We start from the raw sequence: 114123 nt of genomic DNA on the forward strand, positions 1-114123 counted from the left end.
ACGAAAGCCACCAGCTCGGCCCCGACATCGGCCACATCCCGGTCAGCAACCTCTACGAGGTGTTCGTGCTGTTCTGCTGGCTCACGGCCGCGTTCTACCTCTACTACGAGGAGCACTACCGCACGCGCGCCCTCGGCGCCTTCGTGATGCTGGTGGTCAGCGCGGCGGTCGGCTTCCTGCTCTGGTACACGCTGGTGCGCCAGGCGCACGAGATCCAGCCGCTGGTGCCCGCGTTGCAGAGCTGGTGGATGAAGCTGCACGTGCCCGCCAACTTCATCGGCTACGGCACTTTCTCGCTCGCGGCCATGGTGGCCTTCGCCTACCTGGTGAAGGAGCAGGCGGGCGAGACCCGCTGGTACAAGCTCACGCCGATCTGGCTGCTGGGCATGGCGCTGTGCTTCGTGCCGGTGGCGTTCCGCCAGCGCGTGCAGGAAGCCGGCGGCAGCTACTGGGTGGCCTATGCGGCGATCTCGGCGCTGATCGCGGCCGGCATCCTGCTGGGGCGCAAGCGCATCGCGGCGCGCCTGCCGGCCAACGAGGTGCTCGACGACGTCATGTACAAGTCGATCGCGGTCGGCTTCGCCTTCTTCACCATCGCCACCGTGCTGGGCGCGCTGTGGGCCGCCGATGCCTGGGGCGGCTACTGGAGCTGGGACCCGAAGGAGACCTGGGCGCTGATCGTCTGGCTCAACTACGCGGCCTGGCTGCACATGCGCCTGGTCAAGGGCCTGCGCGGCACCGTGGCGGCCTGGTGGGCGCTCGCGGGGCTGGCGGTCACGACCTTCGCCTTCCTCGGCGTCAACATGTTCCTGAGCGGCCTGCACAGCTACGGCACGCTGTAGACACGCGCGAACGGGCTTTCGCGAAGAATTGAAACCGCGCGCCCCGCGTGCGCGTAACCGAATCGGGGGTGGCCACGAACTACCTTCCGAACACAAAGATTCCAGCGAAAGGCCCGTCATGTCGTTCCATTCCCGTCCGTCGCGCCGCAACAGCGGCTTCATCCATCCGCGCTCCAGCGAGATCACGCCGCGCGCCCTCTACGAAGGGCGGCGCGACCTGCTCAAGCTGATGGCGGGCGGCGCGGCCGGTGCCGCGCTGGCCTCCTTCGCGGGCCGCGAGGCGCTGGCGCAGACGGCGCGGCCGAACAAGCTCGAGGCGCTGCCGGGCGCGAAATCCGCAGTGCCCGGTGCGCAGACGATGGAGAAGCTCACCGACTACAAGGACGCGACGAGCTACAACAACTTCTACGAGTTCGGCACCGACAAGGGCGACCCGGTCAAGAACGCCGGCACGCTCAAGACCCGGCCCTGGAGCGTCGAGGTCGAGGGGCTGGTGAAGAAGCCCGGCAAGTACACGATCGAGGACCTGCTCAAGCTCAGCGCGCAGGAAGAGCGCATCTACCGGCTGCGCTGCGTCGAGGGCTGGTCGATGGTGATCCCGTGGGTCGGCTATTCGCTGGCCGAACTCATCAAGAAGGTCGAGCCGCAGGGCAACGCCAGGTTCATCGAGTTCGTGACCCTGGCCGATCCCAAGACCATGCCCTTCGTCGGCTCGCGCGTGCTCGACTGGCCCTACACCGAGGGCCTGCGCATGGACGAGGCGATGCACCCGCTCACGCTGCTGGCCTTCGGCATGTACGGCGAGGTGCTGCCGAACCAGAACGGCGCGCCGGTGCGGCTCGTGGTGCCGTGGAAGTACGGCTTCAAGTCGGCCAAGTCGATCGTGAAGATCCGCTTCGTCGAGAAGGAGCCGAGCACGGCCTGGAACAAGGCGGCGGCGCAGGAGTACGGCTTCTATTCGAACGTGAACCCGAACGTCGACCATCCGCGCTGGAGTCAGGCGACCGAGCGCCGCATCGGCGACGGCGGCGGCCTGTTCGCCAAGCGCAACAAGACGCTGCTGTTCAACGGCTACGAAGCACAGGTCGGCCAGCTCTATGCGGGCATGGACCTGAAGAAGAACTACTGAGGCGGGCGCGCACCCCCGCAACCCGCGGGGGCGCGACCCGGACGCCATGAACAAGCTGCTGCTGCATCCCGCCGCCAAGCCCTTCGTCTTCGTGCTGTGCCTGCTGCCGTTCGCGTGGCTGGCCTACGGCGTGGTGGTCGACCAGCTGGGCCCCAATCCCCAGGAGTACCTGATCCGCGCGACCGGCGACTGGACCCTGCGCTTCCTGTGCATCGTGCTGGCGGTCACGCCGCTGCGCGTGACGACGAAGTGGAACGGCCTCGCGCGCTTCCGGCGCATGCTGGGTCTCTACGCCTACTTCTACGTCGTGCTGCACCTGCTGTGCTACGCGTGGTTCGACATGGGGTTCGACTGGGGCGAGATCGCGAAGGACATCGCCAAGCGGCCGTTCATCCTCGTGGGCTTCTCGGCCTTCGTGCTGCTGACGCCGCTGGCGCTGACCTCGTTCAACCGCGCGATCAAGGCCATGGGCGCGAAGCGCTGGCAGCTGCTGCACAAGCTGGTCTACCTGATCGCGGGGCTGGGCCTGCTGCACTTCTTCTGGATGCGCGCGGGCAAGAACAACTTCGCCGAGGTGTTCGTCTACGCGGCGATCATCGGCGTGCTGCTGGCGTGGCGTGCCTGGCGCTGGCTGCGCGGCCGCAAGGCCGGCGTGCCGGCGGCGCAAGCCGGCGCGCGGGCGCGGCCGTCGAACTAGCCGCGGCCCGGTTCAGCCCCTGGCAGCCTGCAGCTCGGCCTGCAGCTGGTCTTCCATCGTCTCGCGCCGGCGGATCAGCGTGGCCGCCGCGCCGCTCACGAGCACCTCGGCCGCGCGCGCGCGGGTGTTGTAGTTGCTCGCCATGCTCATGCAATAGGCGCCGGCCGAGAGCACGCCCAGCAGGTCGCCGGCCACCACGTTGAGCTCGCGGTCGCGGCCGATCCAGTCGCCGCTTTCGCAGACCGGGCCCACCACGTCGTAGGTGGCGCCTGCGCCGGCGCGCTCGCGCAGCGGCACGATGCGGTGGAAGGCCTGGTACATCGCGGGACGCGGCAGGTCGTTCATGGCCGCGTCGACGATGCAGAAGTTCTTGTCCTCGCCGGGCTTGGTGTAGAGCACCTCGGTCAGGCACACGCCGGCATTGCCGACCAGTGAGCGGCCCGGCTCGATCACCAGCTTGCGCTGGCCGAAGCCGCGCGCGTCGAGCCGTGCGAGCAGCTGCTGCCACAGCGCATCGGCCTGCGGCGGCGTGTCGCCGTTGTAGTCGATGCCCAGGCCGCCGCCGAAGTCCAGGTGATGGATGGGAATGCCCGCGGCCTCGATCGCCTCGACCAGGTCGAGCACGCGCTCGACGGCGTCGAAGTAGGGCGAGGCGTCGGTGATCTGCGAGCCGATGTGGCAGTCGATGCCGACCACCTCGAGACCCGGCAGGCTGGCCGCATGGCGATAGGCCTGCACCGCGCGGTCGTGCGCGATGCCGAACTTGTTGCCCTTGAGGCCGGTGGAGATGTAGGGATGGGTCTTGGGGTCGACGTTGGGATTGATGCGGATGCTGATCGGCGCGCGCGCCTTCTCGGCCAGCGCGACCTCGTTGAGCACGTCGAGCTCGGCTTCGCTCTCGACGTTGAAGCAGGCGATGCCGGCCGCGAGCGCCTGGCGCATCTCGGCGCGGGTCTTGCCGACGCCCGAGAAGATGATCTTCTCCGGATCGGCGCCGACCGCGAGCACGCGCGCGAGTTCGCCGCCCGAGACGATGTCGAAGCCGCAGCCGGCCTCGGCGAACACGCGCAGCACGCCGAGCGAGGAGTTGGCCTTCATCGCGTAGCAGACCAGCGCGTCGCGGCCCTCGAAGCCGCGCTGGTAGGCGGCCAGGGCGTCGAGCATCCACTGCTTCGAGTAGACGAACAAGGGCGTGCCATGCTCGCGCGCGAGCGCGTCGAGCGACACGCCTTCGACCTGGAGCGCGCCGTCGCGCTGCGCGATGTGGGGATGGCCGGGCAGGGGAAGGGTGCTCATCGGGCGGCTCCGCTGCTGGCGGTGGCGGGCTTCGGCGCGGCCTGGCCGGCGCCGGAAGACGGCGTGGCATTGCTGGTGCCGCCGGGCATGCTGGGCGTCAGCAGGTCGGGCAGCGTGGCGCGTTGCGAGGCGGCCGGATCGGTCGGCAGATAGAGGGCACCGCGCTGTCCGCAGGCGGCCAGGCCGAGGGTGGCGGCGGCGAGGCAGACCATGAGCGCAGTGCGGCCGCGGGCGCTCACTAGAATTTGGTGGACATTCAACATAACGAAATTGTAATGACGGACTCCGAATACATGGACCGCGCCGAAGCCGCGCTGGCAGCGATCGAGCAGGGCTGCGATCGCATCAACGACGCCACGGACGCCGACATCGACAACCAGCGCGTGGGCGGCATGATCACGATTTCGTTTCCCAACGGCAGCCAGCTGATCGTGAACCTGCAGAAGCCGCTGCAGGAGATCTGGCTCGCGGCGCGCTCGGGCGGCTACCACTACCGCTTCGACGGCCGGGCCTGGATCGACACCAAGAGCGGCGAGGAGTTCTTCGGCAACCTCTCGCGCGAGGCGACGCTGCAGGCGGGACAGTCGCTGAGCTTCGCCGCGGGCTGAGGCCCGCGGCTCGGACTCAGTTGCGGAACAGGTCGAGGATGCGGCTGCGCTCCTCGGGCGGTGCCGGCGGACTCACCGGCGCGCCGCTCAGCGATTCGGCCGGCGCCGCCGGTGCCGTATCGACCCCCAGGCTGGCCACGCCGCGGCCCGGCGCATAGTCGTCGTAGTACCACTCGCCGCCCACGTTCACCACGCCGGAAGGCGGCGCCGTCGAGAGGTCGGTGACCGGCGTGCCCTTGATGGCGGTTTCCATGAAGTTGATCCAGATCGGCAGGCTCAGGCCGCCGCCGGTCTCGCGGTCGCCGAGGTTGCGAGGCGTGTCGTAGCCGATCCACGAGATCGCGGTCATGGTCGGCTGGAAGCCCGCGAACCAGGCATCGAGCGAGTCGTTGGTGGTGCCGGTCTTGCCGTAGAGGTCGGGCCGCTTGAGCATCGCCTGGGCCTTGGCCGCGGTGCCGGCGCGCGCCACCGACTGCAGCAGGCTGTCCATGATGAAGGCGTTGCGCTGCGGGATGGCGCGCAGCGCCTCGTTGAGCAGCGGCGGCTGCTTGTCGACCAGCAGCTTGTCCTTGTGGTCGGTGATGCGCGTCACGAGGTAGGGATTGACGCGGTAGCCGCCGTTGGCGAACACCGAATAGCCCACCGCCATCTGCATCGGCGTGACCGAGCCCGCGCCGAGCGCCATCGGCAGGTAGGCCGGGTGCTTCTCGCGCTCGAAGCCGAAGTTGGTGATCCAGTCCTGCGCGTAGCGCGTGCCGATCGACTGCAGGATGCGGATCGAGACCAGGTTCTTCGACTTCATCAGCGCGGTGCGCATCGACATCGGGCCGTCGTAGCCGCCGCCGTAGTTCTTGGGCTCCCAGGGCTGGCCGCCGGTGGTGCCGGCATCGAAGAACAGCGGGCCGTCGTTGATCACGGTGGCGGGCGTGAAGCCCTTCTCGAGCGCGGCCGAGTAGATGAAGGGCTTGAAGCTCGAACCGGGCTGGCGCCAGGCCTGGGTGACGTGGTTGAACTTGTTCTTGCCGAAGTCGAAGCCGCCGACCAGCGCCTTGATCGCGCCGTCGCGCGGGTCCATGGCGACGAAGGCGCCCTCGACCTCGGGCAGCTGGGTGATCTCCCAGGTGTTCTTGGGCGTCTTCACCACGCGGATCACCGCGCCGCGGCGGATCTTGATGTTGGGCGGTGCCTTGTCGGAAAGGCCCGACTGCGCGGGCTTGAGGCCTTCGCCCGTGATCTGCACCGCGTCGCCGTTGCCGCGCACCGCGTCGATCTGCTTGGCCGTGGCCTTGAGCACCACGGCGGCCATCACGTCGCCGTTGTCGGGATGGTCGCTGAGCGCGTCGTCCACCGCTTCGTCGAGATCCTTGGCGTCGTTCGGCAGCTCGACGAACTTCTCGGGGCCGCGGTAGATCTGGCGGCGCTCGTAATCCATGATGCCCTTGCGCAGCGCCTTGTAGGCGGCGGCCTGGTCGGCCGCCACGAGCGAGGTGTAGACCTTGAGGCCGCGCGTGTAGGTGCTGTCGCCGTACTGCGCGTACATCAGTTGGCGCACCGTCTCGGCCACGTACTCGGCATGCAGCCGGTTCGGGTCGGCGGCATCGCGCAGGTGCAGTTCTTCCTTCTTGGCGGCCGCGGCCTGCTCGGCGGTGATGAAGCCTGCTTCCTGCATGCGGTCGATCACGTAGAACTGCCGGCCGCGCGCGCGCTGCGGGTTGTTCACCGGGTTGTTCGCGCCGGGTGCCTTGGGCAGGCCGGCCAGCATCGCGGCCTGGGCGATGGTGAGCTCGGACAGCGGCTTGCCGAAGTAGGCCTCGGAGGCGGCGGCGAAGCCGTAGGCGCGGTTGCCGAGGTAGATCTGGTTCAGGTAGATCTCGAAGATCTGGTCCTTGCTCAGCAGGTGCTCGAGCTTGAAGGTCAGCAACACCTCGTAGATCTTGCGCGTGAGCGTCTTCTCGGAGCTCAGGTAGACGTTGCGCGCCACCTGCATGGTGATGGTGGAGGCGCCCTGGCTCTTCACGCGGTTCATGTTCGCGAGGCCGGCGCGGATCATGCCCTTGTAGTCGACGCCGCCATGGTCGTAGAAGCGCGCGTCCTCGGCGGCCAGCACGGCGTCCTTCACCACCTTGGGAATGGCGGAGATCGGCGTCAGGTTGCGGCGCTCCTCGCCGAATTCGCCGATCTGGATGCCTTCGGCCGAGAACACGCGCAGCGGCAGCTTGGGCCGGTAGTCGGAGAGCTCGGAGATGTCGGGCAGGTTCGGATAGGCGACCGCCAGCGCCACCGCGACCACGCAGATCACCGACAGCACGCCGGCCGCGGCGATGCCCAGGCCCCAGAACACGAAGCGCAGCAGCCATTTGAGCCAGGCGGGCCGGGTGGAGGCGGGTGGGGTGTTGGCTGGGCGCTTGGAGTTTGGCGTTGGCCGTGTGTTTTCTTGCATGGAGGGCCCGAGAGTCACCGCGCATTATAAAAAGCCACCCCCTCGGCGGGCCCTCTTGTTTGCCAGGGTCCCAAGTCCTAATCCGAAAGTTACAAAGCGAGGCTTTAACGTCAGGTTTTGGCAACGATCGGACCTGCCGTCCCGATGCGCCCCTTGGATGGCGTCGGGCGTGCTGCTAGCATGCAACCGAATTCAATTTTTTCCATTGGTTACAAATGCAGGGGAAGAGGGACAGAACTTGGCTGCTCTTGGAACATTGTTTCGTCGTCAGAACGCCCCCCTGCTCGGGCTGGATGTCAGTTCGTCCAGCGTCAAGCTGGTCGAGCTCGGCCGTGAAGCCAGCGGCAAGCTGATCCTGGAACGCTGCGCCATCGAGCCGCTCGAGCGCGGCTGGATCACTGATGGCAACGTCGAGAAGTTCGACGAAGTCGCCGAGGCCGTGCGCCGCGTGGTGCGCAAGAGCGGCACCCGCACCCGCAATGTGGCGCTGGCGCTGCCGCCCTCGGCGGTGATCACCAAGAAGATCATTCTTCCGGGCGGCATGAGCGAGCAGGAGCTCGAGATCCAGGTCGAATCGGAAGCAAATCAATACATTCCTTTCTCGCTCGATGAAGTGAGTCTCGATTTCTGCGTGACCGGGCCGAGCCTGAGCTCGGCGGGCGACGTCGAAGTGCTGATCGCCGCCTCGCGCAAGGAAAAGGTGCAGGACCGCGAAGGCTTGGCCGAAGCGGCGGGCCTCAAGGCCATGATCCTGGACGTCGAGTCCTATGCCTCGCGCCTCGCCACCGCGCGCCTGATCGAGCAGTTGCCGGGCAAGGGCCAGGATGCGATCGTCGCCCTGTTCGAGGTCGGCGCCTTCACCACCAGCATGCAGGTGCTGCGCAACCAGGAAGTGCTGTACGACCGCGACCAGGCTTTCGGCGGCGCCCAGCTGACCCAGATGATCGTGCGCCAGTACGGCTTCTCGGCCGAGGAGGCCGAGGCCAAGAAGCGCAGCGGCGACCTGCCCGACGACTATGGCTCGGGCGTCCTCAAGCCCTTCGTCGAGAGCATCGCCCAGGAAATCGCGCGCGCGCTGCAGTTCTTCTTCACCAGCACGCCGCACAACCGCGTCGACTACGTGATGCTGGCCGGCGGCTCGGCCTCGCTGCCGGGCCTGAGCAACGCGGTGACGCGGCAGACCTCCTTCGCCTGCTCGCTCGTGAATCCCTTCGACGGCATGGAGCTCGGTTCGAACATCCGCGAGAAGAAGGTCCGGCGCGAAGCGCCTTCCTACCTGACCTCCTGCGGCCTGGCCATGCGGAGGTTCCTGCAGTGATCCTGATCAATCTGCTCCCTCACCGCGAGGCCGCGCGCAAGCGCCGGCGCGAGGCCTTCTTCGGCACCCTGGCCGGCGCCGCGCTGCTCGGCGGCCTGATCGCCTGCCTGGGCTACCTCTGGTTCGAGGCCCAGATCTCGGCCCAGCAGTCGAAGAACCGCTTCCTGCAGGGCGAGATCAAGAAGCTCGAGGTCGAGATCAAGGAGATCTCGACCCTGCAGGACGAGATCGCGGCGCTGCGCGCGCGCCAGCAGGCCGTCGAGGACCTGCAGGGCGATCGCAACCTGCCGGTGCATTTGCTCAACGAGTTGGTGCGGCAACTGCCCGACGGCGTCTACCTGTCGAACATGAAGCAGGACAACCAGACCGTCACGCTGCAGGGCATGGCGCAATCGAACGAGCGCGTGTCGGAGCTGCTGCGCAACCTCGGCAACAACAGCCCCTGGCTGGTGAAGCCGGAGCTGGTCGAAATCACTTCCGCCACCGTGAGCCTGAGCGCGAACCAGCGCGACCAGCGTCGGGTGGCGAACTTCACCATGCGCATCGGCCTCAAGCGGCCGACCGACGCGCAGAAGGCGGCGGCCGACAAGGCGCTGGCCGCCGCGGCGCAGTCCAAGGGCTAGGCGATCATGGCAAGCACCCGCTCCTCTCCCAAGGTCGATGTCGGCGCCGCGATGCGCCGCTTCGGCGACCAGTTCCGTGGCCTGAACACCAACGACCCCGCGAGCTGGCCTTCCGTGCCGCGCTATGCGCTGTGCCTGGGGCTGACCGTCGTCGTGGTGGTGGCCCTGTGGTTCGTCTGGCTCACGAATTCGAACGACGAGCTCGAATCGGAGCGCGGCAAGGAAGTCGCGCTCAAGGCCGACTACCAGAAGAAGGTGGCCCAGGCGGCCAACCTCGACCTGCTGAAGAAGCAGCGCGAGCAGGTGCAGCAGTACGTCACGCTGCTCGAGAAGCAGTTGCCGAGCAAGGCCGAGATGGATGCGCTGCTGTCGGACATCAACCAGGCCGGGCTCGGTCGCAGCCTGCAGTTCGAACTGTTCCGTCCGGGCCAGGTCGTGGTGAAGGACTACTACGCCGAATTGCCGATCGCTGTGCGCGTCACCGGCCGCTATCACGACATGGGTGCGTTCGCGGCCGATATCGCGAGCCTCTCGCGCATCGTCACGCTCAACAACCTGAGCGTGACGCCGCAGAAGGACAAGGATGTGCTGACGATGGATGCGACCGCGCGCACCTATCGCTATCTTGATGAAGAAGAGCGCCTGGCCCAGAAGCGTGCCGCGGCTCCGAAGGGCGCGAAGAAATGAAGGCGATAGTCAAGCTGTTGTGGCTGGCGGTGGCTGCCTTGGGATTGAACGCTTGCGGCGATTCCGACCAGGAAGATCTGCAGCGTTGGATGGTCGAGCAGCGCGCGCAGGTCAAGCCGAGGGTTCCGCCGATCGCGGAGCCGAAACGATTCACGCCGCAGGCCTACACGGAAGCCTCGTCGTTCGAGCCCTTCAACAAGCTCAAGCTCACGCAGGCGCTGCGTCGCGAGTCGAGCCAGCAAGGCAGTTCCGACCTGATCGCTCCCGAGCTGGCGCGCCGCAAGGAGGCCCTCGAGGCCTTCCCGCTCGATTCGATGGCGATGGTCGGCACCATGAACCGCAACGGGCAGCCCGTGGCCCTGCTGAAGGTCGACAAGCTGCTCTACAAGGTGCGCGTCGGCGAGTACCTCGGCCTCAATTACGGCCGCATCACCCGAATCAACGAAAGCGAAGTCGCCCTGCGTGAGATCGTGCAGGACGCGGCTGGCGAATGGATCGAACGCGCAGCATCGCTGCAGTTGCAAGAGAGTGCGAAATGAACCTAGAAAAATCGAAGATGGCGCGGCGGCTGCGAAGCGTCGCCCTGGGACTGCTGGCATGTGGCGCGTTCGCCGTGGCCCAGGCGCAGAACGCCATCGAGGCGGTGACCAGTTCGACGCAGTCGGGTGCGGAGGTGGTCCGCATCGATCTGGCGCAACCGCTGACCGCGGTGCCCAATGGGTTCGCAGTCCAGACGCCCGCGCGCATCGCGCTCGATTTTCCCGGTGTCACGAATGCCATCGGGCGCTCCGCGATCGAGATGAATCAGGGCAACCTGCGTTCGGTCAACGTGGTACAGGCCGGTGAGCGCAGCCGCGTGGTGCTCAACCTCAAGCAGGCCACCGCGTACAAGACCGAGATCCAGGGCAAGTCGCTGCTGGTGACGCTCGAGCCCGTGGCCGGCGTCGCGCTCGCGGCATCCGCCTCCGCGGCCTTCGCCGAGAACCGCAACCGCGACATGCTGCCGTTGCGCGACGTCGATTTCCGCCTGGGCCCCGACAACACGGGCCGCGTGATCATCGACCTGGCCAACAACCAGGTGGGCGTCGATCTGCGGCAGCAGGGCAAGACCCTGGTGGCGGAGTTCACCAAATCCACCTTGCCCGAGGGGCTGCGCCGTCGCCTCGACGTCGCCGACTTCAATACGCCGGTGCAATCGATCACGGCCCAGCAGGCCGGCGATCGCGTCCGCATGACGATCGAGGCCAAGGGCGACTGGGAGCACAGTGCCTACCAGAGCGACAACCAGTTCGTGGTGGAAGTCCGCGCACGCAAGGTGGACCCGACCAAGCTGACGCAGGGCGTGGGCTACACGGGCGAGAAACTGTCGCTGAATTTCCAGAACATCGAGATCCGCTCGCTGCTGCAGGTGATCGCCGACTTCACGAATTTCAATATCGTGACCTCCGACTCGGTGACCGGCGCGCTGACCCTGCGGCTCAAGGACGTGCCTTGGGACCAGGCGCTCGACATCATCATGCAGGCCAAGAACCTCGGCATGCGCAAGAACGGCAGCGTGCTGTGGATCGCGCCCAAGGACGAGATCAATGCCAAGGAAAAGCTCGAGTTCGAGGCCAAGGCCGCGATAGAGAACCTCGAGCCGCTGCGGACGCAGTCGTTCCAGTTGAACTACACCAAGGCCATCACGATCGCCCAGGGGTTGACGGGAACGGGAACCTCGGCCGGGGGCGGAGGCGGTTCCGGCTCGGCCACGCGCATCCTGAGCCCGCGCGGCAGCGTGATCGCGGAAGCGCGCACCAACCAGCTCTTCGTTTCGGACATTCCCTCCCGCCTTGCCCAGGTGTCGGAACTGATCCAGAAACTGGACGTGCCCGTGCGCCAGGTGCTGATCGAGGCCCGCATCGTCGAAGCGACCGATACCTTCGGCAAGTCGCTGGGCGCGCGCCTGGGGGGCGGTATTGCGGGCGAACGCGTGGCGTCGGCCAACGGCAATCGGGCATTCGGAAACATCGGTGTGATGCCGGTCGTGACCCAGGGCACCAACGGCAGCGGAAGCACGGCCACCACCACCTGGACCAACTCGAACTTCGTCAACATGCCGGCGTCGGACCCCACCGGCAACGGCGTCGCGGCGGGCACCTTCGCCATCTCGCTGTTCAACTCCAGCTTCTCCCGCATGCTGAACCTCGAGATCTCGGCGCTCGAAGCCGACGGCAAGGGCAAGCTGGTCTCCAGCCCCCGCGTCATCACGGCCGACCAGACGAAGGCCCTGATCGAGCAGGGCGAGGAAATCCCCTACCAGCAGGCGACCTCGAGCGGCGCCACCTCGATCTCGTTCCGCAAGGCCGTGCTCAAGCTCGAAGTCACGCCCCAGATCACGCCCGAGGGCAACATCATTCTGACGCTCGACGTGAGCAAGGATGCCCGGGGTATCAACACCACGGCCGGTCCGGCCATCAACACCAAGCACGTCCAGACCGAGGTGCTGGTCGAAAACGGCGGCACGGTCGTCATCGGTGGTATCTTCGAGCTCAACGAATCCAATGACGAGTCGCGCGTGCCGGTGCTGGGTGAAGTGCCCTATCTGGGGGCGCTGTTCCGCACACGCACTCGCATTGCGAACAAGACCGAAATGCTCGTCTTTATCACCCCGAAGATGATTACCGACCGCAACGCCGCGCGCTGACGCGCGGGCGTAGCAGCCACGGCGTGGCCGTCGCACTCGTCGGATTGCCCGGCGCCGGAAAGTCCGCGGTGGGCCGGCGGCTGGGGCAGCGTCTCGACCTTCCCTTCGTCGACACCGACCACGAGATCGAGCAGCGCATCGGCTGCTCGATCCGCGACTACTTCGAGCGCGAAGGCGAAGCCGCCTTCCGTGACCTCGAGCAGCAGGTGATCGCCGAGCTGGCTGCTGGCGCGCACGGCGTGCTGGCCACCGGGGGAGGCGCGGTGCTGCGCGAGGCCAACCGCCGGCAACTGCGCGGTCATTTCCACGTGATCTACCTGCGGTCCTCGCCCGAGGACCTGTTCCGGCGGCTGCGCCACGACGTCAAGCGCCCGCTGTTGCAGGTGGCCGATCCGCTGGGCCGGCTGCGCGAGCTGCACGACGCGCGCGATCCCTTCTACCGCGAGACGGCCCACGACGTGGTCGACACCGGCCGTCCCACGGTCGCGACGCTCGTGAATATCATCGTGATGCAGCTCGAGCTGGCGGGCATCGTGTCGCCCGGCGCGCATCCCGAGGGGCCCGAGCCGACCGTGTCTTCGGACTGAGCCCGCGCGACCCGAGGCGCATCGACCCTCGCGCGCCCGGGCGCTTGGCGCCGGCGTTCCGGCCCGTCGGCGCCGCACCGCCTAAACTCCCGCCATGCCATCGTCCGCCGCCTCCGTTTCCCCGCCCCCCCTCGAACGCGTCGACATCCCGCTCGGCGACCGCAGCTATCCCATCCTCATCGGCGCCGGCCTGTTCGACGATCCCCGGACCTACGGCGTCGTGCCGCAGGCGGCCAGCGCGCTGATCGTCAGCAACACCACGGTCGCGCCGCTCTACGCCCAGGCGCTTCGCGAGGCGCTGGCCGGCCGGTTCCGGCAGGTGCATCTGCTCGAGCTGCCCGATGGCGAGGCCTACAAGAACCTCGAAACGCTGAACCTGATCTTCGATGCGCTGCTCGGTCACGGCAGCGACCGCAAGACCGTGCTGTTCGCGCTCGGCGGCGGCGTGGTGGGCGACATGACCGGCTTCGCGGCCGCCAGCTACATGCGCGGCGTGCCCTTCGTCCAGGTGCCGACCACGCTGCTGGCGCAGGTCGATTCCTCGGTCGGCGGCAAGACGGCCATCAACCATCCGCTGGGCAAGAACATGATCGGCGCGTTCTACCAGCCGCAGCTGGTGGTCTGCGACCTCGGCACCCTGCAGACCTTGCCGCCGCGCGAGCTCAGCGCCGGCCTGGCCGAGGTCATCAAGTACGGACCGATCCACGACATGGCCTTCCTCGACTGGATCGAGTCGAACATCGAGGCCCTGGTGGCGCGCGATCCCGCCGCGCTCGCGCATGCGGTCAAGCGCAGCTGCGAGATCAAGGCGCTGGTGGTTGGCCAGGACGAGCGCGAGACCGGCCTGCGCGCGATCCTCAATTTCGGCCACACCTTCGGCCATGCGATCGAATCGGGCCTGGGCTACGGCGAGTGGCTGCACGGCGAGGCCGTGGGCTGCGGCATGGTGATGGCGGCGCGGCTGTCGCAGCGCCTCGGCGGCGTGGATGCGGCCTTCGTCGAGCGCCTGACCCGGCTGATCCAGCGCGCCGGCCTGCCCACGGTCGGCCCCGACCTCGGCGCCGACCGCTACCTGGAACTGATGCGCGTCGACAAGAAATCCGAGGGCGGCGAGATCCGCTTCGTCGTGATCGACAAGCCGGGTTCCGCGATCATGCGCGGCGCGCCCGACGCGCTGGTGCGCGAGGTGCTCGCGCAATCCTGCGCGGCGGCCTGAACCCCCTTCCGATGGCCGGCATCGCCCCCGCGGATCCATGAGCCTCGCGCCCTACGCCTCGCATCCCGCGCGTTCGCGCGGCCGACGCCATCCCGAGCCGCCCGCGCCCACGCGCGACGCCTTCCAGCGCGACCGCGACCGCATCGTGCATTCGACGGCGTTCCGGCGGCTGGTCTACAAGACCCAGGTGTTCCTCAATCACGAGGGCGACCTGTTCCGCACGCGGCTCACGCATTCGCTCGAGGTGGCGCAGCTCGGCCGTTCCATCGCGCGCGCGCTGCGGCTCAACGAGGACCTGGTGGAAGCCATCGCGCTGGCCCATGACCTGGGCCACACGCCCTTCGGCCATGCGGGGCAGGACGCGCTCAATGCCTGCATGGCCGAGCACGGCGGCTTCGAGCACAACCTGCAGAGCCTGCGCGTGGTCGATGCGCTCGAGCACCGCTATCCGCAGTACGACGGCCTCAACCTCGGCTTCGAGACGCGCGAGGGCATCCTCAAGCACTGCTCGCGCGCCAACGCCGAGAAGCTCGAGGCGGCCGAGCCCGGCGGCGTGGCGCGCCGCTTCATCGACCGCACCCAGCCCGGCCTCGAGGCGCAGCTGTGCAACCTGGCCGATGCGATCGCCTACAACGCCCACGACATCGACGACGGCGTGCGCTCCGGCCTGATCGCGGTCGAGCAACTGGCCGAGGTCGAGCTGTTCGAACGCTACCGGCGCGAGGCGCTGGCCGAATACCCGGCGCTCAGCGGCCGCCGCGTGCTCTACGAGACCATCCGCCGCATGCTCAGCGCCCAGGTCTACGACGTGATCGACGCCACCCGCGCCACGCTCGAGGCGCTCGCGCCCGGCGATGCCGATGCGGTGCGCCGCGCGCCGCCGGTGGTCGCGTTCAGCGAGGGCATGCGCGCGCAGTCGGAGACGCTGCAGCGCTTCCTGTTCCGCAACCTCTATCGCCATCCGCAGGTGGTGCAGACCACCGACCAGGCGCGCGAGGTGGTGCGCGAACTGTTCGATGCCTACCTCGAGCGCGGCGCCGAGATGCCCGAGTCCTTCGCCGAGCGCGCGGACCGCCCGCGTGCCGTGGCCGACTACATCGCGGGCATGACCGACCGCTTCGCGATGCGCGAGCACGAGCGGCTGACCGGCCGGCGCGGCATTGCGCGCGCCGACGGGCCGGCGGCATGACATCGCCCGGCGCGCGCCCGCGCATCCCCGCGGCCGCCTTCGCGGTCGTGGTCGCGGGCGTCAGCGCCGCGCTGCACCTGGGCAAGCTGCCGCCCGCGGTGCCGGCGCTGCAGGCTTCGCTGGGCATCGGCCTGGTCGAGGCCGGCTTCCTGCTGTCGCTGGTCCAGGTCGCGAGCATGACGCTGGGCCTGCTCGCGGGCCTGGCGGCCGACACCATCGGCCTGCGCCGCAGCATGCTGGGCGGACTGGCGGTGCTGACCCTGGCCAGCCTCGCGGGCGGTGCGGTCGGCAGCCATCTGCCGGCCGAGCAGGCCGTGCCCTGGCTGCTGGTGCTGCGCGCCGTCGAGGGCGTCGGCTTCCTGCTGGCGGTGATGCCGGGCCCGGGCCTGATCCGCGCCCTCACGCCCGCGGGCGCCGACAAGGCCGCACTGGGGCTCTGGGGCGCCTACATGCCGTTCGGCGTGGCGCTGGCCCTGTTGCTCGGCCCGGTATTGATCGGCTGGAACGGCTGGCCCGGCTGGTGGTGGGCGCTGTCGCTGGTGTCGGCGCTGGCGGCGGCCTGGCTGTTCGTCGCGGTGCCGGCCGACCGGCAACGCGCGCCGATCGCCGCCGCCGTGCCCGAGAGCGGCTGGTCGCGCCTGCGCACCACGGTCGGCGCGCGCGGCCCCTGGCTCACGGCGCTGAGCTTCGCCGTCTACTCGGCGCAGTGGATGGCAGTGATCGGCTTCCTGCCCGCGATCTATGCCGGCGCGGGCGTGCCGGCCGGCTGGAACGCGGTGCTCACGGCGCTGGCGGCCGCGATGAACATCGTCGGCAACATCATGGGCGGGCGCTGGCTGCAGCGCGGCATCGCGCCCGAGCGGCTGCTGCAGTGGGGCTTCCTGATCATGGCGCTGGGCGGCATCGCGGCCTTCGCGGAACTGCGCGGGCCGGGCGCCGATGCCATCGGGCTGCCCGCCTCGCTGCGCTTCGTGGCCGTCTGCGCCTTCTCGCTCGCGGGCGGCATGGTGCCGGCCACGCTGTTCCTGCTCGGCGTGCGCTTCGCGCCCGGGCCGGCCACCGTCTCGACCACCGTCGGACTGATGCAGCAGGCCTCGTCGCTGGGCCAGTTCCTGGCGCCGCCGACTGTTGCCTGGGTGGCGCACCGCGTTGGCGGATGGCACTGGACCTGGGTCGCGACGCTCGCCTGCTCGCTGACCGGCATCGCGATCGCGCGCCGGCTCGGCCGCGCGCGGCTGGCGCTGGAGGCGGCGACGCCATGAGCGGCGGTGCCTTCGTCACGGCCGAGCAGGCCATCGCCGACATGCGCCGCTGGCTCGAGCGCGCGGTGATCGGCCTCAACCTGTGCCCGTTCGCGAAGGCCGTGCACGTCAAGGGCCGGATCCACTACGCCACCTATCTGCCCGCCGAGCATGACGACCTGCTCGACGCATTGCTCGCCGAGGCCCGGCAACTCGTCGCGTTCGATGCCACCGAGCGCGACACCACATTGCTGATCGCGCCGAACACGCTTTCGGACTTCCTCGATTTCAACGACTTCACGGCGCGTGCCGAGCGCCGGCTCGCCAAGGCCGGCTTCGACGGCGCGCTGCAGCTCGCGAGCTTCCATCCGCAATTCCAGTTCGGCGGCACCGAGCCCGACGACATCGGCAACGCCACCAACCGCGCGCCCTATCCCACGCTGCACCTGCTGCGCGAAGAGAGCGTGGACCGCGCGGTCGAGGCCTTTCCCGACGCCGAGGAGATCTTCGGCCGCAACATCGACACCCTCGAGGCCCTCGGGCCCGAAGGCTGGGCCGCGCTCGATGTCGGCCCCGGGAGCACCCCCACATGAATGCCCACGCTTTGAAAAAGATCCGCGACGACCATTCCGCCAAGGGCGGCAAGACCGCCAGAATGGCGAAGGCCGATGCCGAGCTCGCCGAGGCCTTGCGCCCGGGCCAGTCGGTCGAGCTGCTCAAGGAGCTGCACATCCTCACGCGCGAGGGCCGGCTCAACCAGGACTCGCGCCGCAAGCTCAAGCAGGTCTACCACCTGTTCCAGTTCATCGAGCAGCTGCTGCGCGAGCTGCCCGAGGGCGGCGCCAACGCCACGCTGGCCGACCATGGCGCGGGCAAGTCGTACCTGGGCTTCATCGTCTACGACCTGTTCTTCCGCGCGGGGCAGGGCGGTCACGTCTACGGCATCGAGACGCGCGCCGAGCTGGTCAAGAAGTCGCGTGAACTCGCGCAGCGGCTGGGCTTCGACCGCATGTCCTTCCTCAACCTCACGGTGGCCGAATCGGCCACCGCGGGCGAGCTGCCGCCGCGGATCGACGTGGTGACCGCGCTGCATGCCTGCGACACCGCCACCGACGACGCGATCGCCTTCGGCCTCGCGAAGAAGGCGCGCTGCATGGTGCTGGTGCCGTGCTGCCAGGCGGAGGTGGCGGCCTGCCTGCGCGAGACCAAGGCACTGGCGCTCTCGCGCACGCCGCTGGCCGAGCTCTGGCGCCATCCGCTGCACACGCGCGAGATCGGCAGCCAGCTCACCAACGTGCTGCGCTGCCTGTACCTCGAGGCCAACGGCTACAGCGTCACCGTGACCGAGCTCGTGGGCTGGGAGCACAGCATGAAGAACGAGCTGATCCTCGCGCGCCACACCGGCCAGCGCAAGGCGAGCGCGGCGGCGCGGCTGCGCGAACTGCTGGCGCAGTTCGGGCTCGATGCGTTGGGCGATACGCGCTTTAGTCTCGACTGAGCCTGACGCCGCGCCGGCTCAGCGCGAGGCGAGCAGCGCAGGCAGCGCGTCGCGCGTGGGCCAGGCCAGCGTCTTCCACGGGCTGCGCTCGTCTTCCAGCAGCTGTTCGGTCACCGAAGCCAGCACCTTGCGGCCCATGAAGTTGCTGCCCGCGGCATCGCGCTCGCCCTCGAGGAAGCTGCGGCCGTAGCTCTCCCAGCCATCGAAGCGCTCGACCGCCAGCGCGATCGCCGGCTCGAGCGCGTCCAGCGCCTCGCGCGCTTCCAGGTAGCCGACCGCCGCCGAGCCGGTCGCGAGGTGCGCGAAGCGGGCGATCCACACGGCCAGTTCGCCATCCGTGCTCCGGGCCATCGCCTCGGCCGCGTCGTGGGTGTCGGCGATGGCTTCGCGTGCCTGTGCCTCGCCGTCCGCGTCGAAGTCGCGTGCCAGCAGCTTCTTCCACGGCCCGACTTCCTCGTCGGGGATCGGCACGCACAGCAGGTGCACCGCGCCGCGGTTCGCTTCCCTGGCGGCCTTGAGCTCGGGGGCGAAGGTCTCGCGGTAGATCGCGGCCAGCGCCACGGCCATGTTCTCGTAGCGCGACGAGGCAGCGAGCCGGGCCTCGAGCGCCGCGCCGTCCTGCTGCGCCTTGGCCTCGCGCTCGGCGGTTTCCTGCGCCAGCTCGGCGCGTCCCTCCGCCATGCCTTCCTTGACCGTATCGAGCATTTCCTTGAAGAACTTGAACATCGAATGGCTCCTCCCCCGCCAGGATGGGATGGTTCGGCGGGCGGCTTAGGATACAAGTCCCGCGCGTCAACCCCTTCCTGGCCCATGGCCCGCCTTCCCCGCCTCACACTTGCCGGCCTGCCGCACCATGCGATCCAGCGCGGCAACAACCGCCAGCCGATCTTCGTGGACCGTGCCGACCACGAGAAGCTGCTCGCCCTGCTGGCCGACAGCGCCACGCGCTTCGGCGTCGCGGTGCACGCCTACGTACTGATGGACAACCACTTCCACCTGCTGGCCACGCCCGACACCGCCACGGGGCTGCCGCAGCTCATGCAGTCGGTCGGGCGCAGCTACGTGCGCTACTTCAACGACCGCCATGGCCGCAGCGGCACCCTGTGGGAAGGGCGCTACAGGTCGACCCTGATCCAGACCGAGCGCTACCTGCTGACCTGCATGGCCTACATCGACCTCAACCCGGTGCGCGCGGGGCTGGTGATCGATCCGCGCGACTTCGCGTGGTCCAGCCATGCGCACTACGCGGGGTTGCGGCACGACCGGCTGCTCACGCCCCATCCGCTGTACTGGGAGCTCGGCAACACCCCGTTCGCGCGCGAGGCGGCGTATGTCGAACTGGTGCGCGCGGGGGTCCGGGCCGCCGACCAGTCGGCGCTGACCGAGGCCACGCTGCGTGGCTGGGCGGCCGGCGACGCCGATTTCCTGGAAGCGTTGCAGAAGAACACCGAGCGCCGAGTGCTGCCGGCCAAGGCCGGGCGGCCGCCTTCCGACATCAAGAGCTGAGCTGAAGAGGGCGGAAACCGCCGTCCAGTGGCTGTCTTTCGCTATCTAATTTGATGTGTCCCCAATTAAATTCTGACAAGAAAACTCAAGATTTAATCGGAATCTGACCCCTATTAAAGTGTTTGGCATTCTTTGTGCATCGCAATATGCTCCCAATCCCTGCGAAAACTGAAGGAGTGCGCCATGACGACGGCTGCCGAGATTCAACATCTCCAACAACACGGTCTGTATTCCGGTGCCGACGAGCACGATGCCTGCGGCGTCGGCTTCGTGGCCCACATCAAGGGCGAGAAGAGCCACGCCATCGTGCTGCAGGGCTTGAAGATCCTCGAGAACCTCGACCATCGCGGCGCGGTGGGCGCCGACAAGCTGATGGGCGACGGCGCCGGCATCCTGATCCAGCTGCCCGACCACCTGTACCGCGACGAGATGGCCAAGCAGGGCGTCACGCTGCCCCCGCCGGGCGAGTACGGCGTCGGCATGATCTTCCTGCCGAAGGAACACGCCTCGCGCCAGGCCTGCGAGCAGGAAATGGAACGCGCGATCAAGGCCGAAGGCCAGGTGCTGCTGGGCTGGCGCGACGTGCCGGTCAACCGCGACATGCCGATGTCGCCCACCGTGCGCGAAAAGGAACCGCTGCTGCGCCAGGTCTTCATCGGCCGCGGCAACGACGTGATCGTGCAGGACGCGCTGGAACGCAAGCTCTACGTGATCCGCAAGACAGCGAGCGCCAACATCCAGCGCCTGAAGCTCAAGCACAGCAAGGAATATTACGTTCCGAGCATGTCGAGCCGCACCGTGGTCTATAAGGGCCTGCTGCTCGCCGACCAGGTCGGCACCTACTACCTCGACCTGCAGGACAAGCGCTGCGTCTCGGCCCTGGGCCTGGTGCACCAGCGCTTCTCGACCAACACCTTCCCCGAGTGGCCGCTGGCCCACCCGTACCGCTACGTCGCGCACAACGGCGAGATCAACACGGTCAAGGGCAACTACAACTGGATGAAGGCGCGCGAGGGCGTGATGTCCTCGCCCGTGCTCGGCGCCGACCTGCAGAAGCTCTATCCGATCAGCTTCGCGGGCCAGTCCGACACCGCCACCTTCGACAACTGCCTCGAGCTGCTGACGATGGCCGGCTACCCGATCAGCCAGGCCGTGATGATGATGATTCCCGAGCCCTGGGAACAGCACAGCACCATGGACCCGCGCCGCCGCGCGTTCTATGAATACCACGCCGCCATGCTCGAGCCCTGGGACGGCCCGGCCTCGATCGTGTTCACCGACGGCCGCCAGATCGGCGCCACGCTCGACCGCAATGGCCTGCGTCCCTCGCGCTACTGCGTGACCGACGACGACCTCGTCATCATGGCTTCGGAGTCGGGCGTGCTGCCCGTGCCCGAGCAGAAGATCGTGCGCAAGTGGCGCCTGCAGCCCGGCAAGATGTTCCTGATCGACCTCGAGCAAGGGCGCATGATCGACGACGAGGAGGTCAAGGCCACCCTCGCCAACAGCAAGCCGTACAAGCAGTGGATCGAGAACCTGCGCATCAAGCTCGACAGCGTGCAGGCCGAGCCGGTCGCCGCGCCGATCTCGCAGGTCGCGCTGCTCGACCGCCAGCAGGCCTTCGGCTACACCCAGGAAGACATCAAGTTCCTGATGAGCCCGATGGCGCAGGCCGGCGAAGAGGGCATCGGCTCGATGGGCAACGACAGCCCGCTGGCCGTGCTCTCGAGCAAGAACAAGCCGCTGTACAACTACTTCAAGCAGCTGTTCGCCCAGGTCACGAACCCGCCGATCGACCCGATCCGCGAAGCCATCGTGATGTCGCTGGTGTCCTTCATCGGCCCCAAGCCCAACCTGCTCGACATCAACCAGGTCAACCCGCCGATGCGGCTCGAGGTGAGCCAGCCGATCCTCGACTTCGCCGACATGGCGAAGCTGCGCGACATCGGCAAGTACACGCAGGGCAAGTTCAAGAGCTACGTGCTCGACATCACCTACCCGCTCGCCTGGGGCGACGAAGGCGTCGAAGCCAAGCTGGCCTCGCTGTGCGCCGAAGCCGTCGATGCCATCAAGGGCGGCCACAACATCCTGATCGTGAGCGACCGCGGCGTCGGCCCGACGCAGGTCGCGATCCCCGCCGTGCTGGCGCTGTCGGCCGTGCACCAGTACCTGGTGCGCGAGGGCCTGCGCACCACGGCCGGCCTGGTGGTGGAGACCGGCTCGGCGCGCGAGGTGCACCACTTCGCCGTGCTCGCGGGCTACGGCGCCGAGGCGGTCCATCCCTACCTCGCGATGGACACCCTGGCCGGCATGCACGCCGACCTGCCGGGCGCGCTGAGCGCCGAGAAGGCGATCTACAACTACGTGAAGGCGATCGGCAAGGGTCTGTCGAAGATCATGTCGAAGATGGGCGTCAGCACCTACATGAGCTACTGCGGCGCCCAGCTGTTCGAGGCCATCGGCCTGAACAGCGAGACCGTCAGCAAGTACTTCACCGGCACCGCCAGCCGCGTGGAAGGCATCGGCGTGTTCGAGATCGCCGAGGAAGCCATCCGCATGCACAAGGCCGCCTTCGGCGACGATCCGGTGCTCGCCAGCATGCTCGACGCCGGCGGCGAATACGCCTGGCGCACGCGCGGCGAGGAGCACATGTGGACGCCCGACGCGATCGCCAAGCTGCAGCACAGCACGCGCGCCAACAACTGGAACACGTACAAGGAATACGCCCAGCTCATCAACGACCAGAACCGCCGCCACCTCACGCTGCGCGGCCTGTTCGAGTTCAAGATCGATCCGGCGAAGGCGATTCCGGTCGACGAGGTCGAGTCGGCCGCCGACATCGTCAAGCGCTTCGCCACCGGCGCGATGTCGCTGGGCTCGATCAGCACCGAGGCGCACTCGGTGCTGGCCGTGGCCATGAACCGCATCGGCGGCAAGAGCAACACCGGCGAGGGCGGCGAAGACCCCGCGCGCTACCGCAACGAGCTCAAGGGCATCCCGATCAAGCAGGGCGACACGCTGCGCAGCGTGATCGGCGCCGAGAACGTCGAGGTCGACCTGCCGCTGAAGGACGGCGACTCGCTGCGCTCGCGCATCAAGCAGGTGGCCTCGGGCCGCTTCGGCGTCACGGCCGAGTACCTGCATTCGGCCGACCAGATCCAGATCAAGATGGCCCAGGGCGCGAAGCCGGGCGAGGGCGGCCAGCTGCCGGGCGGCAAGGTCACCGAGTACATCGGCAAGCAGCGCTACGCGGTGCCGGGCGTGGGCCTGATCTCGCCGCCGCCGCACCACGACATCTACTCGATCGAGGACCTGGCCCAGCTGATCCACGACCTGAAGAACACCGCGCCGCACGCCAGCATCAGCGTGAAGCTGGTCAGCGAGATCGGCGTCGGCACCATCGCCGCGGGCGTGGCCAAGTGCAAGAGCGACCACGTCGTGATCGCCGGCCACGACGGCGGCACGGGCGCCTCGCCCTGGTCGTCGATCAAGCATGCGGGCAGCCCGTGGGAAATCGGCCTGGCCGAAACGCAGCAGACGCTGGTGCTCAACCGCCTGCGCAGCCGCATCCGCGTGCAGGCCGACGGCCAGATGAAGACCGGCCGCGACGTCGCCATCGGCGCGCTGCTGGGCGCCGACGAGTTCGGCTTCGCCACCGCGCCGCTGGTGGTCGAGGGCTGCATCATGATGCGCAAGTGCCACCTCAACACCTGCCCGGTGGGCGTGGCCACGCAGGACCCGGTGCTGCGCAAGAAGTTCTCGGGCAAGCCCGAGCACGTCGTCAACTACTTCTTCTTCGTCGCGGAGGAAGTGCGCCAGATCATGGCCCAGCTCGGCATCCGCAAGTTCGACGACATGATCGGCCGCGCCGACCTGCTCGACATGCGCAAGGGCATCGAGCACTGGAAGGCCTCGGGCCTCGACTTCAGCCGCCTGTTCGCGCTGCCGAACGTGCCGGCCGACGTCTCGCGCTTCCATGTCGAGAACCAGGACCACGGCCTCGACAAGGCGCTCGACGTCCGGCTGATCGAGAAGTCGCGTCCCGCGATCGACAAGGGCGAGAAGGTGCAGTTCATCGAGGTGGCGCGCAACGTCAACCGCTCGGTGGGCGCGATGCTCTCGGGCGCGCTGACCAAGGTGCATCCGCAGGGCCTGCCCGACGACTCGATCCGCATCCAGCTCGAGGGCACGGGCGGGCAGTCGTTCGGCGCCTTCCTGGCGCGCGGCATCACGCTGTACCTGATCGGCGACGCCAACGACTACACCGGCAAGGGCCTGTCGGGCGGCCGCGTGGTAGTGCGCCCCAGCCTCGACTTCCGCGGCGAGGCCGCGCGCAACACCATCGTCGGCAACACCGCGCTGTACGGTGCGACCACCGGCGAGGCCTACCTGTGCGGCGTGGCCGGCGAGCGCTTCGCGGTGCGCCTGTCGGGCGCCACGGCGGTCATCGAAGGCACGGGCGACCACGGCTGCGAGTACATGACCGGCGGCACGGTGGCCGTGCTCGGCAAGACCGGGCGCAACTTCGCGGCCGGCATGAGCGGCGGCGTGGCCTTCGTCTACGACGAGGACGGCCAGTTCGCCTCGCGCTGCAACATGGCGATGGTCTCGCTCGACAAGGTGCTGACCTCGGCCGAGCAGACCGCCAGCGTGCACCGCAAGATCTGGCACGGCGGCGAGACCGACGAGGCCCAGCTGAAGAAGCTGCTCGAGGACCACCACCGCTGGACCGGCAGCAAGCGCGCGCGCGAGCTGCTCGACACCTGGGCCGTGTCGCGCACCAAGTTCGTCAAGGTCTTCCCCAACGAGTACAAGCGCGCCCTGGCCGAGCTGCACGACCGCAAGGTCGAGCTCACCAGCACCGGCAACAACGCGCACGTCGGCCTCGAGCCGCATGCGATCGCCGCCGCGCCCAAGACGGTGCCGGCCGCCGCCTGAAGGCGCGGGTGAACGAAGACACAACGAAGGAACAGCACGATGGGAAAGATCACCGGTTTTCTGGAGCATGAGCGCATCGAGGAGGGCTATCGCCCGGTCGAGGAGCGGCTCAAGCACTACAAGGAATTCGTCGTCGGCCTGGACGCCGACCAGGCGAAGGTGCAGGGCGCGCGTTGCATGGACTGCGGCACGCCGTTCTGCAACAGCGGCTGCCCGGTCAACAACATCATTCCGGACTTCAACGACCTGGTGTACCGCAACGATTGGCGCAACGCCTTCGCGGTGCTCGACTCGACCAACAACTTCCCGGAGTTCACCGGCCGCATCTGCCCCGCGCCCTGCGAGGCCGCCTGCGTGCTCAACGTGAACGACGACGCGGTCGGCATCAAGTCGCTCGAGCACGCCATCATCGACCGCGCCTGGGACGAAGGCTGGGTCGCGCCGCGCGTGGCCAAGCACAAGACCGGCAAGAAGGTCGCCGTGGTGGGCGCGGGCCCGGCCGGCATGGCCGCCGCCCAGCAGCTCGCGCGCGCGGGCCACGATGTGACGCTGTTCGAGAAGAACGACCGCATCGGCGGCCTGTTGCGCTACGGCATCCCCGACTTCAAGATGGAGAAGTCGCACATCGATCGCCGCGTCGAGCAGATGAAGGCCGAGGGCGTGGTGTTCCGCACCGGCGTGGTCGTCGGTGCCGCCAAGGATCCGCTGGGCAAGGGCTCGAAGGTCACCAACCTGGCGAAGGAAAGCGTCACGCCCGAGCAGCTGCAGAAGGACTTCGACGCCGTGCTGCTGACCGGCGGCGCCGAGCAGTCGCGCGACCTGCCCGTGCCCGGCCGCGACCTCGACGGCATTCATTTCGCGATGGAGTTCCTGCCGCAGCAGAACCGCGTCAACGCGGGCGACAAGGTCAAGGGCCAGCTGCGCGCCGATGGCAAGCACGTGATCGTGATCGGCGGTGGCGACACCGGCTCCGACTGCGTGGGCACCAGCAACCGCCATGGCGCCGTGAGCGTCACGCAGTTCGAGCTGATGCCGCAGCCGCCCGAGGAAGAGAACCGTCCGCTGACCTGGCCCTACTGGCCGATCAAGCTGCGCACCAGCTCCAGCCACGACGAGGGCTGCGAGCGCGAGTTCGCGATCTCCACGAAGGAGTTCATCGGCGAGAAGGGAAAGATCACCGGCCTGAAGACCGTTCGCGTCGAATGGAAGGACGGCAAGATGCAGGAAGTGGCCGGCAGCGAGCAGGTGCTCAAGGCCGACCTCGTGCTGCTCGCGATGGGCTTCGTGAGCCCCGTGGCGACCGTGCTCGATGCCTTCGGCGTCGAGAAGGATGCGCGCGGGAATGCGAAGGCCAGCGTCGACTTCATCGGTGGCTATGCCACCAACGTGCCGAAGGTCTTTGCCGCCGGCGACATGCGCCGTGGCCAGTCGCTGGTGGTCTGGGCGATCCGCGAGGGTCGCCAGGCCGCGCGCTCGGTCGACGAGTTCCTGATGGGCTTCAGCGACCTGCCGCGCTGATTCCGGGCACCGCGCCCGCCGTCTCCAGGGCGGCGGGCTTCTCCTCCAAACGGAGCAGGCTGCCACGGCTGAAATTTGTTTCAATTCGGCGGGGCTTCTCGCGGCTCCTTTATCATCCGCGGAAACCGCATGCCGGGATGCCTCCTCAGGGCGCCCGGCTTTTTTATTGAGATGGACCCAGCCGCACAGCCACAGCCCTTCGTAGAGTTTCGCGACGTTCGCTTCGGTTATGGCGCGCGCGCGATCCTCGATGGCGTCTCGTTCTCGCTGCCGCGCGGCAAGGTCACGGCGCTCATGGGCGCCTCGGGCGGCGGCAAGACCACCGTGCTGCGCCTGATCGGCGGCCAGCAGCGCGCCCAGCGCGGCGAGGTGCTGTTCGACGGCCAGGACGTCGGCCGCATGGACCCCACCGCGCTCTATGCAGCGCGGCGCCGCATGGGCATGCTGTTCCAGTTCGGCGCGTTGTTCACCGACATGAGCGTGCTCGACAACGTGGCTTTTCCGCTGCGCGAACACACCGAACTGCCCGAGGCGCTGGTGCGCGACATCGTGCTGATGAAGCTCGACGCCGTCGGCCTGCGCGGCGCGCGCGACCTGCTGCCCAGCGAAGTCTCGGGCGGCATGGCGCGGCGCGTGGCGCTGGCGCGCGCGATCGCGCTCGACCCCGACTTCGTGATGTACGACGAACCCTTCGCCGGCCTCGACCCGATCTCGCTCGGCACCGCGGCGCGGCTGATCCGCCAGCTCAACGACACGCTGGGACTCACCAGCATCATCGTGTCGCACGACGTGGAAGAGACCTTCCGCATCGCCGACCAGGTGATCGTGCTCGCCAACGGCGGCATCGCCGCGCAGGGCACGCCCGACGAGGTGCGCAACAGCAGCGATCCGCTGGTGCACCAGTTCGTGCATGCGCTGCCCGACGGGCCGGTGCGCTTCCACTATCCGGGCGTCAGCATCGAGGACGATTTCGGTCCCGCGCATGGAGGCCATCCATGAGCTGGTGGAACCCGCGCGACGTCGGCTTCGCCGTGCGCAGCAAGCTGGCCGATCTCGGCCATGGTGCCAAGCTGTTCATGCGGCTGGCCTTCCAGGGCTCGCGCAGCCTGCGCCGCTTCGCGCTGGTGCGCGACCAGATCCATTTCCTCGGCAACTACTCGCTCGCGATCATCGCGGTGTCGGGTCTTTTCGTGGGCTTCGTGCTCGGGCTGCAGATGTACTACGCGCTGCAGCGCTACGGCTCCTCCGAGGCGCTCGGCCTGCTGGTCACGCTGAGCCTGGTGCGCGAGCTCGGGCCGGTGGTGGCGGCGCTGCTGTTCGCGGGCCGCGCCGGCACCTCGCTCACGGCCGAGATCGGCCTCATGAAGGCCGGCGAGCAGCTCAGCGCCATGGAGATGATGGCGGTCGACCCGGTGCAGCGCATCCTCGCGCCGCGCTTCTGGGCCGGCGTGATCACCATGCCGCTGCTGGCGGCCGTGTTCAGCGCGGTCGGCATCCTCGGCGGCTACGTGGTGGGCGTGCTGATGCTCGGCGTCGATCCCGGCGCGTTCTGGGGCCAGATGCAGGCGGGCGTCGATGTCTGGCGCGATGTCGGCAACGGCGTCATCAAGAGCATCGTGTTCGGCTTCACCGTGACTTTCATTGCGCTGCTGCAGGGCTACGAGGCGCAACCCACGCCCGAGGGCGTGTCGCGCGCCACCACCCGCACCGTGGTGGCGGCCTCGCTGTCGGTGCTGGGGCTCGATTTCCTGCTCACCGCCATGATGTTCAGTATCTGAAGGGGCTCGCCCCGATCGTTCTAGATAGAGAGTGCAACCATGCAACGTTCCAACAACGACATCTGGGTCGGCCTGTTCGTGCTGCTCGGGGCGGCCGGGCTGCTGTTCCTCGCGCTGCAGTCGGCCAATCTGCTGAGCCTGAACTTCCAGAAGACCTATACCGTCACCGCGCGCTTCGACAACATCGGCGGCCTCAAGCCGCAGACGGCCGTCAAGAGCGCCGGCGTGGTGATCGGCCGCGTGCAATCGATCTCGTTCAACGACAAGACATTTCAGGCCGACGTGACGCTGGCTTTGCAAAACCGTTACAGTTTTCCCAAGGACAGTTCGCTGAAGATCCTCACCAGTGGCTTGCTCGGCGAGCAGTACATCGGGATCGAGGCGGGTGTCGAGGAGAAGAACCTGCAGGCCGGCGACACGATCACCGCCACCCAATCGGCGGTGGTGCTCGAGAACCTGATCAGCCAGTTCCTCTACAGCAAGGCCGCCGAGGGGAGTTCCACGCCGGCCAACACCAACAAGAAATGAAAAACCGTCACCCCATGTCGAATGCTATGAAGAACATAGCGACCTATGCCCGCTGGATGGGCATTTCTGCTCTTCTGTCGGTGCTCGCCGCGTGCGCCACCGGCCCGCAGGCCAATCCGCTCGATCCGTTCGAGCCCTTCAACCGAGGCGTGACCCGCTTCAACGACACCGTCGACGAGAACGTGCTCGTGCCGGTGGCCACCACCTATACCCGCGTGCTGCCTTCGCTGGTGCGCACCGGTGTCACCAACTTCTTCAACAACGTGGGCGACGTCTGGAACCTCGCCAACAACGTCGCGCAGGGCAAGGTGCAGAACAGCGCCCAGACCTTCATGCGTTTGAACGTCAACACGATCTTCGGTCTCGGCGGCCTGCTCGACATCGCCACCGAGGCGGGCATCGACCGCCACGACGAGGATTTCGGCCAGACGCTCGGCTACTGGGGCGTGGGTTCGGGTCCGTACCTCGTGCTGCCGCTGCTCGGCCCTTCGACCGTGCGCGATGCCGCGGCGCTGCCGGTGGACCGCTGGGGCGATCCGATCTCGCACATGAACGACGTGGCGTGGCGCAATTCGCTCAACGTGCTGAACCTGGTCGACACCCGTGCCAAGTACCTGCGCGCCGGCCGCCTGCTCGACGATGCGGCGCTCGACAAGTACACCTTCACGCGCGACGCCTATCTGCAGCACCGCCGCAGCGACATCTACGACGGCAACCCGCCCGACGAGCGCGAGGACATCGACCCCAAGGACGGCGCCAAGGGCGGCGACGGCAAGTAGGCCTTTGCCGCTGCCCGGAGCGCGGCTTTTCGAGGTCAGGAGGCCACGGCCTTCGCTTGCATCCGGTTGCAGGCTTCATCCGACGTTCAGGAACCCGGTAGGCCGGTAGCCTGTCGAAACCGTTCCAGACTTGGCGCGGCTGCTCTCTTTTTCGAAGGGCCGCGCGGCAGATTCAACCAGAGGGACTCACGATCATGACAAAAACCCAGACCTTGATTCAACGACGCAGCCTCGGCCGCCTGGTGCTGGCCGGCGCGCTGCTGATCGGCGCCGGCGTCGCCTTCGTGCGCCCCGCGCAGGCCGCGGACGAAGCGCCCGACGCGCTGGTCAAGCGGCTGTCGACCGACGTGCTCGAGACCATCAAGGCCGACACCTCGATCAAGGCCGGCGACGTCAACAAGATCATGCTGCTGGTCGACAGCAAGATCATGCCGAACGTCAACTTCCAGCGCATGACCGCCTCGGCTGTCGGCCCGGCCTGGCGCCAGGCCACGCCCGAGCAGCAGAAGCGCCTGCAGGAAGAGTTCAAGACCCTGCTGGTGCGCACCTATGCCGGCGCGCTCGACCAGGTGAGCGACCAGACCGTCACGGTGCGCCCGTACCGCGGTTCGCCCGACGACAAGGAAGTGCTGGTGCGCACCGAGGTCCGCGGCCGCGGCGACCCGGTCCAGCTCGACTACCGCCTCGAGAAGACGCCCGGCCAGGGCGGCGGCTGGAAGGTCTACAACCTCAACGTGCTCGGCGTGTGGCTGGTCGATACCTACCGCACCCAGTTCTCGCAGGAGATCAACGCCCGCGGCATCGACGGCCTGATCACCGCGCTGGCGGCCCGCAACAAGGGCGGCGGCAAGGGCTGAGCCCGGCCGGGTCCATCGAGAAGGAGCCGAGGCCATGCTGGTCCTGCCGACGAAGCTCACGCACGACGAGGCGCCCGCCTGCATGCGCATGCTGCAGAAGGGCCTCGCCGGTCAGGGCGACGCCTCCGCCACCGTGGTCGACGCCAGCGCGCTGGTGCAGTTCGACTCGTCGGCGCTGGCGGTGCTGCTCGAATGCCGCCGCGAGGCCAGCGCGCTCGGGCGCGGCTTCGCGGTGAAGGGCCTGTCGCCGCGGCTGCGCGAGCTGGCGGCGCTCTACGGCATCGCCGGACTGCTGCCGGCCGCGCCCTGAGGGCGCTCCTCATCCTCAGGAGGCGGGAATCGCCTCCATCAGCAGCTTCAACGCATCGTTCAGCGGCCGGCCATAGGCCGGCGCGCCCTTCGAGTGCCCGATGCGCACCACCACCAGGTCGTGCGAGGGCACGATCAGCACCACCTGTCCGTCCGCGCCCAGCATGTAGTAGGCCGAGGTCGGCACCGGGAACGCTGTGGTGTTGTTCATCGTCCCGTTGAGCCAGAAGAAGCCGCCGTAGATCGGTCGCTTGTCGGCCGCCCAGCCTGGCGCCACGGTGCGCACGAAATTCACGAAACCCTCGGGCAGGATGCGCTCGCCGTTCCAGACGCCGTCCTGCAGGTACAGGTTGGCCAGCCGCGCCCAGTCGCGGCCCGACATGAAGTCGTAGCCCTGTGCCAGGAAGTTGCCGTAGGGATCGGTCTCCAGCACCATCGAGCGGATGCCGATCCGGTCGAACAGCTCGCGCTGCGGGAACGAGAGGTACTCCTCGCCGCGCTTCTCGACCGCGAGGCGCACCAGGTAGCTGGCCAGCACGGGATCGGTGTTGCGGTAGCGGCCCACGAGGTTGGGCTGCCATTGCTGCGGCCGCGTGGCGGCGTAGTTGAAGGCGTTGATGCGCCCCGTGTAGAAGTAGATGTGGTCGGGGTAGGTGCCGTTCGGGTCGAAGTCCGGATCGTCGGGCGCCTTGATGCGCAGCCCGCTCGACATGTGCAGCAGGTCCGAGATGCGGATCTTCTGGCGGCCGTCGCCTTCGCCCTGCCACTCGGGGATCGGTGCCGGCTGGTCGAGGGTGTAGACGCCCTGCCGGATCAGCACGCCCATCATGGTGGCCACCACGCTCTTGCCCATGGACCACGACTCCAGCGGCGTCGTCGGGCCGATGCCCGGCATGTAGCGCTCGGCGAGGATCCGCCCCTTGTGCGTGACCACGAAGGCCGAGGTGTAGGCCTCGGGCACGCCGAAGGCGGCGCTCACGGCCTGGTTCACCTTGGTCATGTTCACGTTGGCCGGGAACGGGGTGCTCGGCAGCACGTCGCCCATCGGCCAGGGCTGGGTGGACGGGTCGGGCAGCGCGCTCTTGACCTCCAGCGGGGTGAAGAAGACGTCGTCGCGCCCTGGCGGCAGCGTCACGCAGCCTTGCGAGCCGAACTGGCGCGCGGTCAGCGTGGGCCCGCCCGGGATGGCGATGCGCACTTCGCGCTTCGCGCGGTCGACCACCGGCTTGCCGACCTTCTTGCGCTCCGAATAGGGCCCGACGAAGTAGCCGACGGTCTCGGCGGCGACGTCCGGGTCGAGCCCGGTGATGAAGACCGCCGAGCACATCGCCTTGGCATAGCCCGAGGTGTTGTGCTCGAGCACGTTGCCGGGCGGCGGCACGTAGGGGGTGGCGAGTTCCAGCGACCGGGCGCGCGCGATCAGGGCTTCGCGCGAGGGCAGTTCGGCCGTGGTGTTGGTCGGCGGGTTGCCCCCGACGATGGGCAGGCCGCCGCCCCCACCACCGCCGCCTCCACCGCCGCAGGCGGACAGCAGGCTTGCAAGAACCAGGACTCCGGCGGCCAGCCAGGGCCGGGGAGGACGGTGCAACGATCGCATCACGAGGGCTCCTTGCGACGGCCGGCGGTGGCGGTGCCCCGCCCGGCGTCGGGCGCGATTCTGACCCCAACCGGCCTCGCGGTCCTTAAGGGTCCGCCGGGCTTGCATTCCCGCACGAACTGCGCTGGAGGACCCGCGCCCTTAAAATCCCGGCCTCCCATGCCCGCGATCTCATTCCAATCGGTCTCCAAGACCTATCCTCCCTCACGACAGCAGCGGGCCCAGGGCAAGACCGGGCTGCGGGCGGTCGACGAGGTCAGCTTCGACATCGAGCCCGGCGAGTTCTTCGGCCTGCTCGGTCCCAACGGGGCCGGCAAGACCACGCTGATCAGCATGCTCGCTGGCCTGTCGCGGCCCACCGCCGGGTCGATCCGCGTGCATGGCTTCGACGTGCAGCGCGACTACGCCCAGGCCCGCCGCCAGCTCGGCATCGTGCCGCAGGAGCTGGTGTTCGACCCCTTCTTCAACGTGCGCGAGTCGCTGCGCATCCAGTCGGGCTACTTCGGCATCACCAACAACGAGGCCTGGATCGACGAGCTGCTGCAGAGCCTGGGCCTGGCCGACAAGGCCACCGCCAACATGCGCCAGCTCTCGGGCGGCATGAAGCGCCGCGTGCTGGTGGCGCAGGCGCTGGTGCACAAGCCGCCGGTGATCGTGCTCGACGAGCCCACCGCGGGCGTCGACGTCGAGCTGCGCCAGACGCTGTGGCAGTTCGTCGCGCGGCTCAACAAGCAGGGCAGCACGGTGTTGCTGACCACCCATTACCTCGAGGAAGCCGAGGCGCTGTGCAGCCGCATCGCGATGCTCAAGCTCGGGCGCGTGATCGCGCTGGACCGCACCAGCGAGCTGCTGAAGTCGGCCGCGAGCAACGTGCTGCGCTTCAAGACCGATGCGATGCTGCCCTGGGAAATCGCCCAGCATGCGCGCATCACGGGCCGCATCGTGCAGCTGCCGGCGCAGAACGCGCACGAGGTCGAACAACTGCTGGCCGCCATCCGGCAGGCCGGCGTGGCGGTGGAAGACGTGGAAATGCGCAAGGCCGACCTGGAAGACGTGTTCATCGACCTGATGGCGGGCGAGCAGACGCCGCTGGAGGTCGCGCGATGATGGCTGTCACGGGTTGGCGCGCGCTGCTCTACAAGGAGACGCTGCGCTTCTGGAAGGTCGGCTTCCAGACCGTCGGCGCGCCGGTGCTCACCGCGCTGCTCTATCTGATGGTGTTCGGCCATGTGCTCGAGGACCACGTGAAGGTCTACGGCACCGTCGGCTACACCGCCTTCCTGATCCCGGGCCTGGTGATGATGAGCGTGCTGCAGAACGCGTTCGCCAACAGCTCGTCCTCGATCATCCAGAGCAAGATCATGGGCAACCTCGTGTTCGTGCTGCTCACGCCGCTGTCGCACTGGGGCTGGTTCCTGGCCTACGTGGGCTCCTCGGTGATCCGCGGGCTGGCGGTGGGGCTCGGCGTGTTCCTGGTCACGATCTTCTTCGCCATGCCGGATTTCGCGGCGCCGGTCTGGATCCTGGTGTTCGCGCTGCTCGGCTCGGCCATGCTCGGCACGCTGGGCCTGATCGCCGGGCTCTGGGCCGAGAAGTTCGACCAGATGGCCGTGTTCCAGAATTTCCTGATCATGCCCATGACCTTCCTGTCGGGCGTGTTCTATTCGATCGGCTCGCTGCCGCCGTTCTGGCAGTCGGTGAGCCACCTGAACCCCTTCTTCTACATGATCGACGGCTTCCGCTACGGCTTCTTCGGCGTCAGCGACGCCTCGCCGTGGCTGAGCTTCGGGATCGTCGGCAGCGCCTGGCTCGTGGTCAGCGCGATCGCGGTCCACCTGCTGAAGATCGGCTACAAAATCCGAGGCTGAACGGCCCACCCCACACTCCATGACCGCAGACCAACTCAAGGCCATCATCCAGTCCCACCTGCCGTGCGAGCACATCGCGCTCGAGGGGGACGGCCGACATTGGTACGCCACCATCGTCTCGGCCGAATTCGAGGGCAAGCGCTCGATCCAGCGCCATCAGCGGGTCTACGCCACCCTCGGTGCGAAAATGCACACCGACGAGGTGCATGCGCTCTCGATGAAGACCTACACGCCGTCCGAATGGGCGGCGGCTGAAAAATAACTCTCCGGGCCTGCGGGCCCTTTGCGAGCCACTCGCTGGACCTTCGATGGACAAACTCCTGATTCGCGGCGGGCGCCAGCTCCGCGGCGAAGTACTCATTTCCGGCGCCAAGAACGCCGCGCTGCCCGAGCTGTGCGCGGCCCTGCTGACCGACCAGCCCGTGGTGCTGCACAACGTGCCGCGCCTGCAGGACGTGTCGACCATGCTCAAGCTGGTGCGCAACATGGGCGTGTCGGCCGAGCGCGACGACAACGGCACGGTGCGCCTGAACGCCGGCGACCTGACCCGCCCCGAGGCCCCGTACGAACTCGTGAAGACGATGCGCGCCTCGGTGCTGGCGCTGGGCCCGCTGCTGGCGCGCTTCGGCCACGCCAAGGTGTCGCTGCCGGGCGGCTGCGCCATCGGCTCGCGGCCGGTCGACCAGCACATCAAGGGCCTGCAGGCCATGGGCGCCGAGATCGTGGTCGAGCACGGCTACATGGTCGCGCGCCTGCCCGCGGGCCGCACGCGCCTGAAGGGCGCGCGCATCCTGACCGACATGGTCACGGTCACCGGCACCGAGAACTTCCTGATGGCCGCCGCGCTGGCCGAGGGCGAGACGCTGCTCGAGAACGCCGCGCAGGAGCCCGAGATCGTCGATCTGGCCGAGATGCTGATCCGCATGGGCGCGAAGATCGAGGGCCACGGCACCAGCCACATCCGCATCCAGGGCGTGGAGAAGCTGCACGGTTGCGAGCACGCCGTGGTGGCCGATCGCATCGAGGCCGGCACCTTCCTGTGCGCCGTGGCGGTCGCGGGCGGCGAGGCCCTGCTGCGCCATGCGCGCGGCGACCACCTCGACGCGGTGATCGACAAGCTGCGCGACGCCGGCTGCGAAGTGGGCTGCGAGCAGGACGGCATCCGCATCGCCTCGAAGGGGGCCGAACAGCTCGAGGCCCAGAGCTTCAGCACCACCGAATACCCGGGCTTCCCGACCGACATGCAGGCGCAGTTTATGGCGCTCAACGTGATCGCGCACGGCGCCTCGATGGTCACCGAGACCATCTTCGAGAACCGCTTCATGCATGTGAACGAGATGGTGCGCCTGGGCGCGCGCATCCACGTCGAGGGCAAGGTGGCGATGGTCGAGGGCGTGCAGCAGCTCTCGGGCGCCACCGTGATGGCGACCGACCTGCGCGCCTCGGCCAGCCTGGTCATCGCCGGCCTGGTGGCCGAGGGCGAGACCCTGGTCGACCGCATCTACCACCTGGACCGCGGCTACGACCGCATGGAAGCCAAGCTGCGCGGCCTGGGTGCCGACATCGAACGCGTGACCGGAGCCATCGCATGATCACCCTGGCGCTTTCCAAAGGCCGCATCTTCGAAGAGACCATGCCGCTGCTGGCCGCCGCCGGCATCGAGGTCACGGAAGACCCCGAGAAGTCGCGCAAGCTGATTCTCGGCACCACCCGCCCCGACGTGCGCGTGGTGCTGGTGCGTGCCTCCGACGTGCCGACCTACGTGCAGTACGGCGGCGCCGACCTCGGCGTGACCGGCCTGGACGTGCTGCTCGAGCACGGCAACCAGGGCCTGTACCAGCCGCTCGACCTGCGCATCGCCGCCTGCCGCCTCAGCGTGGCCGTGCGCGCCGACTACGACTACGCCTCGGCCGTGCGCCAGGGTTCGCGCCTCAAGGTCGCGACCAAGTACGTGGGCCTGGCGCGCGACTTCTTCGCCAGCAAGGGCGTGCACGTCGACCTGATCAAGCTCTACGGCAGCATGGAGCTCGCGCCGCTGACCGGCCTGGCCGACGCCATCGTCGACCTGGTCTCGACCGGCAACACGCTCAAGGCCAACCAGCTGGTCGAGGTCGAGCGCATCATGGACATCAGCGCGCGACTGGTCGTCAACCAGGCCGCGCTCAAGCTCAAGCGCGAACCCATCCGCCGCATCATCGACGCCTTCGCGTCGGCCATTCCCTCCGCCTGATCCCTCGAACCGCACTTCGCCAAATGACCCTGCAAGCAGCCCCCGCCCGACTGTCCACGACTTCAGCCAGCTTCGATGCTGAATTCAAGGCGCGGCTGCATTGGTCCGCGGATGCCGATGCCGCGATCGAGAAGACGGTGGCCGACATCCTGGCCGACGTGCAGGCGCGCGGCGACGCGGCCGTGCTCGAGTACACGCGCCGCTTCGATGGCCTGGGTGCCACCGCCGTGAGCGAACTCGAACTGACGCAAGCCGACTTCAAGCAGGCCTTCGACTCGCTGCCCGCCGTGCAGCGCGAGGCACTGCAGGCCGCGGCCGACCGCGTGCGCAGCTACCACGAGGCGCAGAAGAAGGCCTCGGGCGAGAGCTGGAGCTACCGCGACGCCGACGGCACGCTGCTGGGCCAGAAGGTCACGCCGCTCGATCGCGTCGGCATCTACGTGCCCGGCGGCAAGGCGGCCTATCCGTCGAGCCTGCTGATGAACGCGATTCCGGCCCACGTGGCCGGCGTGGGCGAGATCATCATGGTCGTGCCGACTCCAGTGAAGGGCAGCGTCGCCACCGGCGGCGCCGGCGGCGAATCGTCCGGCAAGGGCGAGCGCAACGTGCTGGTGCTGGCGGCCGCCTACGTGGCCGGCGTCACGCGCGCCTTCACCATCGGCGGCGCGCAGGCCGTGGCCGCGCTGGCCTACGGCACCGCGACCATTCCCGCGGTCGACAAGATCACCGGTCCCGGCAATGCCTACGTGGCCGCCGCCAAGCGCCGCGTGTTCGGCACCGTGGGCATCGACATGATCGCGGGCCCGAGCGAGATCCTGGTGCTGGCCGACGGCAGCACGCCGCCCAACTGGGTGGCGATGGACCTGTTCAGCCAGGCCGAGCACGACGAGCTCGCGCAGAGCATCCTGCTGTGCCCCGACGCCGCCTACATCGACCGCGTGCAGGCCGAGATCGACCGCCTGCTGCCGGCCATGCCGCGCGCGGCGATCATCGCCGCCTCGCTCAACGGCCGCGGCGCGCTGATCCACACGAAGAGCATGGAAGAGGCCTGCGAGATCAGCAACCGCATCGCGCCCGAACACCTCGAGGTCAGCAGCAGCGAGCCGCAGCGCTGGGAGCCGCTCTTGCGCCACGCCGGCGCGATCTTCCTCGGCGCCTTCACCAGCGAGAGCCTCGGCGACTACTGCGCCGGCCCGAACCACGTGCTGCCCACCAGCGGCACCGCGCGTTTCTCGAGCCCGCTGGGCGTGTACGACTTCCAGAAGCGCTCGAGCCTGATCGAGGTCAGCGAGGCCGGGGCCCAGGTGCTCGGGCCGATCGCCGTCACGCTGGCCGAGGGCGAGGGCCTGCAGGGCCACGCCGAGGCCGCGCGCATGCGGCTGCGCAAGCTTTGAGGGGCGCGCCCGCGCGTCCGGTCCGGATTCCGTTTCCGTCCACAACCCGCTCGGGAGGAGCAAGCCTGATGATGAATCAACGTCTGCGTCGTTCGCGCCTGTTCAAGTTCGCCCTCGGCCTGCTGGCCGGTGCCGCGCTGCTCGTGGCCTGCACCCCGATGCCGCGCACCCAGACCCAGAGCCAGGCCGAGGCGGTGCCGAGCACGGCCGCCGCCGCCGCACCGGCGCCGCGCCTCGGCACCCAGTGGGGCGAGGGCCGTGAATCGAACACGCGCAGCGTGCAGGTCCAGCGCTACACGCCCGACCAGCCCGACGAGGTCGCCTCCATCGGCTACAACGACGCCGCCAGCGTGCGCCGCGGCGTCGGCGCCAACCCCGAGCGCCGGCTCAACCTGCAGCTGGCGCAGGGCGACGTCGAATGGTCGGTGATCGACGAATCGGGCCGCGCGATCCCGCTGCAGCGCGCGCGCCGCGGCAGCGGTGGCGACGAGAACTTCCGCCTCGCGGGCGCCGAGGGCGCGCGCTACACGCTGCGCTTTCGCAACCTCAGCGACCGCAGCTACGAGGTGATCGCCACGGTCGACGGCCTCGACGTGCTCAACGGCAAGCCCGGCAGCCTGCGCAACGGCGGCTACGTGCTGCGGCCGCTGCAGGTGATCGACATCGAGGGCTTCCGCAAGAGCCAGTCCGAGGTCGCGGCCTTCCGCTTCGCCACGCCGGGCCGCGCCTATGCCGCCAACACCGAGGCCGGCGACGCGCGCAACATCGGCATCCTCGGCGCCGCGCTGTTCGAGATCGCGCAGCCCGACGCCCCGCGCCGTCCGCGCCGTGGCCCCGATGCCGCGCAGCCCAATGCCTTCCCGGCCGACGGCGCGACCGGCTACGCGCCGCCGCCGCGCTACGCGAAGTGAGGTCCGCCATGCAGCGCATGCGTCTCCTGCTGCTGCCGCTCGCGCTGGCCGCGGCCAGCCTGGGCGCGCAGGCCATGAGCATCCGCGAGTTCCACACCCTCGAGGTGAAGGAGAAGAAGCAGGGCAAGGCCTACGCCAGCTACTACCTCGTGGGCGTGCTCGAGGGCCTGCGCGAGGCTGGCGATGCCGCGCGCCGCGCGGGCCAGAAGCCGCTGTTCTGCGTCGACGGCCGCCGGCTCGAGCCCTCGATGGCACGCTCGCTGTTCGAGGCCGAGCTCAAGCGCAATGCCGAGCTCTACGAGGCCGACATGCCGGTGCAGCTGGTGATGTCGACCGCGCTGCAGAACAGCTTCCGCTGCGCTTCCTGATTTTTTCCATCGACCGTTTTTTCTCCGAGCTCCCGATGTCCGACACCACCGCCCCCGTTCCCGCGCTCCAGCGCATCCGCGCCGACGTGCGCGCCATGCATGCCTATGCCGTGCAGGACGCGCGCGGCCTGGTCAAGCTCGATGCGATGGAGAACCCCTTCGGCCTGCCGCCCGCGCTGCAGGCCGAGCTCGGCGCGCGGCTCGGCGCGCTGGCGCTCAACCGCTACCCGGGCGAGCGCGGCGCCGACCTGCAGCGCGCGCTGGCCGCGCAGGCGCGCCTGCCCGAGGGCTTCTCGCTGGTGCTGGGCAACGGCTCGGACGAGTTGATCTCGCTGCTCGCGATCGCCTGCGACCTGCCGGGTGCCAGCGTGCTGGCACCGCTGCCGGGCTTCGTCATGTACGCCATGAGCGCCCAGCTCCAGGGCCTGCGCTTCGTGGGCGTGCCGCTCACGGCCGACTTCGAGCTCGACGAGGCCGCCATGCTCGCCGCGATCGCGCGCGAGAAGCCGGCCATCGTCTACCTGGCGTACCCGAACAACCCGACCGCCAACCTCTGGGACGACGCGGTGCTCGAGAAGATCGTCGAGGCCCAGGGCGCGCAGGGCGGCCTGGTGGTGATCGACGAGGCCTACCAGCCCTTCGCCGCGCGCAGCTACATCGACCGCCTCGCGAAGCACCGCCACGTGCTGCTGATGCGCACCCTCAGCAAGTTCGGCCTGGCCGGCATCCGGCTGGGCTACCTGATGGGCCCGGCCGCGCTGATCGCCGAGATCGACAAGGTGCGCCCGCCCTACAACGTCAGCGTGCTGAACTGCGAGTGCGCGCTGTTCGCGCTCGAGCATGCCGAGGTGTTCGAGGCCCAGGCGAAGCAGATCCGCGAGGAGCGCGAGCGGCTGATGATGGGGCTCGGCCGGCTGCCGGGCGTCAAGGTCTGGCCCAGCGACGCCAACATGATCCTGCTGCGCGTGCCCGATGCTTCCCGCACCTTCGACGGCATGAAGGCGCGCGGGGTGCTGGTGAAGAACGTTTCTAAAATGCACGAACTGCTCGCGAACTGCCTGCGCCTGACCGTCGGAACGGCCGACGAGAATGCCAGGATGCTCGCGGCGCTCGAAGCCTCACTATGACCACCCCCCAAGCCGCTCCCGCGGCCACCCCCGACGCCCTCGCCGCGCGCACCGCCACGGTCGCGCGCAATACCGCCGAGACGAAGATCACCGTCAGCGTCAACCTCGACGGCACCGGCCGCGCCAAGCTGGCCACCGGCATCGGCTTCTTCGACCACATGCTCGACCAGATCGCCCGCCACGGGCTGATCGACCTCGAGATCGACTGCCAGGGCGACCTGCACATCGACGGCCATCACACGGTGGAAGACGTGGGCATCACGCTGGGCCAGGCCGTGGCCAAGGCCGTGGGCGACAAGAAGGGCATCCGCCGCTACGGCCATGCCTACGTGCCGCTCGACGAGGCGCTCAGCCGCGTGGTCATCGACTTCTCGGGCCGGCCCGGCCTCGAGATGCACGTGCCCTTCACCAGCGGGATGATCGGCGCCTTCGACAGCCAGCTCACCTACGAGTTCTTCCAGGGCTTCGTGAACCACGCCTTCGTCACGCTGCACATCGACAACCTCAAGGGCGTCAACGCGCACCACCAGTGCGAGACCGTGTTCAAGGCCTTCGCCCGCGCCCTGCGCGCCGCGCTCGAGCTCGATCCGCGTTCGGCCGGCGTCATTCCCTCGACCAAGGGCTCGCTCTGATCCTGCAAGCGGAACAGCGTGCCATCGCACGCTCCGCCTGTCATTGAAGCTATGAAAACTGTAGCAAACAACGCCAACACCGTCGCCGTGGTGGACTACGGCATGGGCAATCTGCACTCCGTCGCGCAGGCGGTGCGCCATGCCGCCGACCAGGTCGGCGTCGAGGTGTTCGTGACTTCCGATCCCGAGGTGGTGCGCAAGGCCACGCGCGTGGTGCTGCCGGGGCAGGGCGCCATGCCCGACTGCATGCGCGAGCTGCGCGATTCGGGCCTGCTCGAATCGGTGCTCGAGGCCGCGGCGACGAAGCCGCTGTTCGGCGTCTGCGTGGGCATGCAGATGCTGCTGTCGCGCAGCGACGAGGGACCGACCGACGGGCTCGGCCTGATTCCGGGCGAGGTGGTCCGCTTCGAGCTCGAAGGTCGGTTGCAGCCCGACGGCAGCCGCTTCAAGGTGCCGCAGATGGGCTGGAACCAGGTGCGCCAGGCGCAGCCGCACGCGGTGTGGGCCGGGGTGCCCGACGGCAGCCACTTCTATTTCGTGCACAGCTTCTATGCGCGGCCGGTCGATGCGCGCCACAGCGTGGGCGAAGCCGAATACGGGGCATGCTTTACCGCCGCCATCGCACGCGATAACATTTTTGCCACCCAGTTCCACCCGGAGAAGAGTGCGGACCACGGGTTGCAGCTCTACCGAAACTTCCTCCACTGGAATCCCTGATCACCTCGTTCCCCTGACCGGGCGCCGCCGGCCGGCGCCCTTTCGTTGCACTCTCGCGTCACTTTCATGCTCCTCATCCCAGCGATCGACCTCAAAGACGGCCATTGCGTACGCCTGAAACAAGGCGACATGGAACAGTCCACCATCTTCAGCGAAGACCCCGCGGCCATGGCGCGCAAGTGGGTCGAGGCGGGCGCCCGGCGCCTGCACCTGGTCGACTTGAACGGGGCTTTCGCGGGCAAGCCGCAGAACCACGCGGCGATCAAGGCGATCCTGAAGGAGGTCGGCGACGACATCCCGGTGCAGCTCGGCGGCGGCATCCGCGACCTCGACACCATCGAGCGCTACATCGACGACGGCCTGCGCTACGTGATCATCGGCACCGCCGCCGTGAAGAACCCGGGCTTCCTCAAGGACGCCTGCAGCGCCTTCGGCGGCCACATCATCGTGGGCCTCGACGCCAAGGACGGCAAGGTCGCCACCGACGGCTGGAGCAAGCTCACGGGCCACGAGGTGGCCGACCTGGGCAAGAAGTTCGAGGACTACGGCGTCGAGTCGATCATCTACACCGACATCGGCCGCGACGGCATGCTGTCGGGCATCAACATCGACGCCACGGTCAAGCTCGCGCGCGCGCTGAGCATCCCCGTCATCGCCTCGGGCGGCCTGTCGAACATGGCCGACATCGACCAGCTCTGCGCGGTCGAGTCCGAAGGCGTCGAGGGCGTGATCTGCGGCCGCGCCATCTATTCGGGCGACCTCGACTTTGGACAGGCGCAGGCGCGCGCCGACGAACTGGCCGGCGCCTGAGGGGGCTTCGCGGCGCGTGCTGTCCGCGCTCGCCATCGCCAACTACCGCTCGCTGCGCCAGCTCACGGTGCCGCTCGCGCGGCTCACCGTGGTCACCGGGCCCAATGGCAGCGGCAAATCGAGCGTCTACCGCGCCATGCGCCTCTTGGCCGAGATCGCCAACGGCGGCGCGATCCGTTCGCTGGTGCGCGAGGGCGGGCTGTCCTCCACGCTGTGGGCCGGGCCCGAGCGCTTCTCGGCCGCCATGCTGCGCGGCGAGATGCCGGTGCAGGGCACCACGCGCAGCGAACCGGTCGCGCTGAAGCTGGGCTTCGCGGGCGCCAGCGCCGAAGACTTCGGCTACGCGATCGACATCGGCCTGCCGCCGCCGATTCCCTCGACCGCCTTCTCGCGCGACCCCGAGATCAAGCACGAGGCCATCTGGGCCGGTCCGCTGCTGCGGCCGTCCACGCAGCTGGTCGACCGCAAGGGCGCCTCGCTGCGGCTGCGCGACGGCCGAGGCTGGCAGCCGGTGGGCCGGCCGATCCCGTCCTTCGCGAGCATGATGACCGAGCATGCCGACCCGCGCGATGCGCCCGAGATGCTCACCTTGCGCGAGCAGATGCGCTCCTGGCGCTTCTACGACCACTTCCGCTCGGACGCCGAGGCGCCGGCGCGCCAGCCGCAGCTCGGCACCCGCACGCCGGTGCTGGCCAACGATGGTGCCGACCTCGCCGCCGCGCTGCAGACCATCCGCGAGATCGGCGACGGCGAGGCGCTCGATCGCGCCGTGGACGACGCCTTTCCGGGCGCGCGCATCGAGATCGACGCCGCGGGCGACCGCTTCCAGACTCTGATGCACCAGCACGGCCTGCTGCGCGCGCTGACCGCCGCCGAGCTGTCCGACGGCACCTTGCGCTACCTGCTGTGGATCGCGGCGCTGCTCACGCCGCGCCCGCCCGCGTTGCTGGTGCTCAACGAACCCGAGACCAGCCTGCATCCCGACCTGCTGCCCGCGCTCGGCCGGCTGATCGCGCATGCGGCGCGCGAGTCGCAGGTGATCGTGGTGTCGCATGCCTCGCGGCTGATCGCCGCGCTCGAGGAGGCGGCCGCGGGTGGCGTCGAGCTGCAGTCGGTGGTGCTCGAGAAGCGCCTGGGCGAGACCCGCATCGCGAACCTCGACATGAGCGAGATTCCGCGCTGGGAGTGGCCGGCGCGCTGAAAGCGGCCCCGGCTACTCGGCCTTCACCGACATCGTCTTGATGATCGTCTCGAGCTGCGCGCTCATCGGCAGGTCGAGGCTGGCGCCCGTGGGCAGCTTGCGCAGGAACCAGCGCTTGTACTGGCGCTCGATCTCGCCGTCCTCGGCCAGCACCTGGAAGCTGTCGTTGATCACCTTCGCGAGCTGCGGATCGCCCTTGCGGTACATGATCCCGTAGGGGTCGTAGGAGAGGAAGTCGCCGACCACGCGGTAGTCGGCCTGGGCGTTCTCCTGCGCGATCAGGCCGTAGAGCAGCACGTCGTCGGTCGCGAATGCATCGGCCTGGCCGCTCTTCACGAGCGCGAAGGACTCGGCATGGTCGCGTGCCACCTGCAGCTGGATGCCGAGCTTGAACTTCTCGGAGAGATCGCGCAGCGTCTTCTCGTTGGTGGTGCCGGCCGTCACAGCCACCTTGCGGCCCGCGAGGTCGCGGAACGAGGCGATCGGCGTGCCCCTCTTCACCAGCACCTTGGTGCCCGAGACGAAGATCGTCGGCGAGAAGCTCACGCGCTTCTGGCGTTCGAGGTTGCTGGTGGTCGAGCCGCATTCGAGGTCGACCTTGCCGCTCGTGACCGCGTCGAAGCGCGAGTCGGAGGTGACCGGTTCCCACCGGATCGCGAGCGTGCGGTCGACCGCGTTGCCGATCGCCGTGACCAGCTCGCGGCACAGTTCGATCGAATAGCCGACCGGTTCCTTGCGCGTGTTGAGGAAGGAGAAGGGCACCGAGGATTCGCGGTAGCCGATGGTGATGGCGCCGCTGGCGCGCGCCTTGGCGAGCGTGCCGGTGAGAAGCTCCTGGGCTTGCACCGCGCCGGCCGCGAGCAGCAGGGCCGCGCAGGCCAGGGCGGTCCTGCCAGGCATCGTTGTCATGCCGTGCATCGCCTCAGCCATGCGCCGGATGCGCGAGCGTCGCGGCCGCTTCCTCGTCGAGCCGGGCCGCGTTGAGCTCGGCCTCGCTCTCCGGCAGCAGCTCGCCTTCCCACTTGGCGACCACCGCGGTGGCGATCGAATTGCCCACCGCGTTGGTGGCCGAGCGGCCCATGTCGAGGAAGGTGTCCACGCCCAGGATCAGCAGCAGGCCGGCCTCGGGAATGTCGAAGTGGTTGAGCGTGGCGGCGATCACCACCAGCGAGGCGCGCGGCACGCCGGCCATGCCCTTGGAGGTGAGCATCAGGATCAGCAGCATCGTGATCTGCGTGCTGATCGGCATGTGGATGTTGTAGGCCTGCGCGATGAACAGCACGGCGAAGGTGCAGTACATCATCGAGCCGTCGAGGTTGAACGAGTAGCCCATCGGCATCACGAAGCTCGAGATCTTGCGCTTGACGCCGAAGCGGTCGAGCGCCTGCAGGATCTTCGGGTACGCGGCTTCCGAACTGGCGGTGGCGAACGAGAGCAGGAAGGCTTCCTTGATCAGCACCAAGAGCTTGAACACGCGCGGCCCGAGGAAGGTGAAGCCCGCGAGGATCAGCACGCCCCACAGCACGAACAGGCCGAGGTAGAAGTCGCGCATGAACACCGCGAACTTGATCAGGATGCCCAGCCCGTTGACCGCCACCGTGGCGGCCATGGCGGCCAGCACCGCGAGCGGCGCGAGCTTCATCACGTAGCCCGTGATCTTCAGCATCGCGTGCGAGAGCTCCTCGGTGGCGGCGACCAGCGTCTTCGCCTTGTCGCCGAGCGAGGCCAGCGCCACGCCGAAGAACATCGAGAACACCACGATCTGCAGGATCTCGTTGTTGGCCATGGCCTCGACGAAGGACTTCGGCACCGTGTGGCTCACGAAGTCCTTGAAGGTGAACTTGGAGGTCGCGAGGTTCGCCGAGGCGCCGATGTCGGGCAGCGGCAGGCCCAGGTTGGCGCCAGGCTCGAGCAGGTTGGCCATCACCAGGCCGATCACCAGCGAGATCAGCGAGGCGGTAAGGAACCAGCCGATGGCCTTGCCGAACACCCGGCCCACCGACTTGGCGTCGCCCATGTGCGCGATGCCGACCACGAGCGTGGAGAACACCAGCGGCCCGATCAGCATCTTGATCAGGCGCAGGAACACGTCCGAGACGATCGAGACGTAGCCCGCGATCTCCTTGGCGGTTCCCTTGTCCGGGAAGCTCGCGAAGATCATGTAGCCGAGGATGATGCCGAGCACCATGGCAATCAGGATCCACGCCGCCATCGGCAACTTCTTCTTCATTCGATTCCCCTTGTCCTTGGTTGTGTGAGCGTTTTTTTGGGCAGGCACAGGGTATCCAAGAAGGCCCCGGGCTTGCAATCGGGGCCTGACCATGCAGTCTTTAGGCCCCATGGCCGCGCCGCGCGAGGCGCCGATGTTGCGCGAAGCCGGAGCGATCGGAGCGCTGCCTACAATTCCTCACATGCACACCAGCTCGATCGAGTTCCGCGGCCAGCCCGCGCTGCGCGCCACCGGTGCCGACGGCAGCACCCTCACCGTGGCCCTGCACGGGGCCCATCTGCTCTCCTGGACCACGGCCGACGGCAGGGAAAGGCTCTACCTGAGCCCGCGCGCCGTGTTCGACGGCAAGACCGCGATCCGCGGCGGCGTGCCCATCTGCTGCCCGCAGTTCAACCAGCGCGGCATGCTCCCCAAACATGGCTTCATGCGCAATGTGCCTTGGGAGAACCAGGGCGTGGATGCCGAATCGGGCGCGCTGACCCTGCGGCTGCGCGACGACGATGCCACCCGGGCCCTGTGGCCGCATGCCTTCGAGGCGCGGGTCGCGTTCACGCTCGAAGCCGGGCAACTGCGCACCGCGCTGAGCCTGCGCAATCTCGGCGGCGGGCCCTTCGCATTCACGGCGGCACTGCACACCTACCTGGCGGTGGACGACATCGCCGAGGCCCGGCTCGAAGGCCTGCAGGGCGCCAACCGCTGGGATGCGGTGCGCGACGACCGCCATGTGGAAACCGCGCCGGCCCTGCGCTTCGAATCCGAGTTCGACAGCGTCTATGCCGCGCCGGCCCAGCCGCTGCGGCTGGTGCAGCCCGGCGGCACGCTCGAGATCGCCCAGGGCGCCACCTGCACCGAAACCGTGGTCTGGAACCCGGGTGCCGCGCTCGGTGCGAAACTCGCCGACATGCCCGAGGACGGCTTTCGCCACATGCTCTGCGTCGAGGCCGCGCGCATCGACGAGCCGGTGCAACTGGCGCCCGGCGCCGAATGGCAGGGCTGGCAGCAACTGCGCGTCCTCTGATTCCTTCTTTTCCCCGTTACCCCACCATGCTCGCGAAACGCATCATTCCCTGCCTCGACGTCACCGGCGGCCGTGTCGTCAAGGGCGTCAACTTCCTCGAACTGCGCGACGCGGGCGACCCGGTCGAGATCGCCGCGCGCTACAACGCGCAGGGCGCCGACGAGCTGACCTTCCTCGACATCACCGCCACCAGCGACGGCCGCGACCTGATCCTGCCGATCATCGAGTCGGTCGCCTCGCAGGTCTTCATTCCGCTGACCGTGGGCGGCGGCGTGCGCACCGTCGAGGACGTGCGCCGGCTGCTCAATGCCGGTGCCGACAAGACCAGCTTCAATTCGGCCGCCATCGCCAATCCGCAGGTGATCAGCGACGCCTCGGCCAAGTACGGCGCCCAGTGCATCGTGGTCGCCATCGACGCCAAGCGCCGCACGCCCGAGGAAGCGGCCAGCCGCGGCCCGGGCTGGGACGTCTACAGCCATGGCGGGCGCAAGAACACCGGCCTCGACGCCGTCGAATGGGCCACCGAGATGGCGCGCCGCGGCGCCGGCGAGATCCTGCTGACCAGCATGGACCGCGACGGCACCAAGAGCGGTTTCGACCTGGCACTGACCCGCGCGGTCAGCGACGCCGTCAGCGTGCCGGTGATCGCCTCGGGCGGCGTGGGCAACCTCGACGACCTGGCCGACGGCATCCAGAAGGGCGGGGCCGACGCCGTGCTGGCCGCGAGCATCTTCCACTACGGGCAGCACACGGTGGGCGAGGCCAAGGCGCGGATGGCCGAGCGCGGCATCCCCGTGCGGATCGAATGACCCTTCGGCGCCGGGTTTCGCCGGCCGATCGCCGACAATCCTGCCCATGATCTGGCTCGATGAAGTGAAATGGGACGCCAACGGCCTCGTGCCGGTGATCGCCCAGGAACAAGGCACCAACGACGTGCTGATGTTCGCGTGGATGAACCGGGAGGCGCTCGAGAAGACCGCCGAACTCGGCCGCGCGGTGTATTTCAGCCGCTCGCGCGGCAAGCTCTGGTTCAAGGGCGAGGAATCGGGCCACGTGCAGACCGTGCACGAGATCCGCCTCGACTGCGACAACGACGTGGTGCTGCTCAAGGTCACCCAGCTGGGCCACGAGCCCGGCATCGCCTGCCACACCGGCCGCCACAGCTGCTTCTTCAACAAGTACGAGAACGGCCAGTGGACCGTGACCGAGCCGGTCTTGAAAGACCCGGAATCGATCTACAAATGAGCGGCACCGTGAACACCAACGACGCCCTCGCACGCCTGGCCGCGGTCATCGAAAGCCGCCTGCCCGCCAATGGCGGCGATCCCGAGAAGAGCTACGTCGCGCGGCTGCTGCACAAGGGCCCCGACGCCTTCCTCAAGAAGATCGGCGAGGAAGCCACGGAAGTGGTGATGGCGGCCAAGGACGCCGACCACGGCGGCGACCGCACGAAGGTGGTCTACGAAGTGGCCGACCTCTGGTTCCACACCATGGTGGCGCTCGCGCACTACGGCCTGTCGCCCGCCGAGGTGGTGGCCGAGCTCGAGCGGCGCGAAGGCACCAGCGGCATCGAGGAAAAGGCGCTGCGCAAGGTGCAGGCCCGCGAAGCCGCCAGCGAGTGACCGCCTGAGCGCCGAGGGATGACTCTGACGACCGAAAGGACATCGCCATGCCCAACGACATCGTGAACGTTCAGCCCGACGACTCGCTCAAGACCTGGGGCTGGGTCAGCTACATCCTGCACCTGATCGTCGCCATCGGCGCCGTGGTGCCCGGTGCCCAGGCCTCGGTGCTGCTGCTGCTGGTGGCGCTGGTGATCGACTTCGTGAAGCGCGACGACGCGGCCGGCACCTGGCAGGCCTCGCACTTCAGCTGGCGCATCCGCTCGGTGCTCTGGGCCGGGCTGCTGTACATCGTCACCTCGTGGCTCTGGCTGCTGCTCTTCGTCCCGGGCTGGATCGCCTGGAGCCTGATTTCGCTGTGGTTCCTCTACCGGATCGTGAAAGGCATGATCCGGATGAACGACGGCCGTCCCATGGAACCCAACGATGTCATCTGATCCGAACTGCATCTTCTGCAAAATCGTCGAGGGCAAGATCCCGTCGCGCAAGGTCTACGAGGACGAGGACGTTTTCGCCTTCCACGACATCGCGCCCTGGGCGCCGGTGCATTTCATGCTGGTGCCCAAGAAGCACATCGCCTCGATGGCCCAGTTGACGCCCGACGACGCGGCGCTGATGGGCAAGATCATGACCCTGGCGCCCAGGCTGGCGCTGGAGCAAGGGTGCAACCCCTACCCGGAAGGCGGCTACCGGGTGGTGGTCAATACGGGGACCGAAGGGGGGCAGGAGGTGCATCATCTCCATGTCCATGTCATGGGCGGTCCGCGCCCCTGGCTTCGCGGCTGAGCCGTTAAGTAAATTTGTCACATTCGCCGCGACTAAAATCGGCACATTCTTAGGAGTCTTCCATGGGTTCTTTTTCCATCTGGCACTGGCTGATCGTGCTGCTCGTCGTCGTCATGATCTTCGGTACCAAGAAGCTTCGGAACATGGGTTCCGACCTCGGCGGTGCCGTCAAGGGCTTCAAGGACGGCATGAAGGACGGCGCTTCTTCCGACGCACCGACCGCCACCGACCCGGCCGCCCAGGTCACGAGCCAGTCGGCCGCCACCGACAAGCCGACGATCGACGTCGAAGCACGCCACAAGTCCTGATCCGGGCGACACGTGCTGGACCTCGGCATTGAGAAGATGGCGCTGATCGGCGTCGTCGCGCTGATCGTCATCGGACCCGAAAAGCTGCCGCGCGTGGCGCGCACCGTCGGCACGCTGCTCGGCAAGGCGCAACGCTACGTCAACGACGTCAAGGCAGAGGTCAACCGCTCGATGGAGCTCGACGAGCTCCGCAAGATGAAGAGCACCGTCGAGGACGCGGCGCGCGACGTGGAGCAGAACATCCACTCGGGCGTGAGCGACCTCGAGAAGCAGTTCTCCACCCCCGCGGGCGAAACCCTCTCGGCGCTGGCCGAACCGGAACCGGTGATGCCGGTCTACAAGCATCCGCGCAAGAACTGGCGCCTCAAGCAGGGCGCCACGCCGCAGTGGTACAAGTCCCGCAACGGCGTGCGCACCAAGGCACTGTCGGGCGCGGCGCGCGTCGCGCGCTACCGGCCGCACAAGGTCAGCTAGCAGCGGCGCGGCGCGTTTTCCCCTCCACCCAGCGTTCCCACGCGCGCCGCCCGTCGGCAGCCCACGCTTTCCATCTCCTCAATGGCTGATTCCGACTCAAAGAACAAAGAAGACGAGCTCGCCGGCACCGAGCAGCCTTTCGTCGCGCACCTGATGGAGCTGCGCGACCGGCTGCTCTATTGCGTCTACGGCATGGCGATCGCCGGCATCCTGCTGGCGATCTGGCCCGGCCCGGGGGGGCTGATCGACATCATCGCGATGCCGATCCGTGCCCACATGCCGCCCGACGCCAAGCTGATCGCCGTGGGCGTGTTCTCGCCCTTCTTCGTGCCGCTCAAGGTACTGATGATGGCCGCCGTGCTGCTCGCGCTGCCGTGGCTCATGTACCAGGCCTGGATGTTCGTGGCGCCCGGCCTCTACACCCACGAGAAGCGCTTCGCGCTGCCGCTGATCATCTTCGGCAGCCTGCTGGCCTATGCGGGCATCGCCTTCGTGCAGCTGTTCGTGCTCGACAAGATGTTCGGCTTCATCCAGAAGTTCACGCCGGCCGCGGTCGCGGCCACGCCCGACATCTCCTCGTACGTCGAGGCCATCCTGTCGCTGTACCTCGCCTTCGGCGTCGCCTTCCAGGTGCCGATCGTCGTGATGCTGCTGGTGCGTTTCGAGATGGTGACCATCGAGAAGCTGCGCTCCTTCCGCGGCTACTTCATCGTCGTGGCCTTCATCGTGGCCGCCGTGCTGACGCCGCCGGACGTGGTGTCGCAGCTCGCGCTGGCGATCCCGATGTGCGTGCTGTACGAGGTGGGGATCATCGGGGCCAAGTACTTCTCGCGCGTCTCGAAGGCGCCGGAGGACGAGGAAGCGGATTCCTCGTCGACCACGCCGCCCTGAGCGGCTGGGATCTTCCGGATCCGGCAAAGAAAAAGCGGCCTGTCGGCCGCTTTTTTCATGGCGCCGCGGACCCCGGGCCCGCGCGTCTCGTTCGTCACTCCTGCTGGTTCGGCACCTGCCGCACCGGGCTCTTCGGCCGCAGGCCCGGCATCACGTCCAGTTCCATCTTGTCGCTGCCGCGCTGCAGCGCGAAGCGCGCGGTGCTGCCGGGCTTGAGGCCGGCCACGGCGGTCAGCAGCGCCTGCACGCTGTCGGTCTTCTTGTCGCCCACCGCGGTGATCACGTCGCCGGGGCGGATGCCGGCCTTGGCGGCCGGGCCGTTCTGCAGCACGCCGGTGATGATCACGCCCGCGTCGGCCTTCACGCCGAAGGTCTCGGCCAGTTCGGGCGACAGCTCGTTCGGCTCGACGCCGATCCAGCCGCGACGCACCTGGCCTTCCTTCACGATGCCCTCGAGCACGATCTTGGCCATCGACACGGGAATGGCGAAGCCGATGCCCATGCTGCCGCCCGAGCGCGAGTAGATCGCGGTGTTGATGCCCAGCAGGTTGCCGTTGACGTCGATCAGCGCGCCGCCCGAGTTGCCGGGGTTGATGGCCGCGTCGGTCTGGATGAAGTTCTCGAAGTTGTTGATGCCGAGCTGGTTGCGGCCCAGCGCCGAGACGATGCCGCTGGTCACGGTCTGGCCGACGCCGAAGGGATTGCCGATGGCCAGCACCTGGTCGCCCACCTGCAGTTCGTCGGAGCTGCCCAGCACGATCACCGGCAGCTTGTCGAGCTCGATCTTGAGCACGGCCAGGTCGGTGTCGGGATCGGTGCCGATCACCTTGCCGCGCGCATGGCGGCTGTCGTTGAGCGTGACCTCGATCTCGTCGGCGCCCTCGACCACGTGGTTGTTGGTGAGGATGTAGCCGTCGGTGCTCACGATCACGCCGCTGCCCAGGCCCACCTGGGGCTGGTCGTCCTGGTCGCCGAAGAAGAAACGGAACCAGGGGTCGTTGCTGCGCGGATGGCGCTGTGCCGCCTTGCTGGTGTTGATGCTCACCACCGCCGGCGAGGCCTTCTTGGCTGCGGCGCTCAGGCTGCCGGGCGCGGGCACGCCGGGCGTCGAGCTCGCGGGCGCCTCGATGATCGATACCACGCCGCCCAGCGAGGTCGTGCGCCGGTTGATCCATTCGGGCTTGAGCGTGGCGACCACGAAATAGGCCGCCAGCAGGACGGTCACGGCTTGGGCGAAGAGCAGCCAGGTGCGTTTCATGAAAACTTGGTGAAAAGGCGCGAAGGCGAAGGCGCTGAGGGGGAAAAGGCCGCGGAGCGCGGCATCGTCGACGATTGTCTCTCAACGGCAGGGGGCGAAGACCGCGCCGGCCGGTCGAGATTCACTGAAGGTCGAGGCGCCAATAAGGGATAACCCCTAGCATCGTGGCCCCGGGCCTACCGGCCCGGCTCTCCTTCGCCCCCGCCCCGCCCATCCGGTGGACGCGGCCGGGCATTTCGTCGGCGCACCGCTTTCGCTTCCCATCCGGCCCCGCGGCCCCGGTGCGCGGCCACGACTTTCCGCCCGCCATGACTTCACACGCAACCACCCCGGACGGCGCAGCGCCGGCCCCGGCCCGCGCGCTCGATGCCCGCGACTACAAGACGCTCGCCCTCTCCGCCCTCGGCGGCACGCTCGAGTTCTACGACTTCGTCATCTACGTCTTCTTCGCCACCGTGCTGGGCGCGCTCTTCTTCCCGGCCGACATGCCCGACTGGCTGCGCCAACTGCAGACCTTCGGCATCTTCGCGGCCGGCTACCTGGCCCGCCCGGTCGGCGGCATCGTGATCGCGCATTTCGGCGACCTGCTCGGCCGCAAGCGCATGTTCACGCTGTCGATCTTCCTGATGGCCGCGCCCACGCTGGTGATCGGCCTGCTGCCCACCTACGCCAGCATCGGCGTGGCCGCGCCCCTGCTGCTGCTGGCCATGCGCGTGCTGCAGGGCGCGGCCATCGGCGGCGAGATGCCCGGTGCCTGGGTGTTCGTCGGCGAACACGTGCCCGCGCAGCGCTACGGCTTCGGCATCGGCACGCTGACCTCGGGCATCACCGGCGGCATCCTGCTGGGCTCGCTGGTGGCCGTGGCCATCAACCGGCACTACGCGCCCGAGCAGGTGCACGACTTCGCCTGGCGCATCCCCTTCATCCTCGGCGGCGTGTTCGGACTGGTGTCGGTGTACCTGCGCCGCTTCCTGCACGAGACCCCCGTGTTCCGCGAGCTGGCCGACCGCCGCAGCGTGGCGCGCGAGCTGCCGCTGCGCACCGTGCTGCGCGAGCACCGCGGCGCCAGCGTGTTCGTCGCGCTGCAGACCTGGGTGCTGTCGGCCGCGATCGTGGTGGTGGTGCTCTACACGCCCACCTACCTGCAGAAGGTGCACCACATCCCGGCCGCGCTGGCGCTCGAGGCCAATGCGCTCGCCACCCTCACGCTGACCATCGGCTGCGTGATCGTCGGCTGGGCCAGCGACCGCATCGGCACGCGTGCCGTCATGCTGATCGGTTGGGGCGGCCTGTTCGCGACCGCCTATCTCTTCTACACCGGCCTGCCCGGCACGCCGGCCACGCTGTTCTGGCACTACGGATTGGTGGGGCTGTTCGTGGGCACCATCGCCACCGTGCCGATCGCCGGCGTGCGCGCCTTTCCGGCGCCGGTGCGCTTCACGGGGCTTTCGTTCGCCTACAACATGTCGTATGCCGTCTTCGGCGGGCTCACGCCGGTAATCCTCACGCTCTGGCTGCAGCACGACCCCATGGCGCCCGCGCACTACGTGGCGGTGCTGGCCGCGCTGGGCTTCGTGCTCGCGCTCTGGCCCCTGGCCGCCCGTGGCCACCCCATGCGGGCTGGCGTCGCGTCGGGCGGGGGCGCGACAATGTCGCGATGAGCACCACCCGCCACGAACTGCTTCACGCATTCGACCTGCTGCTCGCTCCCGAGCGCTTCAAGGACTACGGACCGAACGGCCTGCAGGTCGAGGGCCGCACCACCGTGCGCAAGATCGTCTCGGGCGTGACCGCGAGCCGCGCGCTGATCGAGGCCGCGATCCGCGCCGAGGCCGATGCCATCTTCGTCCATCACGGCCTCTTCTGGCGCGGCCAGGACGGCCGCGTCACCGGCTGGATGAAGCAGCGGCTGGCGCTGCTGCTGAACCGCGACATCAACCTCTTCGCCTACCACCTGCCGCTCGACGCGCATCCCGAGCTCGGCAACAACGCGCAACTCGGCCTGCAGCTCGGCCTGCTGGCCCATCCCGGATCGGCCGGGCGCTTCGGCGAGCAGGAGCTGGGTTTTCTCGGCGGCCTTGAGGACGGCGAGACCCTGGCCAATGCGAAGGCGCTTGCCGTCCATGTCGAGAAGGTGCTCAAGCGGCCTGTGACGCTGGTCGACACCGCCCATCGTCCGATCAAGACCATCGCCTGGTGCACCGGCGGCGCGCAGGGCTACTTCGAGGCTGCCATCGCGGCCGGCGCCGATGCCTTCATCACCGGCGAGATCTCGGAACCGCAGGCGCACTACGCGCGCGAGATGGGCGTGGCCTTCCTGGCCTGCGGCCATCACGCCACCGAGCGCTACGGCGCGCCCGCTGTGGCCGAGCACGTGGCCGCGCAGCTCGGGCTGCAGCACGAGTTCATCGACATCGACAACCCGGCATGACGGGCGAGGCATCCGTGGGCGGAAGGCCCGTCGCCATCACGCTCGGCGATCCCGCGGGCATCGGGCCCGAGATCATCGGCAAGGCGTTTCGCGATGCGCCCGAGGCCGCGCGGGGCGCCTTCGTGGCGGGTGATGTGGGGACGATGCGGGAGGCGTTGCAGGTCCTGTCGGCGCCTGGACAGCCGACGTGGCCCGTGGTCGAGATTGCTTCGCCAGCCGAGGCGCTGGAGATCCCGCCGGGTTGCGTGCCCGTGCTGCAGACGATCGCGCCGCCCGTGGGGGTGGTGCATGGCCGCATCAGCGCCGAGGCGGGGCGCGCGGCGGGCGACGCGGTGGTCTGGGCGGTGCGGGCCGCGCTGCGGGGCGAGATCGCCGCCATCGTCACCGCGCCCTTGCACAAGGAGGCGCTGTCCGCCGCGGGATTCCCTTTTCCGGGCCACACCGAACTGCTGCAGGCCGAAGCCGCTGCGCATCTGGGCCGCGACGTGGCCGAGGTGCCCGTGCGCATGATGCTGGCCAACGACGAGTTGCGCACAGTGCTCGTCAGCATCCACATGTCGCTGCGCCAGGCGATCGAGGCCGTCACCTTCGACGGCGTGCTCGAGACCTTGCGCATCACCCATCACGCACTCTCGCGCACCCTGGGCCGCGCGCCGCGCATCGGTGTCGCGGGGCTCAATCCGCATGCCGGGGAGGGCGGACTCTTCGGCTCGGAGGAGCAGGAGATCATCGTGCCCGCCATCGCCGCGGCGCGCGCCGAAGGCATCGCCGCCGATGGCCCGCATGCGCCCGACACCGTGTTCATGCGCGCGCGCGCGAAGCAGCCGGGCGTGGCCGACAGCGGCGAGTTCGACGTGGTGGTGGCGATGTACCACGACCAGGGACTGATCCCGGTGAAGTACCTGGGGGTGGAGAAGGGCGTGAACGTGACGCTAGGGCTGCCGCTGGTGCGGACCAGTCCCGATCACGGGACGGCGTTCGATATCGCGGGCACCGGTCGCGCGGATGCATCGAGCCTGATCGAGGCGCTGCGCATGGCGCGCGCGCTGGCCGGTATCTGAGGAGTGATGCGCGGCCCGCAACGGGCCGCGCTGCGCATCAGGAGCGCTTGAGGCTGTCGCGGATCTCGCGCAGCAGCACGATGTCCTCGGGCGGCGCGGCGGGGGCGGCCGGCGCGGCTTCTTCCGTGCGGCGCAGGCGATTGATCTGCTTGACCATCATGAAGATGATGAAGGCGAGGATCACGAAGTTGACCACGATGGTGATGAAGTTGCCGTACGCCAGCACCGGCACGCCGGCCTTCTTCAGCTCCGCCAGCGTGTTGGCGACACCTGCCGGCACCGTGCCCAGGACCACATAGAGGTTCGAGAAGTCCAGCTTGCCGAACACCAGGCCGATGACCGGCATGATGATGTCGGCCACCAGCGAGTCGACGATCTTGCCGAAGGCCGCGCCGATGATCACGCCGACCGCCAGGTCGACGACGTTGCCCTTGACGGCAAACTCCTTGAATTCGCTGAGGATGGTCATGGTTGGGAGGGTGCTGGAGCACTGGGGTTGAGAGAGGCGCCAGTATGCACGGGGAGGCTGGGGTCTTCGGCGCGGCGTGGTGCTTGAGTCCCATGAAGTCCTTCACAAAGCTGAGCCGAATCTGGATCGCTGCCGGCGCGATGGATTGGCCGTGATCCGAAGCGGGTCGGGTCCAATTTGTTTCTGGTTGTTTCTAATTTTGTCCAGTCGGAGCGAGCCCTCACGACCTGTGCTCCCTCAAGCGGGGGATGCACGAACTTTTTCGCAACTTTACATTCGCGCGGAGGGCTTCTTTCGCAGCTTTTTCGTGGGTGTTCAGCAACGTGCCCTACGGAAAACGGTGCTAACACAGGGATCGCTAACACTTTGGCAATGCTACAAAGGTTATAAAAAAGTCTTCTTCTTCGAGTAGATTGGTTTGCTGGGCAGGGAGTGTTGAACGAGAGAAGCCAGGGGGGACTCGCCTATGATCGGCCTGCTGAGCAAGGTTGGACACAATCTTTTGCAACTTACAAGCCGGGATAGCAGTCGTCACGTGCAGCGACAATGCCGGGTTGGCCTGGGGAGGGAAATCCCGCAGGTCTCTTGACCAACAGCCAAACAGGGAGGCTGCTGACCACCGCGTCAGATGCCAGGCGTAGATGCGCCTGGGGGTCTGGGTTGTTCAACAATCAATCAGTCGTGCGATGAGGATCGTTTTGAGAAGACGCTATGTGCACCCCATTGGGCCAGCCAATCTTTTGGTTCGGGTTTTGTTGAGGTAGGGCTTGTCCCGAATTCGAAATTGACGATGGCGAAAATTGACTTTCCGTGGGGGTTGAATTGAAAAAAGAAGCGAATTTTCTGAGGTGGGCTCTGCTGGCGTCCGTGGTGGTGTTGCAGGCGTGCGCCATTGCACCGGGCATGGGGAACGTCGAGCCTTACGACGCGGCCGGTCCGTTGCCGAACGACTTCCGTTATCTGCCGGATGGTGCGCCTGAGGGGGAGATCACGCCTATTTCTCTTGCGCTGGTTCGTACCTTGGCGGAGGCTGCGCCGAAGGGTGTGCCGCCGGAGGTGCAGGCGCTGTTTGGCAAGGGCGCGCGGTACACCATTGGGTCGGGCGACGTGGTGGGTGTGATCGTGTATGACCATCCGGAATTGCTGCCGAATGCCGGGGCCGTGATCTCGCAGTCTGTGGATCCGACCGGTGTGCAGGTTGCGCCAGGATTCATCGTCGATGCTGATGGTGAGATTGCATTCCCTTATATCGGCCGAGTGCGCGTGGCAGGATTGAGCGAAGGTGATGCTTCGGATCTGCTGGTCAAACTGCTCAGGCCGCATATTCGCGATCCGCAGGTCACGGTGCGAATTCAATCCTTCAGAAGTCGTCGCGCCTACGTGGAAGGCGAAGTTCGCAATCCCGGCTCGCAGATCTTCACGGACGTGCCGATGACACTGAACGAAGCCATTAATAGAGCTGGTGGCATCACCGCGGCGGGCAATCGATCTGCCGTGACGCTTGTTAGGAATGGCCAATCCATTGCCATCGATTTGGTCAAGCTGAGAGAGGCCGGTTATGACGGTAACAGCATTCCTCTGAAAAGCGAAGACACCGTCCGAATCGCGAACAGGGAGGATTCCAAGGTCTTTCTCATGGGAGAGGTTTTGGCCCCACTGGCACTGCCCATGCGTAGCAATGGGCGCCTCAGCTTGAGCGAGGCCTTGGGCGAGGCGGGTGGCCCGCTGAATGCCACGGCAAGCGCCGGCCAGATCTATGTCATTCGCCAAGGCGCAACTGGGGCACCCGCAATTTTTAATCTCAACGCCAAGAATCCGGCCGCACTTGCTATCGCGAGCCAATTCCGGTTGCAGTCCCAAGACGTGGTCTATATCGATCCCGTTCCCTTGGTCAAATGGAACCGCGTGATCAACTTGATTCTGCCATCTGCGTCGATAGCGAATACAGCGAGCGAAATCTACGTTCGGCACAACAACTGACATATAGAGCCTCATTCATTGCCTGAACGGCGAATGCAGTGACTGGGGCTGTCAAAAAACCGTTCAGGCACTAAGGCGACGTCTTCGATTGAAGGCGCGTCGACAGGTTTTTGACTTTGATGTTCTCGGTATGCAAATCCTCTCTCCCAAACAACCCGTTGCGATCATCGGCCTAGGCTATGTAGGACTGCCTCTTGCCGTGGAGTTCGGCAAAAAACGCCAAGTTATTGGCTTCGATATCAATGCTAAACGCATTACCGAACTGCAAGGTGGACAAGATCACACGCTTGAGACTACGCCTGAAGAGCTGAAGGCGGCAACGCAACTTGCTTTTACATCACACGTCGATGATTTGCGCGATTGCTCCGTCTTTATCGTGACCGTTCCCACGCCAATCGACAATGCCAATAGACCTGATCTGACTCCACTGATCAAGGCCAGCGAAACCATCGGCAAGATCATGAAGGATGGCGCGATAGTGATCTTCGAATCGACGGTGTATCCGGGTGCCACTGAAGAGGTCTGCGTTCCCGTACTGGAGAAGTTCAGCGGAAAGGAGTTCAACGTCGAGTTTTTCTGTGGATACAGTCCAGAGCGGATAAATCCTGGAGATAAGGTCAATACGCTCACCAAGATCAAGAAGATCACCAGCGGAAGCACCCCTGAAGTGGCTGACCTCGTGGATGGCCTCTATAACGAGATCATCGCCGCGGGGACACACAAAGCTGCCAGCATCAAAGTCGCCGAGGCCGCCAAGGTGATCGAGAACACGCAGCGTGATCTGAACATCGCGTTGGTCAACGAACTTTCCGTGATTTTCGAGCGTTTGGGTATCGACACACTCGACGTGCTTGAGGCGGCTGGAAGCAAATGGAACTTCCTGCCGTTCCGGCCGGGTCTCGTGGGTGGGCACTGCATCGGTGTGGATCCCTACTATCTCACGCACAAGGCTGAACAGGTTGGCTACCACCCACAGGTGATCTTGGCCGGACGTCGCATCAACGACAACATGGCGCGTTATGTGGCACGCAGCACCATCAAGCTCATGTTGAAGAATGGTATGGACGTGCCGCGTTGCCGCATTGGGGTGCTGGGCGTCACTTTCAAGGAAAACTGCCCCGACATCCGCAATAGCAAGATCGTGGACATGGTGCGGGAGTTCGAGGCGTGGGGGGCTTCCGTCGAGATCGTGGACCCTTGGGCGGATGCAGCAGAGGTGGCCCACGAGTACGGCCTTCGGCTTGGACAGGTCGATGTGGACCATCCGGTCGACGCGCTCGTCGTGGCTGTGGGCCATAACGAATACCGCCGCGCGAGCTTGGCCGATCTGCGTGCGCTCTGTCGGGGCGAGCAGCCCGTACTGGTTGACGTCAAGAGCCTATTCAACGCCCAGGATGCACGCGACAGCGGCTTTACCGTATTTCGTCTCTAAGTCACTTCCCGTCTTTTTCCTCGACATGAAAAACTTTGCTCTTATCGGTGCCGCCGGCTACATCGCTCCGCGCCACATGCGTGCCATCAAGGACACGGACAATCATCTTGCGGTCGCATACGACATCAACGATTCGGTTGGCATCATCGACAGCATCTCGCCGCAAAGCGAGTTCTTTACGGAGTTCGAACGATTTTCCGAGTATGCACAGCAACTCAAGCGCAACCCTGCGACTGCACTGGACTATGTGGCGATCTGCAGTCCCAATTACTTGCATCACCCCCACATTGCCGCAGGTCTGCGCTTGGGCTGCGACGTGATCTGCGAGAAGCCCTTAGTGCCCACGCCCGATCTGGTCGATGAACTGGAACGCGTGGAAAAGGAAACCGGCAAGCGCGTCTTCAACATTCTTCAGTTGCGTCACCACGATGCCATCCTGAAGCTGCGCGACAAGGTCGCTGCCGCGCCGACAGATACCAAGTTCGATGTCGAACTGACTTACATCACTTCGCGTGGCAAGTGGTATATGGAAAGCTGGAAGGGAGACAGCCGCAAGTCGTTTGGCGTGGCAACCAATATCGGCGTGCACTTCTATGACATGCTGCATTTCATCTTCGGCAAGCTGCAGCGCAATGTGGTGCATCACAGTAGCGCCGCGAAAGCGGCAGGCTATCTTGAATACGAGCGTGCGCGGGTGCGCTGGTTTCTGTCCATCGACGCCAATGATTTGCCAGCCGATGTCAAAGGAAATAAGACCACTTTCCGCAACATCGATATCAGCGGCGAAAAGCTCGAATTCTCCGAAGGTTTCACCGATTTGCACACTGTAAGCTACAAAGAAATTCTGGCCGGTCGTGGCTATGGGCTTGTGGACGCACGCCATTGCATCGAAACTGTTGACGTAATTCGCAGGGCGATGCCCGTTAAAGGCGAACAGGGCGAAGTGCATCCGTTCGTGCGCCATCTGACCTGACGGAAGCCGGCTTGCCATGACGTACAAGTCTCACCCCACCGCGATTGTCGACGAGGGGGCCCGGATTGGCGATGGCACTCGTATCTGGCATTGGGTACATGTCAGCGCGCAGGCGTCGATCGGCGATGGCTGTTCGCTCGGCCAGAACGTCTATATTGGCAACGACGTGAGCATCGGCCGCAATGTCAAGATCCAAAACAACGTCAGCGTATATGACGCGGTCACCTTGGAAGATGACGTGTTTTGCGGACCAAGCATGGTCTTTACCAATGTCTATAACCCGCGCTCGGCTGTCACCCGCAAGGACGAATACCGTCGAACTCTCGTAAAGCGTGGCGCGACGCTCGGCGCTAATTGCACCATCGTCTGTGGTAACACGGTAGGCGAATATGCCTTTGTCGGCGCTGGCGCCGTGGTCAACAAGAATGTGCCGGCCTATGCGCTCATGGTGGGTGTGCCAGCTCGGCAAATCGGCTGGATGAGCGAATTTGGCGAACAACTCGCGCTGCCGCTTGAAGGCGAAGCGGAAACCGTCTGCGTACACACCGGCGCGCGCTATGTACTCGACGGCAATGCCGTAACTAAGTTGGATACAAAAAAGCCATGATCGAATTCATCGACTTGAAGACCCAGCAGGCCAGAATCAAGAGCGAGATCGACGCGGCCATTCAACGCGTGCTTGCTCATGGGCAGTACATCCTCGGGCCCGAAGTTGCAGAGTTGGAAGAAAAACTCGCCGCCTATACGGGCGCCAAGCATTGCATCACCGTTGCAAATGGCACTGATGCATTGCAGATTGCGCAAATGGCACTTGGCATTGGCCCGGGAGATGAAGTTGTAATGCCGGGCTTCACATACATTGCAACTGCTGAAACCGTCGCGCTGCTGGGAGCTAAGCCCGTATACGTCGATATCGATCCTCGTACCTACAACTTAGATTCCGCATTGCTTGAGGCCGCTATCACCCCGCGGACCAAGGCGATCGTTCCGGTGAGCCTGTACGGTCAATGCGCAGACTTCGATGCGATCAATGCCGTCGCCGCCAAATACAGGATTCCGGTCATCGAAGATGCAGCGCAGAGCTTTGGTGCTACGTACAAAAGCCGCAAAAGCTGCAATCTTTCAACTATTGCGTGCACTAGCTTCTTTCCCAGCAAGCCCTTGGGGTGCTACGGAGACGGAGGCGCTATTTTTACCAATGATGATGGACTCGCCAAGGTAATGCGGCAGATAGCAAGGCATGGCCAAGATCGGCGGTATCACCATGTTCGCGTAGGTGTGAATAGCCGGATGGATACCCTTCAGGCCGCAATTCTATTACCAAAGCTTACGTTGCTTGAAGAAGAAATTCAGTGCCGTCAAAAAGTAGCCGACTGGTATGGAGAGTTATTTGGCCAGTTTGAGGTGGGAGGCATTCCGTTTATTGATTCCTGCAACAACAGTGCGTGGGCGCAGTACACGATGCGTTTCAGTTTTCGTGAGAAGGTGCAAGAAAAACTTCGGGTCGCCGAGATTCCTTGCTCGGTGCACTATCCTATCCCACTGAATAGACAACCTGCGGTTGCAGACTTGGACGTTCAATTGAAAAACGGCGATTTGATGGCGGCGCAGGTGTTGAGCTTGCCGATGCACCCATATCTATCAAAAACGCAAGTTGAAAGAGTTGTAAATTCCATTTGCGGCGAATAATGATTTTGCACCTGGCAACTCCCGCAGCCATCACTAAGAATTTTTTCCTATTCTTGGAGGAAAATTTAGATTGTTCTGGAAATTTTTTGCTCTCTGCTAGCAATCCTGCTGCGTGGCCGTCTCTGAAGATTGTGAAAAATGTTTCCAGCGAAAAGAGCATTTGGTGGTTTGTAAATTTTCTCAGCCATGCTAATAGAGCGGAAAAAATAATAATACATGGCCTTTGGGAGTCGCGCGTACTGTTGATGCTGGTGTTGAATCCCTGGCTGCTGAAGCGTTGCTATTGGGTCATCTGGGGCGCTGATCTTTATTCCTATAAGAGTAAAAAGAAGAGCATGCGCTCGAATTTCGTAGAAGCTCTTCGACGATTTGTTATTCGACGCATGGGTTTCATGGTGACCTTCGTCGAGGGAGATGTGAATCTGGCTCGCAAATGGTATGGGGCAACCGGGCGCTACTTGGAGTGCTTCATGTACACAAGCAACGTTTTCCGCCATCCAAATGACTCGGCGGAAAATGATTCCGCCGTGCATATTCAAGTTGGAAACTCGGCAGATCCTAGCAACAACCACTTGGAAATATTTGATCAATTGATGGAGTACCGCGATCAAAATATTTTCATATATGCCCCTTTGTCCTACGGCGATGCTAAAAATGCACAGGCTATTGAGGAGGAAGGTTTTAGGCGATTCGGCGAGAAATTCGTGGCGCTGAAAGAATTGATGCCGATCGAGGCGTATTTAAAATTCCTCGGAAAGATGGATGTTGCAATATTCAATCATAAGCGGCAACAGGGGATGGGAAATACCATTTCATTGCTCGGGATGGGCAAAAAGGTCTATTTGAATCCCGAAGTCACGCCATGGGATACATTCAAATCTATTGGAATAGAGATATTTGATTCGAGAGAGGTGTCGTTGGAGCCTATGACCTCGGATCAGAAAAAATCGAATCGTGAGGCTGTAGAAAGAAATTTCTCGGAAAAAAAGCTGATCAGTCAGCTGCGTGATGTTTTGAAAGGCTAGCTTGATGGCTTATTACACTGAACAACAATTGGGCGAGATGGGTTTCAAACGCGTCGGAAAGAATGTAAAAATCAGTAGCAGGGCTAGCATATACAATGCCGATCAAATAGAGATTGGCGATTATTCGCGGATTGACGATTTTTGCGTAATTTCTGGGCGAATAAATATTGGTCGATTCGTTCATGTGGCCCCGATGTGTCTGGTTGCGGGCGGGGAAAAAGGAATTAACCTGGAGGATTTTTCCGGTCTTGCTTACCACGTGCAAGTATTCACTCAGTCGGATGACTACAGTGGCGCCACATTAACAAATCCTACAGTAAGCACAAAATATAAGGCCGAAAAGAAAATTGAAGTCAGCGTGAGGCGCCACGTCATCATCGGCGCGGGATCGATCATATTTCCAGGTGTGGATATTGCTGAAGGGTGTTCGGTCGGAGCAATGTCTTTGGTACACAAGAGCACCGAGCCCTGGGGTATCTACTTGGGAAATCCGGCTCGAAGAATAAAAGAGAGAAAAAGAGATTTGCTGGAATTGGAAAAAAAGTTTCTCGAGGATTTTTCAAGTGATTAATTTTAACGTTCCTCCCCGTACCGGAAATGAGGATCAGCATGTTCTGGCAGCCATGCGAAATCCAAAAATGGCTGGCGACGGTGAATATAGTCGACGCTGCCAGGCATGGTTTGAGGATCAATTGGCCTGCAAAAAGGCGCTTTTGACGCCTTCCTGCACGCAGGCTTTGGAAATGGCTGCTATCTTGATCGACACAAAGCCTGGCGATGAAATCATCATGCCGAGCTATACGTTTGTCAGCACCGCCAACGCATTTGTGCTACGAGGTGCGAAGATCGTTTTTGTCGACATTCGCCCGGACACGATGAATATAGATGAGCAGCTAATAGAGGCTGCCATCACGCCAAAAACTAAAGCCATCGTCCCTGTGCACTACGCCGGCGTCAGTTGTGAGATGGATGCAATTATGGATATTGCTCGTCGTCACGAACTATATGTGATTGAAGATGCAGCCCAAGGCATGATGTCGACCTACAAAGGCAGGCGGCTTGGGAGCATCGGCCATATGGGGGCATTTAGTTTTCATGAAACAAAAAATTATACGAGTGGTGGAGAAGGCGGGCTGCTGATTATCAACGATGAACGCTTCGTGCACCGAGCAGAAATCATTCGCGAAAAGGGGACCAATCGGAGTCAATTTTTTCGCGGAATGGTCGACAAGTACTCGTGGGTAGATGTCGGAAGTAGCTATCTGCCGTCGGAGATTCAAGCTGCATATCTGTGGGGACAACTTGAGATGGCAGAGCAGATAAATGCGAACCGGCTTGCGACATTTACGGCATATACTGCTGCTTTGCGTTCCCTAGCCGAGGACGGATATATAGAGTTGCCCAACGTGCCCAATGGTTGCGTTCATAACGGGCACATGATTTACCTAAAAGTGCGTGATTTGGCTCAACGAGCCGCTTTTCTCGATCACATGCAGAAAAGAGGCGTGATGGCTATTTTCCATTACGTGCCATTGCATACCGCGGCCGCAGGATTACAGTTCAGCCGTTTTCACGGTCCAGACTCTTTCACCACACTGCATAGTGAGCGCCTCGTTCGTCTTCCCATGTGGTATGGGCTACCGCGAGTGAACCTCGATCACGTGGTGAAATCTGCTTCTGAGTTTTTCGCTTGAACCTCAAAACTGTTATAGGTTTTGCACTTGGTCCCTTGGCCAGTGCTGTGCTTGGGGTCGCGACGGTTCCCGTGATTGCTTGGGCATTTAGTCCTGACGATGTAGGTCGGTTAAATGTCCTCCAAGTTCTGCTTTCGTTCAGTTTGCTTCTACTGGTACTAGGCCTAGATCAGGCCTACGTGCGCGAATTTCATGAGTCCAATGATCGAACTCGCTTGTTGAAAGCGTGCTTCACTCCTGGTTTTTTGCTGCTTTGCATTGGAGCAGCGATCGCTATGGCTTTTGGTGGCTACGTTACGGTATGGCTTTTTGGGGAAACCAATACTTGGTATTTCCCATTAACGCTTATTTGCGTCGTTGCCACGTATATTTCGCGTTTTCTTTCGTTGATTTTGCGCATGCAAGAACGGGGACTGGCATTCTCGATGAGCCAGATAATTCCCAAGATCGTGCAGCTTGTGCTACTCTGCGGCGCAATTTTCTCAGGTTTTTCTCGTGGTTTTTCGACGTTGCTTTGGATTTCAACGACATCTACGCTCGTAGTCGTTGTCGTTTATGCTTGGAATACACGGCAGCAGTGGATGCTCGCCATTCCGGCTCAAGTGAAATTCGAGGAATACCGAGGGCTGCTTAAATTTGGATTTCCACTGGTTTTTTCGGGGTTGGCATATTGGGGATTGACGGCCAGCAGTATTGTTATTTTGCACAACCGCTCAACGCTCGCTGAAATCGGTATTTATTCAGTTGCCAGTAGCTTTGCCGCCAGCGCAGCCATTTTCCAATCAATTTTTACCGTCGTATGGGCTCCCGCGATATATAAATTGGCGGCGAGGGAGCTTGAGGCAAGCCGAGTAGAAGGAATTGCGCGCCAAGCATTGGCACTGGTATGCGCCATTTTTTCGATCGCGGGAATATTTTCATGGCTTGTTGATTACATGTTGCCTCGTCATTATGTGGGCGTCAAGTATCTTATTTTGTGTGCAATTACACCGCCAGTGTTTTATACCCTGTCTGAGATTACCGGAATCGGTATCGGAATTTCCCGTCGAACCGCCTTGACGATCTGGGTTACCCTTGCAGCGCTTGCCGCAAATCTACTGCTTGGCTTTTGGTTGATTCCAACGCAAGGTGCAGCCGGTGCTGTTCTGGCAAATGCTTTCTCATACTTGATTTTTTTCGTTGCACGTACCGAAGCTTCCGTATTTGTTTGGCAAAAATTTTCGAGAAAAAAACTTTATATTTTCACCGTTTTGATGACCACGCTAGCCATGTTTGGTGTCGTGCGAGGAGCGCAGCTGTCGATACCTATTGCATTTATTTGGTTGGCCATATTCCCATTCCTTTTTTGGTGTTTTAGAAGCGAATGGATTGAGATTTTTGCCTATTTTAAAAAAAGAGGAATTAAAAAAGCCTAGCTGCCAACTGGCCTTCAAGATGGACATCTTGAGGATCAAAACGCTCGGCGTATTGAAGATAACTAGACCCTTATGGGTCGTCGGCGGTAAAATCCAATTCTTTAGTCGGGTTGCATGATTTATACAACGATCATGAGCGTGTTTTTAACGCTCATCACCTTCGCTGCACTACGCAGCTATGGCATCAGATGGATCGTTGCCTCGCCCCCAATCTTGATGAACATGTTCATCATGGGGTACACGGTGATCGGGGTCCAGCTTTATTATCAGGGTGAATACTATTTTTTAGGTTCGGACTTTGAGCCATATCTGAATGATCTGTACCTCGTAATCAACATATTCAACTTGTTGTTTGTCTCGACATTTCTTTTAGGGGTAAAAACTTCGAAAATTCGACGCGTGAAGAGAGTAGACCGCAGGGTTACGAGCTCATTTTTGTTGCTTTATGCTGCACCGCTCTTTTTGTATGCTGCGCTGAGACTGTCTTTGCTTTCTGAGTCAGGCAACGCGCTGCTAAATTTACTGATGATTTTGTTCAATTCGCTGATTCCGATCATCGGATACGCTCTATTGAAGTCCGTCAGATTTTCAAAAATTTTTCTCCTTGGTTTTGTGCTCCTGGCCGTATTTTTTGGTTTCCGGTATCGAATAGTTTTACTGCTTCTTCCGATTGCGTTGTACTTTTTCGTTTTGCATTCCTACAGTCTGCGAAATAGAATCATTCTGGCTTCGTCCATTATCGGAGGGGTATTTTTAATTGCAGTGGTGGGCGTCACGCGCGAATATTCGACAGGGCTCACACTATCTAGGTTGGACAGTCTAAGTATCGGGGATGTATTGATTCACGGCGTGTTCAACGATACATCCACGGCCTTGGTGTCCGGCGCGGTAATTGATCAGATCCGAGTGAGCGGAAATTATGCGGGGCTTGCGCAATTTTATTATGTGTTGTCATATTTTGTGCCAAGCTCATTCTTTGAAAACAAAGAATATTCACCTATTTTCTCATTTGTCTCGCAGGTTACAGGGCAGTACTCAAATCAAAGCGGGGCCGCAGTTTTGGGATTTGTAGAGTATTACCATACGGCTGGTTATTTTGGCGTCGCTCTATTTGCTTTGGTCCTTTCGTTCACTCTTGCTCGACTATACAAATCAGCTGTATATGGAGGCAGTTACGAGGTTTTCTTTTATCTCGTGATTGTGTCTTGGTTTATTAATTCGTTGACAAGAGGGTATCTGCCGCAAAACTTTCAAGATTTGATCTCATTGTGTATTGGGCTGAGGTTGATAAAAATGAAGATTTCTTCTTCCTCGTTTCGTATATTCCCTGCTCGGACTATATGAAAAGCACTGTGTTGCTGGTTATGTGCGGTCGCCGTGTTGAAAAGCTGGGGGGGCAAGACCGTCGTTGGCTTAAAGTGGCCAAACTGATTTCGGAAGCATGCAGTGCGCGCATTCTCATTAACGAATCTTATGCGGCGCTCGCAAAAAAAACGGAAATCCCTTTGCCAAACGAAATGGACGTAGTTTCTGAAAAGAGAAACAAATATGTCGCTTATCTTTGGTTGAATCTAGTAATTTTCTTTCGAGCATTTCGATGCGAAAAGATCCACTATTGTGGAAACGCACTGGAAATGACACCCTCCGCTGTGCTTATTTGGATCTTGCTTCGAAAGAACATTACTTTTTCGTTTAATGGCGTTTCGATCGATTACCTCAAGGAAACGGGGCAAAAAAAAGCGGTAATGCTATTGCGAGTCATGAATTGCATCGCATATCGAATAGAAGTTCTCAACAAAACTGTCGTTTCTGAGAATTTCTTTAATCCGAAAAAAATTCGCTTGTCGAACGCCATGTATGCAGGGCCAGAGACTTTGGTGTCGGCCATTGAAGATTCAAAAAAAATTGTATTTGCCGGGCATCTATACGCCGCAAAAGGGGCTTATCTTTTGATGCGCATCGTAGAGACATGTCCCGACCTAAAATTCCGATTCGTCATCTACGGGGAGCGCCCTTCCGATGCCGATTTAAATGTCAACGAATGGATTGCCAAAATTTCTAGTTACGCGAATGTTTCATTTATGAATCACGCGAATGACATGTCTGAGGCTTATTCCGATGCTTCGGTAGTTTTAAGCCTGCAAACGATTTCAAATTATCCTTCTCAAGTCGTTATGGAAGGGCTTGTCCAAGGGGCTGCGGTGGTAATCGTGAAGAGCGGGGACAGCGAGAGATTTGGCGATGGGCCAGGGATTTTTTATGTGCCGGCAGAATTTGATTCTTATGCCTATTGGCAGGCAATATCCCTTGCTTCGGAATGTTCGGCATCGAAGAGAATCTTAATATCCAGTGCTGCGTTAGAAAATTTTGGAGCTGGCACCTACGTTAGAAACTTCATGAACAATATGGGAATTGCCGCTAATGCCAACGGTCTTTGTAACTAATATTCCCACTCCCTATCGAATCTCAACATTCAACGCTCTTAAGGCAGAAGCAGATGAGCTGGGGAGAGATTTTTCTGTTTTTTTCATGAGCAGAACTGAGTCGAATAGAAATTGGCTTATAGATGAAGAGTTCGCCTTCCCATATAAGCAGTGGGACATGCCGGCAGTTGCGCTTCGGGGTATATATTTTAGATTCAGCTTTTCATTTATCAGAGCTGCTATCACGAAGGCCGATCACCTGATTTTGGGTGGAAGCTGGAATGACTTGAACGTTGTCGTTATTGCGCTGTTGAAACGCATTCATTTGGTCAAGGCCAAAGTTTCGTTTTGGACGGAAGCCAATTATCTGACGGTAGGAGCTCAGAGGACTTCGAAGCTCAAGCATTTTGCGAGAAGGTTGATCTTGCGGAGTGCTGATGGAAATTATTTCATTCCAGGTAAAATGGCGTCACTGACTCTGGAAAGATGGGGAATTGGCCGAGAGGAAAAATACGTTTCATTGCCAAATTTACCAGATGTTCGGTTTGATAAAAATTTGGCGACATGGCACGATAAAAAAGGCGAGGAGCCTGTTTTTACAATCGTAGCGAGGCTCGATGAGAAAACTAAGGGGATAGAGAACTTTGTCAAAAATTTAGGGGCGGACCGCATCAGAAAAATCAGGTTGAATATTATTGGTTCGGGGCATGATCTTTCTCGATATCAAGATTTTGTGAAAAGCCAAAACCTGGAAAAACATGTTTTTCTGTTGGGCGAGCTCTCCGGGGACGAGGTGGTCCGCCACCTCCAGAGCTCCAGCGTATTTGTTCTGCCTTCGTTTTCTGATCCAAGTCCCTTATCTTTGATTGAGGCTTGCAAGATTGGTTTGCCGCTGCTGGTTTCAGATAGATGCGGCAATCACCATGAGTGCTTGGTTGTTGGGAAAAATGGATATTTATTTGATCCGACAGAGGCTGAACAAATTATTTTTGCCTTCGACCAAATTCTTTTCGATCGAAAGAGTTGGGCTAATTTTTCTGAGTTTTCTGTTGGGTTGGCGAAAGAGAAATTCAATTCGAAGGACGTGCTGAGGCGATTGGCATCGTATCTGTGATTGCCCGGGGAAATGAAAAAAATTCTTATAAACGCTTCCAATCTCCATCATGGTGGTGGCGTACAGGTGGCAGCCTCTTTCATTGCCGAGCTCGCGGAAATGTTGGAACGGCTTCCGCCGGGCGAGCTTGTTGTGTATGTTTCCAGTGCCGTTCATTCGGCGCTTTCCGCTCAGGGGTTTGACGCTGGCCTGATTCCTGGGTACACGGTCTTTAATGTCCACGGTACTGAAGCGTTCGCGCGGAAAGTCACAAATAAATTTCTGGGATATGATTTGATTTTCACGATATTTGGGCCATTGTATCTATCGCGAAAAATTCCAAATCATGTTGTTGGTTTTGCGCAGCTTTGGATTTTATGTCCGGATAATGAGATCAGCAGAAAATCCAGCGTATATAGCAGGCTGAGGGTTGCGTTGGCCTATAAGATAAAATGGATTTTCTTTAAATGGTCGAGCGCAAGATTGATTGTTGAGTTGCCTCATGTTAAGTCAAAGCTCGTGGCATATAAGGGTTACCCGGAGGAGAAAATCGATGTTGCATACAACTGTGTTGCCGCACTTTATTTCGATCGACCCTCTTGGTCGCCGGTAAAATTTTCTTTTTCAAAAAAAGCAGAGATAATTAAGATTGGTTATCCTGCGCGCGCGTATTCGCATAAAAACCTAGAAATCCTCCTTGCAGTTGCTCTTGAATTGAGGCGCGTGGCGGGCGATGTTTTTGAATTTTACGTTACTCTGCGTCCCGACGAGTGGAGTCATTTTTCGGATGAGTATAGGTCGGTAATAAAAAATGTCGGCGAGCTTAGTCCGGCTCAGTGCCCAAGCTTTTATGAAGCCATGAACGGCGTGCTATTTGTCAGCTTGCTGGAATGTTTTTCTGCCACCCCGCTGGAGGCCATAGCAATGCGGCGAGCGATTTTTGCATCTGACCGAGAGTTCGTGCGCGATTGCTGCGGGCCCCATGCGGTTTATGTAGATCCTCTTGATCCTGAAGACATTGCCGCGGCAATTCACCGCTGGTTCTTTTTGATTCCTGATGAAAGTAGAAAACACCATTTGGAGGAAGCGTATGCATATTTGCTTGACTTACCCAACAGTAAGAGCCGTGCCATCAAATACATAGAAGTGATGAAGAATCAGTTAAATTTTGGGGTGCTGCAATGACTTCTGTTTTTAAGGGCAAGGTTTTGCTCGTGACGGGCGGAACGGGTTCCTTTGGTAAAGCCTTGCTGCATCGTGTATTGCATTCTGAGATATCCGAGATTCGCATATTCAGCCGCGATGAAAAAAAACAAGACGATATGCGAAAAAATTATAACAATGCTAAGTTGAAGTTTTATATCGGCGACGTGCGCGACTCTCGCAGTGTTGAGCAAGCCATGCGGGGGGTGGATTATGTTTTTCATGCCGCAGCGCTCAAGCAGGTACCTTCGTGCGAATTTCACCCTATGCAGGCTGTGCGCACGAATGTTCTAGGGACGGAGAATGTTCTGCTAGCTGCAATTCGAGCGAACGTAAAACGCGTGGTTTGTCTCAGCACGGATAAGGCGGTGTATCCAATCAATGCCATGGGTATCAGCAAGGCAATGATGGAAAAGGTGATGGTGGCTGCAAGTCGCAATCTTGAGTCTACGGAAACAGTAATCTGTGGGACGCGCTATGGGAATGTAATGGCGTCACGGGGGTCGGTGATTCCGCTATTCGTAAAGCAGGTGCTGACTGATCAGCCGATCACGATTACCAATCCTGAAATGACGAGATTCATGATGACGTTGGACTCGGCCGTAGATCTGGTGTTCTACGCTTTTGAGCACGGCAACAATGGTGACATATTTGTGCAGAAGGCGCCTGCTGCGACAGTACAAGTGCTTGCTCGTGCTATTCTGGAATTGATGAGTCGACCTGGCCATGCAGTGCATAGCATTGGAACTCGGCATGGAGAGAAGCTCTATGAAGCCTTGTTGAGCCGCGAAGAATTGGTTTGCGCCGAAGATATGGGCGAATACTTCCGTGTCCCGCCGGATGGGCGAGATTTAAATTACGCCAAGTATGTGGAATTGGGGGAGGAGCGCCTCACGAGGATTGCGGAGAGCGAAGACTATAACTCTCACAATACGCAAAGACTGGATGTGGAAGGGATGAAAAGTCTGCTACTCAAACTTGACTTCATGCAAAGAATAATAGCGGGAGACGCGGCCGAGTTGGATGGGTCTTGATAGCCAATCATGAAGCTTATTGTTACCGGTGGCGCTGGCTATATTGGATCTCATGCGGTGGTGGCCTTGCTGCAGGCTGGCTATGAGGTCGTGGTCCTGGATAATCTTATTAATGGTTCGCTCGAAACTTTGGCTCGAGTCGCACATATTGCGGGGCGCGCGCCGACTTTCATACAAGCTGATGTTCGGGATTCGATTGCCATGCGCAAAGTGTTTGATCAGCACCGCGTCGATGCTGTCTTGCACTTTGCTGGGCTCAAGTCTGTTGGAGAAAGTGTGAATGACCCTATGCGTTATTACGACAATAACGTAACGGGTACTTTGACGCTGTGCCAGGCCATGGCTGAAGCTGAAGTATTTCAGTTGCTCTTCAGTTCGTCGGCAACCGTATATGGTGAACAGGCAGATATGCCGATCACGGAAGTGACGCCTACTGCACGTCCAACCAACCCTTATGGCAGGTCAAAGTTGATGGTGGAGGAAATGCTGGCGGACTTAGCCGGTTCCGATGTGCGGTGGAGTGTTGGGGTGCTGCGTTACTTCAATCCCGTCGGGGCGCACTCAAGTGGGTTGATTGGTGAGGATCCCAAAGGTATCCCGAACAATTTACTTCCCTATATCGCTCGAGTCGCAGCCGGTACGTTGGAAGAACTCTCGATTTTTGGTAATGACTACCCTACTTCCGATGGTACTGGTGTTCGTGATTACATCCACGTCGTAGATCTAGTTGAAGGTCACATCAGGGCGCTTGATGCGTTGAAGGTGCGTAGCGGTTGGCAGGTGTGGAATTTGGGAACTGGTCAAGGCTATAGCGTGCTAGAGGTTGTGCGGGCGTTTGAAGAGGCGTCAGGCCGTCGGGTGCCTTGTCGTATCGCCTCTCGCCGGGCGGGCGACGTAGCTCGTTGCTGGTGTGATCCAACTAAAGCTCAAAGAGAGTTGGATTGGGTGGCGCGACGCGGTTTGCCCGAAATGATGATCGATGCTTGGCGCTGGCAGTCGCGTGATTTGGAAAATCACGCTGCATTGATCGATTTGCGTTAAGCCGCAGCCCGTAAATAAAGGGTTTTAAAATGACTCGAAAAAAAGTATTGATTACTGGTGCAAACGGTTTCATCGGTAAAAATCTTCAATTGCGTTTGGACGAGCGCAAGGATATCGATGTCAGCTGCTTTGCTCGCGGCGATGATATCAGTCAATTGCGGCATTTGTTGCAAAAGGTGGATTTTGTTTTTCATTTGGCGGGGGTTAATCGCCCGCAAGATTCAAGTGAGTTTGCCGTTGGAAATGCTGATTTTACGAAGAGCTTGTCTCAGGCTCTTGGTGATGTTGCTGAAATAATGGGTAAAAGAGTGCCAATTGTCTACACTTCTTCTACTCAGGCAAAAAATAACAATCCTTATGGTGTCAGCAAACGCGAGGCGGAAGAAGCCCTGCAAAATGTAGCCCGTAGCCACAATATTCCTGTGCATATTTTTCGACTGCCTAACGTGTTTGGTAAATGGGCTCGACCAAACTACAACTCAGCCGTGGCTACGTTCTGCTACAACAGTACGCGTGGGTTGCCGATTCAAATTCGCGATCCGGCCGCGCCAATAGTGCTGGTATATGTAGATGATGTCGTCGAACACTTCGTTCAACTGATGGACGGTGCCGCCGCCGAAGTGGATGCGGAAGGTTTTGCGACTGTATCAACTCAATATGCGACCACTGTCGGTGAAGTGGCCCAACGAATTGAGTCTTTCAAGGATGGTCGCATCACGCTTTTGACTGATCGTGTTGGAACTGGACTGACTCGCGCGTTATATTCAACATATGTAAGCTATTTGCCGCCTGAGTCATTTTCTTATTTAGTGCCGCAACATGGAGACTCGCGCGGCGTGTTCGTTGAGATGCTAAAGACGCCTGATTCAGGGCAATTTTCATTCTTCACCGCACATCCGGGCATCACACGGGGCGGTCACTATCATCACAGTAAAACCGAGAAGTTCCTCGTCATCAAAGGGCATGCGCGCTTTAAGTTCCGGCACATGCAAACAGGTGAGACCCACGAACTACTGACTGCTGGCGACAAGTCGGAGATTGTCGAGACCGTTCCCGGATGGACGCACGACATCACGAACGTTGGTAACGAGGAAATGGTCGTGATGCTCTGGGCCAATGAAGTGTTCGATCGCGCTCGACCGGACACTTTCGCTTGCCCGCTATAGCTCTGAGACTTTGGATCTCCTGCAATGAAAAAACTCAAAGTCATGACCGTGGTCGGCACGCGACCCGAGATCATTCGCCTTTCGCGCGTGCTGGCCCGACTCGACGAGCATTGCGACCATGTACTGGTGCATACCGGCCAGAATTACGATTACGAACTTAACCAAGTTTTCTTCGACGACTTGGGCGTGCGCAAGCCCAACCATTTTTTGAACAGCGCAGCCAATGCCAGTAGCGCGGCACACACGATCGGTAACCTCATCATCGCGGTGGACCAAGTGCTGGGTGAAGTGCAACCCGAGGCCATGCTGGTGCTGGGCGACACCAACAGTTGTCTCTCGGTGATTCCGGCCAAGCGCCGCAAGATCCCGATCTTTCACATGGAAGCGGGAAACCGCTGCTTCGACCAGCGTGTTCCCGAGGAAACCAACCGTCGTATCGTCGACCACACGGCTGATGTCAACCTCACTTACAGCACCATCGCGCGCGACTACCTGCTGCGCGAGGGACTGCCACCCGACTTGGTCATCAAGACCGGGAGCCCGATGTTCGAGGTGCTGGCGCACTATCGTTCGCGCATCGACGCTTCCGACGTACTCAAGCGCTTAGGGTTGCAAGCCGGGCAGTATTTTGTGGTGAGCGCCCATCGTGAAGAGAACATCGAGTCCCCAGAGTCCTTTGCCAAGCTTGTAGCGGTGCTGAACGCTGTTGCAGAAGACAACGGCCTGGCGGTGATCGTCTCTACCCATCCGCGCACGCAAAAGCGCATCGACGCAACAGGTACGCAATTCCATAAGCGGGTGCGTCTGTTGAAGCCACTGGGATTCCATGACTACGTCAAGCTGCAACTGTCGGCACGCGCCACTCTGTCCGACAGCGGCACGATCAATGAAGAGTCATCGATCCTCAATTTTCCGGCGCTCAACCTGCGCGAAGCGCACGAGAGGCCCGAGGGAATGGAAGAGGCCGCTGTGATGATGGTTGGTCTCGAGGTAGACCGTGTGCGCCAGGGCCTGGCCATTCTGGAAACGCAATCGCGAGGTGAGGCACGTGACCTGCGCCAAGTCGCTGACTACGGTATGCCCAATGTGTCGGACAAGGTCCTGCGCATCATCCACAGCTATACCGACTACGTGAATCGCGTGGTTTGGAAGAAGTACTGACGCATGGCAACTCGCGTGTTGTTGCTGACGCAGTGGTTCGACCCCGAGCCAACCTTCAAGGGCATCGTGTTTGCCCGTGAATTGGTGCGCCAGGGTTTTGAAGTCGAAGTCTTGACGGGTTTCCCCAACTACCCGGGTGGCAAGGTGTACGCTGGCTACCGGATCAAGCTGCTGCAGCGCGAAGTAATAGATGGCGTTCAGGTGACTCGTGTCCCTCTCTATCCCAACCATGACCAGTCGGCGATCAAGCGGGTATTGAACTATGCGAGCTTCGCTGCCTCCTCGCTTTTCTATGGCTTGTTCATCGCGCGGCGGGCCGATGTGATCTATGCCTATCATCCGCCACTCACGGTAGGTATCACTGCCGGGCTGCTGCGGCTTTTTCGCCGCATCCCGGTGGTCTATGACATCCAGGATATGTGGCCCGACACTCTGCGTGCCACCGGCATGATCACCAATGCCCGGGCTCTGAGCGTAGTAGCCGGGGTATGCCAATGGGTGTATGGGCGCGTGGATCACATCGCAGTGCTTTCGCCGGGTTTCAAGCGTTTGCTGCAGCAGCGCGGCGTGCCTGAGACCAAGGTGGACGTGATCTACAACTGGGCCGATGAGGCCGCACTGACGTCGCCTCGGGGTCATCCACCTGCGAGCTTTCCTGGGCCGGACCGACTCCGCATCCTCTTTGCAGGAAACATGGGTAAGGCTCAGGCCCTGGATACCGTACTCGACGCGGCGGCTCTCTTGCAAGCCCGGGATGCTCGGGTGTGCTTCGTATTGCTGGGCGGCGGCGTCGAAGTGACTCGACTCAAGGAACGTGCCGCGGACCTGCAGTTGAGCAACGTGATCTTTCTGCCTCCCGTTCCTATGTCGGAAGTTGGTGCCCTGTTGAATGCAGCCGAGGTTCTGTTGGTTCACCTTCGCAAGGATTCTCTGTTCGAGATCACTATCCCGTCCAAGACACAGGCCTACATGGCTGTCGGCAAACCGCTTCTGATGGCGGTCGATGGTGACGCGGCAGGTTTGGTTTCGGAGTCCGGTGGTGGTGTGGTCGTTGAATCAGAGAACGCTCAGGGACTCGCCAATGCCGCAGAGGCGTTTGCAGCGATGCCACCCGACGCCTTGGCCGTCATGGGACGCCAAGCGCAGCGGTACTACCGTGAGCAGCTTGCCTTGAAAGTCGGCGTGTCCAAGTTCGGCGCGATATTCACGCGATTGACGGCAGGATGACATCGAAATGAAGCGTCTTTTCGACTTTGTGCTTGCCTGCCTGGCGTTGCTGCTCCTTGGTCTTCCGTTGCTGTTCTTGGCACTGCAAGTTCGTCGCAAGCTGGGTGACCCGGCATTCTTCCGCCAGACGCGGCCGGGCCTCGGCGGGCGGCCATTCAAAATGGTCAAGTTCCGCACGATGACCGACACTCGTGGTGCCGGTGGCGAACTGCTTCCCGACGCAGACCGTTTGACCCCGTTTGGGCGTTTTCTGCGTGCGAGCAGTCTTGACGAGTTGCCCGAACTCTGGAATGTGATCAAGGGAGACATGAGCTTGGTCGGCCCCCGCCCGCTGTTGATGGACTACCTTCCCTTTTACTCCGCGGAACAAGCCCGACGCCATGAAGTGCGTCCTGGCATCACGGGTTGGGCTCAGATCAATGGGCGAAATGCATTGAGCTGGGAAGAAAAGTTCAAGCTCGATGTCTGGTATGTGGACAATCGTTCACTCTGGCTCGACATCAAGATCCTATGGCTGACGGTGCGCAAGGTTCTGGTGCGCGATGGCATTAGCGCGGCGGGCGAGGCCACGATGCCGCGCTTCACTGGAGCGCGAGTGGAGCGCGAGCAATGAGATTGCCTCTTTTTGCGATATTCGGTGCCAGTGGCTGTGGTCGAGGCGTAATGCCGCTCGCTCGTGCACAACTGGCACGCGAAGGCATTTCGGCAGAGCAGTTGGTGTTCGTTGACGATCGGCCCGAAGTCCGGAGTGTCAATGGCCATCGCGTGCTGCGCTATGAAGAATTTCTGAGGATCAATGCAAGCACGAGGCAAGTCGTGATTGCCATCGCCGACGGCACGATTCGTGAAAAGCTGGCCAGCCGTTGTGCGGCCGATGGTGTGATGCCGTGGACAGTTCAAGCGGCCAATGCAGTGATCATGGATGATGTCTTGCTAGGTGAGGGCGCTGCGCTCAGCCCGTTCGTGACTCTCACGTCCAACATCCGCATTGGCAAGCATTTTCATGCCAATCTGTATAGCTATGTTGAACATGATTGCGTCATCGGTGACTTTGTTACCTTTGCGCCAGCGGTCAAGTGCAATGGCAATGTGCACATTGCGGATCACGCATACATCGGCGCTGGAGCCGTTATCAAACAAGGCATGCCGGGGCGCCCACTTGTGATCGGTCGGGGCGCCTTAGTCGGCATGGGGGCGGTAGTCACGCGCGACGTACCAGCCGGAGCTACCGTCGTCGGAAACCCTGCCAAGCCATTTCTGAAAAAAGGTTGAATTGTTGTGTTGAACACCCCCTTCTCCCCTTGGCCCAGCTTTACTTCTGAAGAGGTGGATGCCGTACAGCGCGTGCTGCTGTCTAACAAGGTCAACTATTGGACCGGCCAGGAATGTCGTATGTTTGAAAAGGAGTTCGCAGCATGGGCGGGCACAGCACATGCGCTGGCGTTGGCCAATGGAACGCTGGCATTGGACGTAATTCTCAAATGCATGGGAATCGGTCCTGGTGATGAAGTGATTGTTACTCCGCGGACGTTTATCGCAAGTGTTTCCTGTGTGGTAAATGCGGGAGCGACTCCGGTTTTTGCAGATGTAGATGCGGAAAGCGGAAACCTTTCGGCGAAAACTATTGAGCAGGTCGTCACATCCCGCACTAAGGCCGTAATTTGTGTACATCTCGCTGGTTGGCCCTGCGACATGGATCCCATTATGGATTTGGCCGACCGGCATGGCTTCAAGGTAATTGAGGACTGCGCACAGGCACATGGCTCGCGTTATAAGGGCCGCTCCGTTGGCTCCATCGGGCATGCGGGTGCGTGGTCATTTTGCCAAGACAAGATCATGACCACTGGAGGTGAAGGTGGCATGGTTACCACCAACGATGAGTCGTTGTGGCGCGCCATGTGGGAATACAAAGACCATGGCAAGAGTTATGAAGCTGTTTATGAACGCGAGCATGCCGCCGGCTTTCGTTGGCTTCACGAAAGTTTTGGCACAAATTGGAGAATGCTCGAGATCCAAGCTGCTATTGGTCGCATTCAATTGAGGCGTATGACGGATTGGACAAGGATTCGCGCACGCCATGCGGAAGCTCTGTGGGCGGCGGCGCGGCCGTACGCTGCAGTACGGGTTCCGGAGTTCACAAACAAGGGCGGTAGCGGGAGCGTACATGCTCACTACAAGTGCTATATGTATGTACGATCAGAGTGCTTGACTCCTGGCTGGACGCGTGATCGGATTATTGACACCGTACAGTCAAACGGGGTGCCCTGCTATCAGGGGTCATGTTCCGAGGTGTATCTAGAACGCGCCTTTGACGGCACAGGGTGGCGTCCGGCCCAATCGCTGCCTGTTGCGCGTGCTCTCGGTGAGACGAGCTTGATGTTTCTTGTTCATCCCACGCTGACTTCGACTGAGGTCGAACAGGCCTCGAAAGTCATCGAGCAAGTGCTTTCCGCGGCTTCAGGCGCAAGTCGCTCGGGCTGAAGATCGGCTGCCCATGACCGCCTCGCTCTGGATCAAGACCGTCATAATCGCATTCGTCTGCTGAATGCTGGTCGGTAAATAAAATAGCAAATAGGGAGAGCGTTTTTGTTGTGTTCGATTGTCAAACTGTCTGCGCGTGCCGCTGATCTGATGAGTTACTCTGTGTCATGAAGTCTGTGCTGGTTGTATGTATCGGAAATATCTGTCGTAGCCCAATGGGCGAGGCACTACTTAGTGCAGCTTTACCGCACTTGAGCGTGTCATCGGCAGGTGTGGGAGCGCTTGTAGGCCAGCCCGCTGATGCCTTTGCATGTGAGTTAATGGCTGAACGTGGATTAAACATTCAGTCTCACCGCGCTCGCCAGTTGACGACTCCTATATGTCAACAGGTCGATTTAATTTTAGCAATGGATAACGAGCAGTGCGCGCACATCAATCAGCTTCATCCTCTCGCGCGAGGGAAGGTCTTTCGCCTGGGGGCGGTGGCGGGTATTGACATTCCCGACCCTTATCGTCGAGGGCGTCCGGCCTTTGAACAAGCTTTGCAACTTATTGAAGCCGGCGCCAATGCGTGGGCCGAACGCATCAAGAAAATCTCATGAACGCCATTGCTAATCAATCTAATTCGCCGGTTCTCGCCGCAGCGCCTTTGCGGGACGATAACGATGATGTGATTCATTTATCCGAATATCTGGATATTTTGGTCGATCGTAAATGGTTGGTAGCAGTGATCACCTGCGTTGCCATCGCTATTGGCGTTGTCTATGCATCACTCTCGACCCCGATCTATCAGTCGAATCTTCTTGTTCAGGTCGAAGATTCATCGCCAGATTCAAAGAATTTTCTTGGAGACACAGCAAATCTGTTCGACGTAAAGACGCCGGCTTCTGGGGAAATTCAAATCATTCGATCTCGGATGGTGATGGGCGGGGCGGTGGAGGCTACTCGTCTATATATCAGTGCGAGGCCTCGTTACGTGCCTATTGTCGGAGAGTGGCTGGCGCGCCGATCGAAGACGCTATCAGAGCCTGGCTTTTTTGGCATGGAGGGATACGTAGCGGGCAGAGAGGCAATTGAAGTTGAAAGGCTCGATGTTCCCTTGTCATTTGAGGATCAAAGCCCTTTTAATATCGCGGCTCTCGGAGGTGGAAGATATGTCCTTTCGCACCCTGATCTGCCTGAACCGTTGACTGGTTCGGTAGGAGAGTTGCTAAGTGAGAAAGTACCTGGCGGTGATATCGAGTTAATTGTCTCGCGACTCGATGGCAAGCCAGGAGCGCAATTTGTCGTTGCCCGTGCGTCTCTTCTTGCGACGACTGAAAGTCTTCAGCGGCGAGTGCAGCTGACCGAGCAAGGCAAGCAATCGAATGTGATTAGCGTGGCGCTTGAAGACAGCGATCGTGGCCGACTGCGGCGAATTCTTGACGCAATTGGTGCGCAATACGTTCGGCAAAACGTTGAGCGCAAATCCGCCGAAGCAGAAAAAACACTCGAATTCCTGGATAAGCAGTTGCCTGTCTTTAAGGGTCAGCTTGAAAGCTCCGAGGACGTTTATGCAAGTTTTCGTAATAAAAACGGAACGATCGCTTTTGATGAGGAGGCCAAGGTAATCCTTACGCAGGCCGTACAGCTTCAAACTAAACTCCTCGAATCCGAGCAACTGCGCCGAGACTTGCTGTCGCGCTTTACCGAAACTAATCCCAAGGTAAAAGTCATTGATGGGCAAATTGCGGCATTTCGGCACGAACTCGATGGTGTTGACCAACGAGTAAGTGCAATGCCTGTACTGCAACGCGACGCGTTACGACTCGAGCGAGATGTCCGCGTTAATGGTGAATTGTACAAATCACTTTTGAACAGTTCGCTGCAGTTGCGTCTCGTTAAAGAGGGAAAGGTCGGAAATGTTCGGGTACTGGACAAAGCCACTGAGCCTAAAAGCCCTGTAAAGCCTCAGCAATCACTGATTGTTGCGGTGGCACTTGGATTGGGTTTGTTGGCAGGTGTCGCGTTGGCAATTATTCGCAGCAAAATGTCTAGCGGTATCCACAATCCTCAGGAGATTGAAGATCGATTGGGGTTGAACGTTTTTTCCGTGGTGCCACAAGCGGCAGAGCAGGATGCGCTTATTCAACTAATCGCGACGGGAGCCGCCGGAGCTCAGGTTCTTGCGGTTACAGCTCCTGAAAGCCTTGCTATCGAGAGTTTGCGGAATTTGCGCATTTCCCTTCAGTTGACATTGCTGGAGTCGGGCAGTAATCGAGTACTGGTAACTGGCGCCACGCCGGGCGTTGGTAAGACTTTCGTATCGAGCAACTACGCAGTCATCATGGCTCAAGCCGGCAAGCGTGTGCTACTGATCGATGCGGACTTGCGCAAAGGTCATATCAACAAGTCCTTTGGACTTCCGCGACAGAGAGGTCTTGCAGATGTCTTGGCCGGTGATATGACCTGTGAACAGGCCATACATTCTCAGGTGCTTCCTAATTTGGACGTTCTCACGACGGGGAATTACCCATTTAATCCAGCCAACATGATGTTGTCCTCTGCATTGGCCGACGTTTTGGATGGGGTGTCGCAGCGATATGATTTGATCGTGATCGATAGTCCGCCGGTATTGGTGGCGGCTGACGCCGCAGCAGTCTCTGCTCATGTGGGCGCCGTTTTGTTGGTCGCCCGCGATGGGCTGACACAGATTGGTGAATTGGGAGAAAGCGTCAAGCGGCTGGCTCAAGCCAATCGGCGTGTTAGTGGCGTCGTTTTTAATGGGATGGATCTTTCGCGCAGGCATTACGGAAGCTATGGTTACAAGTATGGCGGCTATCGCTATACAGAGTACAAGTACAAGCAAGCGAATTGACAAGGTGCGGGTAATGCTCGCTAACAGGGTATTTGCTTTTTCATGGGTGGGTTAGGCGAACTTCTTATGTCTTTCGGAGGGTGCTTACAAACGCGATAGTTTGTACACTTCCTGACAATCGAGTGTTTTCAAGGCGAGAGTGACCTGCGGCATGGCGGTCACAATGGTTCGCAAGTCCGAGCGTGATCTCGGGTAGGAGTTTCTGTGTGATCAATCGTCTGGCAGAGCAGTTGCTCGCGTTGCCTAGACCTGCCAAACGGTTACTGGCGTTGTGCGTGGACGCGCTCGTGTGCGTCCTATGCGTCTGCTTTGCGTTGAGCTTGCGCTTCGAACAATGGATGCTCCCTCGTGGGTCGCAATGGTGGGCAGGCGCGATGGCGGTGCTGATTGCGCTTCCACTGTTTACTGTATTTGGTCTTTACCGCGCGATATTTCGTTATGCAGGTGCGCCAGCGGTCTTGGCCATTTTGCGGGCGTGTGCATTGTTCGGGCTTGCCTACGCCGCGCTATTCACGGTCTTCGGCGTTAGCGCGGTACCGCGCACGGTCGGGTTGGTGGTCCCCCTGTTACTTTTCATGTGCATCGGCGGATTGCGCATGCTGGCGCGCTACTGGCTCGGCGGGATGTACATGAGCGCAGTCCAGCGCAAGTCGCTGCCGCAGGTGGTCATCTATGGCGCTGGCGGCGCTGGGCTGCAACTCGCGGCAGCGCTCGCGCAGAGTCGCGACATGCTGGTGCGAGCCTTCATTGATGATGCAAAGCATCTTCATGGCAGCACTCTCAACGGCATCAGGATTCAGCCGCCAAGCTGGTTGCGAGAGAACGCCGCGATGCTCGGGATTTCGGATGTCTTGCTAGCGATGCCCTCTACCAGCAGGGCACGGCGAGCCGAGATCCTGCATGATTTGCTTCCGCTCCATCTGCATGTACGTACGCTGCCCGCGCTCGCCGATCTGGCCAACGGCCGCGTTCAAGTTCATGACTTGGTCGAGGTCGATATCGAGGATCTGCTGGGCCGTGACCCCGTTGCGCCGGTCGACGATCTGCTGCACAAGCACATACGGCACCAGGTGGTGTTGGTCACGGGCGCTGGCGGCTCGATCGGCAGTGAGCTCTGCCGGCAGATCGTCAAACTTTCGCCGTCGAAGCTGCTGTTGGTGGAGCTGACGGAGTTTGCGCTTTACGCCATCCACCAAGAACTGGAGGCGATGAGTCCGGAGGTCCAGATCATCCCGCTCCTGGCTTCGGTGCGCGACCCCGCACGCCTGCGCGAAATCATGCGGACCTGGCGGCCCGATACCGTCTACCACGCAGCCGCCTACAAGCATGTGCCGCTCGTGGAGCACAACCCTGTCGAAGGCGTTCGGAACAACTCGCTGGGTACGCTTCTGGCGGCGCAGATCGCAATGGAATGCCAGGTTCGCCGATTCGTGCTGGTGAGTACCGACAAGGCGGTGCGGCCGACCAACATCATGGGAGCAAGCAAGCGCTTGGCCGAACTCGCCTTGCAAGGTTTGGCGCAGCAGCCATCCGGCACCTGCTTTTCGATGGTGCGCTTCGGCAATGTGCTGGGCTCCAGTGGATCAGTGGTTCCGTTGTTCCGTCGACAGATCGAGGCTGGTGGCCCAATTACCCTGACGCACGCCGATATCACCCGTTACTTCATGACGATCCCGGAGGCGGCGCAACTCGTCATCCAGGCGGGCGCCATGGCGCAAGGCGGAGACGTCTTCGTTCTCGACATGGGCGAACCGGTTCGAATCATCGATCTGGCCCGGAGACTGGTGGAGCTGTCGGGGCGAACCGTTCGTGACGAGAATACCCCTGACGGAGACATCGAACTTCGCATCACAGGTCTGCGACCGGGAGAAAAACTCTATGAAGAGCTTCTCATCGGGGACAACGCGATGCAGACCACGCACTCTCGGGTGATGAAGGCTCACGAGCCTTGCCCGCCGGCCGAGGAGCTCTGGCGGCAGTTCGCAATGTTGGGGGGCATTCTCGATCGCAACGATGTGCCGGCGCTCAAGCACGCGTTGTTGCAGATGCTGCCCGGATATCAGCCGCACGCGGAGGTGGTCGACTGGGTGCATTTGGAAAGGCACTCGGCAAACGCAGTGCTGTTGCAAGACGTCGATTCGGAGTCGAATGCCATTGTTGGTGCTGAGGTCCTGCTGGACGGCTCTCCTCGGGTTGCCGGGGCTGCTCTGGTGGCTTGATCGAATTGCTTGACTCGCGCCCTCAGCACGACTGAGAACAAACGACAAGGCGGCCCGTTGCTGAAGCAACGGGCCGCCTTGTTTCTGGTGTGAGTGTCTTTGAATGCAGTGTGGAGGGATTGAAATTCTCGACCCGTTCCTCAGCGCGAAGTAGCCAACCAGCCTTCCGCCTCAGCGAGCACCCTCGAAGTTCAAAATATTGTCCCCCGCTCGCGGCGGACTGCTCTCCGGAGCCCCAATCGAGAACGCCTTCGGATCCCTGATCGACGTCATGTCGTACAGCGGATTGATCCGGCCCAGCTTCGCGCCACCGTCCCGAATGAGCGGCGACCAATTGAAGGCGGCGGTGAACTTGCTCGACTTCGGCAGGAAGGCGTCGAAAGGCACCGCCACGTAGATGCCCTTGTCGAAGCTGCCTTCGCCGAACTCGCGTGACGACACGTTCGTCTTGGTCGCATAAGCGCCGAGCACCACGCCGTTGTCGAAGCTCTTGCTGACGTTGAGCGTGACGCCCTTGTCGCCCGCGAGGTACTGACCCACGCTGATGGTTGCGCGAACGCCGTTCCAGCCCGTGTCCCAGTACAGCGTGGCATGGCCGGTGTTGACCTTGTAGTCGCGCAGACCGAAGTCCTGCGCGAAGTCGCGTTGCCGCACGTGGTTGATGTCGATGCCGAAAGCGACACGGCTGCGTGACGGGCGGTAGAGCCATTCGGCCCCGACACCTGCGAACATGGGCTCGAGTGCACCGCCGTAGACGCTGTAGTACTGATCCTCGGCGAGCCGGCCCACATGGGTGAGCTGAAAAACCGGCATGGTCAGCCGCTTCGTCGTCGCGTATTCGCGCTGGAAGGTCCGCACGCGCGGCAGATTGCTGGGCGCGGTATAGGTGAACTTGTCGAAGTTGTCGAACATGCGCCAGTTGAGCGCGCCGTTGAACCAAGTGCTGTCTGTGAATCGGTACTCAAGAACTGCTTGAATGCCGATTTGGTAGAGCAGGAAGGCGTCCGGGCCGCCGACGATCTGCGAGGTGCTGGGCGTGATGCCGAAGGTGTAGCGCTCGCGCTTGCGTTCCCATGGCGCCATCGGTGCGGGCGCTACGGTCGTGGCCGTCGAGGATGTAGCTGCTGCATTCTGCGACGAATTGACGGATTCACTCGCCGCCGTGGCAACCACTGCCGGCAGGGGCTGCATGTCTTCGCTGCTGTCGACGTTCGGCGCGTACTCGCGCTGGCCGACCGCACGCTTCTCGCTGGGGGTCATCGCCTTGTAGTGCTCGTTGACCCATTCGTCGCGGTTGACCACCTGTGCATGCAGCGAAAGTCCGCGCTCGCGGTAGTGAAGCACGAAGTACTTGATCGAAGCCGGTGCATCGCGATGCAGCAATGCAGTGATGGTCTCGACGCGCGCTTCGCGGTAGACCGTCATGCTCTCGCTGATCCAGACATGGAGCTTGTCGCCCTGCGGGGCGATGCGCTGCACGGTCCATTCGGTGCGGGCTTCGATGTCGGCAGCAGTCGTCGGCCAGCCGGGCGGTGCCTTGGGGGCTTCGGGCGTGAAGCGCGGTAGCGGCGCATCGGCCACTTTGGGTGACTGAAGCTTGGCAAGGTTGGTCGAGAGCGACACACCGAGCATGACCTTGTCGCCACGCTCGAAGCCCAGCGAGAAGGAAACAGCCGGCGAGTAACGATACTCGAGGCCCACGTTGAAAGGGGTGCGCTGGCGCTGATTGATGCCCGACGGCTCGTGCTGATAGTCGTTGCCGTCGTATTCGAGCTTCAGGGTCAGCGGATCCCATGGGGTGCGCCATTCGACGCCGCCGAAAAGCGCTGAGGGTCCGCGGAAGAAGCTGTTGAAGTTGGCCTGGCCTCCGGTCGAGGCGGTGCTGCCGGGGCGCGTTCTGAAGCGATTGCTGATCGCGATCAACGGATTCTTGATGTTGCCGCTGCTGCCCATGTAGCCCCAACCGATGCCGAGGCTGAAATCGAAGTCGCCGTAGCGCTTGCTGGCGACGAGATATTCGGAAGAGAACAGGCCGGTACCGCCGAAGTCGCGGAAGCCAAGGGCGAGTTCCGGCACGTAGGCCGACTCCTTGGCGAGCCGGACCTTGAAATCGATACTCTTGTCCTTGTTCGATTGGCCTGTGGTACTGGCCGCGTAGGCTTGGTTGCTGATCGAGGTGTAGCGAAAGCCCGCTTCGAACCATTCCAGCGGCTGGAACATGAAGTTCAGCCGCGAGTAGGGATAGACGTTGGTGAACGAAAACCGGAAGTCGCCGAGCTCGCCCATGCGGGCCGTGGGCGTCTGCAGGAGGCCGGTTTCGCCCCAGTCGTTGGTGCTGGTCCTGAAGGCCTTGGGGGTGGACACGGGCTCGGGCAGCACGGAGCGGACCGGCGAGTAGTGGGCGGGCGCGGTGTCTTTTCCGGCGCCGAGACTCGTGGTCAGTGGTGGGCGCTTGTCTGAAGCGGTGGTCAGCGCGACCGTATCGAGCGCCGCGGCATCCAGCGCCTGGGGCGACGGTCCCTGGGTCGCCAGGAACTTGATCATCCCCTCCGAGGCCGCGACCAGGTCCGGCATCTGTCGAGGCGCGGCCCAGATCCAGGAGCCGGGGGCGGGTTCATCGGAGGGCTGGGCGTTCCAGGGGGCCACACCGACGCGCGCCGTGCGGCCGTCGGGCTGTGCCACCCAGGCCCAATCCGCGGTGGGCAGGTCGCAGGCCTTTGCATAGTCCCAGGCGCTGCGCCCGGCCTCGTGCCGGACATGGCAAAGCTCGCCGTTGGGGCGCACCACGGCAATGGTCTTCAATTCTCGCGGTCCAGGCACGAGCTGCTGGCCGGCCGACAGCACGGGATCTTCTGCGGGATGTGTTTCCAGCCATCGAGGATCGACGATGCCGAGGGCTACGCGTCCGGTCACCGGCAAGCCTTGTAGCCAGGTGATCAGGGCAAGCCGGTCGACCTGGCTCTCGCGTGAGGCGCGGCGGGCTTCGGCTTCGAGGCGAACCAGCAGTGTGTTCTTTAGGAACTGCTGGGCCAGCCGCTCCTCGGGGACGCGCCACGAGAGCCCGGGGGAGGCCGTTTCCGGTGGCTGCCGCAGCAACCATGTGCTGAATCGTTCGCCGGCGCGGACATCGGTGTCGGAGCGGGGCGTCTGGTCGTTCGAATTCGCCGGCATCGCTTGCTGTGCCCATGCGCCGCATGTGACGACCAGTGCGCACGCCGCCGCGATGTGACGAGGCCAGTAGGAATGCCGGGGATGCGGACCTCGGGAGGTCATGTCCCAGCGCTCGCCGGGGCGCCGGCTACCGGCGTGGGGGGTGTCCACCGCTCGAAGCTCATACACAGATTGTTGGAGATGCACTGCTCGGAATAGATGACAACAGGTGTGCCTGTCTTGTACGAGATTCCGAACCGGGCGGTAGGGAGCGAGCCAGTCGCTGGGCGCGAGACGCTGCGCTCCTCGTACCACTGTAGCGACTTCGGGTCCGCGCCCGCGATGGCTGTGTCGCCGGGCGCCGGGATGGAAATGCGGGTAATCTCGTCACTGATGCCGAATCGATAGCCTGGCATAACGTCGCGCTCGCGCACATAGTGCTGCGCGATGGGCGCATTGCCGGGTGTCGAGGCAACTGCAGGCCAGGCGGGCCAATCGGCGATGCGAACGGCGCGCCAATCCGTGGTGAGCCCGGTAGTGCCGACCAGGCGACCGTTCTGCAGTCGCACGACTTCACCGCCACCGCTGTACCAGACCTCGACGGTGCCTTCCGGCCGCGGGTCCAGATAGCCGAGCACCATATAGATGGTGCGACCCGAGATATTGGCTCTCAGGTAAGCAAAATTGGGATTGAAATTCGGTGTGGCTGCAGACGGCTGCCCCCGATAGAGCGCGCGTGCCGTCTCCACAATGGCCGAAGAACCGGAAGAACAACCGCCAACGCCCAAAAAAAACGTTGCCCAAAGGCAACATTTAATAAGTCGCGTGGCGATACCGACGCGGGGACCTTTCAGCGAGTGCCCTCCGTCTAGGAGGGCTCGCAACATCAGCGGTGAGTGCCGGTGGTGCCAGTCGTGCCGGTACCAGGGATCAGGCCGAAGCCGCCGCCCGAATTGCCGCCATTGCCGCTCACGGCGGCGACGAAGACGGCTGCACCTGCGCCAGCGGCAACCCACTGTTCGGTCGTCAGTCCGCCTTGGGCGTTGTTTGTGGCGGCATTGCCGCCGGCGGGAGCGCCTTGAGCGAACGCGGAAGAAGCCGCCAGAGCGGAAAGGGCGACAGCTGCAACCAGTTTGGTGGTCTTCATAAGGGATCCTCTCAAAGATTTTTATGCAATCGCGTCGAGGGTAGCAGTATTGAAAGTGGGTAGCAACCCGCTTGCACTTGGTTTCTTCTTTCTGAAGAAGTCATGGCGGCGATCGTGAAAAGGTTACGGATGTGATGTTACGTAGCAACGACCGCGATGTCGGCCGTAACGAGGCCTCCAAAAGGCCTCCAGTCCACCGGGTTCCGGGGGCATTCAAGTCGAGTGCCTTCGAAAAAATCCAATGAAATCAACAGTGTGGGCGATCTCATGGCCGCGCTGGCTCTGGGGTGGCACGCGCAGGCATCGATCCTGCGTTTGCGTAAACCAACGTTAACTTTTTTCAGACCCGCAACCCAGTTGCCGCATCGGGAGATTCAAGGTGGAAATTCTGTTGGAAAAGACCGACGCCAGCGTGATGGCGAGGAATTCGAAGTTCCAGAGCGTGCTGATCGTCCACGACGATCTTCAAGTGACCGAGCGCCTGCGCAGCGTCGTGTCCGTGCTCGAGCCGCGGGCCCGTGTGCTGGTCGCCCGTTCGTGCGCGCAGGCTCGCGAGATCCTGGCCCGCAGTTCCTGCGCGCTGGCGCTGATCGGCATGGACCTGCCCGAGGACGGCGGCGTCTCGACGATCCTGCATCTGCGCGAAGCGCACCCGCACATGGAGCGCATCGCCGTCTCGGCGCTGCCCGACACGCAGCGCGTGCGCGCCGCGGTGTCGGCCGGGGTGGCGGGCTACCTGCTCACCGATGCGCTCGACACCGAGCTGGTCTTCCTGCTGCGCTCGCTCGAGCGCGGCGGTGCGGCCATGGATCCGCGTGTTGCCCGCTGCGTGCTCGAACGCATGTTCGGCACCGCACGCCGCGCGCCGGCCAGCAGCAGCACGCAAGTACCGTCGGCGGCTGCCGAAACCGAGGCGCCGAAGTCCGTGCTGTCGGTCAGCGAGCTCAAGGTGCTGAACCTGATCGCGCAGGGCTGGAGCAATCGGCAGATCGCCGAGGCCTTCTATCTCTCGATCAACACGATCGAGTTCCATGCCAAGAGCATCTACCGCAAGCTCGCGGTCAAGTCGCGCACGCAAGCCGTTCGCGAAGCGATGCAGCACGGCCTGCTGAACTGAATCTCCCCTCGTGAAACGCCCGCGGCGACGAGCCGCGGGCGTTTTCGCGTGCGCGCCTTCCGCGCCCCGCCGATGTCGGATCGGAGCGTCATTCGCGCGACCGCGCGGTCTTGCAACCGTTGAATTCGCACGTTGCGCCCCGCTACAATCGTCGGTTGACCCTGCTCCAGCGAAGAAGATAGAGGATCCCCATGAGTGACATGACCGCCGGCTCCCCCCGGATCGACACAAGCAAGCGGACCTGGTTGATCGCGTCCGGCTGTGCCGGTGCAGTGGGAGGCGTGGCCACCGCGATTCCCTTTGTCAGCACGTTCCAGCCCTCCGAAAAGGCCAAGGCCGCCGGCGCTGCCGTCGAGGTCGACATCTCCGGCCTGAAGGTCGGCGAGAAAGTCACCGTCGAGTGGCGCGGCAAGCCGGTCTGGATCCTCAAGCGCTCGCCCGAGCAGGTCGCCGAGCTCCCGAAGCTCGATGCGCAGCTCGCGGACCCGCAGTCCAAGCGTCATCCCGACGAATTCACGCCCAAGTACGCCCAGAACGAGCACCGCTCGATCAAGCCCGACGTGCTGGTCGTGGTCGGCATCTGCACCCACCTCGGCTGCTCGCCGGTGGACCGCCTGCAGGCCGGCCCGCAGCCCTCGCTGCCCAACGACTGGGAAGGCGGCTTCCTCTGCCCTTGCCACGGTTCCACGTTCGACCTGGCCGGCCGCGTCTTCAAGAACAAGCCCGCGCCCGACAACCTGCCTGTGCCGCCGCACATGTACCTGTCGGACACCAAGCTCCTGATCGGTGAAGACTCCAAGAAGGCCTGAGGCAGAAGAAGAACATGGCTGAATTCCACGAAATCTCCCCCAACGCCCCGGCCAGCGCCAAGCTGCTGAACTGGGTCGACAACCGCTTCCCGCTGAGCAAGCTGTGGAACGACCAATGGGGCAAGTACTACGCGCCGAAGAACTTCAACTTCTGGTACATCTTCGGCTCGCTGGCGATGCTGGTCCTCGTGATCCAGATCGTCACCGGCATCTTCCTCGTGATGCACTACAAGCCCGACGCGAACCAGGCCTTCGCATCGGTCGAGTACATCATGCGCGATGTGCCATGGGGCTGGCTGATCCGCTACATCCACTCGACGGGCGCGTCCGCGTTCTTCGTGGTGGTCTACCTGCACATGTTCCGCGGCCTCATGTACGGCAGCTACCGCAAGCCGCGCGAGCTGATCTGGGTGTTCGGCTGCGCGATCTTCCTGTGCCTGATGGCCGAAGCCTTCATGGGCTACCTGCTGCCCTGGGGCCAGATGTCCTACTGGGGCGCCCAGGTGATCGTGAACCTGTTCGCCGCCATCCCGTTCATCGGTCCTGACCTGGCCCTGCTGATCCGCGGCGACTACGTGGTGAGCGACGCCACGCTCAACCGCTTCTTCAGCTTCCACGTGATCGCCGTGCCGCTGGTGCTGCTCGGCCTGGTGGTGGCCCACCTGATCGCGCTGCACGAAGTGGGTTCGAACAACCCCGACGGCATCGAGATCAAGGCCAAGCGCGGTGCCGACGGCCATCCGCTCGACGGCATCCCGTCGCACCCGTACTACACGGTGCACGACATCTTCGGCGTGGTGGTGTTCCTCACGATCTTCTCGGCGGTGATCTTCTTCGCCCCCGAAGCCGGCGGCTACTTCCTGGAGTACAACAACTTCATCCCGGCCGACTCGCTGAAGACGCCGAACCACATCGCGCCGGTCTGGTACTTCACGCCCTTCTATTCGATGCTGCGCGCGACCACCGACGACATGGTCAACGTGTTCTCGCTGATCATCGCCGCGGCCGCGATCTGGAACTTCGTCAAGGGCAAGTCGGGCGTGGCGCTCAAGGTCGCGATCATCGTCGTGGCTGCCGTGGCGATCTTCCTGCTCAAGACCTTCGACGCGAAGTTCTGGGGCGTGGTCGTGATGGGCGGTTCGGTCATCATCCTGTTCTTCCTGCCGTGGCTCGACCACAGCGAAGTCAAGTCGATCCGCTACCGTCCGGGCTGGCACAAGTACGTGTACGGCGTGTTCGTGTTCTTCTTCCTGATCCTGGGCTACCTCGGCATCCAGCCGCCCGGCGTCTGGGGCAACCTCGTGATCGGCTCGTTCGCGCTCGACATCGCGCAGACCATCTCGCAGATCGGCACGCTGTTCTATTTCGGTTTCTTCCTGCTGATGCCGTGGTGGAGCCGCAAGGGCGAGTTCAAGACGGTGCCCGACCGCGTGACCTTCGCCGCCCACTGACCAGCGCAAGACAGCTCGAGAGACACACGATGAAGAAAAGCATTTCCGGCTGGCTCGCGGCCCTGGGTTTGGCACTGGGCCTGACCTTCTCCGCGGCCGCTTCGGCCGAGTCCGGCGGCCTCGCCTGGGACAAGGCACCGAACAAGACGAACGACGTGGCCGCGCTGCAGAACGGCGCCAAGCTGTTCGTCAACTACTGCCTCAACTGCCACTCGGCCGCCTTCATGCGCTTCAACCGCCTGCAGGACATCGGCATCAGCGAGCAGCAGATCAAGGACAACCTTCTGTTCACGACCGAGAAGGTCGGCGAGACCATGAAGGCCAACATCGATGCGCGCCAGGCCAAGGAATGGTTCGGCACCACGCCGCCCGACCTGACGCTGGTGGCACGCTCGCGCGCCGGCCACGGCGGCACCGGTGCCGACTACCTCTACACCTACCTGCGCACCTACTACCGCGACGACACCAAGGCCACCGGCTGGAACAACCTGGCCTTCCCGAGCGTGGCCATGCCGAACCCGCTGTGGGAGCTGCAAGGCGAGCGCCGTCCGGTCTACACCAAGGTCGAGCAGCATGGCCATGAGGTCGACGTGTTCGCCAACAAGTGGGAACAGGTCACGCCCGGCACCATGACCCCGCTGCAGTTCGACACCGCCGTGGGCGACCTGGTGAGCTACATGCAGTGGATGGCCGAGCCCGCGCAGAACACGCGCATCCGCATCGGTGTCTGGGTGCTGCTGTTCCTCGCGATGTCGGTGGTTTTCGTGTGGCGACTGAACGCCTCGTATTGGAAAGACGTCAAGTAGTTCCATCCTTGCCGACCGGAGCGTCAAGTGCGCCGGTCCCGTGGAGTGGGTTGCCAACGCGACCCACTCTTTTTGATTTTTAGGAGTCTTTCGCCATGATGGTGCTGTATTCAGGTACGACCTGCCCCTTTTCCCACCGCTGCCGCTTCGTGCTGTTCGAGAAGGGCATGGACTTCGAAATCCGCGATGTCGATCTCTACAACAAGCCTGAAGACATCAGCGTGATGAACCCCTACGGCCAGGTTCCGATCCTGGTCGAGCGCGACCTGATCCTGTACGAGTCGAACATCATCAACGAGTACATCGACGAGCGCTTCCCGCATCCGCAGCTGATGCCCGGCGACCCGGTCGACCGCGCGCGCGTGCGCCTGTTCCTGCTCAACTTCGAGAAGGAGCTGTTCGTTCACGTGTCCACGCTCGAGAACCGCACCGCCAAGGGCAACGAGAAGGCGCTCGAGAAGGCACGCTCGCACATCCGCGACCGCCTCACGCAACTCGCCCCGGTGTTCCTCAAGAACAAGTACATGCTGGGCGACAACTTCTCCATGCTCGACGTGGCCATTGCGCCGCTGCTGTGGCGCCTGGACTACTATGGCATCGACCTCAGCAAGAACGCCGCGCCGCTCCTGAAGTACGCCGAACGCATCTTCTCGCGCCCGGCCTACATCGAAGCACTCACGCCCTCCGAAAAGGTCATGCGCAAGTAATCCTCGCGCAGGTCCGTTTTCCGCTTCGCTTCATCGCCGTCCTTCATGATCAACGCGCTCGAGTCGTCTTCCACCCGCCCGTACCTCATCCGGGCGTTGTACGAATGGTGCACCGACAACGGGTTCACGCCCTATGTCGCGGTGCAGGTCGACGACACCGTCCAGGTGCCGCGCGAGTATGTGAAGAACGGCGAGATCGTGTTGAACATCAGTTTCGACGCGACCAGCTCGCTGAAGCTCGGCAACGACTTCATCGAGTTCAAGGCCCGTTTCGCGGGCACGGCGCGCGAGATCAGCGTGCCCGTGGGCCGCGTGATTGCGATCTATGCGCGCGAGAACGGCCAGGGCATGGCCTTTCCCGCGCCGCCTCCCGCGGCCGATACCGGCATGGGACTCGACTCTCCGGCCGCCACGGGCGTGCCGGCGCCGGCGAGTCCCGTCCGTTCGGCACTGCGCGATGCCTCGCGCGGCGCTGGCGAGAGCGAGGCCAACCGGGTCGTGCACCTGGTGACGGCCGACGATGCGGGCAGCGACGTGACGGAGATCGGCGACGGCCCGGATGCCGACCCGACCGACGAGCCGCCGCGCCCTCCGGCCGGTGGTGGCGCGCGGCCTTCGCTCAAGCGCATCAAGTAGTCGGCCTGGGCCCTGCTGGGGTCCCCCACTAGAATCCGCTGCAGGTTTTTCTTTTCGGCCGCTTTAGCTCAGTTGGTAGAGCACCCGCCTTGTAAGCGGAAGGTCGTCCGTTCGATTCGGACAAGCGGCACCAAACACCCCCTCCCAAACCGGAATCGGCCCCGCTCAGCGCTTGGGTTGTTCGCGCAGCCTCAGCACGAAGGTCTTCGCGCTCGGCACCAGGAAGAAGCGCCGTGCCTGCCAGCGTGCCTGACGATGCGCCTCGAGCCAGGCGGCCGCATGCTCCAGTTCGGGTCCCTGCAGGTTCGCGGCGCCTTCGCGCTGCAGCCGGGTCCAGGCCTTGAAGCACTGGACCACGCGCGCCGAGCTGCCGAGTTGCGATTCGAGCTGGATGCGATAGGTGAAGCCGGCCACCATCGTGTCCTGTACGGTGACTTCCTCTCCCTGCACCTCGATGACATAGGGGCGCTCGCCGCCCAATGTTTCGACCGTCATGGGGGCCGAGTATGCCAACACGCCATGGCGTCATGGCCGGATCTCGAGAATGGCCACTTCGCGGTGGCTCTGGTCGTCGCCATGCAGGTGCAGCGGGTAGCGGCCCGCATGCAGCGCCGCGAGGCGCAGCGTGGCCGTCTGGCCCGCGGCCACCGGCACCATCTCCTGCATGTAGCCGTGGATCATCAGCTGGCCGGCCTGCGCCGAGCTCACGGCGATCGAGACGATGTCGCCGCGCGCGACGGGCAGCACCGGCAGCGGCGTGCTCTCGGCCTCGGCGGCCGCGCCGATCCGCACCTCGAACTGCGTGCCGGTGCGCGCGGGTGCCGCGGCGGACGTGGCCGGGTCGGTCGACGGCCGCGCCGCGAGATAGCCGAGCGCCATCAGCGCGACGATGGCGAAGCCGCCGAAGGCGTAGACCAGTGAGGATTTCATGGCGGTTCCAGGGGAATGAACAAGGACGCGGCGCCTATCCCGCCAGCGGCAGCGAAAGGATCCACAGCCCCACGGCCGTCAGCGCGACCATCAGCAGCAGCATCGGCACCTGGCTCGCGAGCGCGCGGCCCGTGTGGCGGAAGATCCGCAGCGCCTCCGCATGGGCCAGCACCACGCTCGCGATATGCCCGGCCAGGATCAGCCCGACCTGGGTGTGCCAGACGATGTTGAGATCGATGATGCGCGGCGGCATCGCGGCGCGTGCCGTGCCGAACAGGTTCCAGCCCCGGCCCAGCGGATCGGACAAGAGCGGCAGCAACTGCGCGCCCTGGGACCACAGCAGCGTGTAGTAGTGGGTCGCGTGGTAGACGAAGGCGATCGGCACCAGCGTCAGTGCGAAGCGGCAGGCCAGCGCGCGCGTGGAGAGCTCGGAGGCCGCCACGCGCCGCGTGAGCGCGAGGAAGAACAGGTAGACGCCGTGATAGACCCAGGGCGAGAGGCACAGCGCCAGCCACTGCCAGCCATGGAACAGGCTGGCCGCCGTCGCATAGGGCTGGGCGCTGTGGGCCTTCACGGCCGGCTCGACCAGCGGATAGAGGGTCTTCCAGAACAGCCGGCTCCAGGGCCAGGTTTCGTGCGCGCCGTCGTAGGCGGTCGACGAGAGCATGAACAGGATGAACAGCACCAGGCTCACATGCCCCGGATGGCGCTCGAGCAGCCCCGACAGCGGCAGGCGCCAGCGCAGCGCCACGCCGCGGCAGCCGGCGCGCCGCCACGCGATCGGCGCCATGCGGCCCACGAGCGAGAGGAACAACCCGAAGAACTCGCCATGCCGGAACCAGGCCGCGCTGCCGAAGAGCCAGGCCATCGCCACGGTCAGCAGCGTGTAGGCGGTGAGCATCAGCGCCAGTTGCCGCGGCGTGCCATGGCCGAACAGCTCGATCCAGATGAAGGCGATGTAGAGCGCCAGTGCCGGGTAGTAGGCGAGCCACGCGGGATAGGCGATGCGTCCGCCGAAGCAGATGCCGCAACGCGCGCGCAGCAGCTCGCAGAGCGCGCGCCACGGGTTGCAGAACACGAACAGGTCGCCGACGACCGCGGTGGCATAGGTCAGGCCCAGCACGAACACGATCCAGAACAGGGTCATGTTGAGGTTGCGGAACGGGTTGTCGGTGCCGAGGAAGCCGCAGGCGATGGTGAGCGCGAGCAGGCCCACCGACAGGGCGCGCAGGCCCTGCACGACGAAGGCCGGGACGAACACATGCGTGCCCACGCGGCGCGCGTTCGACAAGGTCTCGCTCCGCGCGGGCGGCACGGCCGCGAAGATCCCCACGATCACGAACGACAGCACCAGCGCCGCGGTCGCGCCATAGGCATACATCCAGAACGGCACCGGCAGCGTGTATTGCACGCCGAAGGAATGCGCGAACGCGAGGCCCGGCACGGCCGCGGCGGCGAGAAGAAGGGCGGGGCGGCAGCGGACGGGCGAACGCATCAGCGCGATGCCTTTCGCGGGTCGGCAACAGTGGCCGCGGACGACAAGGCCAGGGGTTGGACCGCCCCGGGCACATGGCAGACCTGCGTCTCTACCAGGTAGAGAAAGCGCGCATCGCGGTCCGCGCGCTCCAGCCCGAGCGCGAGCAGGCCCGCCAGTGTGGCCCAGGTGGCGGCCAGCAGCAGCGCGACCGCATGCCGGCCGATCCATCGGCGTGCGTCCATCGCCATCAGTGATCCCTCACGCCCTGCAGCGACACCACCGACCAGCGCCCCGCGCGGCGCTGCGCGACCAGCAGCAGCTCGTCGTAGGGCGCATGCCGCAGCTTCGCGATCGCGAGCATCCGGGGCTCGCCGTCCGCGAGCGCGGGCAGCGGCCGCACGATGTAGGGCAGCAACGGCGGCGCATAGGACTCGATCGCCATGAGCGGAAAGAAGGCATCGGCCAGCCGCGGATAGCGCGCGTAGGCGGAGCGGTCGCGCGCGAGCGCATCGACGCGCTGCAATTGCGCGCGCGTGAGCGCGGACGGCGCATGGGCCAGCGCGGCCGCGGCGCCGTGATCGTGCAGGCGCCACAGGCGCAGCCGCGCCGCGAGGTCGCGCTGCGCGGGCGTGCCTTCGCCCCTGGCCAGGCCCAGCGCGGCGGCCGGATCGCCATCGCCGAGCCAGGCCGCGAAGAAGTCGTCGAAGAAGCGGCGCACCTCCTCGGGCACGCCATGCTGCGTGGAGGCCGCCTCCTGCAGCCGCGGCAGCCGGCGCCCCGACCAGGTCGCGGTCCAGGGCTGTGCGCCATCGGGCAGGCTGATGCCTTCGAGAAAGCCCGTGTCCTCCATGCCGTGCTCGCGGAACCACGCGGCCTTCGCCGCCTTGGTGGAAGCCGTCAGGAAGCCACCGAGTTGCGCTTCGACGCGCGGCCAGTCGGCGGCCACGCGCGGCGCGTCCGCGATCGGCGGATAGCGCTGCAGCCATTCGAAGCTCGCGCGCGCCATCGCGAGCGCGGCGGCCGGGCGCGCCGCGGTGAGGTCGGCGCGATGGGCCTGCTCGCCGCCCGATGCCGCGGCCGGCGGCGGCGGATCGCAGGGCAGTCCCGCGATGGCGGGCGCGCCGATCCCGGCCGCGTCCGTTCCTTCATGGGCCGACGTATCCTGCAGCGGATGCAGCGCCTCGCCGAACTTGAGCAGCAGCAATCCGGCCTTCGGCCCCGCATCGCGCAGCAGCGTGCGCAGCGCCTCGGTCGAAGCCTCGCCGGCGCCGGGGGCGTGCAGGCGCCGCGCCGCGTGAGCCGCCTCCGCGCGGCCCTCGGCATCGGCGCCGGTGCAGGCGTACTCGGTCACGAGCAGCATCGTCTCCATCGCGCCGAAGTCCACGCGCTGGTTGCCGGTCGCGATCGCATCGGCCTGCGGCGCGCTGAAGCCCGCCTGCACCGCGAGCCAGCGCGTGAGGCCGAAATGCACGTCGGCCTCCCAGGCGGCGGCGGTGAGAGGCAGGCCGCTCGCCAGCATGAGGGCGGCGCTCATCCATGCGCGCAAGTGTCGATCGAGGGTGCGTGTCATCGTCAGTTCTGCAGCATGGAAGGCGTGCTCTGCGCGAAGGGCCAGGTGTTCTCGGCGAACTTCAGCATAAGCAGGCCGTTGTCCTGGCACATGGTCGTCAACAGCTTGCGGTCGAAGTCGAAGTCCACGCGCGAGGCGCACCAGTCGGGGCCGCCACGACCAGCCCAGGACATCTGCCGGTGGATGGAGCCGGCGCGCGGCGCGGTCACGCCCGCGGGGTTGTAGTAGGCGATCTCCTTGGGTCGCGCGGGATTGCGGATGTCGAACACGCGCACGCCCGAGTTGAAGTACGAGCAGGCCAGCGCCGTGCCGTTGTTGCGGTTGTCGACCGAGCAGTAGTGGCTGCCGTAGGTGAAGGTCGACAGGCCCGCGATGTCGGGCAGCACCTTGTCGCAGTTCGCGGGGTCGTGCGTCTCGAGCATCAGCTTCGACACCAGCACGGGCTTCTTCTCGTCGCTGATGTCGTAGATGCGTGCCATCGGATAGGGCGACAGCTTCGCCTCGCAGGCCAGCTTGGCGTTCGCGGTGTCGCTCAGGCCCGCGGCGCCGCCTTCGTCGACCATCACCAGGTGCGGCTTGCCCGCGATCGTCACGGGGATGGTGTGCTGCGCCACGCTGCCGTCCTTGAAGGTCGTGGTCGAGATCACCTTCATCTGCGCGTTGGGCACGCGCGCCTGTACTTCCGAGGTGTCGAGGATCAGGAAGCCGTTGAGGGTCTTCGCGTCGGGATCGAGCACCTCTTGCGCCGTGGGCGTGCCGGCCGACACCACATAGGCGCGCCTGCCGTCCTCGCTGACCGAGAGCCCGTGTGCGGTCACCGGGCCGATGGGGGCCATGTCGAACGCAGCCACCATCCGCGGCCGGGTCGAGTTCGTGATGTCGACCGCGTGGTAGCGCTGGCTCATGATGTCGCCGATGTAGTAGGTCAGGCCATCGGGCGACACGTTCCCTTCGTGCCCCCTCGGACTCTTCGGCGACTGGATGCCACCGTCCTTGCCGGTGCCCACCTCCATGCTCGCGAGCAGTTGCGGCGTGCGGCAATCGGCCGAAAGGTCGTAGATGTCGACCTCGGCGCCACCGAACAGGCCACTGTTGCCACCGTTGTCGGCCAGCAGCAGCTGGCGCCGTGCATTCACGCGCAGCGATTCCCACGGATCGATCATCGCGGCCGTGGTGAGCGACATCGAGCGCCAGGGCCTGGCCGGGTCGGTGATGTCGATGACCGGCACGCCGGGGTTCACGCGTTCGAGCGGCTTGCCGCTGACGAAGCCGATCGGGTGCGCGGTCGCATGGTAGGCACAGGTGCGCCCACCAGGATCGCGGAAGAACGCCGACGACCAACTGCCGCCTTCGCCCTCGAACTGCCCGGCCAGCTTCAGGTTGCACGAGAAGCCCTTGAAGCCGGCCTGCCGCAGCGCCGCGGGCACCTGGCCCTGCAGCGCCGATTCGGGGCTGCCGCCCTCGGCGCAGACGGCCTTGGGCACCGTGAGCGGTGGCGGCACTTCGGTGACCGGTGACGGTGCGGGTGGCTCGACGATGCCCGTGGGCGGTGGTGGAAATGCCAGCACCGAAGTGCCGCCATCGCCGCCACCGCAGGCAGCGAGAAATGCCGTGGCCATCATGGTGGCCACGGCGCGAGGATGTCCCTGGAATCTCATGGTTTGTCTCCTTGATGAACCGGGCACGGCCTTCGCGCATGTGCGCGAAGGACCGGTGGCGCCAGGTCCGGCGGGAGTCTTTGCATGAGCACTTACTGCACTCTTACTGCAATAGCGGAAGGAATAAATGGGGCTGTCTGCTGGCAAGATTCGTTGTCCATTGCGACGAGATGCGATCGAGCGCGAGCGGGGAATGCCATTCCGGGAATTGCATTCCCCGCGTCCCATGGTCTTCAGTTCTGCAAGGTCGAAGGCGTGCTCTGCGCGAAGGGCCAGGTGTTCTTCGCGAACTTCAGCACCAGCAGCCCGTTGTCCTGGCACATGGTCGTGAGCAGGCCGCGATCGAAATCGAAGTCCGCGCGCGAGGCGCACCAGTCGGGTCCGCCGCTGCCGGCCACGGTCAGCTGGCTGTGGAAGGAACCGGCGCGCGGCGTGGTCGCGCCCGCGGGGTTGTAGTAGGCGATCTCCTTGGGCCGCGCGGGATTGCGGATGTCGAACACGCGCACGCCCGAGTTGAAATAGGAGCACGCCAGCGCCGTGCCGTTGTTGCGGTTGTCGACCGAGCAGTAGTGGCTGCCGTAGGTGAAGGTCGACAGGCCCGCGATGTCGGGCAGGACCTTGTCGCAGTTCGCGGGATCGTGCGTCTCGAGCATCAGCTTCGATACCAGCACGGGCTTGGTCTCGTCGCTGATGTCGTAGATGCGCGCCATTGGGTAGGGCGCCATCTTCGCTTCGCAGGCCAGCTTCACGTTGGCCGTGTCGCTCAGGCCCGCGGCACCGCCTTCGTCGACCATCACCAGGTGCGGCTTGCCCGCGATCGTCACGGGGATGGTGTGCTGCGCCACGCTGCCGTCCTTGAAGGTCGTGGTCGAGATCACCTTCATCTGCGCGTTGGGCACGCGCGCCTGTACTTCCGAGGTGTCGAGGATCAGGAAGCCGTTGCGGTTCTTCGCGCCGGGGTCGAGGAACTCGCCCGGCGCCGGGATGCCCGTCGACACCACGTAGGCGCGCTTGCCGTCCTCGCTGACCGAGAGCCCGTGCGTGCCGCCGAGGTCCACGGTCTTCATGTCGAACGAAGCCACCATGCGCGGCCTGGTCGAGTTCGTGATGTCGACCGCGTGGTAGCGGCCGGTGGCGATGTCGCCGATGTAGTAGGTCAGCCCGTCGGGCGACACATTGCCTTCGTGCCCCTTGGGACTATCGGGCGGCACGATGCCGCCGTCCTTGCCGGTGCCCACCTCCATGCTCGCGAGCAGCTGCGGCGTGCGGCAGTCGGCGGAGAGATCGTAGATGTCGATCTCCGCGCCGCCGAAGCCCGCGAAGACGCTGCCGTTGTTGCCGTTGTCGGCCAGCAGCAACTGGCGCCGCGCGTTCACGCGCAGCGATTCCCACGGGTCGAGCATCGCGGGCGTGGTCAGCGACATGCTGCGCCAGGGCTTGGCCGGGTCGCTGATGTCGATCACCGGCACGCCCGGGTTCACGCGTCCGCGCGGCTTGCCGTCGAAGCCCACCGGGTACGCGGTCGCGTGATAGGCGCAGGTGCGCCCGCCGGGATCGCGGAACGACGCCGCCGACCAGTTGCCGCCTTCGCCCTCGAACTGGCCCACCAGCTGCAGGTTGCACGAGAAGCCCTTGAAACCCTGGCGCATCGCCGCGGGCACCTGGCCCTGCAGGGCCGATTCGGGCGTGCCGCCTTCGGCGCAGACGGCCTTCGCGACCGTGAGCGGCGGCGGGCCTTCGGGCGGCGGCGGTGGCGCGGGCGGCTCGGCCACGCTGCTGGGCGGCGGCAGGATGGGCAGCACCGCGCCCCCGCCGCTGCCGCCACCGCATGCCATGAGAAGTGCCGCCGCCGAGGCGGCGGCGCCGATGAGTCTTGCGCGTTTCATTCCTGCGTGTCTCCGTTGTTGTGATCCACGCACCGTTCGCGCGGCGCGGGCCGCCGCGCTTCGTTGCGTGTGGGAGAAGTATTCGCGGCAGGGCGTTTCGGCGCTTCCGGGGAATTGCAGGCGCATGCGCGCCGCGCCGGCCCCGCGCGGCGGCGGTGCGGCTTCCGGAAAATTGCAGCGGCGCGGCATCGGCGACCCGTCAGCGCGCTGTAAGTCCGCTCGCAAACCATCGCCGCCCGGAGACATACATACAACCACAAGGACCAGGCCATGGGCGTTCGGCAGCGCGTGCAAGGCCGCGGCCAGCCGGTCGGCATCGACCGCGGCTGCGGCAGGCTTCTCTTCGAGGCCCGCTGGGAAGGCATCGTTCTCGAGCACGAGGCGGCCGATCCGATGGACAACGTCGAGGGCGGCCTGATCCGCCACTGCATCTCGGTCAACCTCGGCGGTCCCACGCGCTTCGAGATGCGCCTGCACGACGAACGCTTCTGGTCCGCGACCGCGCAGCCGCTGGGCATCAGCATCCTGCCGGCCGGCGCGCAGATCAAGGGACGCACCTGGGACCCGTGCGAGGCGCTCACGCTGAGCATCGATCCGCGCCATTTCCAGAGCACCGGCGAGGGCGATGGCGGCGATCGCGCGCTGGTGCCCTGCTGCAATGTGTCGAGTCCGCTGATCGCGCAGCTGCTGCTCGCGCTGCATGCCGATGCGAAGACCGGCCAACCCGAGGGGCCCGGCTATGGCGAGACGCTGCTGATCGCGCTGCTCGCGCACCTGCGGCAGACGCACACGGCCGCGGCCAGCGAGGCGCAGGCCGAGGGCCTGCTGTCGAAGGCCGCGCTCGAGCGCGTCAAGGAGCACATCCGCGGCCGGCTCGAGATCGGCGTGTCGCTCGGCGCGCTGGCCGCGCTGCTCGACATGGATCCCTATGCCTTCCTGCGCGCCTTCAAGCGCAGCACCGGCGTGACGCCGCACCAGTACCTGATCCGCGCGCGCATCGAGCATGCGAAGCAGATGCTGCACCTCACTCGGCTGCCGGTGACCGACATTGCGCTGCGTTGCGGCTTCGCGAGTCCCAGCCACTTCGCCGACACCTTCAAGAAGGTGGAGCGGCGCACGGCGCTCGAGTACCGCAACTGCTGCGCTGTCTAGTCCCTACTGCCCCACGCCCTGCATCCACAGGCTCAGCAGCGCGAGCTGGCTCACCAGCGCGCCGCGCTGCGCCGCGCGCAACTGGGCGGGCACGCCGCGCAGCAGCCTGGCGCTGCGCGCGAGCCCGGCCCGCTCGAGCTGCGCGGCCTGCGTCTCGGCGCGCGAAGCGCCGCCGCCGCCCTGGTGGCGCAGGCCCTGGCGCAGCCACAGCGCGAGCAGGTCGAGCGTGTCGGTGGCGAGCGCGTTGAGCGCGGGCGGCGCCTCGTGCTCGCCCTGCAGCGGCAGCGGTTGCGGCGCGGGTGCCTCGGCCTGCAGCACCACGGCGCGCTGCACGGTCAGCAGGGCCGTCGGCTGCATCACGGGCTCGCCGTCCTGCAGCCGCACGCTGCCGGCCACGGCGCGCAGCGCGCCCCATTCGCCGGCGAGCGCGCGCGCGAGCGCATCGACGGCGCCGGGCGCGGCCGCGCGATGGGGCAGGGCGAGATGCAGCGGCGGGACATCATCGGCAGGCGCGGCCGCGTCCGTGTCGTCCGCCGCGCGCCCGAGGCGCGCATGCAGCACCTGCGCCGCCGCATCCCAGTGGCTGGCCAGCACCGCCATGTGCTCGAAGGCCGCCACATGCAGCTGGCCCGAGGCGCCCGCCGCGGCACCGCTCGCCGCCTGGCGCGGCCGCACGAAGTCGGGCGGCGTCTCGCGCAGGTGCGCGACCAGTGCCTGCACGCTCGGCTGCTTGAGCGGCGCGACGAGGTCGTCCCAGGACTTCGGCGACAGCGGCATCACGCCGGTCTGGCGCGCGCCCGGCGCGATGTCGATCTGGCCGTTGGCGCGCCGGGTCGCGGTCTTGGTGATGACCTGCCCGCCCGCGAGCTGGCGCAGCGGAAAGCCCGCGACGCGGCGGCCCAGCAGGTTCGCGGGCGTGCCGCCGGCCGTGGCATCGTCGGCGCGCGACCACTGGCGCTCGAGCACGGTCACGGCCTGCGTGTCGGGGTCGGCGAACATCACGCTCGCGCCTTCGCCGCTCTCGTCGGACCAGAGTTCGGCGCCCAGCGACACCAGCCGCAGGTGGTCGAGCGCGACCTCGCCCTTCACGCCCACGCCGAGGATCTGGCTCGCGGGCAGCGGCGGCGGTCCGGCCGCGCTGTCGGCATGGGCAGCCGCGCGCAGCCGCGCCCAGAGCTCGGCCATCACGTGCAGCAGGCGCCGCGGATCGAAGCGGCTGCTGCGCGCCTGCTGCGCCTGCAGCAGCATCCAGAGTTCGTCGATGCCATCTTCCACCCAGCGCCAGCCCAGCGCGCGCGCCTGCTCGCGCGCGGCCTCGAAGCGCGCCGCCAGCGCCATCAGCGGCTGGCTCGAGCCATCGAGCCAGAGCGAGAGGCTGAGCGCCTCGAGCTGCGCCTGCAGCGCGCGCGCGGCCTCGCCCTGCATCAGCGCGGTGGGGCGGTGGCCGTCGCCGGTCGCGTCGCCGTCGGCTGGCGCGCGCACCTCCACCATGCGCTCGGGCGAGCCCGCGGCCAGCGGCCCGGCCTGGCGGAAGGCCCACAGCGCCACCACCACGTGGGCGCAACCGCTGCCCTGCTTGCAGTCGCAGCGCGCATGCACCAGCGAGCTGCGCGAGAAGAAGCGCACGCTGCACATCGGCAGCCGCGCGATCGGCGGCGCGCTCGCGCTGCGCCAGGCCTGCACCGCGACCACGGGCCGCGCGGCGGCCAGGCGCTGGGCCTGCTCGATCACCGAGGGCGCGAAGCTCGCGGCGAGCGCGGCATCGTCGAAATGGGCCGGGCTCCATTCGCCGCCCGCGGCCGAGGCGTCGACCTCGTCCTCCGCCGGCGTGGCCGAGGGCGCGGGCGCGGCGCTCGCCGCCTGCGCCTGGTAGGCCAGCACCAGCATCACGCGGTGCCGGCACATGCCGCTGGCCGGACAGCTGCACTGCGCATCGCGCAGGGTGCGGCCCGGCGGCAGGCTGGTGCGCACGCCGTCGTCGAAGCGCGCGCTCACCGTGCCGTCGTCGGCGGTCTCGAGCAGCGGCAGCAGGCCGGCCGCCACGTCCTTCTGCGCGCGCTTCACGAAGCCCGCGTTGGCGAGCGCGGTCAGCGCCTCGGGCGTGAGTTCGAGCAGGTCGCCGCGCACCGCCGTCATGCCTGCACCTTCTCGGCCAGCCAGCCCGCGAGCTGGCCCGGCGTCATGGCGCCGATCTGCGCGCCCTCGCGCACCAGCCGCGCGGCCATCTCGCGGTCGTAGCTCGGCTCGGCCTTCGCATCGAGCGCGGCCAGGCCCAGCACCTTGGCGCCGGCTTCCACCAGCGCCTTCACGCGGCGCACAAGTTCGTAGGGGCTGCCGCCTTCGTAGAAGTCGCTGACCAGCACCACGATGGTCTTCGCGGGATTGGCCACCAGCGACTGCGCATAGGCCACGGCCTTCGCGATGTCGGTGCCGCCGCCGAGCTGCACCTTCATCAGCAGCTCGACCGGGTCCGAGACGTCGGCCGTGAGGTCGACCACCGCGGTGTCGAAGGCCACCAGCCGCGTGCGCATGCCGGGCAGTTGCCAGAGGCAGGCGGCCATCACCGCGCTGTGGATCACCGAGTCGACCATCGAGCCGCTCTGGTCGATCAGCAGGATGATGTCCCAGGGTTCGGCATGGCGCTTCGTGCGGCTGATGAACACCGGCCGCTCGACGTAGAGCTTGCGCCGCTGCGGGTCGTAGCGGTGCAGGTTGGCCGCCAGGGTCTGCTTGAAGTCGAAGTTGCGCGCCACCTTCATGCGCGAGCGCCGGCGCCGGTCGAGGCTGCCGCTGAAGGCCTGCCGCACCTCGGTCGCGAGCTTCTCCATGATGCGCCGCACCACTTCGGCCACCAGCTTGCGCGCGGCCGCGAGCACCTCGGGGTTCATCAGGTGCTTGGTGTGCAGCACCGCGCGCAGCAGCGACTCCGAAGGCTCGATGCGCTCGAGCACCTCGAGGTTGGTCACCACCTCGTCGATGCCGTAGCGCTCCACCGCGTCCTGCTCGAGCCGCTCGATCACTTCCTTGGGAAACAGCGTGTGGATGGCGTTGATCCAGTCGGGCGTGCTGAGCGCCGAGGGCCCGAGTCCGGCGCTGCGTTCGCCGCGCTCGGCGCGGTCGCCGTCGCGGCCGTAGAGCCAGTCGAGCGCGGCGTCGGCGGCCTGCGCCTCGGCGCTCAGGCCGCCGCAGGCCCGCTCGGCCGGATCGCCGAGCAGCAGGCGCCAGCGCTGCAGCGGATCGGGGATGTCGAGGCTCATGGCTGTTCTTCCGTATCGAGACTCAGGCCCCAGCCCGCGAGGCGTGCGATCGCCGCGTCCTCGGCGGCGCGCGCCGCGGCCAGCGCCTCGGGCGCGGCCTCGCCTTCGTGCCGGGCCGTGAGCGCGCGGCGCGACAGGTGGGTGGCATCGTGCAGCGCCAGCACCTGGTCGGCGAGCCGGCCGCGTTCCTGCGGCGGCAGCCAGGCGAAGGCGGCGCGCAGGCTCGGCATGGCGCGCACGAAGTCGGCGTTGTCCAGCGCCTGCACGGTGCGGTCCATGCCGGCGGCGAAGGCGGGTTCGGACGACAGCGTCTCGCGCGCGAGCGCGAGCAGGCCCGTGAGCGCATCGCCGAGCACTGGCGCGGGCATCGCGTGCAGCAGCTGCATCGCATCGGCCACGCCGGCCTGCGTGGCCTGCGGCACGCGGTGCGCGAGGCTCAGCGTCGCGCCCAGCGCCGCGCCCCGGCTCAGCGGTGCCGCGCCGGCATCGGCCGCCTTGCGCTGCCATACGGCGAGCGCGCGCGCGGGTTCCACGTCGAGCGGCCCGGCCTGCGCGGCGTCCTCGCGGTCGGCCAGCACGTCGGCGACGATGCGGCGCAGCGCGAGGTGGCCCTGCAGGTGCGCGTCGATGTCGGCAGGCGCGATCGCCGCGGGCGGCTCGAGCAGCCACAGCGCGCGGTCGAAGCCGGCCTCGATCGCCACCCGCAGCACCGGCGCGTCGGCCATGCCGAGCAGCTGGCCGTGGCGCAGCAGCGTGTGCATCACCGCGAGGGCCGGGCCCATGGCCTCGAAGCGCGGCTCCCGCGCCATCGCCTGCTGCAGCTCGCGCAGCAGCGCGCCGCTGAGCGCCGGCAGGCCGGCCCAGGCGGCCTGGTTGAGGCCCTCGGCCAGCGGACCGATGCGGCCCTGCGCGTGGCGCAGCTCGTCCTCGAGCCGCGCGCGCGCCGCGTCGTGCAGGTTGGCGCCCCAGGCGCCGGCCTCGATCAGCGCGGCCTGCTGCTCGAAGGGCTGGCCCAGGGTCCAGACCTCGGTGCGTTCGCCCGACATCGCGAGCTTCGGTCCCTGGCTGCGCACCACGCCGGGCAGGCGCAGCAGCGCGAGCCGGTGCAGCACGCGGCTGCGCGCGCGGTCGGCGGCATCGAGCAGGTCGAGCTTGCGCTGGCCGCGCAGCTCGAGGCCGTGCGCCGCGAGCTCGTCGCGCACCGCCTTCACCAGCGGCGGCTGCGGCGTGCCGTCGGCGAGCTGGCCCGCGATGTCGCCCGCCAGCACGTCCATCGCCTGCACCAGCACCGGCGCGGTGCCGGGTCGCATCGGGCCGCGGTAGGTCCAGGGCAGCGGCGCGTCCAGCGCTTCCTTGACCAGCGCGCCGGCCAGCGCATCGAGCCAGTCGGAGCGCAGCGGCTTCTCGTGGCCGCGCAGCCGCGCCAGGCCCTGCGCGCGCAGGTGCACCGCCATCAGGTCGGCGGTGGAGGCCGGCAGTTTCTTGTCGCGCAGCCGCTGCATCACCTGCTGCAGCGCGCGGTGCGCGGCGCCCTCCGGGCCGAGCTCCCACATCCACTGGTAGTAGGCCGGCGAGGGCATGCCCGAGGCATAGCCCGCGAAGGCGTCGAGCCGCTTGAAGCTGTAGGGCACGAGGTAGGAGCCGTAGCGCACCACGGTGTCTTCGTCGTCGGTATCGGGCGTGTCCTCGACCTCGGGTTCGGGCGTCTCGGGAAGCTGCGCCGGCAGCCCGGGCCACAAGCGCGCGAGCGCGGGCGCGTGGTAGCCGCCGCAGACCACCAGCACCGGCGCGCCGGCCTGCACCGCGGGCTGCGCCATGGCCCAGGCGATCCAGCGCGCCATCATGGCTTCGCGCGCCTGGTTGCCGAGCGAGCCCGGGTCCTCGCCGCGCAGGTGCTCGAAGTAGGTGGACAGCCGCTGCGCGAGTTCGGCGCTGTCGCAGCCGTCCTCGAACAGGTGGTCCCACAGCGCGTCGCGGCCCTGCACCGAGAGCTGCTCGGTCAGCGCGCGCTCGTAGGCCGCGGCGCGTTCCTCGTGCTGGGTGTCGGCCACGTCGGCATAGCGGTTCTCCATGCGCGAGAAGGCGTCGTGCCAGGCCGGCAGGTCGATGAAACGCACTTCGGCGCCGACCTCGCGGCCGGCCTGCAGCGCCTGCCATTCGGGCGAGTGCTCGGCGAACGGCGACCACGAGCCGTGGTGCGTCTCGCCGGCCGACAGGTAGCTGTAGATCGCCACCGGCAACCGGTGCGGCAGGTAGAGCTCCTCGAGCCGCGCGTTGAAGTCGGCCGGCCCTTCGATCAGCACATGGGCCGGGCGCAGCGCGCGGATGCGCTCGGCCACCAGCCGCGCGCAGGCGGGGCTGTGGTGGCGCACGCCGACGATGTGGGGCGCGTTCATCTCAGGGCAGGCGGTGGCGGGCCTCGTAGTAGGCGCGCCAGTGCTCGCCGCTGCGCTTGGCCGCCTTCTGCTCGAAGTAGCGGCGCAGCTTGGCGCGGTCGTCGGCGTTGTCCTTGACCACCGTGCCCGCGATGCAGTCGACCAGGTCGGCCGGCGAGCCCTCGCGCTGCTCGAGGAACCAGGCGCGCACGCCCACCGCGTGCGCCACGTTGACCGCCTCGGCGGTCGACATCACGGCCGTGAGCCGGTCCATCGCGGCGTCGCCGCCGCCGCCGTTCTTCTCGGAGGAAGCGGGCGCGCCGCGCAGGTCGCGGAAGGTGGCCACCAGCAGCTCGAGCACCGGCTGCGGCACGGTCTTCGGAATGCCGCTCTGCGCGAGCAGGCGCGCCGACGATTCGCGCACCAGCGCGAGCTCGCGCTCGAAGTCGAGGATCGGGAACACGGTCTCGAAATCGAAGCGGCGCTTGAGCGCGGCGCTCATCTCGTTGACGCCGCGGTCGCGCGTGTTGGCGGTGGCGATGATGTTGAAGCCCTCGCGCGCATAGAGCATGCCGTGCTCGCCCGAGAGCTCGGGCACGGCCATCACGCGGTCGGACAGCATGCCCAGCAGGCAGTCCTGCACCTCGAGCGGCGCGCGCGTGATCTCCTCGAAGCGCACCACCTGGCCCTGCTGCATGCCGATGTACAGCGGCGCCGGCACCATCGCGCGCGGGCTCGGGCCCTCGTTGATCAGCAGCGCGTAGTTCCAGCCGTACTTGATCTGGTCCTCGGTGATCGAGGCGCCGCCCTGGATGGTCAGCGTGGACACGCCCGAGATCGCGGTCGCCAGCAGCTCCGAGAGCATCGACTTCGCGGTGCCCGGCTCGCCCACCAGCATCAGGCCGCGGCCCGTGGCCAGGGTGACCAGCATGCGCTCGATGCTCGCGACCGGCGCCACGATCTTCGGCGCGATGCCCAACTGCGCATCGCCGAGGATGAAGGCGCGCGCGGCCTTCAGGCTCATGGCCCAGCCCGGCGGGCGCGGGTCCTTGTCCTGTGCCTGCAGCTGCGCGATCTGCGCGGCGTACTGGATCTCGGCGGGCGGGCGCTGCAGGGCAGGGGAACCGGTGGATGAGGTGTCTGTCGGCTTGCGGGAGGTGGCCATGGTCGGGATCGGTGTCGGATCTGAAAAGGGGCGCGGGGCGTGCCCGCGCAAACATAGCAGAGCGATAGCGGAACGGTGTAGCGCGCCTCAGCGCGCGCCCAGCGCGTCGATGTCGCGCACCGCCTCGCTGAAGACGATGGGATCGAGTTCGCTGAACGGGTGACCGTGATGCAGCACGTCGAGCGTCTGGTCCTCGCCGGCGCCCGTGTTGTCGAGGCCGGGGCCGAAGCGCAGCGCGAGCGCGCGGCCGCCGCCCAGCTCCTGCCAGGCATGGTCGTAGGCACCGCCGCCGCCGCGCCCGCGCAGCCAGCCGCGCGACTCCAGCGCCCACAGCGGCCCGGGCCGCGCGATGCGGCCCGACCAGCGCGTGAGCGCGGTCAGCGCACGTTCGTCCTCGCGCGGCGCATGCACGGCGCGGTGCAGCTGCTCGAAGGGCTGGATCAGCTCGTAGTCGGCGAACTGCTGCGCGAAGGCCGCGATCTGCGCGGCACTCAGCTGCAGCGGATGGGCGACGACGATGCGCGCGGCGGCGTTGTCGTCGAAAGCCTGCGGCGTTTCGTCGGCATCGACCCATTCGCCCTCGGCGCTCACGCGGAAGGCGGCGCGCAGCAGCGTCAGACCGCGCGCGTCGCGCCCGCCCTCGGTCACGCCCCAGACCAGCCGCTCGGCCAGGTGGCGCATCAGCGGATGCCCGGCGATGAAGCGGCGGAAGTCTTCCACCGGCCAGCCGCGGCCCGTGCGCATCGCGCGTTCCAGCCGCAGCGGCTGCTGGGCCGCGACGGTGGCGGCATCCTGCTTGAGCGCCTTGAAGCGTTCCGCGGCCGCGGCCGCGCGTTCGGCATCGTCGCTCGCGCGCGGGCGCGGTGCCGTGGCCAGGCGCGGACCGGGCCGGCCCTCGACCGATTCGCGCACGAAGGGCACCAGCGCCTCGTCGAAGCCGACATGGAACTGGCGCGGCCCGAAGTCCAGCAGCAGGCCGCCGCGTTCGTCCAGGCCGAGGTCGGGCGCGATCCGGTCCTCGAGTTCGTCGCCGCTCAGGCCGCGTTCGGCCGCGGCCTGCGCCAGCTTCTCGGCGGCCGACTGGCGCACCGTGGCGATGCGGTTCTTGCGCGCGATCGCGTCGAGCTGCATCAGCGCGACGTCGCTGCCCAGCCGCGCCAGCGCCTCGAGCACCCAGCCGATGCGCGTGGCGGTGCCGCCGGCGCCGGGCGCGCTCCAGCGCCGCACGAGGGCGCCGAGCCGGCGCGCCGTGTCGTCGATGCCGATGAGGCCGAGCGCGCGCAGCGCCCAGTTGCCGGGCGCGCCGGCGCCCGCGGCCTCCCACGATTCGCAGACGTCCCAGCCGAAGTCGGCCAGGCTCTGGGGCTCGCAGGCGGCGCGCACGGCGTCCAGGCCCGCATAGCCCTGCGGCAGGTCGGCCGCGAAGCTCAGCATCAGGCCCAGCGGCTGCAGCGCCTCGTCGGGCAGCGCGAGGCCATCGTCGCGCAGCCGCGGCTTGCGCCAGCCGGCCGGTTGCCAGAAGGCCGGGAGCTTGCTGCGCGCGTTGATGCGCGACGGGAAGTCGCGCAACGGGTCTTCGGCCAGCAGCGCATCGACGGCGGCCGCCACGGCCGGATCGTCGTGGCGGCGCGCGATGGCGCGCAGCGCCTCGGCCTGTCCCAGCGCGGTCATGGCGCGCAGCGCGGCGCGGGCCTGCTGGCGTGCCTCGCCCTCGGGGCCCAGCGCGGCGGGCAGGAGGCCGGCGGCGGCATGCGACGCGAAGCGCACCAGCCACTGGCGTGCGTGCGCGCGGCGCGTCGGCCGGCGCGCGAGCGCCTGCGCCATGAAGGGCGCGAGCTGCGTGGCGCCGATGAAGCGCGCGACGAAATACTCGTCGCCGTCGTTGGCCAGCGCCTGCAGCAGGCCCGGCAGCGCGGCACTTCCGAAGCGCGCCACGAAGCCGCCGGCGCGCGGCGCTTCCTTGCCGCTGCCCACGGCATTCCAGAACGCCAGGCCGGTGGCCGGCGGCAGGAACCAGGCGGCCTGCACCGCGATGAAGGCGCCGTACTGGCGGCGGTCGGGCGCGGCATCGTCGTGCACGCGTTGCCAGTCGGCGATGAAGCGCTCGAGTTCCTGCGGCGGCTGCGTGTGCAGCGCGGCGACGCGCTCCGGCGTCCATTCGCGCAGCCGCTCGCCGATGGCGCGCTCGGCCTCCATCGGCTGGCGGTAGACATAGGGCGTGTCGCGGTCGATCCAGTCCTGGCGGACCTCGTCGCCCCAGTCCTCCTCGGGCGGCAGCTCGAGCACGGGCAGGCCGGCCAGCACCAGCGGCGGCGCCGCATCGGCGGCACGCCGCGCCCAGGGCGGGTCGGCGAGCACCGCGGGCCAGCGCGCGCGTTCGGCGAAGGCCTCGGGTGCCGCGCCGGCCTGGTCGGCAACCGCGCCGAGCTGGCGCCGCACGGCGGCCGGCAGCGCCGGCAACAGCGCGGGCAGGCGCTCGCCGAGCGTGCCGGCCAGGGTCTTGAGCTGCGGCACCAGGCGCGCGGCGCCGGCCTTGGGCAGGCCGCCGTCCTCGAGCACCTTCGCGAGCGCGAGGAAGCAGCGCTCGGGCCGTTCGCCCGCGACCCAGCCCAGCGCCTTGGCACAGGCGGCATCGGCGGCGGTCATGCGCACCAGCGCCTCGGTGGCCTCGGGCGTGTCGAAGGCGGCCAGCGTCCAGGCCACGGCCACGCTGCGCTGGCGCGCGCCGAGGTCCAGCAGCAGCGGCAGCATCGCCTCGCCGTGTTCGCGCAGCAGCAGCGCGAGCAGCGACGGCTGGTCGAGCAGCCGCGTGCCGTCGCCCGCCACCTCGGCCAGCGGCAGGCCGGCGGCCCAGCGCAGCCAGGGACCGCAGCGCTCGAGCTGCTCGGGCGTGGCCTGGTCGAACAGCTGCCGCGCGAGCGGGCGCCATTCGGGCAGCGCGATCGCGAAGCGGGCGCGCGCGGCCAGCGGCACTTGCGGGTCCAGCGCGCGCAGCCGCTCGATGCAGGCGGCGCGCGTCGCGGCGTCGGCCGCCATCCAGTGGCCGCGGAACTGCCACAGCGAACTCGCGGGCTGGCCCCAGAAGGAATGGGCGCCATCGTCGGGCGGCGCATCCTGGCGCAGCGGCTTGTGGCCGATGCGTTCGCGGCGCCAGCGCGCCGCATGCAGCAGCGCGTCGAAGGCCGTAGTAAGACCGTGCTGCAGCACCAGCCAGTGCACCAAGGCCTCGGCCGGCTCGTCGCGGCCGGTGTAGGCCTGCTCGCGGAAGCGCGCGATCATCAGGCCCAGCAGCCGTGTGTCGCCCGCGTCCATCGCGGCCTCGAGCCAGCCGCGCGTGGCGGGCGAACGCACTTCGAAGGGCTCGGGCAGCAGCGCTTCGATCAGGTACTCGCCGCACTTGTCGAGCACGCGCTTGCGCAGCGTGGGCAGCGAGGCGGCCCTGGGCGGGGGCTTCGCGCCGGGCTCGCCGGGCGGCAGCGCGTTCTGGAGTTCGGGTGGCAGCACGAGCGGCGCCGCGCTCATGCCCTCAGTCCCTCCATGTCGCGGATCAGCTCGCTGGCCGAGATCGGATCGAGCCGGTCCAGCGTCTCGGCGTTCTGCATGTTGCCCCAGCCCGAGGGCTTGCCGACCTGCACCTCGCCGAGCTTCTGCTCGGGGTACTCGTCGACCATGCCGACGATGATGCCGGGGTCGAGGTAGAGCTCGATCACGCGGCTCGGGCCCAGCGGCTTGGTGAAGTACCAGATGCCGCCGCCGTCCTGCGCCTCGCCGCGGCGCCAGCCCTTGTTGACCAGGCCCAGCACGCGGCCGGTGGGCACGGTGGCGTCCTTCCAGCGCTCGAGCTTCTGGCTCTTCTTCTCGTCCTCGGTCAGCACGTAGGTGTCGCGGCCGATCTGCGCGAAGGGCTGCAGCAGCTCGTAGTCGGCGAACACCTGGCCGAAGGCGCCCGCGTCGGCCGGCGAGATTTCGAGTGCATGCGGCACGCCGATGCGGATGTCCTCGCCCGCGGGCAGCTCGAAGGGATCGTCCTCGGCGGTGGTGAGGCTGCCGTCCTCGGCCACGCGGAAGCACGCCAGCAGCTCGCCGCCGTAGCTGGCCTCGCCCTGCACGTGGTAGGCGCCCCAGATCAGCCGCTGCACCAGGTGGCGCACCAGCGGATGCTCGACCAGGAAGGTGCGGAACACCTCGGGCGTCCAGCGCCGGCGCGCGCACATCGCGACCTCGAGCCGCAGCAACTGCTGGCTCGCGATGGTGCGCACGTCCTTCTTGAGCAGCTTGAAGCGCTCGACCGCCTCCTTGCTCTTCTCGGCGTCGTCGGTCTTCTTGGGCTTGGGCAGGTCGGACAGGCGCGCGCCGTCGACGCCGTCGGCGCGCTCGCGCACATAGGGCTTGAGCGCCTCGTCGAAACCGACCTTGAAGCTGCGCGGGCCGAAGTCCAGCAGCAGGGTGCCCTGTTCGTCGAGGCCGAGGTCGGGCGCGAGCCGGTCCTCGAGCTCCTCGGTCGAAAGGCCGCGCGCTTCGGCGATCGCGTCGATCTTCTCGCGCGCGCGGTCCTGCAGGCCCTTGAACTTCACCTTCTGCGCGATGCCGTTGAGCAGCATCAGCGCCACGTCGGAGCCGATGCCGGCCAGCACGTCGAGGCCGGTGACGGCGCGCGCATGCGCGGCCTCGCCGGGCCAGGCGCGGATGAAGGGCGTGAGCCGGCGCGCCGTGTCGTCGTTGCCGAGCAGGCCCAGCACGGTGAGCGCCCAGCCTTCCTTGCTCGGGCCGCCGGCCTCGAGCCAGGCGCTGAACGCATCCCAGGCGAAGTCGGCCAGCGACTCGGGCGCGCAGGCCTCCTTGACCACCGCGATGCCGCCGTAGACCTCCTCGTTGGTCGGGAAGGTGAACATCTGGCCCAGGTGGTCGAGCGCCTCGTCGGGCAGTGCCTTGCCGTTGCGCAACACCGGCCGGCGCCAGCCGCGCGGCTGCCAGAACTCGGGCAGCTTCGCGCGCTTGGTGGGGAAGCGGTCGAGCGGGCTCTCCTCGAGCACGGCGCGCAGCG

General features: G+C 64.7%; 105 protein-coding genes and 1 tRNA gene (2 of these 106 only partly in view). 81 read left to right on the plus strand and 25 right to left on the minus strand.

Annotation, left to right across the window (positions count from 1 at the left end):
* The 3 genes from ccsB to AC1HIL_RS10680 form a co-directional block, all read left to right on the plus strand.
* Nucleotides 1–842 carry the 3' portion of a c-type cytochrome biogenesis protein CcsB gene (ccsB, locus tag AC1HIL_RS10670; protein WP_479671764.1) on the plus strand. It extends 475 nt beyond the left edge of the window, so 842 of the gene's 1317 nt are visible here — the last part of the coding sequence; the start codon falls outside the window, past its left edge; it ends in the stop codon at nucleotides 840–842.
* Nucleotides 843–960: 118 nt separating this feature from the next.
* Nucleotides 961–1971, plus strand: a complete 1011-nt coding sequence (msrP, locus tag AC1HIL_RS10675; protein WP_261209780.1) for a protein-methionine-sulfoxide reductase catalytic subunit MsrP — start codon at nucleotides 961–963, stop codon at nucleotides 1969–1971.
* Nucleotides 1972–2017: 46 nt separating this feature from the next.
* Nucleotides 2018–2668 (plus strand): protein-methionine-sulfoxide reductase heme-binding subunit MsrQ, encoded by a 651-nt coding sequence (locus AC1HIL_RS10680; protein WP_479671765.1) that lies wholly within the window; start codon nucleotides 2018–2020, stop codon nucleotides 2666–2668.
* A 12-nt stretch (nucleotides 2669–2680) separates the two neighbouring features.
* On the opposite strand, the gene lysA is transcribed toward AC1HIL_RS10680, so the two are convergent.
* Nucleotides 2681–3964, minus strand: a complete 1284-nt coding sequence (gene lysA, locus AC1HIL_RS10685) for a diaminopimelate decarboxylase (RefSeq protein ID WP_296741181.1) — start codon at nucleotides 3962–3964, stop codon at nucleotides 2681–2683.
* The gene (gene lptM / locus AC1HIL_RS10690) at nucleotides 3961–4176 is read right to left on the minus strand and encodes an LPS translocon maturation chaperone LptM (RefSeq protein ID WP_366929015.1); all 216 of its coding nucleotides are present in this window, start codon (nucleotides 4174–4176) and stop codon (nucleotides 3961–3963) included. The genes lysA and lptM overlap by 4 nt, the downstream gene beginning before the upstream one ends.
* A gap of 63 nt (nucleotides 4177–4239) precedes the next feature.
* On the opposite strand from lptM, the gene cyaY reads away from it, so the two are divergent.
* A complete protein-coding gene (gene cyaY / locus AC1HIL_RS10695; protein ID WP_261209787.1) occupies nucleotides 4240–4572 on the plus strand; it encodes an iron donor protein CyaY in 333 nt (110 codons plus the stop codon).
* 16 nt (nucleotides 4573–4588) lie between these two features.
* Here the strand turns inward: cyaY and AC1HIL_RS10700 are convergent, their stop codons facing one another.
* Nucleotides 4589–7012, minus strand: a complete 2424-nt coding sequence (locus AC1HIL_RS10700) for a penicillin-binding protein 1A (protein WP_261209789.1) — start codon at nucleotides 7010–7012, stop codon at nucleotides 4589–4591.
* Nucleotides 7013–7250: 238 nt separating this feature from the next.
* Here AC1HIL_RS10700 and AC1HIL_RS10705 point away from each other — a divergent pair, with 238 nt between their 5' ends.
* The 11 genes from AC1HIL_RS10705 to AC1HIL_RS10755 all read left to right on the plus strand — a co-directional run bounded on the left by AC1HIL_RS10705 (nucleotide 7251) and on the right by AC1HIL_RS10755 (nucleotide 18057).
* Nucleotides 7251–8330: a pilus assembly protein PilM gene (locus tag AC1HIL_RS10705; RefSeq protein ID WP_057596021.1), complete on the plus strand. Its 1080-nt coding sequence runs from the start codon at nucleotides 7251–7253 to the stop codon at nucleotides 8328–8330.
* Complete coding sequence (locus AC1HIL_RS10710) at nucleotides 8327–8953, plus strand: PilN domain-containing protein (protein WP_261209794.1); 627 nt, start codon at nucleotides 8327–8329, stop codon at nucleotides 8951–8953. The genes AC1HIL_RS10705 and AC1HIL_RS10710 overlap by 4 nt, the downstream gene beginning before the upstream one ends.
* A gap of 6 nt (nucleotides 8954–8959) precedes the next feature.
* A complete protein-coding gene (locus AC1HIL_RS10715) occupies nucleotides 8960–9640 on the plus strand; it encodes a type IV pilus inner membrane component PilO (RefSeq protein WP_296741194.1) in 681 nt (226 codons plus the stop codon).
* Nucleotides 9637–10179: a pilus assembly protein PilP gene (locus AC1HIL_RS10720; protein ID WP_296741197.1), complete on the plus strand. Its 543-nt coding sequence runs from the start codon at nucleotides 9637–9639 to the stop codon at nucleotides 10177–10179. The genes AC1HIL_RS10715 and AC1HIL_RS10720 overlap by 4 nt, the downstream gene beginning before the upstream one ends.
* Complete coding sequence (locus AC1HIL_RS10725) at nucleotides 10176–12326, plus strand: type IV pilus secretin PilQ (protein ID WP_296783231.1); 2151 nt, start codon at nucleotides 10176–10178, stop codon at nucleotides 12324–12326. The genes AC1HIL_RS10720 and AC1HIL_RS10725 overlap by 4 nt, the downstream gene beginning before the upstream one ends.
* Before the next feature lie 23 nt (nucleotides 12327–12349).
* Nucleotides 12350–12913, plus strand: coding sequence for a shikimate kinase (locus AC1HIL_RS10730; protein ID WP_261209802.1), 564 nt, complete (start codon nucleotides 12350–12352; stop codon nucleotides 12911–12913).
* A gap of 94 nt (nucleotides 12914–13007) precedes the next feature.
* A complete protein-coding gene (gene aroB, locus AC1HIL_RS10735; RefSeq protein ID WP_479671766.1) occupies nucleotides 13008–14129 on the plus strand; it encodes a 3-dehydroquinate synthase in 1122 nt (373 codons plus the stop codon).
* A 37-nt stretch (nucleotides 14130–14166) separates the two neighbouring features.
* Nucleotides 14167–15318, plus strand: a complete 1152-nt coding sequence (locus tag AC1HIL_RS10740; RefSeq protein WP_479671767.1) for a deoxyguanosinetriphosphate triphosphohydrolase — start codon at nucleotides 14167–14169, stop codon at nucleotides 15316–15318.
* A complete protein-coding gene (locus AC1HIL_RS10745) occupies nucleotides 15315–16580 on the plus strand; it encodes an MFS transporter (protein WP_479671768.1) in 1266 nt (421 codons plus the stop codon). Before AC1HIL_RS10740 ends, AC1HIL_RS10745 begins: the two co-directional genes overlap by 4 nt.
* Nucleotides 16577–17152, plus strand: a complete 576-nt coding sequence (locus AC1HIL_RS10750) for a DUF1415 domain-containing protein (protein ID WP_479671769.1) — start codon at nucleotides 16577–16579, stop codon at nucleotides 17150–17152. Before AC1HIL_RS10745 ends, AC1HIL_RS10750 begins: the two co-directional genes overlap by 4 nt.
* A 62-nt stretch (nucleotides 17153–17214) precedes the next feature.
* A complete protein-coding gene (locus AC1HIL_RS10755) occupies nucleotides 17215–18057 on the plus strand; it encodes a class I SAM-dependent methyltransferase (RefSeq protein WP_479672484.1) in 843 nt (280 codons plus the stop codon).
* Nucleotides 18058–18075: 18 nt separating this feature from the next.
* Here the strand turns inward: AC1HIL_RS10755 and AC1HIL_RS10760 are convergent, their stop codons facing one another.
* A complete protein-coding gene (locus tag AC1HIL_RS10760) occupies nucleotides 18076–18783 on the minus strand; it encodes a DUF1266 domain-containing protein (protein WP_479671770.1) in 708 nt (235 codons plus the stop codon).
* A gap of 84 nt (nucleotides 18784–18867) precedes the next feature.
* Here AC1HIL_RS10760 and AC1HIL_RS10765 point away from each other — a divergent pair, with 84 nt between their 5' ends.
* From AC1HIL_RS10765 to AC1HIL_RS10805, 9 genes are all read left to right on the plus strand, one after another.
* Nucleotides 18868–19563, plus strand: coding sequence for a transposase (locus AC1HIL_RS10765; RefSeq protein ID WP_261209812.1), 696 nt, complete (start codon nucleotides 18868–18870; stop codon nucleotides 19561–19563).
* A gap of 183 nt (nucleotides 19564–19746) precedes the next feature.
* The gene (locus AC1HIL_RS10770; protein ID WP_479671771.1) at nucleotides 19747–24501 is read left to right on the plus strand and encodes a glutamate synthase-related protein; all 4755 of its coding nucleotides are present in this window, start codon (nucleotides 19747–19749) and stop codon (nucleotides 24499–24501) included.
* A gap of 39 nt (nucleotides 24502–24540) precedes the next feature.
* On the plus strand, nucleotides 24541–26019 hold the full coding sequence (locus AC1HIL_RS10775) for a glutamate synthase subunit beta (protein WP_413764360.1): 1479 nt from the start codon (nucleotides 24541–24543) through the stop codon (nucleotides 26017–26019).
* Nucleotides 26020–26190: 171 nt separating this feature from the next.
* A complete protein-coding gene (locus tag AC1HIL_RS10780) occupies nucleotides 26191–27018 on the plus strand; it encodes an ABC transporter ATP-binding protein (RefSeq protein ID WP_261209818.1) in 828 nt (275 codons plus the stop codon).
* Nucleotides 27015–27797 (plus strand): lipid asymmetry maintenance ABC transporter permease subunit MlaE, encoded by a 783-nt coding sequence (gene mlaE / locus AC1HIL_RS10785; RefSeq protein ID WP_261209820.1) that lies wholly within the window; start codon nucleotides 27015–27017, stop codon nucleotides 27795–27797. The genes AC1HIL_RS10780 and mlaE overlap by 4 nt, the downstream gene beginning before the upstream one ends.
* A 39-nt stretch (nucleotides 27798–27836) precedes the next feature.
* Entirely contained in the window at nucleotides 27837–28325 is a 489-nt protein-coding gene (mlaD, locus tag AC1HIL_RS10790; RefSeq protein ID WP_057596777.1) for an outer membrane lipid asymmetry maintenance protein MlaD, read from the plus strand.
* Nucleotides 28326–28351: 26 nt separating this feature from the next.
* Complete coding sequence (locus tag AC1HIL_RS10795; protein ID WP_296783034.1) at nucleotides 28352–29104, plus strand: MlaA family lipoprotein; 753 nt, start codon at nucleotides 28352–28354, stop codon at nucleotides 29102–29104.
* Nucleotides 29105–29298: 194 nt separating this feature from the next.
* Nucleotides 29299–29961, plus strand: a complete 663-nt coding sequence (locus AC1HIL_RS10800; RefSeq protein ID WP_261209824.1) for an MlaC/ttg2D family ABC transporter substrate-binding protein — start codon at nucleotides 29299–29301, stop codon at nucleotides 29959–29961.
* A gap of 34 nt (nucleotides 29962–29995) precedes the next feature.
* Nucleotides 29996–30271: an STAS domain-containing protein gene (locus AC1HIL_RS10805; protein ID WP_261209826.1), complete on the plus strand. Its 276-nt coding sequence runs from the start codon at nucleotides 29996–29998 to the stop codon at nucleotides 30269–30271.
* 15 nt (nucleotides 30272–30286) lie between these two features.
* Here the strand turns inward: AC1HIL_RS10805 and AC1HIL_RS10810 are convergent, their stop codons facing one another.
* Nucleotides 30287–31867 (minus strand): serine hydrolase domain-containing protein, encoded by a 1581-nt coding sequence (locus tag AC1HIL_RS10810; RefSeq protein WP_261209828.1) that lies wholly within the window; start codon nucleotides 31865–31867, stop codon nucleotides 30287–30289.
* Between the two features lie 159 nt (nucleotides 31868–32026).
* Here AC1HIL_RS10810 and AC1HIL_RS10815 point away from each other — a divergent pair, with 159 nt between their 5' ends.
* From AC1HIL_RS10815 to AC1HIL_RS10875, 13 genes are all read left to right on the plus strand, one after another.
* Nucleotides 32027–32974, plus strand: coding sequence for an ABC transporter ATP-binding protein (locus tag AC1HIL_RS10815; protein ID WP_057596772.1), 948 nt, complete (start codon nucleotides 32027–32029; stop codon nucleotides 32972–32974).
* Nucleotides 32971–33735: an ABC transporter permease gene (locus AC1HIL_RS10820; protein ID WP_261209832.1), complete on the plus strand. Its 765-nt coding sequence runs from the start codon at nucleotides 32971–32973 to the stop codon at nucleotides 33733–33735. Before AC1HIL_RS10815 ends, AC1HIL_RS10820 begins: the two co-directional genes overlap by 4 nt.
* Nucleotides 33736–33754: 19 nt before the next feature.
* Nucleotides 33755–33997, plus strand: a complete 243-nt coding sequence (locus AC1HIL_RS10825; protein WP_057596770.1) for a BolA family protein — start codon at nucleotides 33755–33757, stop codon at nucleotides 33995–33997.
* A 46-nt stretch (nucleotides 33998–34043) separates the two neighbouring features.
* Nucleotides 34044–35327, plus strand: coding sequence for a UDP-N-acetylglucosamine 1-carboxyvinyltransferase (gene murA, locus AC1HIL_RS10830; protein ID WP_296741234.1), 1284 nt, complete (start codon nucleotides 34044–34046; stop codon nucleotides 35325–35327).
* Nucleotides 35324–35965, plus strand: coding sequence for an ATP phosphoribosyltransferase (hisG, locus tag AC1HIL_RS10835; protein ID WP_057596768.1), 642 nt, complete (start codon nucleotides 35324–35326; stop codon nucleotides 35963–35965). Before murA ends, hisG begins: the two co-directional genes overlap by 4 nt.
* A 23-nt stretch (nucleotides 35966–35988) precedes the next feature.
* Nucleotides 35989–37359 carry a histidinol dehydrogenase gene (hisD, locus tag AC1HIL_RS10840; protein WP_479671772.1) on the plus strand — a complete coding sequence of 457 codons (1371 nt, stop codon included), beginning with the start codon at nucleotides 35989–35991 and terminating at the stop codon, nucleotides 37357–37359.
* 68 nt (nucleotides 37360–37427) lie between these two features.
* Complete coding sequence (locus tag AC1HIL_RS10845; protein WP_479671773.1) at nucleotides 37428–38270, plus strand: hypothetical protein; 843 nt, start codon at nucleotides 37428–37430, stop codon at nucleotides 38268–38270.
* A gap of 8 nt (nucleotides 38271–38278) precedes the next feature.
* Nucleotides 38279–38638 carry a hypothetical protein gene (locus AC1HIL_RS10850; RefSeq protein ID WP_479671774.1) on the plus strand — a complete coding sequence of 120 codons (360 nt, stop codon included), beginning with the start codon at nucleotides 38279–38281 and terminating at the stop codon, nucleotides 38636–38638.
* Between the two features lie 35 nt (nucleotides 38639–38673).
* Nucleotides 38674–39765: a histidinol-phosphate transaminase gene (gene hisC, locus AC1HIL_RS10855; protein WP_479671775.1), complete on the plus strand. Its 1092-nt coding sequence runs from the start codon at nucleotides 38674–38676 to the stop codon at nucleotides 39763–39765.
* Nucleotides 39762–40397: an imidazoleglycerol-phosphate dehydratase HisB gene (gene hisB / locus AC1HIL_RS10860; RefSeq protein ID WP_203204635.1), complete on the plus strand. Its 636-nt coding sequence runs from the start codon at nucleotides 39762–39764 to the stop codon at nucleotides 40395–40397. The genes hisC and hisB overlap by 4 nt, the downstream gene beginning before the upstream one ends.
* Before the next feature lie 51 nt (nucleotides 40398–40448).
* Nucleotides 40449–41114 (plus strand): imidazole glycerol phosphate synthase subunit HisH, encoded by a 666-nt coding sequence (gene hisH, locus AC1HIL_RS10865; protein ID WP_261209851.1) that lies wholly within the window; start codon nucleotides 40449–40451, stop codon nucleotides 41112–41114.
* Between the two features lie 66 nt (nucleotides 41115–41180).
* Nucleotides 41181–41924, plus strand: a complete 744-nt coding sequence (gene hisA, locus AC1HIL_RS10870; protein WP_261209853.1) for a 1-(5-phosphoribosyl)-5-[(5-phosphoribosylamino)methylideneamino]imidazole-4-carboxamide isomerase — start codon at nucleotides 41181–41183, stop codon at nucleotides 41922–41924.
* A gap of 16 nt (nucleotides 41925–41940) precedes the next feature.
* Nucleotides 41941–43125, plus strand: a complete 1185-nt coding sequence (locus tag AC1HIL_RS10875; RefSeq protein ID WP_261209856.1) for an AAA family ATPase — start codon at nucleotides 41941–41943, stop codon at nucleotides 43123–43125.
* A gap of 12 nt (nucleotides 43126–43137) precedes the next feature.
* Here AC1HIL_RS10875 and AC1HIL_RS10880 read toward each other — a convergent pair whose 3' ends face one another.
* On the minus strand, nucleotides 43138–44034 hold the full coding sequence (locus AC1HIL_RS10880) for an amino acid ABC transporter substrate-binding protein (protein ID WP_409976502.1): 897 nt from the start codon (nucleotides 44032–44034) through the stop codon (nucleotides 43138–43140).
* 13 nt (nucleotides 44035–44047) lie between these two features.
* A complete protein-coding gene (locus AC1HIL_RS10885; RefSeq protein ID WP_057595260.1) occupies nucleotides 44048–45355 on the minus strand; it encodes a dicarboxylate/amino acid:cation symporter in 1308 nt (435 codons plus the stop codon).
* Between the two features lie 181 nt (nucleotides 45356–45536).
* On the opposite strand from AC1HIL_RS10885, the gene AC1HIL_RS10890 reads away from it, so the two are divergent.
* The 9 genes from AC1HIL_RS10890 (at nucleotide 45537) to tatC (ending at nucleotide 50454) form a co-directional block, all read left to right on the plus strand.
* Entirely contained in the window at nucleotides 45537–46373 is an 837-nt protein-coding gene (locus AC1HIL_RS10890) for a D-hexose-6-phosphate mutarotase (protein WP_479671776.1), read from the plus strand.
* Between the two features lie 26 nt (nucleotides 46374–46399).
* Entirely contained in the window at nucleotides 46400–47182 is a 783-nt protein-coding gene (hisF, locus tag AC1HIL_RS10895) for an imidazole glycerol phosphate synthase subunit HisF (protein WP_479671777.1), read from the plus strand.
* A 46-nt stretch (nucleotides 47183–47228) separates the two neighbouring features.
* Complete coding sequence (gene hisI, locus AC1HIL_RS10900; protein ID WP_057595257.1) at nucleotides 47229–47618, plus strand: phosphoribosyl-AMP cyclohydrolase; 390 nt, start codon at nucleotides 47229–47231, stop codon at nucleotides 47616–47618.
* Nucleotides 47615–47995 (plus strand): phosphoribosyl-ATP diphosphatase, encoded by a 381-nt coding sequence (locus AC1HIL_RS10905; protein ID WP_057595256.1) that lies wholly within the window; start codon nucleotides 47615–47617, stop codon nucleotides 47993–47995. Before hisI ends, AC1HIL_RS10905 begins: the two co-directional genes overlap by 4 nt.
* A gap of 47 nt (nucleotides 47996–48042) precedes the next feature.
* Nucleotides 48043–48432: a DUF4870 family protein gene (locus AC1HIL_RS10910; RefSeq protein WP_057595255.1), complete on the plus strand. Its 390-nt coding sequence runs from the start codon at nucleotides 48043–48045 to the stop codon at nucleotides 48430–48432.
* On the plus strand, nucleotides 48422–48781 hold the full coding sequence (locus AC1HIL_RS10915) for a histidine triad nucleotide-binding protein (protein ID WP_057595254.1): 360 nt from the start codon (nucleotides 48422–48424) through the stop codon (nucleotides 48779–48781). The genes AC1HIL_RS10910 and AC1HIL_RS10915 overlap by 11 nt, the downstream gene beginning before the upstream one ends.
* Before the next feature lie 62 nt (nucleotides 48782–48843).
* Nucleotides 48844–49089 (plus strand): Sec-independent protein translocase subunit TatA, encoded by a 246-nt coding sequence (gene tatA / locus AC1HIL_RS10920; RefSeq protein WP_479671778.1) that lies wholly within the window; start codon nucleotides 48844–48846, stop codon nucleotides 49087–49089.
* Nucleotides 49090–49101: 12 nt separating this feature from the next.
* Nucleotides 49102–49563 carry a Sec-independent protein translocase protein TatB gene (gene tatB, locus AC1HIL_RS10925; RefSeq protein ID WP_057595252.1) on the plus strand — a complete coding sequence of 154 codons (462 nt, stop codon included), beginning with the start codon at nucleotides 49102–49104 and terminating at the stop codon, nucleotides 49561–49563.
* Nucleotides 49564–49644: 81 nt separating this feature from the next.
* Nucleotides 49645–50454, plus strand: coding sequence for a twin-arginine translocase subunit TatC (gene tatC, locus AC1HIL_RS10930; RefSeq protein WP_057595251.1), 810 nt, complete (start codon nucleotides 49645–49647; stop codon nucleotides 50452–50454).
* A gap of 94 nt (nucleotides 50455–50548) precedes the next feature.
* Here tatC and AC1HIL_RS10935 read toward each other — a convergent pair whose 3' ends face one another.
* Nucleotides 50549–51712 carry a S1C family serine protease gene (locus tag AC1HIL_RS10935; protein ID WP_057595250.1) on the minus strand — a complete coding sequence of 388 codons (1164 nt, stop codon included), beginning with the start codon at nucleotides 51710–51712 and terminating at the stop codon, nucleotides 50549–50551.
* Between the two features lie 308 nt (nucleotides 51713–52020).
* Here AC1HIL_RS10935 and AC1HIL_RS10940 point away from each other — a divergent pair, with 308 nt between their 5' ends.
* From AC1HIL_RS10940 to pdxA, 3 genes are read left to right on the plus strand one after another with little or no spacing between them, the layout of a single operon-like run.
* Nucleotides 52021–53373, plus strand: a complete 1353-nt coding sequence (locus tag AC1HIL_RS10940) for an MFS transporter (RefSeq protein WP_261209872.1) — start codon at nucleotides 52021–52023, stop codon at nucleotides 53371–53373.
* Entirely contained in the window at nucleotides 53370–54143 is a 774-nt protein-coding gene (locus tag AC1HIL_RS10945; protein ID WP_203204648.1) for a Nif3-like dinuclear metal center hexameric protein, read from the plus strand. The genes AC1HIL_RS10940 and AC1HIL_RS10945 overlap by 4 nt, the downstream gene beginning before the upstream one ends.
* On the plus strand, nucleotides 54140–55204 hold the full coding sequence (gene pdxA, locus AC1HIL_RS10950; RefSeq protein WP_479671779.1) for a 4-hydroxythreonine-4-phosphate dehydrogenase PdxA: 1065 nt from the start codon (nucleotides 54140–54142) through the stop codon (nucleotides 55202–55204). Before AC1HIL_RS10945 ends, pdxA begins: the two co-directional genes overlap by 4 nt.
* A 37-nt stretch (nucleotides 55205–55241) precedes the next feature.
* On the opposite strand, the gene mscL is transcribed toward pdxA, so the two are convergent.
* Entirely contained in the window at nucleotides 55242–55673 is a 432-nt protein-coding gene (gene mscL / locus AC1HIL_RS10955) for a large conductance mechanosensitive channel protein MscL (protein ID WP_057595247.1), read from the minus strand.
* An 810-nt stretch (nucleotides 55674–56483) separates the two neighbouring features.
* Here mscL and AC1HIL_RS10960 point away from each other — a divergent pair.
* From AC1HIL_RS10960 to AC1HIL_RS11075, 24 genes are all read left to right on the plus strand, one after another.
* Nucleotides 56484–57653 (plus strand): polysaccharide biosynthesis/export family protein, encoded by a 1170-nt coding sequence (locus AC1HIL_RS10960; protein ID WP_479671780.1) that lies wholly within the window; start codon nucleotides 56484–56486, stop codon nucleotides 57651–57653.
* A 130-nt stretch (nucleotides 57654–57783) separates the two neighbouring features.
* Nucleotides 57784–59085, plus strand: coding sequence for a nucleotide sugar dehydrogenase (locus tag AC1HIL_RS10965; protein WP_479672485.1), 1302 nt, complete (start codon nucleotides 57784–57786; stop codon nucleotides 59083–59085).
* A gap of 25 nt (nucleotides 59086–59110) precedes the next feature.
* Complete coding sequence (locus AC1HIL_RS10970) at nucleotides 59111–60058, plus strand: Gfo/Idh/MocA family protein (protein ID WP_479671781.1); 948 nt, start codon at nucleotides 59111–59113, stop codon at nucleotides 60056–60058.
* A gap of 16 nt (nucleotides 60059–60074) precedes the next feature.
* The gene (locus AC1HIL_RS10975; RefSeq protein ID WP_479671782.1) at nucleotides 60075–60665 is read left to right on the plus strand and encodes an acyltransferase; all 591 of its coding nucleotides are present in this window, start codon (nucleotides 60075–60077) and stop codon (nucleotides 60663–60665) included.
* On the plus strand, nucleotides 60662–61747 hold the full coding sequence (locus AC1HIL_RS10980) for a DegT/DnrJ/EryC1/StrS family aminotransferase (protein WP_479671783.1): 1086 nt from the start codon (nucleotides 60662–60664) through the stop codon (nucleotides 61745–61747). The genes AC1HIL_RS10975 and AC1HIL_RS10980 overlap by 4 nt, the downstream gene beginning before the upstream one ends.
* 5 nt (nucleotides 61748–61752) lie before the next feature.
* Nucleotides 61753–62772, plus strand: coding sequence for a TDP-N-acetylfucosamine:lipid II N-acetylfucosaminyltransferase family protein (locus AC1HIL_RS10985; RefSeq protein WP_479672755.1), 1020 nt, complete (start codon nucleotides 61753–61755; stop codon nucleotides 62770–62772).
* A gap of 4 nt (nucleotides 62773–62776) precedes the next feature.
* On the plus strand, nucleotides 62777–63343 hold the full coding sequence (locus AC1HIL_RS10990) for an acyltransferase (RefSeq protein WP_479671785.1): 567 nt from the start codon (nucleotides 62777–62779) through the stop codon (nucleotides 63341–63343).
* The gene (gene rffA / locus AC1HIL_RS10995; RefSeq protein WP_479671786.1) at nucleotides 63336–64466 is read left to right on the plus strand and encodes a dTDP-4-amino-4,6-dideoxygalactose transaminase; all 1131 of its coding nucleotides are present in this window, start codon (nucleotides 63336–63338) and stop codon (nucleotides 64464–64466) included. The genes AC1HIL_RS10990 and rffA overlap by 8 nt, the downstream gene beginning before the upstream one ends.
* On the plus strand, nucleotides 64463–65881 hold the full coding sequence (locus AC1HIL_RS11000) for a lipopolysaccharide biosynthesis protein (protein ID WP_479671787.1): 1419 nt from the start codon (nucleotides 64463–64465) through the stop codon (nucleotides 65879–65881). Before rffA ends, AC1HIL_RS11000 begins: the two co-directional genes overlap by 4 nt.
* 138 nt (nucleotides 65882–66019) lie before the next feature.
* On the plus strand, nucleotides 66020–67225 hold the full coding sequence (locus tag AC1HIL_RS11005) for an O-antigen polymerase (protein WP_479671788.1): 1206 nt from the start codon (nucleotides 66020–66022) through the stop codon (nucleotides 67223–67225).
* Nucleotides 67222–68325, plus strand: coding sequence for a glycosyltransferase (locus AC1HIL_RS11010; RefSeq protein WP_479671789.1), 1104 nt, complete (start codon nucleotides 67222–67224; stop codon nucleotides 68323–68325). Before AC1HIL_RS11005 ends, AC1HIL_RS11010 begins: the two co-directional genes overlap by 4 nt.
* A complete protein-coding gene (locus tag AC1HIL_RS11015) occupies nucleotides 68303–69418 on the plus strand; it encodes a glycosyltransferase (RefSeq protein WP_479671790.1) in 1116 nt (371 codons plus the stop codon). Before AC1HIL_RS11010 ends, AC1HIL_RS11015 begins: the two co-directional genes overlap by 23 nt.
* A gap of 12 nt (nucleotides 69419–69430) precedes the next feature.
* Entirely contained in the window at nucleotides 69431–70582 is a 1152-nt protein-coding gene (locus AC1HIL_RS11020; protein WP_479671791.1) for a glycosyltransferase, read from the plus strand.
* A complete protein-coding gene (locus tag AC1HIL_RS11025; RefSeq protein ID WP_479671792.1) occupies nucleotides 70579–71634 on the plus strand; it encodes a polysaccharide biosynthesis protein in 1056 nt (351 codons plus the stop codon). Before AC1HIL_RS11020 ends, AC1HIL_RS11025 begins: the two co-directional genes overlap by 4 nt.
* Before the next feature lie 9 nt (nucleotides 71635–71643).
* A complete protein-coding gene (gene galE / locus AC1HIL_RS11030) occupies nucleotides 71644–72675 on the plus strand; it encodes a UDP-glucose 4-epimerase GalE (protein WP_479671793.1) in 1032 nt (343 codons plus the stop codon).
* 29 nt (nucleotides 72676–72704) lie between these two features.
* A complete protein-coding gene (wbjC, locus tag AC1HIL_RS11035) occupies nucleotides 72705–73841 on the plus strand; it encodes a UDP-2-acetamido-2,6-beta-L-arabino-hexul-4-ose reductase (protein ID WP_479671794.1) in 1137 nt (378 codons plus the stop codon).
* 24 nt (nucleotides 73842–73865) lie between these two features.
* Nucleotides 73866–75002: a non-hydrolyzing UDP-N-acetylglucosamine 2-epimerase gene (wecB, locus tag AC1HIL_RS11040; protein ID WP_479671795.1), complete on the plus strand. Its 1137-nt coding sequence runs from the start codon at nucleotides 73866–73868 to the stop codon at nucleotides 75000–75002.
* A gap of 3 nt (nucleotides 75003–75005) precedes the next feature.
* The gene (locus AC1HIL_RS11045) at nucleotides 75006–76229 is read left to right on the plus strand and encodes a glycosyltransferase family 4 protein (protein WP_479671796.1); all 1224 of its coding nucleotides are present in this window, start codon (nucleotides 75006–75008) and stop codon (nucleotides 76227–76229) included.
* Nucleotides 76230–76236: 7 nt separating this feature from the next.
* Nucleotides 76237–76842 (plus strand): sugar transferase, encoded by a 606-nt coding sequence (locus tag AC1HIL_RS11050; RefSeq protein WP_479671797.1) that lies wholly within the window; start codon nucleotides 76237–76239, stop codon nucleotides 76840–76842.
* Nucleotides 76839–77501, plus strand: a complete 663-nt coding sequence (locus AC1HIL_RS11055) for an acetyltransferase (protein WP_479671798.1) — start codon at nucleotides 76839–76841, stop codon at nucleotides 77499–77501. The genes AC1HIL_RS11050 and AC1HIL_RS11055 overlap by 4 nt, the downstream gene beginning before the upstream one ends.
* Nucleotides 77502–77507: 6 nt before the next feature.
* A complete protein-coding gene (locus tag AC1HIL_RS11060; RefSeq protein ID WP_479671799.1) occupies nucleotides 77508–78710 on the plus strand; it encodes a DegT/DnrJ/EryC1/StrS family aminotransferase in 1203 nt (400 codons plus the stop codon).
* 167 nt (nucleotides 78711–78877) lie between these two features.
* Entirely contained in the window at nucleotides 78878–79312 is a 435-nt protein-coding gene (locus AC1HIL_RS11065; protein WP_479671800.1) for a low molecular weight protein-tyrosine-phosphatase, read from the plus strand.
* Nucleotides 79309–81567, plus strand: coding sequence for a polysaccharide biosynthesis tyrosine autokinase (locus AC1HIL_RS11070; protein ID WP_479671801.1), 2259 nt, complete (start codon nucleotides 79309–79311; stop codon nucleotides 81565–81567). Before AC1HIL_RS11065 ends, AC1HIL_RS11070 begins: the two co-directional genes overlap by 4 nt.
* A gap of 206 nt (nucleotides 81568–81773) precedes the next feature.
* On the plus strand, nucleotides 81774–83786 hold the full coding sequence (locus tag AC1HIL_RS11075) for a polysaccharide biosynthesis protein (RefSeq protein WP_479671802.1): 2013 nt from the start codon (nucleotides 81774–81776) through the stop codon (nucleotides 83784–83786).
* 171 nt (nucleotides 83787–83957) lie between these two features.
* Here AC1HIL_RS11075 and AC1HIL_RS11080 read toward each other — a convergent pair whose 3' ends face one another.
* Genes AC1HIL_RS11080 through AC1HIL_RS11090 form a run of 3 tightly spaced genes read right to left on the minus strand, consistent with a single transcriptional unit; the run spans nucleotide 83958 to nucleotide 88083 of the window.
* On the minus strand, nucleotides 83958–87107 hold the full coding sequence (locus AC1HIL_RS11080; RefSeq protein ID WP_479671803.1) for a YjbH domain-containing protein: 3150 nt from the start codon (nucleotides 87105–87107) through the stop codon (nucleotides 83958–83960).
* On the minus strand, nucleotides 87056–87823 hold the full coding sequence (locus tag AC1HIL_RS11085) for a YjbF family lipoprotein (protein WP_479671804.1): 768 nt from the start codon (nucleotides 87821–87823) through the stop codon (nucleotides 87056–87058). Before AC1HIL_RS11085 ends, AC1HIL_RS11080 begins: the two co-directional genes overlap by 52 nt.
* Nucleotides 87823–88083 carry a hypothetical protein gene (locus tag AC1HIL_RS11090; protein ID WP_261209927.1) on the minus strand — a complete coding sequence of 87 codons (261 nt, stop codon included), beginning with the start codon at nucleotides 88081–88083 and terminating at the stop codon, nucleotides 87823–87825. The genes AC1HIL_RS11085 and AC1HIL_RS11090 overlap by 1 nt, the downstream gene beginning before the upstream one ends.
* Nucleotides 88084–88474: 391 nt before the next feature.
* Between AC1HIL_RS11090 and AC1HIL_RS11095 the strand changes: the two genes are divergently transcribed.
* The 7 genes from AC1HIL_RS11095 (at nucleotide 88475) to AC1HIL_RS11125 (ending at nucleotide 93742) form a co-directional block, all read left to right on the plus strand.
* Complete coding sequence (locus AC1HIL_RS11095; protein ID WP_479671805.1) at nucleotides 88475–89200, plus strand: LuxR C-terminal-related transcriptional regulator; 726 nt, start codon at nucleotides 88475–88477, stop codon at nucleotides 89198–89200.
* A gap of 191 nt (nucleotides 89201–89391) precedes the next feature.
* Nucleotides 89392–90009 carry a ubiquinol-cytochrome c reductase iron-sulfur subunit gene (petA, locus tag AC1HIL_RS11100; protein ID WP_057596962.1) on the plus strand — a complete coding sequence of 206 codons (618 nt, stop codon included), beginning with the start codon at nucleotides 89392–89394 and terminating at the stop codon, nucleotides 90007–90009.
* 14 nt (nucleotides 90010–90023) lie between these two features.
* Complete coding sequence (locus AC1HIL_RS11105; RefSeq protein ID WP_261209932.1) at nucleotides 90024–91460, plus strand: cytochrome b; 1437 nt, start codon at nucleotides 90024–90026, stop codon at nucleotides 91458–91460.
* A 29-nt stretch (nucleotides 91461–91489) separates the two neighbouring features.
* Nucleotides 91490–92266, plus strand: coding sequence for a cytochrome c1 (locus tag AC1HIL_RS11110; RefSeq protein WP_261209935.1), 777 nt, complete (start codon nucleotides 91490–91492; stop codon nucleotides 92264–92266).
* Nucleotides 92267–92361: 95 nt separating this feature from the next.
* Nucleotides 92362–92973: a glutathione S-transferase N-terminal domain-containing protein gene (locus AC1HIL_RS11115; protein WP_057596959.1), complete on the plus strand. Its 612-nt coding sequence runs from the start codon at nucleotides 92362–92364 to the stop codon at nucleotides 92971–92973.
* A 45-nt stretch (nucleotides 92974–93018) separates the two neighbouring features.
* Nucleotides 93019–93609, plus strand: a complete 591-nt coding sequence (locus AC1HIL_RS11120; RefSeq protein WP_261209938.1) for a ClpXP protease specificity-enhancing factor — start codon at nucleotides 93019–93021, stop codon at nucleotides 93607–93609.
* Between the two features lie 57 nt (nucleotides 93610–93666).
* Nucleotides 93667–93742, plus strand: a tRNA-Thr gene (locus AC1HIL_RS11125).
* 32 nt (nucleotides 93743–93774) lie between these two features.
* On the opposite strand, the gene AC1HIL_RS11130 is transcribed toward AC1HIL_RS11125, so the two are convergent.
* The 7 genes from AC1HIL_RS11130 to AC1HIL_RS11160 all read right to left on the minus strand — a co-directional run bounded on the left by AC1HIL_RS11130 (nucleotide 93775) and on the right by AC1HIL_RS11160 (nucleotide 101130).
* Nucleotides 93775–94104 (minus strand): hypothetical protein, encoded by a 330-nt coding sequence (locus AC1HIL_RS11130; protein WP_413764319.1) that lies wholly within the window; start codon nucleotides 94102–94104, stop codon nucleotides 93775–93777.
* 30 nt (nucleotides 94105–94134) lie between these two features.
* Nucleotides 94135–94539, minus strand: coding sequence for a hypothetical protein (locus AC1HIL_RS11135; RefSeq protein WP_479671806.1), 405 nt, complete (start codon nucleotides 94537–94539; stop codon nucleotides 94135–94137).
* 34 nt (nucleotides 94540–94573) lie between these two features.
* A complete protein-coding gene (locus AC1HIL_RS11140) occupies nucleotides 94574–96034 on the minus strand; it encodes a hypothetical protein (RefSeq protein WP_479671807.1) in 1461 nt (486 codons plus the stop codon).
* Nucleotides 96034–96264 (minus strand): hypothetical protein, encoded by a 231-nt coding sequence (locus tag AC1HIL_RS11145; protein ID WP_261209945.1) that lies wholly within the window; start codon nucleotides 96262–96264, stop codon nucleotides 96034–96036. Before AC1HIL_RS11145 ends, AC1HIL_RS11140 begins: the two co-directional genes overlap by 1 nt.
* Nucleotides 96264–97550, minus strand: coding sequence for a hypothetical protein (locus tag AC1HIL_RS11150; protein WP_479671808.1), 1287 nt, complete (start codon nucleotides 97548–97550; stop codon nucleotides 96264–96266). Before AC1HIL_RS11150 ends, AC1HIL_RS11145 begins: the two co-directional genes overlap by 1 nt.
* A gap of 38 nt (nucleotides 97551–97588) precedes the next feature.
* A complete protein-coding gene (locus AC1HIL_RS11155) occupies nucleotides 97589–99244 on the minus strand; it encodes an LVIVD repeat-containing protein (RefSeq protein WP_479671809.1) in 1656 nt (551 codons plus the stop codon).
* A 233-nt stretch (nucleotides 99245–99477) separates the two neighbouring features.
* Nucleotides 99478–101130: an LVIVD repeat-containing protein gene (locus AC1HIL_RS11160; RefSeq protein ID WP_479671810.1), complete on the minus strand. Its 1653-nt coding sequence runs from the start codon at nucleotides 101128–101130 to the stop codon at nucleotides 99478–99480.
* 270 nt (nucleotides 101131–101400) lie between these two features.
* Here AC1HIL_RS11160 and AC1HIL_RS11165 point away from each other — a divergent pair, with 270 nt between their 5' ends.
* Nucleotides 101401–102282, plus strand: a complete 882-nt coding sequence (locus AC1HIL_RS11165; RefSeq protein ID WP_261209953.1) for a helix-turn-helix transcriptional regulator — start codon at nucleotides 101401–101403, stop codon at nucleotides 102280–102282.
* Between the two features lie 3 nt (nucleotides 102283–102285).
* Here the strand turns inward: AC1HIL_RS11165 and AC1HIL_RS11170 are convergent, their stop codons facing one another.
* The 6 genes from AC1HIL_RS11170 to AC1HIL_RS11195 all read right to left on the minus strand — a co-directional run.
* Nucleotides 102286–104418 (minus strand): SWIM zinc finger family protein, encoded by a 2133-nt coding sequence (locus AC1HIL_RS11170; protein ID WP_479671811.1) that lies wholly within the window; start codon nucleotides 104416–104418, stop codon nucleotides 102286–102288.
* The gene (locus tag AC1HIL_RS11175; protein WP_479671812.1) at nucleotides 104415–105539 is read right to left on the minus strand and encodes a vWA domain-containing protein; all 1125 of its coding nucleotides are present in this window, start codon (nucleotides 105537–105539) and stop codon (nucleotides 104415–104417) included. Before AC1HIL_RS11175 ends, AC1HIL_RS11170 begins: the two co-directional genes overlap by 4 nt.
* The gene (locus AC1HIL_RS11180) at nucleotides 105536–107935 is read right to left on the minus strand and encodes a DUF5682 family protein (RefSeq protein WP_479671813.1); all 2400 of its coding nucleotides are present in this window, start codon (nucleotides 107933–107935) and stop codon (nucleotides 105536–105538) included. The genes AC1HIL_RS11175 and AC1HIL_RS11180 overlap by 4 nt, the downstream gene beginning before the upstream one ends.
* Nucleotide 107936: 1 nt before the next feature.
* Nucleotides 107937–109079, minus strand: a complete 1143-nt coding sequence (locus AC1HIL_RS11185) for an ATP-binding protein (RefSeq protein ID WP_479671814.1) — start codon at nucleotides 109077–109079, stop codon at nucleotides 107937–107939.
* Between the two features lie 87 nt (nucleotides 109080–109166).
* The gene (locus AC1HIL_RS11190; protein ID WP_479671815.1) at nucleotides 109167–112601 is read right to left on the minus strand and encodes a DUF4132 domain-containing protein; all 3435 of its coding nucleotides are present in this window, start codon (nucleotides 112599–112601) and stop codon (nucleotides 109167–109169) included.
* A protein-coding gene (locus tag AC1HIL_RS11195) for a DUF4132 domain-containing protein (RefSeq protein ID WP_479671816.1) crosses the window boundary here: on the minus strand, nucleotides 112598–114123 show its 3' portion. The gene runs 2752 nt beyond the window's last position; the window shows 1526 of its 4278 coding nt (coding positions 2753–4278); its start codon lies beyond the right edge, outside the window; it ends in the stop codon at nucleotides 112598–112600. Before AC1HIL_RS11195 ends, AC1HIL_RS11190 begins: the two co-directional genes overlap by 4 nt.

The sequence above is a fragment of the Variovorax sp. ISS6 genome (genome assembly GCF_056523145.1).

Coding starts and splice junctions, on each gene's coding strand:
- msrP (WP_261209780.1), top strand. CDS start 961: ATGTCGTTCCATTCCCGTCCGTCGCGCCGCAACAGCGGCTTCATCCAT.
- AC1HIL_RS11020 (WP_479671791.1), top strand. CDS start 69,431: ATGAAAAAAATTCTTATAAACGCTTCCAATCTCCATCATGGTGGTGGC.
- hisB (WP_203204635.1), top strand. CDS start 39,762: ATGACCACCCCCCAAGCCGCTCCCGCGGCCACCCCCGACGCCCTCGCC.
- AC1HIL_RS10810 (WP_261209828.1), bottom strand. CDS start 31,867: ATGCGATCGTTGCACCGTCCTCCCCGGCCCTGGCTGGCCGCCGGAGTC.
- mlaD (WP_057596777.1), top strand. CDS start 27,837: ATGCAACGTTCCAACAACGACATCTGGGTCGGCCTGTTCGTGCTGCTC.
- AC1HIL_RS10915 (WP_057595254.1), top strand. CDS start 48,422: ATGTCATCTGATCCGAACTGCATCTTCTGCAAAATCGTCGAGGGCAAG.
- AC1HIL_RS10885 (WP_057595260.1), bottom strand. CDS start 45,355: ATGAAGAAGAAGTTGCCGATGGCGGCGTGGATCCTGATTGCCATGGTG.
- AC1HIL_RS11085 (WP_479671804.1), bottom strand. CDS start 87,823: ATGTTGCGAGCCCTCCTAGACGGAGGGCACTCGCTGAAAGGTCCCCGC.
- AC1HIL_RS10845 (WP_479671773.1), top strand. CDS start 37,428: ATGATGAATCAACGTCTGCGTCGTTCGCGCCTGTTCAAGTTCGCCCTC.
- AC1HIL_RS10910 (WP_057595255.1), top strand. CDS start 48,043: ATGCCCAACGACATCGTGAACGTTCAGCCCGACGACTCGCTCAAGACC.
- aroB (WP_479671766.1), top strand. CDS start 13,008: ATGCCATCGTCCGCCGCCTCCGTTTCCCCGCCCCCCCTCGAACGCGTC.
- AC1HIL_RS10890 (WP_479671776.1), top strand. CDS start 45,537: ATGCACACCAGCTCGATCGAGTTCCGCGGCCAGCCCGCGCTGCGCGCC.
- AC1HIL_RS11150 (WP_479671808.1), bottom strand. CDS start 97,550: ATGAGCGCCGCCCTCATGCTGGCGAGCGGCCTGCCTCTCACCGCCGCC.
- AC1HIL_RS10770 (WP_479671771.1), top strand. CDS start 19,747: ATGACGACGGCTGCCGAGATTCAACATCTCCAACAACACGGTCTGTAT.
- mscL (WP_057595247.1), bottom strand. CDS start 55,673: ATGACCATCCTCAGCGAATTCAAGGAGTTTGCCGTCAAGGGCAACGTC.
- AC1HIL_RS11145 (WP_261209945.1), bottom strand. CDS start 96,264: ATGGCGATGGACGCACGCCGATGGATCGGCCGGCATGCGGTCGCGCTG.
- AC1HIL_RS11045 (WP_479671796.1), top strand. CDS start 75,006: ATGGCAACTCGCGTGTTGTTGCTGACGCAGTGGTTCGACCCCGAGCCA.
- AC1HIL_RS10775 (WP_413764360.1), top strand. CDS start 24,541: ATGGGAAAGATCACCGGTTTTCTGGAGCATGAGCGCATCGAGGAGGGC.
- AC1HIL_RS11055 (WP_479671798.1), top strand. CDS start 76,839: ATGAGATTGCCTCTTTTTGCGATATTCGGTGCCAGTGGCTGTGGTCGA.
- AC1HIL_RS11120 (WP_261209938.1), top strand. CDS start 93,019: ATGATCAACGCGCTCGAGTCGTCTTCCACCCGCCCGTACCTCATCCGG.
- hisG (WP_057596768.1), top strand. CDS start 35,324: ATGATCACCCTGGCGCTTTCCAAAGGCCGCATCTTCGAAGAGACCATG.
- AC1HIL_RS10700 (WP_261209789.1), bottom strand. CDS start 7,012: ATGCAAGAAAACACACGGCCAACGCCAAACTCCAAGCGCCCAGCCAAC.
- pdxA (WP_479671779.1), top strand. CDS start 54,140: ATGACGGGCGAGGCATCCGTGGGCGGAAGGCCCGTCGCCATCACGCTC.
- AC1HIL_RS10760 (WP_479671770.1), bottom strand. CDS start 18,783: ATGTTCAAGTTCTTCAAGGAAATGCTCGATACGGTCAAGGAAGGCATG.
- AC1HIL_RS10970 (WP_479671781.1), top strand. CDS start 59,111: ATGAAAAACTTTGCTCTTATCGGTGCCGCCGGCTACATCGCTCCGCGC.
- AC1HIL_RS10825 (WP_057596770.1), top strand. CDS start 33,755: ATGACCGCAGACCAACTCAAGGCCATCATCCAGTCCCACCTGCCGTGC.
- AC1HIL_RS11050 (WP_479671797.1), top strand. CDS start 76,237: ATGAAGCGTCTTTTCGACTTTGTGCTTGCCTGCCTGGCGTTGCTGCTC.
- AC1HIL_RS10740 (WP_479671767.1), top strand. CDS start 14,167: ATGAGCCTCGCGCCCTACGCCTCGCATCCCGCGCGTTCGCGCGGCCGA.
- AC1HIL_RS11110 (WP_261209935.1), top strand. CDS start 91,490: ATGAAGAAAAGCATTTCCGGCTGGCTCGCGGCCCTGGGTTTGGCACTG.
- hisF (WP_479671777.1), top strand. CDS start 46,400: ATGCTCGCGAAACGCATCATTCCCTGCCTCGACGTCACCGGCGGCCGT.
- hisA (WP_261209853.1), top strand. CDS start 41,181: ATGCTCCTCATCCCAGCGATCGACCTCAAAGACGGCCATTGCGTACGC.
- AC1HIL_RS10725 (WP_296783231.1), top strand. CDS start 10,176: ATGAACCTAGAAAAATCGAAGATGGCGCGGCGGCTGCGAAGCGTCGCC.
- AC1HIL_RS11070 (WP_479671801.1), top strand. CDS start 79,309: ATGAACGCCATTGCTAATCAATCTAATTCGCCGGTTCTCGCCGCAGCG.
- AC1HIL_RS11185 (WP_479671814.1), bottom strand. CDS start 109,079: ATGGCCACCTCCCGCAAGCCGACAGACACCTCATCCACCGGTTCCCCT.
- AC1HIL_RS10880 (WP_409976502.1), bottom strand. CDS start 44,034: ATGACAACGATGCCTGGCAGGACCGCCCTGGCCTGCGCGGCCCTGCTG.
- AC1HIL_RS11175 (WP_479671812.1), bottom strand. CDS start 105,539: ATGAGCCTCGACATCCCCGATCCGCTGCAGCGCTGGCGCCTGCTGCTC.
- AC1HIL_RS11135 (WP_479671806.1), bottom strand. CDS start 94,539: ATGAAATCCTCACTGGTCTACGCCTTCGGCGGCTTCGCCATCGTCGCG.
- AC1HIL_RS11025 (WP_479671792.1), top strand. CDS start 70,579: ATGACTTCTGTTTTTAAGGGCAAGGTTTTGCTCGTGACGGGCGGAACG.
- tatC (WP_057595251.1), top strand. CDS start 49,645: ATGGCTGATTCCGACTCAAAGAACAAAGAAGACGAGCTCGCCGGCACC.
- AC1HIL_RS10715 (WP_296741194.1), top strand. CDS start 8,960: ATGGCAAGCACCCGCTCCTCTCCCAAGGTCGATGTCGGCGCCGCGATG.
- AC1HIL_RS10805 (WP_261209826.1), top strand. CDS start 29,996: ATGCTGGTCCTGCCGACGAAGCTCACGCACGACGAGGCGCCCGCCTGC.
- AC1HIL_RS10965 (WP_479672485.1), top strand. CDS start 57,784: ATGCAAATCCTCTCTCCCAAACAACCCGTTGCGATCATCGGCCTAGGC.
- AC1HIL_RS11160 (WP_479671810.1), bottom strand. CDS start 101,130: ATGAAACGCGCAAGACTCATCGGCGCCGCCGCCTCGGCGGCGGCACTT.
- AC1HIL_RS10800 (WP_261209824.1), top strand. CDS start 29,299: ATGACAAAAACCCAGACCTTGATTCAACGACGCAGCCTCGGCCGCCTG.
- AC1HIL_RS11010 (WP_479671789.1), top strand. CDS start 67,222: ATGAAAAGCACTGTGTTGCTGGTTATGTGCGGTCGCCGTGTTGAAAAG.
- AC1HIL_RS11155 (WP_479671809.1), bottom strand. CDS start 99,244: ATGAGATTCCAGGGACATCCTCGCGCCGTGGCCACCATGATGGCCACG.
- petA (WP_057596962.1), top strand. CDS start 89,392: ATGAGTGACATGACCGCCGGCTCCCCCCGGATCGACACAAGCAAGCGG.
- AC1HIL_RS10795 (WP_296783034.1), top strand. CDS start 28,352: ATGAAGAACATAGCGACCTATGCCCGCTGGATGGGCATTTCTGCTCTT.
- AC1HIL_RS10765 (WP_261209812.1), top strand. CDS start 18,868: ATGGCCCGCCTTCCCCGCCTCACACTTGCCGGCCTGCCGCACCATGCG.
- AC1HIL_RS10780 (WP_261209818.1), top strand. CDS start 26,191: ATGGACCCAGCCGCACAGCCACAGCCCTTCGTAGAGTTTCGCGACGTT.
- hisD (WP_479671772.1), top strand. CDS start 35,989: ATGACCCTGCAAGCAGCCCCCGCCCGACTGTCCACGACTTCAGCCAGC.
- AC1HIL_RS10975 (WP_479671782.1), top strand. CDS start 60,075: ATGACGTACAAGTCTCACCCCACCGCGATTGTCGACGAGGGGGCCCGG.
- AC1HIL_RS11170 (WP_479671811.1), bottom strand. CDS start 104,418: ATGACGGCGGTGCGCGGCGACCTGCTCGAACTCACGCCCGAGGCGCTG.
- AC1HIL_RS10980 (WP_479671783.1), top strand. CDS start 60,662: ATGATCGAATTCATCGACTTGAAGACCCAGCAGGCCAGAATCAAGAGC.
- galE (WP_479671793.1), top strand. CDS start 71,644: ATGAAGCTTATTGTTACCGGTGGCGCTGGCTATATTGGATCTCATGCG.
- AC1HIL_RS11130 (WP_413764319.1), bottom strand. CDS start 94,104: ATGACGGTCGAAACATTGGGCGGCGAGCGCCCCTATGTCATCGAGGTG.
- lptM (WP_366929015.1), bottom strand. CDS start 4,176: ATGGTCTGCCTCGCCGCCGCCACCCTCGGCCTGGCCGCCTGCGGACAG.
- AC1HIL_RS11115 (WP_057596959.1), top strand. CDS start 92,362: ATGATGGTGCTGTATTCAGGTACGACCTGCCCCTTTTCCCACCGCTGC.
- AC1HIL_RS10745 (WP_479671768.1), top strand. CDS start 15,315: ATGACATCGCCCGGCGCGCGCCCGCGCATCCCCGCGGCCGCCTTCGCG.
- mlaE (WP_261209820.1), top strand. CDS start 27,015: ATGAGCTGGTGGAACCCGCGCGACGTCGGCTTCGCCGTGCGCAGCAAG.
- AC1HIL_RS10905 (WP_057595256.1), top strand. CDS start 47,615: ATGAGCGGCACCGTGAACACCAACGACGCCCTCGCACGCCTGGCCGCG.
- hisC (WP_479671775.1), top strand. CDS start 38,674: ATGTCCGACACCACCGCCCCCGTTCCCGCGCTCCAGCGCATCCGCGCC.
- murA (WP_296741234.1), top strand. CDS start 34,044: ATGGACAAACTCCTGATTCGCGGCGGGCGCCAGCTCCGCGGCGAAGTA.
- AC1HIL_RS11140 (WP_479671807.1), bottom strand. CDS start 96,034: ATGCGTTCGCCCGTCCGCTGCCGCCCCGCCCTTCTTCTCGCCGCCGCG.
- AC1HIL_RS10850 (WP_479671774.1), top strand. CDS start 38,279: ATGCAGCGCATGCGTCTCCTGCTGCTGCCGCTCGCGCTGGCCGCGGCC.
- AC1HIL_RS10720 (WP_296741197.1), top strand. CDS start 9,637: ATGAAGGCGATAGTCAAGCTGTTGTGGCTGGCGGTGGCTGCCTTGGGA.
- AC1HIL_RS10680 (WP_479671765.1), top strand. CDS start 2,018: ATGAACAAGCTGCTGCTGCATCCCGCCGCCAAGCCCTTCGTCTTCGTG.
- AC1HIL_RS10755 (WP_479672484.1), top strand. CDS start 17,215: ATGGCGAAGGCCGATGCCGAGCTCGCCGAGGCCTTGCGCCCGGGCCAG.
- AC1HIL_RS10935 (WP_057595250.1), bottom strand. CDS start 51,712: ATGAAACGCACCTGGCTGCTCTTCGCCCAAGCCGTGACCGTCCTGCTG.
- AC1HIL_RS11105 (WP_261209932.1), top strand. CDS start 90,024: ATGGCTGAATTCCACGAAATCTCCCCCAACGCCCCGGCCAGCGCCAAG.
- AC1HIL_RS11165 (WP_261209953.1), top strand. CDS start 101,401: ATGGGCGTTCGGCAGCGCGTGCAAGGCCGCGGCCAGCCGGTCGGCATC.
- lysA (WP_296741181.1), bottom strand. CDS start 3,964: ATGAGCACCCTTCCCCTGCCCGGCCATCCCCACATCGCGCAGCGCGAC.
- wecB (WP_479671795.1), top strand. CDS start 73,866: ATGAAAAAACTCAAAGTCATGACCGTGGTCGGCACGCGACCCGAGATC.
- cyaY (WP_261209787.1), top strand. CDS start 4,240: ATGACGGACTCCGAATACATGGACCGCGCCGAAGCCGCGCTGGCAGCG.
- AC1HIL_RS11015 (WP_479671790.1), top strand. CDS start 68,303: ATGCCAACGGTCTTTGTAACTAATATTCCCACTCCCTATCGAATCTCA.
- hisI (WP_057595257.1), top strand. CDS start 47,229: ATGATCTGGCTCGATGAAGTGAAATGGGACGCCAACGGCCTCGTGCCG.
- AC1HIL_RS10750 (WP_479671769.1), top strand. CDS start 16,577: ATGAGCGGCGGTGCCTTCGTCACGGCCGAGCAGGCCATCGCCGACATG.
- AC1HIL_RS10990 (WP_479671785.1), top strand. CDS start 62,777: ATGGCTTATTACACTGAACAACAATTGGGCGAGATGGGTTTCAAACGC.
- tatA (WP_479671778.1), top strand. CDS start 48,844: ATGGGTTCTTTTTCCATCTGGCACTGGCTGATCGTGCTGCTCGTCGTC.
- AC1HIL_RS11190 (WP_479671815.1), bottom strand. CDS start 112,601: ATGAGCGCGGCGCCGCTCGTGCTGCCACCCGAACTCCAGAACGCGCTG.
- AC1HIL_RS11065 (WP_479671800.1), top strand. CDS start 78,878: ATGAAGTCTGTGCTGGTTGTATGTATCGGAAATATCTGTCGTAGCCCA.
- AC1HIL_RS11090 (WP_261209927.1), bottom strand. CDS start 88,083: ATGAAGACCACCAAACTGGTTGCAGCTGTCGCCCTTTCCGCTCTGGCG.
- AC1HIL_RS10945 (WP_203204648.1), top strand. CDS start 53,370: ATGAGCACCACCCGCCACGAACTGCTTCACGCATTCGACCTGCTGCTC.
- AC1HIL_RS10815 (WP_057596772.1), top strand. CDS start 32,027: ATGCCCGCGATCTCATTCCAATCGGTCTCCAAGACCTATCCTCCCTCA.
- AC1HIL_RS10940 (WP_261209872.1), top strand. CDS start 52,021: ATGACTTCACACGCAACCACCCCGGACGGCGCAGCGCCGGCCCCGGCC.
- wbjC (WP_479671794.1), top strand. CDS start 72,705: ATGACTCGAAAAAAAGTATTGATTACTGGTGCAAACGGTTTCATCGGT.
- AC1HIL_RS10820 (WP_261209832.1), top strand. CDS start 32,971: ATGATGGCTGTCACGGGTTGGCGCGCGCTGCTCTACAAGGAGACGCTG.
- AC1HIL_RS11180 (WP_479671813.1), bottom strand. CDS start 107,935: ATGAACGCGCCCCACATCGTCGGCGTGCGCCACCACAGCCCCGCCTGC.
- hisH (WP_261209851.1), top strand. CDS start 40,449: ATGAAAACTGTAGCAAACAACGCCAACACCGTCGCCGTGGTGGACTAC.